At 44.8% G+C, this 102953-nt stretch carries 88 protein-coding genes and 1 tRNA gene (1 of these 89 cut by a window edge); 38 read left to right on the top strand and 51 right to left on the bottom strand.

The window, feature by feature from the left end:
• Nucleotides 1-367 precede the first annotated feature (367 nt).
• From EOD41_RS09080 to EOD41_RS09075, 3 genes are all read left to right on the top strand, one after another.
• Entirely contained in the window at nt 368-667 is a 300-nt protein-coding gene (locus EOD41_RS09080) for a helix-turn-helix domain-containing protein (RefSeq protein WP_127704455.1), read from the top strand.
• 58 nt (nt 668-725) lie between these two features.
• Entirely contained in the window at nt 726-863 is a 138-nt protein-coding gene (locus EOD41_RS20715) for a hypothetical protein (RefSeq protein ID WP_164849909.1), read from the top strand.
• Between the two features lie 497 nt (nt 864-1360).
• Nucleotides 1361-4720, top strand: coding sequence for a caspase family protein (locus EOD41_RS09075; protein WP_127704454.1), 3360 nt, complete (start codon nt 1361-1363; stop codon nt 4718-4720).
• A 244-nt stretch (nt 4721-4964) separates the two neighbouring features.
• Here the strand turns inward: EOD41_RS09075 and EOD41_RS20710 are convergent, their stop codons facing one another.
• Nucleotides 4965-5129: a hypothetical protein gene (locus tag EOD41_RS20710; protein ID WP_164849908.1), complete on the bottom strand. Its 165-nt coding sequence runs from the start codon at nt 5127-5129 to the stop codon at nt 4965-4967.
• A 224-nt stretch (nt 5130-5353) separates the two neighbouring features.
• Here EOD41_RS20710 and EOD41_RS09070 point away from each other — a divergent pair, with 224 nt between their 5' ends.
• Entirely contained in the window at nt 5354-6526 is a 1173-nt protein-coding gene (locus EOD41_RS09070; RefSeq protein ID WP_127704425.1) for an ATP-binding protein, read from the top strand.
• On the opposite strand, the gene EOD41_RS20705 is transcribed toward EOD41_RS09070, so the two are convergent.
• Both EOD41_RS20705 and EOD41_RS09065 read right to left on the bottom strand, forming a co-directional pair.
• Complete coding sequence (locus EOD41_RS20705; RefSeq protein WP_164849907.1) at nt 6523-6705, bottom strand: hypothetical protein; 183 nt, start codon at nt 6703-6705, stop codon at nt 6523-6525. The two genes, EOD41_RS09070 and EOD41_RS20705, sit on opposite strands and share 4 nt — an antisense overlap.
• Before the next feature lie 347 nt (nt 6706-7052).
• Nucleotides 7053-9431, bottom strand: coding sequence for a TonB-dependent receptor domain-containing protein (locus tag EOD41_RS09065; RefSeq protein ID WP_127704453.1), 2379 nt, complete (start codon nt 9429-9431; stop codon nt 7053-7055).
• Nucleotides 9432-9541: 110 nt separating this feature from the next.
• Here EOD41_RS09065 and EOD41_RS09060 point away from each other — a divergent pair, with 110 nt between their 5' ends.
• Both EOD41_RS09060 and EOD41_RS09055 read left to right on the top strand, forming a co-directional pair.
• The gene (locus tag EOD41_RS09060; RefSeq protein WP_127704452.1) at nt 9542-11209 is read left to right on the top strand and encodes a histidine kinase; all 1668 of its coding nucleotides are present in this window, start codon (nt 9542-9544) and stop codon (nt 11207-11209) included.
• Nucleotides 11206-11904, top strand: a complete 699-nt coding sequence (locus tag EOD41_RS09055) for a LytR/AlgR family response regulator transcription factor (RefSeq protein WP_127704451.1) — start codon at nt 11206-11208, stop codon at nt 11902-11904. The genes EOD41_RS09060 and EOD41_RS09055 overlap by 4 nt, the downstream gene beginning before the upstream one ends.
• Nucleotides 11905-11995: 91 nt before the next feature.
• On the opposite strand, the gene EOD41_RS09050 is transcribed toward EOD41_RS09055, so the two are convergent.
• From EOD41_RS09050 to EOD41_RS09040, 3 genes are all read right to left on the bottom strand, one after another.
• Complete coding sequence (locus tag EOD41_RS09050) at nt 11996-12295, bottom strand: hypothetical protein (protein WP_127704450.1); 300 nt, start codon at nt 12293-12295, stop codon at nt 11996-11998.
• A 3-nt stretch (nt 12296-12298) separates the two neighbouring features.
• Entirely contained in the window at nt 12299-12658 is a 360-nt protein-coding gene (locus EOD41_RS09045; RefSeq protein ID WP_317133195.1) for an Hsp20/alpha crystallin family protein, read from the bottom strand.
• 498 nt (nt 12659-13156) lie between these two features.
• On the bottom strand, nt 13157-14191 hold the full coding sequence (locus EOD41_RS09040; RefSeq protein WP_127704449.1) for a M16 family metallopeptidase: 1035 nt from the start codon (nt 14189-14191) through the stop codon (nt 13157-13159).
• Between the two features lie 413 nt (nt 14192-14604).
• Here EOD41_RS09040 and EOD41_RS09035 point away from each other — a divergent pair, with 413 nt between their 5' ends.
• A complete protein-coding gene (locus EOD41_RS09035) occupies nt 14605-15978 on the top strand; it encodes a Fic family protein (RefSeq protein ID WP_127704448.1) in 1374 nt (457 codons plus the stop codon).
• A gap of 370 nt (nt 15979-16348) precedes the next feature.
• Here EOD41_RS09035 and EOD41_RS09030 read toward each other — a convergent pair whose 3' ends face one another.
• Together EOD41_RS09030 and EOD41_RS09025 are read right to left on the bottom strand one after the other, a co-directional pair.
• Nucleotides 16349-16594: a hypothetical protein gene (locus tag EOD41_RS09030; RefSeq protein ID WP_127704447.1), complete on the bottom strand. Its 246-nt coding sequence runs from the start codon at nt 16592-16594 to the stop codon at nt 16349-16351.
• A gap of 63 nt (nt 16595-16657) precedes the next feature.
• Nucleotides 16658-17518 (bottom strand): sigma-70 family RNA polymerase sigma factor, encoded by an 861-nt coding sequence (locus EOD41_RS09025; protein WP_127704446.1) that lies wholly within the window; start codon nt 17516-17518, stop codon nt 16658-16660.
• Between the two features lie 221 nt (nt 17519-17739).
• Here EOD41_RS09025 and EOD41_RS09020 point away from each other — a divergent pair, with 221 nt between their 5' ends.
• Entirely contained in the window at nt 17740-17997 is a 258-nt protein-coding gene (locus tag EOD41_RS09020; RefSeq protein ID WP_127704445.1) for a hypothetical protein, read from the top strand.
• Here the strand turns inward: EOD41_RS09020 and EOD41_RS20700 are convergent, their stop codons facing one another.
• On the bottom strand, nt 17998-18174 hold the full coding sequence (locus EOD41_RS20700) for a hypothetical protein (RefSeq protein WP_164849906.1): 177 nt from the start codon (nt 18172-18174) through the stop codon (nt 17998-18000).
• Nucleotides 18175-18406: 232 nt separating this feature from the next.
• Between EOD41_RS20700 and EOD41_RS09015 the strand changes: the two genes are divergently transcribed.
• Nucleotides 18407-20197, top strand: a complete 1791-nt coding sequence (locus EOD41_RS09015; RefSeq protein ID WP_164849905.1) for an outer membrane protein assembly factor BamB family protein — start codon at nt 18407-18409, stop codon at nt 20195-20197.
• Nucleotides 20198-20260: 63 nt separating this feature from the next.
• On the opposite strand, the gene EOD41_RS09010 is transcribed toward EOD41_RS09015, so the two are convergent.
• From EOD41_RS09010 to EOD41_RS08995, 4 genes are all read right to left on the bottom strand, one after another.
• A complete protein-coding gene (locus EOD41_RS09010; protein ID WP_127704443.1) occupies nt 20261-20908 on the bottom strand; it encodes a response regulator transcription factor in 648 nt (215 codons plus the stop codon).
• 5 nt (nt 20909-20913) lie between these two features.
• Entirely contained in the window at nt 20914-22962 is a 2049-nt protein-coding gene (locus tag EOD41_RS09005; RefSeq protein ID WP_127704442.1) for a tetratricopeptide repeat-containing sensor histidine kinase, read from the bottom strand.
• A 116-nt stretch (nt 22963-23078) separates the two neighbouring features.
• Nucleotides 23079-23606 (bottom strand): DUF6252 family protein, encoded by a 528-nt coding sequence (locus EOD41_RS09000; protein WP_127704441.1) that lies wholly within the window; start codon nt 23604-23606, stop codon nt 23079-23081.
• An 11-nt stretch (nt 23607-23617) separates the two neighbouring features.
• Nucleotides 23618-25231, bottom strand: a complete 1614-nt coding sequence (locus tag EOD41_RS08995) for an IPT/TIG domain-containing protein (RefSeq protein WP_127704440.1) — start codon at nt 25229-25231, stop codon at nt 23618-23620.
• 138 nt (nt 25232-25369) lie between these two features.
• On the opposite strand from EOD41_RS08995, the gene EOD41_RS08990 reads away from it, so the two are divergent.
• Entirely contained in the window at nt 25370-25657 is a 288-nt protein-coding gene (locus EOD41_RS08990; RefSeq protein ID WP_127704439.1) for a hypothetical protein, read from the top strand.
• A gap of 166 nt (nt 25658-25823) precedes the next feature.
• Here EOD41_RS08990 and EOD41_RS08985 read toward each other — a convergent pair whose 3' ends face one another.
• From EOD41_RS08985 to EOD41_RS08960, 6 genes are all read right to left on the bottom strand, one after another.
• Nucleotides 25824-26036, bottom strand: a complete 213-nt coding sequence (locus EOD41_RS08985; RefSeq protein ID WP_127704438.1) for a hypothetical protein — start codon at nt 26034-26036, stop codon at nt 25824-25826.
• Nucleotides 26037-26091: 55 nt separating this feature from the next.
• Nucleotides 26092-27078: a type II toxin-antitoxin system HipA family toxin gene (locus EOD41_RS08980; RefSeq protein ID WP_127704437.1), complete on the bottom strand. Its 987-nt coding sequence runs from the start codon at nt 27076-27078 to the stop codon at nt 26092-26094.
• Nucleotides 27075-27404 carry a HipA N-terminal domain-containing protein gene (locus EOD41_RS08975; RefSeq protein ID WP_127704436.1) on the bottom strand — a complete coding sequence of 110 codons (330 nt, stop codon included), beginning with the start codon at nt 27402-27404 and terminating at the stop codon, nt 27075-27077. The genes EOD41_RS08980 and EOD41_RS08975 overlap by 4 nt, the downstream gene beginning before the upstream one ends.
• Nucleotides 27401-27595: a helix-turn-helix domain-containing protein gene (locus EOD41_RS08970; protein WP_240663287.1), complete on the bottom strand. Its 195-nt coding sequence runs from the start codon at nt 27593-27595 to the stop codon at nt 27401-27403. The genes EOD41_RS08975 and EOD41_RS08970 overlap by 4 nt, the downstream gene beginning before the upstream one ends.
• A gap of 237 nt (nt 27596-27832) precedes the next feature.
• Nucleotides 27833-28264 carry a GDSL-type esterase/lipase family protein gene (locus tag EOD41_RS08965; RefSeq protein ID WP_205780507.1) on the bottom strand — a complete coding sequence of 144 codons (432 nt, stop codon included), beginning with the start codon at nt 28262-28264 and terminating at the stop codon, nt 27833-27835.
• A gap of 217 nt (nt 28265-28481) precedes the next feature.
• Complete coding sequence (locus tag EOD41_RS08960) at nt 28482-28721, bottom strand: hypothetical protein (protein ID WP_127704434.1); 240 nt, start codon at nt 28719-28721, stop codon at nt 28482-28484.
• 38 nt (nt 28722-28759) lie between these two features.
• Between EOD41_RS08960 and EOD41_RS08955 the strand changes: the two genes are divergently transcribed.
• Nucleotides 28760-30787, top strand: a complete 2028-nt coding sequence (locus tag EOD41_RS08955) for an HRDC domain-containing protein (protein ID WP_127704433.1) — start codon at nt 28760-28762, stop codon at nt 30785-30787.
• A gap of 6 nt (nt 30788-30793) precedes the next feature.
• Here the strand turns inward: EOD41_RS08955 and EOD41_RS08950 are convergent, their stop codons facing one another.
• Complete coding sequence (locus tag EOD41_RS08950) at nt 30794-31405, bottom strand: trimeric intracellular cation channel family protein (RefSeq protein WP_127704432.1); 612 nt, start codon at nt 31403-31405, stop codon at nt 30794-30796.
• A gap of 103 nt (nt 31406-31508) precedes the next feature.
• Here EOD41_RS08950 and EOD41_RS08945 point away from each other — a divergent pair, with 103 nt between their 5' ends.
• Nucleotides 31509-31703: a hypothetical protein gene (locus EOD41_RS08945; protein ID WP_127704431.1), complete on the top strand. Its 195-nt coding sequence runs from the start codon at nt 31509-31511 to the stop codon at nt 31701-31703.
• 59 nt (nt 31704-31762) lie between these two features.
• Here the strand turns inward: EOD41_RS08945 and EOD41_RS08940 are convergent, their stop codons facing one another.
• Nucleotides 31763-32011: a DUF1810 domain-containing protein gene (locus EOD41_RS08940; protein WP_127704430.1), complete on the bottom strand. Its 249-nt coding sequence runs from the start codon at nt 32009-32011 to the stop codon at nt 31763-31765.
• Between the two features lie 117 nt (nt 32012-32128).
• Here EOD41_RS08940 and EOD41_RS08935 point away from each other — a divergent pair, with 117 nt between their 5' ends.
• Genes EOD41_RS08935 through EOD41_RS08920 form a run of 4 tightly spaced genes read left to right on the top strand, consistent with a single transcriptional unit; the run spans nt 32129 to nt 39171 of the window.
• Nucleotides 32129-32845 (top strand): ImuA family protein, encoded by a 717-nt coding sequence (locus EOD41_RS08935; RefSeq protein WP_127704429.1) that lies wholly within the window; start codon nt 32129-32131, stop codon nt 32843-32845.
• Between the two features lie 3 nt (nt 32846-32848).
• Nucleotides 32849-34345: a Y-family DNA polymerase gene (locus tag EOD41_RS08930; RefSeq protein ID WP_127704428.1), complete on the top strand. Its 1497-nt coding sequence runs from the start codon at nt 32849-32851 to the stop codon at nt 34343-34345.
• A gap of 14 nt (nt 34346-34359) precedes the next feature.
• On the top strand, nt 34360-37521 hold the full coding sequence (locus tag EOD41_RS08925) for an error-prone DNA polymerase (protein ID WP_127704427.1): 3162 nt from the start codon (nt 34360-34362) through the stop codon (nt 37519-37521).
• Between the two features lie 51 nt (nt 37522-37572).
• Nucleotides 37573-39171, top strand: a complete 1599-nt coding sequence (locus EOD41_RS08920) for an IS630 family transposase (protein WP_205780506.1) — start codon at nt 37573-37575, stop codon at nt 39169-39171.
• On the opposite strand, the gene EOD41_RS08915 is transcribed toward EOD41_RS08920, so the two are convergent.
• Nucleotides 39141-39758, bottom strand: coding sequence for a hypothetical protein (locus EOD41_RS08915; RefSeq protein ID WP_127704426.1), 618 nt, complete (start codon nt 39756-39758; stop codon nt 39141-39143). The genes EOD41_RS08920 and EOD41_RS08915 overlap by 31 nt on opposite strands.
• A 1252-nt stretch (nt 39759-41010) precedes the next feature.
• On the opposite strand from EOD41_RS08915, the gene EOD41_RS08910 reads away from it, so the two are divergent.
• Nucleotides 41011-42183 (top strand): ATP-binding protein, encoded by a 1173-nt coding sequence (locus tag EOD41_RS08910; RefSeq protein ID WP_127704425.1) that lies wholly within the window; start codon nt 41011-41013, stop codon nt 42181-42183.
• Between the two features lie 1404 nt (nt 42184-43587).
• On the opposite strand, the gene EOD41_RS08905 is transcribed toward EOD41_RS08910, so the two are convergent.
• Complete coding sequence (locus EOD41_RS08905; protein WP_240663284.1) at nt 43588-46731, bottom strand: GH92 family glycosyl hydrolase; 3144 nt, start codon at nt 46729-46731, stop codon at nt 43588-43590.
• A gap of 145 nt (nt 46732-46876) precedes the next feature.
• A complete protein-coding gene (locus tag EOD41_RS08900; protein WP_127704423.1) occupies nt 46877-47773 on the bottom strand; it encodes a magnesium transporter CorA family protein in 897 nt (298 codons plus the stop codon).
• A gap of 219 nt (nt 47774-47992) precedes the next feature.
• Between EOD41_RS08900 and EOD41_RS08895 the strand changes: the two genes are divergently transcribed.
• The 5 genes from EOD41_RS08895 (at nt 47993) to EOD41_RS08875 (ending at nt 56062) form a co-directional block, all read left to right on the top strand.
• Nucleotides 47993-49441 (top strand): 3-keto-disaccharide hydrolase, encoded by a 1449-nt coding sequence (locus EOD41_RS08895; protein WP_127704422.1) that lies wholly within the window; start codon nt 47993-47995, stop codon nt 49439-49441.
• A gap of 18 nt (nt 49442-49459) precedes the next feature.
• A complete protein-coding gene (locus EOD41_RS08890; RefSeq protein ID WP_127704421.1) occupies nt 49460-51556 on the top strand; it encodes a plastocyanin/azurin family copper-binding protein in 2097 nt (698 codons plus the stop codon).
• Between the two features lie 78 nt (nt 51557-51634).
• Nucleotides 51635-55021 (top strand): ThuA domain-containing protein, encoded by a 3387-nt coding sequence (locus EOD41_RS08885; RefSeq protein ID WP_164849904.1) that lies wholly within the window; start codon nt 51635-51637, stop codon nt 55019-55021.
• Between the two features lie 115 nt (nt 55022-55136).
• A complete protein-coding gene (gene parS, locus EOD41_RS08880; protein WP_127704420.1) occupies nt 55137-55598 on the top strand; it encodes a type II RES/Xre toxin-antitoxin system antitoxin in 462 nt (153 codons plus the stop codon).
• Nucleotides 55595-56062, top strand: coding sequence for an RES family NAD+ phosphorylase (locus EOD41_RS08875; RefSeq protein ID WP_127704419.1), 468 nt, complete (start codon nt 55595-55597; stop codon nt 56060-56062). The genes parS and EOD41_RS08875 overlap by 4 nt, the downstream gene beginning before the upstream one ends.
• A 2-nt stretch (nt 56063-56064) precedes the next feature.
• Here the strand turns inward: EOD41_RS08875 and EOD41_RS08870 are convergent, their stop codons facing one another.
• A complete protein-coding gene (locus EOD41_RS08870) occupies nt 56065-56781 on the bottom strand; it encodes a GntR family transcriptional regulator (RefSeq protein ID WP_127704418.1) in 717 nt (238 codons plus the stop codon).
• Nucleotides 56782-56975: 194 nt separating this feature from the next.
• Here EOD41_RS08870 and EOD41_RS08865 point away from each other — a divergent pair, with 194 nt between their 5' ends.
• The 6 genes from EOD41_RS08865 to EOD41_RS08840 all read left to right on the top strand — a co-directional run bounded on the left by EOD41_RS08865 (nt 56976) and on the right by EOD41_RS08840 (nt 63916).
• Nucleotides 56976-57821 (top strand): class I fructose-bisphosphate aldolase, encoded by an 846-nt coding sequence (locus EOD41_RS08865; RefSeq protein ID WP_127704417.1) that lies wholly within the window; start codon nt 56976-56978, stop codon nt 57819-57821.
• Nucleotides 57818-58966 carry a Gfo/Idh/MocA family protein gene (locus tag EOD41_RS08860; RefSeq protein WP_127704416.1) on the top strand — a complete coding sequence of 383 codons (1149 nt, stop codon included), beginning with the start codon at nt 57818-57820 and terminating at the stop codon, nt 58964-58966. Before EOD41_RS08865 ends, EOD41_RS08860 begins: the two co-directional genes overlap by 4 nt.
• Entirely contained in the window at nt 58963-59520 is a 558-nt protein-coding gene (locus tag EOD41_RS08855) for a D-lyxose/D-mannose family sugar isomerase (RefSeq protein WP_127704415.1), read from the top strand. Before EOD41_RS08860 ends, EOD41_RS08855 begins: the two co-directional genes overlap by 4 nt.
• A 10-nt stretch (nt 59521-59530) precedes the next feature.
• On the top strand, nt 59531-60562 hold the full coding sequence (locus tag EOD41_RS08850) for a carbohydrate kinase family protein (protein WP_127704414.1): 1032 nt from the start codon (nt 59531-59533) through the stop codon (nt 60560-60562).
• A gap of 206 nt (nt 60563-60768) precedes the next feature.
• Nucleotides 60769-62646, top strand: a complete 1878-nt coding sequence (locus tag EOD41_RS08845) for a beta-N-acetylhexosaminidase (protein WP_127704413.1) — start codon at nt 60769-60771, stop codon at nt 62644-62646.
• Nucleotides 62647-62731: 85 nt separating this feature from the next.
• On the top strand, nt 62732-63916 hold the full coding sequence (locus EOD41_RS08840) for a DUF4185 domain-containing protein (protein WP_127704412.1): 1185 nt from the start codon (nt 62732-62734) through the stop codon (nt 63914-63916).
• Between the two features lies 1 nt (nt 63917).
• Here the strand turns inward: EOD41_RS08840 and EOD41_RS08835 are convergent, their stop codons facing one another.
• The 14 genes from EOD41_RS08835 to EOD41_RS08770 all read right to left on the bottom strand — a co-directional run bounded on the left by EOD41_RS08835 (nt 63918) and on the right by EOD41_RS08770 (nt 80886).
• Complete coding sequence (locus EOD41_RS08835) at nt 63918-64766, bottom strand: SMP-30/gluconolactonase/LRE family protein (protein WP_127704411.1); 849 nt, start codon at nt 64764-64766, stop codon at nt 63918-63920.
• Nucleotides 64767-64829: 63 nt separating this feature from the next.
• Complete coding sequence (locus EOD41_RS08830) at nt 64830-66050, bottom strand: enolase C-terminal domain-like protein (protein ID WP_127704410.1); 1221 nt, start codon at nt 66048-66050, stop codon at nt 64830-64832.
• The gene (locus EOD41_RS08825) at nt 66047-66811 is read right to left on the bottom strand and encodes an SDR family oxidoreductase (RefSeq protein WP_127704409.1); all 765 of its coding nucleotides are present in this window, start codon (nt 66809-66811) and stop codon (nt 66047-66049) included. Before EOD41_RS08825 ends, EOD41_RS08830 begins: the two co-directional genes overlap by 4 nt.
• Nucleotides 66811-67827, bottom strand: coding sequence for a hypothetical protein (locus EOD41_RS08820; protein WP_127704408.1), 1017 nt, complete (start codon nt 67825-67827; stop codon nt 66811-66813). The genes EOD41_RS08825 and EOD41_RS08820 overlap by 1 nt, the downstream gene beginning before the upstream one ends.
• Entirely contained in the window at nt 67808-69109 is a 1302-nt protein-coding gene (locus tag EOD41_RS08815; RefSeq protein WP_127704407.1) for a serine hydrolase domain-containing protein, read from the bottom strand. The genes EOD41_RS08820 and EOD41_RS08815 overlap by 20 nt, the downstream gene beginning before the upstream one ends.
• 28 nt (nt 69110-69137) lie before the next feature.
• A complete protein-coding gene (locus EOD41_RS08810) occupies nt 69138-70349 on the bottom strand; it encodes a DUF4185 domain-containing protein (protein WP_127704406.1) in 1212 nt (403 codons plus the stop codon).
• A gap of 14 nt (nt 70350-70363) precedes the next feature.
• Complete coding sequence (locus EOD41_RS08805) at nt 70364-71566, bottom strand: DUF4185 domain-containing protein (protein WP_127704405.1); 1203 nt, start codon at nt 71564-71566, stop codon at nt 70364-70366.
• A 28-nt stretch (nt 71567-71594) separates the two neighbouring features.
• Nucleotides 71595-73082 carry a sialate O-acetylesterase gene (locus EOD41_RS08800; RefSeq protein WP_127704404.1) on the bottom strand — a complete coding sequence of 496 codons (1488 nt, stop codon included), beginning with the start codon at nt 73080-73082 and terminating at the stop codon, nt 71595-71597.
• Between the two features lie 126 nt (nt 73083-73208).
• Complete coding sequence (locus EOD41_RS08795; RefSeq protein WP_127704403.1) at nt 73209-75590, bottom strand: GH92 family glycosyl hydrolase; 2382 nt, start codon at nt 75588-75590, stop codon at nt 73209-73211.
• Between the two features lie 70 nt (nt 75591-75660).
• Complete coding sequence (locus tag EOD41_RS08790) at nt 75661-77193, bottom strand: sialate O-acetylesterase (RefSeq protein WP_127704402.1); 1533 nt, start codon at nt 77191-77193, stop codon at nt 75661-75663.
• 100 nt (nt 77194-77293) lie between these two features.
• Nucleotides 77294-78067: a L,D-transpeptidase family protein gene (locus EOD41_RS08785; RefSeq protein WP_127704401.1), complete on the bottom strand. Its 774-nt coding sequence runs from the start codon at nt 78065-78067 to the stop codon at nt 77294-77296.
• Between the two features lie 67 nt (nt 78068-78134).
• Nucleotides 78135-78842 (bottom strand): hypothetical protein, encoded by a 708-nt coding sequence (locus EOD41_RS08780; RefSeq protein WP_127704400.1) that lies wholly within the window; start codon nt 78840-78842, stop codon nt 78135-78137.
• A gap of 38 nt (nt 78843-78880) precedes the next feature.
• The gene (locus EOD41_RS08775; RefSeq protein WP_127704399.1) at nt 78881-79819 is read right to left on the bottom strand and encodes a 1-phosphofructokinase family hexose kinase; all 939 of its coding nucleotides are present in this window, start codon (nt 79817-79819) and stop codon (nt 78881-78883) included.
• 8 nt (nt 79820-79827) lie between these two features.
• On the bottom strand, nt 79828-80886 hold the full coding sequence (locus EOD41_RS08770) for a class I fructose-bisphosphate aldolase (protein ID WP_127704398.1): 1059 nt from the start codon (nt 80884-80886) through the stop codon (nt 79828-79830).
• Between the two features lie 132 nt (nt 80887-81018).
• Here EOD41_RS08770 and EOD41_RS08765 point away from each other — a divergent pair, with 132 nt between their 5' ends.
• From EOD41_RS08765 to EOD41_RS08755, 3 genes are read left to right on the top strand one after another with little or no spacing between them, the layout of a single operon-like run.
• On the top strand, nt 81019-81855 hold the full coding sequence (locus EOD41_RS08765; RefSeq protein ID WP_127704397.1) for a sulfite exporter TauE/SafE family protein: 837 nt from the start codon (nt 81019-81021) through the stop codon (nt 81853-81855).
• A complete protein-coding gene (locus tag EOD41_RS08760; RefSeq protein ID WP_127704396.1) occupies nt 81855-82217 on the top strand; it encodes a DUF1634 domain-containing protein in 363 nt (120 codons plus the stop codon). The genes EOD41_RS08765 and EOD41_RS08760 overlap by 1 nt, the downstream gene beginning before the upstream one ends.
• A gap of 38 nt (nt 82218-82255) precedes the next feature.
• Nucleotides 82256-82471, top strand: coding sequence for a KTSC domain-containing protein (locus EOD41_RS08755; RefSeq protein WP_127704395.1), 216 nt, complete (start codon nt 82256-82258; stop codon nt 82469-82471).
• On the opposite strand, the gene EOD41_RS08750 is transcribed toward EOD41_RS08755, so the two are convergent.
• Complete coding sequence (locus EOD41_RS08750; protein WP_127704394.1) at nt 82468-84894, bottom strand: outer membrane beta-barrel protein; 2427 nt, start codon at nt 84892-84894, stop codon at nt 82468-82470. The two genes, EOD41_RS08755 and EOD41_RS08750, sit on opposite strands and share 4 nt — an antisense overlap.
• A 201-nt stretch (nt 84895-85095) precedes the next feature.
• On the opposite strand from EOD41_RS08750, the gene EOD41_RS08745 reads away from it, so the two are divergent.
• Nucleotides 85096-86403, top strand: a complete 1308-nt coding sequence (locus EOD41_RS08745) for a serine aminopeptidase domain-containing protein (RefSeq protein WP_127704393.1) — start codon at nt 85096-85098, stop codon at nt 86401-86403.
• 147 nt (nt 86404-86550) lie between these two features.
• Here the strand turns inward: EOD41_RS08745 and EOD41_RS08740 are convergent, their stop codons facing one another.
• The gene (locus tag EOD41_RS08740; protein WP_127704392.1) at nt 86551-87024 is read right to left on the bottom strand and encodes a DinB family protein; all 474 of its coding nucleotides are present in this window, start codon (nt 87022-87024) and stop codon (nt 86551-86553) included.
• 111 nt (nt 87025-87135) lie between these two features.
• On the opposite strand from EOD41_RS08740, the gene EOD41_RS08735 reads away from it, so the two are divergent.
• Entirely contained in the window at nt 87136-88905 is a 1770-nt protein-coding gene (locus EOD41_RS08735) for a DUF885 domain-containing protein (protein ID WP_240663280.1), read from the top strand.
• Nucleotides 88906-89401: 496 nt separating this feature from the next.
• A complete protein-coding gene (locus EOD41_RS08725; RefSeq protein ID WP_127704390.1) occupies nt 89402-90034 on the top strand; it encodes a DUF6850 family outer membrane beta-barrel protein in 633 nt (210 codons plus the stop codon).
• A gap of 52 nt (nt 90035-90086) precedes the next feature.
• Here the strand turns inward: EOD41_RS08725 and EOD41_RS08720 are convergent, their stop codons facing one another.
• Complete coding sequence (locus EOD41_RS08720; protein ID WP_127704389.1) at nt 90087-91268, bottom strand: DUF4185 domain-containing protein; 1182 nt, start codon at nt 91266-91268, stop codon at nt 90087-90089.
• 118 nt (nt 91269-91386) lie between these two features.
• Between EOD41_RS08720 and EOD41_RS08715 the strand changes: the two genes are divergently transcribed.
• Nucleotides 91387-91764, top strand: coding sequence for a hypothetical protein (locus EOD41_RS08715; RefSeq protein ID WP_127704388.1), 378 nt, complete (start codon nt 91387-91389; stop codon nt 91762-91764).
• A gap of 33 nt (nt 91765-91797) precedes the next feature.
• Entirely contained in the window at nt 91798-92544 is a 747-nt protein-coding gene (locus EOD41_RS08710) for an EcsC family protein (RefSeq protein ID WP_127704387.1), read from the top strand.
• A gap of 49 nt (nt 92545-92593) precedes the next feature.
• On the opposite strand, the gene EOD41_RS08705 is transcribed toward EOD41_RS08710, so the two are convergent.
• The 5 genes from EOD41_RS08705 to gap form a co-directional block, all read right to left on the bottom strand.
• Complete coding sequence (locus EOD41_RS08705) at nt 92594-93073, bottom strand: hypothetical protein (RefSeq protein ID WP_127704386.1); 480 nt, start codon at nt 93071-93073, stop codon at nt 92594-92596.
• Between the two features lie 321 nt (nt 93074-93394).
• Nucleotides 93395-93748 carry a hypothetical protein gene (locus tag EOD41_RS08700; RefSeq protein WP_127704385.1) on the bottom strand — a complete coding sequence of 118 codons (354 nt, stop codon included), beginning with the start codon at nt 93746-93748 and terminating at the stop codon, nt 93395-93397.
• 229 nt (nt 93749-93977) lie between these two features.
• Nucleotides 93978-95168, bottom strand: a complete 1191-nt coding sequence (locus EOD41_RS08695; protein ID WP_127704384.1) for a phosphoglycerate kinase — start codon at nt 95166-95168, stop codon at nt 93978-93980.
• Nucleotides 95169-95267: 99 nt separating this feature from the next.
• On the bottom strand, nt 95268-95702 hold the full coding sequence (locus tag EOD41_RS08690; RefSeq protein WP_127704383.1) for a GNAT family N-acetyltransferase: 435 nt from the start codon (nt 95700-95702) through the stop codon (nt 95268-95270).
• Nucleotides 95699-96700, bottom strand: coding sequence for a type I glyceraldehyde-3-phosphate dehydrogenase (gap, locus tag EOD41_RS08685; RefSeq protein ID WP_127704382.1), 1002 nt, complete (start codon nt 96698-96700; stop codon nt 95699-95701). Before gap ends, EOD41_RS08690 begins: the two co-directional genes overlap by 4 nt.
• 116 nt (nt 96701-96816) lie before the next feature.
• Here gap and EOD41_RS08680 point away from each other — a divergent pair, with 116 nt between their 5' ends.
• The gene (locus EOD41_RS08680) at nt 96817-97938 is read left to right on the top strand and encodes a glycosyltransferase family 4 protein (RefSeq protein WP_127704381.1); all 1122 of its coding nucleotides are present in this window, start codon (nt 96817-96819) and stop codon (nt 97936-97938) included.
• 3 nt (nt 97939-97941) lie between these two features.
• Nucleotides 97942-98790 (top strand): FkbM family methyltransferase, encoded by an 849-nt coding sequence (locus EOD41_RS08675; protein ID WP_127704380.1) that lies wholly within the window; start codon nt 97942-97944, stop codon nt 98788-98790.
• A 2-nt stretch (nt 98791-98792) separates the two neighbouring features.
• Here the strand turns inward: EOD41_RS08675 and obgE are convergent, their stop codons facing one another.
• The 4 genes from obgE to ligA form a co-directional block, all read right to left on the bottom strand.
• Nucleotides 98793-99791 (bottom strand): GTPase ObgE, encoded by a 999-nt coding sequence (gene obgE / locus EOD41_RS08670; RefSeq protein ID WP_127704379.1) that lies wholly within the window; start codon nt 99789-99791, stop codon nt 98793-98795.
• 122 nt (nt 99792-99913) lie between these two features.
• Nucleotides 99914-100486, bottom strand: coding sequence for an adenylate kinase (locus EOD41_RS08665; protein ID WP_127704378.1), 573 nt, complete (start codon nt 100484-100486; stop codon nt 99914-99916).
• Nucleotides 100487-100538: 52 nt separating this feature from the next.
• A tRNA-Arg gene (locus tag EOD41_RS08660) sits at nt 100539-100615 on the bottom strand.
• A 680-nt stretch (nt 100616-101295) separates the two neighbouring features.
• On the bottom strand, nt 101296-102953 hold the 3' portion of the coding sequence (gene ligA / locus EOD41_RS08655; RefSeq protein ID WP_127704377.1) for an NAD-dependent DNA ligase LigA. Its footprint extends 358 nt past the window's final position; 1658 of the gene's 2016 nt are visible here — the last part of the coding sequence; the start codon falls outside the window, past its right edge — the gene reads right to left on this strand; it ends in the stop codon at nt 101296-101298.

Below are 102953 nucleotides of genomic sequence, written 5' to 3'. Positions count from 1 at the left end.
ATGCTTTATCAAGTTGCGGGATAATGTTTACATCTGCACTGTTCTGTTCTTTCATAAATGTCCTCCTTTTTTATAGAGAAGACATTTTTATAAGCCTGGGTGTTTCTTGAATCATATCACTTAGGTTAAAGCCCCGAGGCGGCGAGCGCTCAGGGGCTTTTATTTTATCACTGCCTCCATCCTCCGGCATTCGTAAGGTGAGTTCTTAGAAACTTCGAGTCCCCCCCGTTCTTATTTCAAATTTACGTAAAGAACGAACACATCATAGAAGTCCCTTGTACACTTGTGTCTGATTTATGCCTGGCTTATCATTGCTACCGGCAATAATCTATGCGCAGGAATGCAGAAAATTTAATTATAAAGCGACATGAATGAAACAAAAGATAAACGAAAACTTCAGCTGGTAACGCTGGATGACATGGATAATTTCAGAGCGGACATCCTGGCAGCAATAAAGGACATGCTCGCGTTCGCCAAAGGCCCACCGGTCAAACGTTGGGTTAAGGCCGCTGAAGCGCGCAAGCTGATCGGCGTTTCGCCAGGCAAATTGCAGGTCATTCGCGACAGTGGATTGTTGTCATTCACCAAAATCGGCGGAAATATTTATTATGACAAAGACGACCTCATCAAGCTGTTTGAAGAGAACAAAGTGCAAAGACGCAAATAAATCGACAGGATCTGGTACGGCTGTCCCGCCATATAAGGAACATGTCTATATCTATTTTATGGAAAAGGGTCTTGATGATTCCATAGCTGAAAATTTTTTTGAGCATTTTAAACAGCGGCGTTGGCAAAATAAACATGGCAGCAAGCTAAAAAACTGGAAAACCGCCGCTTGGGAATGGGCATTCAAATTTAGCTGAAAAACGCCGGCATATGAAAAGATAAACACGATCTTGGCTCATACCGTATGCTGCAGCATATCGAGGAGCAAACGATATCACGGAAAAATCAGTGATGGTACCAATGCGCCTAATTTGGCAAATATGATTTAGCAGGATTCCATTGCCGTTCAAACTCACAGATCAAAGCGGCTAATAGTAAGTAATAACCGGTGGAATTGTACTTGATTATTCACTGTTATGCTTCCACTTAGGTCCTAGCTTTTTAACAAATATGAGGAGATCGATATGCCCACACTACGTCTAAATTGCTCGGAATTTGAAGACACAATAAGAAAACGGGGATTGGAAGCCAATTCTCGTCATTTGCACGTTACCAAGTTGCGAGTTAGTGAGTCATATCTGGCATTAACAATATTCACCCTCTCGCAGACTATTGCGCCGATATTACCATCTTTTCCACCTTTTGCTTATTAGCAAACAAAACGGTAACTTAACCCAAAAACAATCAGTCACTTATGCACAATAATGTTTTAAAAATATTTCCAATCTTTATACAGCTACTGCTCGTACATACAAGCTTTGCCCAACAGCCGGAATTAGTCATTCCATTACCCCATGCTAATAAAATAACCAGGATAGAGCGCTCTCAGTCAGGCAATATTATTGCCAGCGCTTCTGTTGACGGAACAATAAAGATATGGAATGGTTATACATTAGACCTTATCCGTACCATCGAAGCAAAAAGCCAGCACGATATCGCAGGGCAAATCAGCGCGATCTGTATCAGTAATGACGAAAAATACATTATTGCCGCCATTATGAATGATGAGTATAATGGCAATCACCTAGTAAAAATTATAGACATCACTACAGGGCGCCAAACATCAGTATGTCGTCCTGCAAATGCCGTTATCAGCTGTATCAGGGAGCTGCCGAACGGTCGTTATATTTCAGCCGTTTACGATCCTCAAGCATCGCTGATCATTTGGGATAAAAACACCGGAAAAGTAACAGATACAGTAGGCAAACAACATTATCCAATTGAGGATATCTGCGTTTTGAACCTTAATGTAGTTTTTACGGCAGGCGGTCCCCGGTTGCTTTTTAACAAGCGATCAGCTGTAGAAAATCAAATAAAAAAATGGGACATCAGTAACCACCGACCTGTTGATAGCCTGCAGGCACATACCAAAGCGGTCATGTCCGTCAAAATTTCCGCTGATAGAAAGAAACTTTTGTCATGCAGCAGCGAAGAGGTTATTCTTTGGGATGTTAAAAGCGGGAAAAAATTAAAGCTCTTCAATGCCGACACCACCCAGGGTATTTTCCTGAGCGAATGGACATATGCCGGTTTCACTGATCATGACAGTAAGGTAGTAATGACTAACGGCTATAACCTGTACACCTACAAAGTTTCAACAGGAACAACTGAAAAATTCAAGTATCACAATGCTGCTTATCCTGACGTCGTTAGCTATTCTGAAAAGACCGACACCTTTACCTCCGGCGGCGATGATGGTCAACTTCAGTCCTTACGAATCACCGGCACCCTTACAGAGGGCACGGAACTTAATTATTTATTGAATTACAACCAGAGTTTAAAATTCAGTAAAAATGATAGCTGCCTTTATATCATCACATCTAACGGTATCATCAATCGCATGGACCTTTTCACAGGACAGCTCTCACAGGTCTATAAATCAGAATATTCGGATATGATAAGAGCTGAGTACCTGAAGCAAGGACTAAAAATGGATATCTCGGAAGATGGCAGGTTCGCAGCCGATATATCGGAAGGACGGCTGGTAATTACTGATCTTAAAAGACAAAAAAAGGTATACACATCCTGCACGATACCAAAATTATCTAACGAGCGGATACGTTTTCTTGATGCTTCTAACAAACTGGCAGTACTTTCAGGAAAGAATTTTGTCTTGATAAATCTAGATAGTTTCACAGCAGATAGCGCCTATACCAAAACTGTATTTCAAGATTGGGCCTTCTCTTCAGGAAGGGATTCTGTTTTCCTATACAATACATATGGGGATAACCGGTACGTCATGTTTGATCTAAAACACTGGAAGGAGGAATGGTATGATCATAACATGGAATGTATAGCATTTTCGCCAAACAACCAATATGTTTTGCTTGAGTACACACAAGGTCAGGCATATGGTATAGCTGATCTTCCTAAAAAGAAATATTTCCAACTAAACGGCGTAGAAATGTATGGCAACGGGACCAGCTTCGTGTTCTCTCCTGATACAGCCCACCTTCAGGTGCTCATCAGCGGTGGCGCAGGCGATATGAAGCTTTGGAAAATTAAAGACCCGGGATTTCATGCCTATAAGCTCTACGGACATTCTTCGTTCATTCTTGACAAGGTGTTTTCGCATTCCGGGAAACACATAGCTAGCTTAGGTTCAGAAGGCTCAATTATTATTTGGAAGAGGAACGATGCTGACTCATTTGATTTTCAAAAGCAATATCAAATACTTCAGAATAAGAAAGGCCAGCTTTTGTTACTTACTCCGGATAATTACTACGCGGGTAGCAAGTCGATCACTAAGCTGTTATCTTTTAATAGCGCCGGCAAACATTTCGGTTTTGATCAGCTCGATATTCGTTATAACCGGCCCGATAAAGTATTGCAAGCTGCGGGTAGTTCTGACACCACGCTTATTCGGGCATACCGTAGAGCATACGAAAAGCGTATACGGAAACTCGGCATCGACACCCTGCAGTTCAGGTCAGGTTATAATATGCCAGAAGCAGACTTTAAAGAGCGCGATCACCTTAATTATGTTCAGCACCGCCCGCAACTCAGGCTTACCATCAAAGCACATGATGATCTATATCCTCTTGACCGTTTCAATGTTTGGATCAATGGAACACCCTTATACGGTTTACGGGGTATCAAATTCAAAGAGCGGCGGCTACAAAATATTGTAAAGTTAATAACAGTCACCTTATCGCAAGGTGACAATCGCATAGAGACATCTGTTATTAACAGTAACGGAATGGAAAGTTTTCGCATACCTATTATGGTCCGATACGAGCCTGAAAAGCCGGCACCAGAGCGATTGTTTTTTATCGGTATAGGCATAGACCATTTCTCCGATACTACTCGTAACCTTAATTGGAGTGTCAAAGACATAAAAGACCTTGCAAGTGCTTTGAAGCAGAAATACGGGAACCAAATAGAGGCATACACACTTTTTGATAAGGACGTCGTGTTTGAAAAAGTTATTGCGTTAAAAAAAGTATTGCTTAGAACAAATGTAAATGACAAAGTAATCATTGCCTATTCGGGCCATGGCCTGCTTAGCGCAGACCTTGACTATTATCTGTCTACTTACGAGGTCAATTTCGCAAAGCCTGAAAATGGTGGGCTATCTTATGACATGCTGGAAAACTTGTTAGACAGTATCCCCGCTCGTAAAAAACTAATGCTAATCGACGCCTGTCACAGCGGAGAAATTGACAAGGAAGAAATTAGACGTTATCAACCTTCGGAAGATTCCGCAGCCATCAATACCAGTAAAAAAGGGTTCGGTAAAGTTGTAGCGCGACGAACCACTGTTGGTATAAAGAATAGCTTTGAGCTTATGGGTGAATTATTTAACAACGTCGGGCGTAATACAGGGGCAACTGTCATCTCTGCCGCCGGGGCAGCTCAGTTCGCCCTTGAAAAGGATGAGTTGGCTAACGGCGTTTTTACCTACAGTATTCTTGATTTTATGCACAAACACCCGCAAGCACGTCTTTCCGACATGCAGCAGTTTATCATCCAGCGCGTAACTGAATTGACCCGAGGGCTGCAGGTGCCAACAGCGCGAAGTGAAAACAATGCGGTCGATTGGATGGTATGGTAATCTGTCGCACCTGTGGTTACAATATCTCAATTATCAATATTCTACTTTCGTTTAAATTCAATTGATTCTTTACGTCGTAAACATTCGTTAACGCTTGTTTCCGTTCAAGACGAGATAACGCTTTTAATGGCGTTGTATTACGCTTTTTATATACAATCCATGGTGAGTAGTTGCATGTGTAGAAATCCGAAATTATATTACCCAACCTGTCCATAGCTGTACGATTACTCCTTACTACAAATCTTTATGTGGCCCCTAGTGTCCTGACAATTATAACTGTGTTATCTAGATCAAGCCTTTCGAATCCCTGCATTGTTTGAATGATAAGCTTTTGAACCGCTTTTTCATCATTTCTCTTAAAGCGCAGTACTAATTTTTGCTCTTCATCAGGTCGCTCGTTCTTAGACATATATAATGCAGGTGGTAAAAGTCAACCAGAATTTCGTGAGTTAACCCCAGTTTTCGATGGAGAAGTGACATAGTGACTAGGTTGCTACAAACGTACCTGAGTTATTAGCAAATGCCAAATGTATAAGAGAGCTTCTTAAAGCTTCAGCTTCAGGCTTATGATCAGCAATGGCCGTGAAAGGAATCATTTATGCAAATTCAACATTTAATGTTAAATTCGCATAAATGATTAAGCGAAGAATAACGATTGAACTTGAAAAGACTTTAAAAAGAAGCGCTTCAGTAGCGCTGATGGGTCCGCGTCAGGTGGGCAAAACAACACTTGCAAGGGATATAGAGAAAGCTAATAAAAGTGTTTACCTTGACTTAGAGCGTAAGCGCGATCTGCAAAGAATTCAGGACATTGAAGCTTTTCATACAGAAAACCGAGACAAGCTGATCATCTTGGACGAGGTGCAGCGGCTACCGGATATATTTCAGGAATTGCGGGGAATTATCGATGAGGAGCGCCGACGCGGCCACAAATACGGACAGTTTTTGTTCCTGGGTTCGGCATCTATGGATTTGTTGCAACAATCAGGAGAATCACTGGCAGGGCGCATCAGTTATCTCGAATTATGCGGTATTGATGCTTTAGAGTTCGGTGCACTATCAGCCGACAAACTCAATCAGTTATGGCTGCGGGGAGGATTTCCGGAAAGTTTATTGGCCGCAAGCGATGAAGATAGCTTGATTTGGCGAAATGATTTTATCCGAACTTACTTGGAGCGTGACATACCACTGTTAGGTCCGCGGATACCGGCTGAAACACTGGAACGGTTCTGGACAATGCTTGCTCATATTCAAGGCGGTATCTTCAATGCTTCTATGCTGGCAAAAAGCCTTGAGGTGAGTTCCGTTACTGTAAGCAGGTACTTAGACCTCATGGTTGATCTGTTACTCGTGAGACGCTTACAGCCCTGGACAGCAAATATCGGCAAACGTTTGGTTAAAAGTCCGAAGGTTTATGTTCGGGATAGCGGAATAACCCATGCCTTATTAAATATCGAAAGATATAATGATCTGCTGGGACATCCAGTTTCTGGGGGTAGTTGGGAAGGTTTTGTTATCGAAAATATAATATCAGTAGCACCGAATAACGCCAAGGCATACTATTACCGAAGCAGCAGTGGTCATGAAATCGACCTGATTCTCGAATTTTCAGGACGGGAGACATGGGCTATTGAAATCAAACGCAGTACCGTCCCGGTACTTTCCAAAGGCTTTTATCAGGGGTGTGAAGACGTTAAGGCAGATAAAAAGTTCGTGGTCTATGGTGGACATGATCAGTTTGCTCTCCAGGACGGTGTTACCGCCATCCCGCTCGTTAACCTTATGCAACAACTTGTAACGCTTTAATTTTGCGCGCGATAACTGCGGTTTGTTACCTGTTCGCGGACTTCCGCAATAAGCGCTTCCTTATGGTCGGTTTCCAGATGACGATGGAGATAGTGCTCGCGCTGGTTGTTTTGAATACATAACTGATCTGGTGATTTGCTTGGATGTCTGCTATTAAGCGAAAAGTTAACTATTTGCAAACGATTTTTACACAGACAGGTAGATACCCCAGACCATGTTGGAGATTCCCCGGCAGCAAAACCGCACGGTTTTCTTTCCGTCTGCAATCGCATAAATAGCCATCGTATGTTCTTCACGGTAAATCGGATCCTTCGCCGAAACATATTCGTGCAGGTTCTTCCAATCGTAATCCCGGATGTTTAAGCCCAATAACAAAGCGAAAAAATGTCCATTGTTCCTCACTCATGGTTTTATTTTTCAGACTTAAACATTTTAGTACTTTAATAATACCTTCCAGTGTCGGTAATTTGGGTTGTACGGTAATATGACCCTGTTTTTGTGCAGCGGTACTATGGGACGCTTTGCATTAATCGCGGTTACCACTTTTAGCCTGACGAACGGTATTGTCCTTCATGTTCAGTTTGTACACCAGGCTGACGCGGTAACGCGCCGCATTGGGATTAACCGTTTGTGTGATCACATAGCCCGGTCCACTGGTGCGGGTAATGAACTGTCGTGAGTTAAAGACATTCGTCACATCGGCCACGATATTGAGCTTATCCGCAAGCAAGCTTTTGCTCAGTCCGAGATCAGCGAAATGCATGCCTTGCCGCCGGCTTTGGGCATTGCTTTGCGCGCTATTGAAATTATAACGTCCTTGCAAACTCCATTTTCCAGGCAGCTTTAACAGTATGCTTAATCGTGCTGTCGTCGTTCGACCGGAGAAATTGAAATCTGTGTCGTTATATAGGCCGATTTGCCTAAAGCACCATAGGTTTGCTTCGGCATTGATCTGGAATGATTTCAGCAGGGTCCAGGTTGCTGATAGCTCTAAGCCGTAACGTGTTTCACCGGAAATATTTACTGGTGTGGTAATAAATATTTCATTAGCATCACGATACACATAATCGATGATGGGTGACCTAGCTTGTTGAAAATATACCGATGGATTAAAAGTAAATGCAGAAGTGTTCTTCAAAAAGCCCAACTCAAAAACATCACTGTACGATGGGTTAAGTGCCGGGTTGCCCATATATTGCGCGTTCAGATCGGTAACCTCATTAAAAGGATAAATCAACCATAACGATGGGCGGTTGATGCGTTTACTGTAGCTTAATTGAAGGTTCGCCGTGCCCGCCGTATCCAGTTTGTAACCCAGGTGAACGGTTGGGAACAAGCGGTCGTAGCGTTTCTTATCGGCATAGCTGTGATTATCATCGCCAATGTCAATGCGGGTGAACTCGGTACGCAAACCCAATTGGTAAGAGAACCTGTTTACTTTCGACCGCAATTGCGCGTATGCGCCGCTTATTCGTTCCTTGTATTCCAGCTGATTATCAATGCCCTTATAAATTGCCCAGTCATCACTCTTCTGAACTTCGGCGATGTAATTACTCACCACGCTCCGTCGTTCGATCTTAACGCCAGCTTCAAAAAATGAGTTATCACCTACTGGTTGCACCCAGTCTGACTGTAACACCAGATCTTTGCTTGACCCTGCCGAATTGCTACGGATGCCTGCCAGATTCTCATAAGCAGGGAAAGTACGGGCGGTTGACAGCTGCCAGTCTTTATCACTGTTCCAAAAATCGTATTGCATGTCAATAGTGAACTTTTTCTTCGGGTTAGTAAATAGCTGAGTATAGTTGAACTCAAACTGGTTATAATCCCGGTTCTCCCAGGATTCTCCATGACGTAACAGCGTACTGTCAGGTTGCTGGCTGTTATAATCGTAGATCAGGCGGGTTTTGTCATGATCACGCGTTACATTGAGCAGGTAGGCGGCGGTGATGGTGTTCTTATCGTCGATGGAATAATCTACGCCACCGTAGAGCAGTTTGCCATCGTCGCGGCGGTTCTCATTTTGTAGTTGGTTCAGAAAACTTTTACCGCCCGGAATATTTGCAGCCTGTACGGTAGTGTAACGGCCAACATAGTCCGATTTACGCAAGCCAAAAGTTGAAAAAATATTTAACTTGCCTGATTTGTAATTGATGCTCGGCGTAATACGGGTATCGTTGGGCGAACCGGCCATTACCCGCACCTGCCCATTAAAGCTGGCTTTTTTACTCTTTTTGAGTACAATATTGATGATACCCGCCGAACCTGCGGCATCATACCTTGCCGATGGGTTGGTGATCACCTCGACACGTTCGATCTGTTCCGCCTGCAATTGGTCTAAGGCGTTGGCCTGGGTCAGCCCTGACCGGCGACCGTTGATCATTACCATGACATTGCTGTTGCCGCGCAAGCTGATAGCGCCCTCCGGGCTGACCGTTACTGAGGGGACACTGTTTAAAATATCATTTACCGATCCGTTTTGGGTGATCATATCTCTGCCCGGCTCAAAGACTTTTTTATCAAGCTGCAAGCTGGTATTGGGTCGTTGGCCTGAAATGTTGACTTCGTTCAGGGCGGTAGCATCAGCCTCTAGCGCTATCGTGCCTACAGCATTTTTAATACCAGATATCGTAAAAGGCATACTTACAGTTTTGTAACCCATCATACGGCATTCTACAATATAATTGCCAGTAGGTAAAGGATTACTTGTAAACTCACCCTTTTCATTGCTAATGGTACCGCTGAGGAATTTGTCGCCGGTGGTCTTGATATTGATGGTCGCATAAGGTATGGTAGCGCTGGATTGCTTGTCGGTAACCTTTCCTGAAACCGCGTAACCGGTAGATTGCGGGTGTACGGCAACGGTGAAAACGCTTAAAAATATGATGGTTATCAATGCTTTCATGCCGCAAGAATAGGCTGGCATACTTGTGTATATTGAAAAAAGCTTGTGAACTGCTCATACGGCTTTTGAACGACATACGGGGCCTTGGTTTTTCCGCTTATCTTAGTACCATGTTGTATCGCCTCCTATTCATCAGCCTGCTTGCATTTTCCTCGTGCAAACGGGACGTGCTTTTCGAGACCGGCCTGACCAAATACCATGTTGGCGACAATGTGCATTGGTCGGCAAAAAATTACAATGATATCAACTGGAAATACAACCGGGGTCGTACCGGCAACAAAGTATTTTGGGCGCGTATAAACGTCGATCTGCAACAGCGGCTGGAGACCATAGGCCCAATGGGTGTGCAGGTACATGCCTTCGGTGCATATGACTTTTACTGGGACGGCGTACTGATCGGCCATAACGGAAAGCCCCTATCGACGGAGGCAAAGGAAATTCCTGGGACGGAAGCTGCTGTCTTTATGCTGCCTGATTCATTGATCACACCGGGTAAGCATGTGGCAGCCTTTCGCTTGTCGCAAATGAGTAACGGGCATGATCTGCGTGATGTGCAGTTGAAGCTGCAAAACTACAAACCTCTGCTACGCGATCCGCTGATCATTACTGCTATGGTGCACCTGATGGCGGGTGTCTTCTTCATTGCCTCATTATACTATTTCCTGTTTTATTGCTACAGCAAACAGCGCGAATATTCGGTACTGATATTCGCGTTTACCTGCCTGTTTTTCTTTTGCCTGCTGATCGTGGAATACGTTAAGTATTACGTGGACATTCCCTACACACAATTCTTTATCAGGCTGAAAGCTGTGGGCATACTGACGTTCTTGATCGCCTCGCTTATCCCTTATTACTTCAGCATACAATTGGGCTTCAAATGGAAAAGGCAGATGCTAGTCCTGATGCTTGGCGCCTATGCCGTAGTATTTGTAATACAATACGGGCATTATGATTATACATCGATGCTGTTCAGCCTGATCATGTGGATCACCTGCCTGGTAACGGCTGCCGACGCTACCCGGCGAAAAGTGAAGGGCGGGGCCGTTGTATTGACAGGAATGCTGGCCATACCGTTAGTACATAAATTCGCCTTGTATGACATCGCCCTGTTCATCAGCTACACCATTATTGTAACCTGTATGCTTTACCTGCATGTGTTACGCGCGCGCGTGCTGGAAGAACAATATGAATCGACTTTACTGCTTTCTTCAAGGTTGCAACTCGAGCTGATAAAGAAAAATATCCAGCCGCATTTTTTACGGAATACGTTAACTTCGCTTATTGATTGGGTGGAAGAATCGCCGAAACAAGGTATTCAATTTATAAAAGCGTTGTCAGATGAGTTCTATATCATGAACGCTATAGCCGAAGAAACACAGATACCAGTGTCGCAGGAGATCGACCTTTGTAAAAAGCACCTGTCGGTAATGCAGTTCCGTAAGGAAATTGATTATGTGTGGCAAGATGAAGGTATATTACCTGACGAGGCCTTGCCGCCTGCTGTGATACATACCTTGCTTGAAAATGGCATTACGCATAGTGCGCCTTTAGAGAACGGCCGCATGTATTTCAAACTAAAATTCGTCACCACCGCAAAACAGAAAAAATACATTTTTGAGACCCACGCACGCAACCGGGAAACCTACCGTGATCAGGAAGGCGGCAACGGGTTCAAATATATCCGGGCGCGGCTTACAGAGAGTTATGGCGATCAATGGACATTTACTTCAGGTGCGGCTCATCATGGCTGGGTGAGCGTCATAACCATTTTGACATGAGAATATTGATCATTGAGGACGAAGCAAGAATAGCCAAACGACTGGTGCGCATGACGAATCAGTATTTCGAACATGCCCCCGCATCGCTCACTGTCTGCGATTCATTATCAAAAGGGATAAACTTTATCCAGGCGAACGAGATCGATATTTTGTTGCTTGATCTGAACCTGAACGGAGAAGACGGCTTTGATGTGCTGCAAAGTATGGTTTCACGACCTTTTCATACCATCATCGTTTCGGCCTATACCGATAAAGCCATCACCGCCTTTTTCTACGGAGTGCTCGATTTTGTACCAAAACCTTTTGACGAGGCAAGACTGTTCCAGGCATTCAAACGGCTATCAGCCAAAGAAAAACCTGCTGAAATTAGTTTAAAATATCTCGCCGTGCGCAGATCCGGCAACATTACATTGATCGATATCAGCACAGTGCGTTACATAAACGGTGCGGGTATTTACAGCGAACTTAACCTGCAAAATGACAAAAGCGTCCTGCATGATAAATCGCTTGACGCCCTGGAGCAGATACTGCCGCCGCAATTTATGCGCATACACCGCTCATACATTGTTTCCCTTACCGAAGCGAAAAAACTTATCATTCAGCCCGGCAGCCGTTATAGCTTACAACTGCATAACGGCGAATTGATACCTGTTGGCAGGCTTCGTTATAAAGCGCTGAAAGAGAAAATGGGTTAATCAGGTTTGATAGTATTAGTGCGATGATACCAGACCTTAACCAAACGCCTTAAAGAATTTAAATAAAAAACGGGGCAATCGCCCCGTTAAATTAAGTACCGGCTTCGTGGATCGCATGCTTCCGGAATAGTTCGCGCGTGATCAGCTCACAGTTTTCGCCCAGTTCGCTTAACTTGCAGCCGATGGATTTCACCTTAACCGGCAGCCCATCAGCAATTCCGATCAGATCCAGGTGTAGTATAGCGTGGTCAATCGCACCTTCCGTTCCGCTTAACTGATCGAACAAGGAATAGGCAAAGTCCCTATCAGCGCCCAGGAAATACTGTGCACACCGCTTAAACCCGTCCGGCGTCCGGAAGCTGATCATCAGGTCAAACTCCTGTTCCATCATTCTTTATTTGATCTCGATTTGGCGGCGCATATGTTTCGCTTCCTCCCGCTTGGCGATATCAATTTTCAGGATACCATGGGTATATGCCGCTTCAATATGCTCTGCATTGGCGCTTTCCGGCAAGGTAAAAGAACGTACAAAAGAACTGTAGCTGTACTCACGTTTGCTGTAATTCTTTTCTTCAGCTTGTTCCTCACTTTGCTTTTCTACCGAAACATTCAATATATGGCGGTCCAGGCTGATCTTAAAATCCTCTTTTTTCAGACCAGGCGCAGCCAGTTCCACGTGATAGTTGTTTTCCGACTCGCTGATGTTGACCGCCGGAACACGGGTTACCATACGGTCGTTGAAGAAAAGTGTCATTGAAAATAGAATCGAAAACGTCATTAAAGCCAGTCAACAAAGAACCATTACTTTTCTCGGCGGGATTAAATTTACCCAGTGTCATGGGTTGTCCTCCTTAAATGTTTTCAATGATTAAATAAATGATTTAATTAAATTGAACTATCAAGAACAAGCTATTTGTCAATCCATTACCATTGCAATCAACCCTGATATAAATTCAGAAAAAATCAAAAATCTTCAGTGTTAAGCTGTCAAATTTTCAAATGAAAACTAAAACCTATGAGTTGCGTCTTTCAAACTCCTTACCCCGAGATCCGGCTTTGCTTAATATTCAGGTAGCTGCGCCGACCTGGATATTATTCATTACTTCATATTTCGTTTCCGGAGGTTATCTCTGCTTTCCGCAAGACCCGTGTTAATCAATGAAAGTGCCCACCTTTCTCAGGCCTGGCACTTTCATTGATTAACGTAATAGGGTTATCAAACTACTAACTGATATAAAGAAAAACGAGTATGTTACTTTCCAGTGGATTCGTCTGCATTTTCTGGCAGCAAGACCAGCTTGATGTAATTTTTACCTGTCAGGTATGTATTAGCCATTATTTTTACGTCATCTGGTGTAATCACATTAAGCTGATTAGTGTAATCATTGATCTGGTCCAGCTTTTCTTCATTCTGTAATTGCGTGTTCAGATAACCTAACCAAAAGCCGTTGGTTTTTATTGCTGTTTCCATGCCTCTTTGTGTCTCAGCCCTGAACTTATCCACATTGATTTGCGACGGACCATTAGTTTTTATTTTATTTATTTCGTCGAGTGTTGAGGCGATCAACTTGTCGATATTTTGCGGAGCGCAGCCAAAGGTGATGATAAGGCTGAACCTGCCTTTGGGCAATTTAGCGGTGTAGGTACGCACACCCGGGGAATACACACCGCTTTCATCTTCACGTAATCTTTCCAGCAGCCTTATTTGTAAAGTTTCTTTCAGCGCGTCCATTTTGAGCTTATTTTCAAAGCTGTAATCGAAATTGCCGGAAAAAACAAGATTGACCGCAGCTTTAGGTTCCGACCCTTTATACACTGTCCTTTCAATAACGCCCGGCGGTATGTTGATGTTCAGGTCTTTTGCTTTTTCGGTGGTGCCGTTTGCCGGCAAACTCGCAATGTATTTTTCAAGTAGTGGTTTGATTGTAGCCGTGTCGATGCTGCCGACAAACGCAAAAGTAAATCCGCTTGCATCAGCAAAGCGTTGTTTATAGATTCCATAAGCTTTATCCAGATTTATCTGGTTAATTTTCTCGACCGAGGGTCCGGTACGGCGAACGCTGTGCGCGCCCAAAACAGCGCTTATTGTGTCCTGGAAAACACTGTTCGGATCGTTTAACCGGTTGACCAGGCTGGCTTTTGATTGCGCCATCATACCTTGGAACATCGCCGAATCTTTTCGTGGCTCTGTAACATAAGCATACAGTAGTTGCAGTGCAGCTTCCAGGTCATTATTTACAGCACCACCGTTTATATTCTGGGTACGCTCTCCTATGGAAATCTGCACGCTTAACTGCTTGCCTGATAGATATTTGAAGTAACTTTTGTTTCAAATTATTTAAGCGACAATATTTTAAGGATGCAAAAATGCTAAAAAATCAGCCGGTTAACATTAATATTCAAATATTAATACATTGGTAACATGTTGACAATTCACTTGTTAGAAAACAGCACGAGACAGGAGACAATCTAAGGCGAATACAATAAACTGTTTCGCATTGATGATTTACCAATTGTCGCCTCTGAACCAGCGTAGCTAATGCCGATATTTTATACCCGTTAACAAAATCATCCCGATCGGGTTACATTAACATCTGGCTGAAACTGTCGCAATTCGGAGTATTGCGACAGTTTTTTGTCGCGATTCGGAGTATTGCGACAGTTTTTACATAAATTTGTCGCGATACTTAGTATTGCGACATGAAAAAAAAATTATTGACCACCATCATACACATCATTGCCAGCTTTCGGGATGGCGCCGGTATTGACGACATTAAAAATGCACTGGGCGAAAAAATGCACCTAAGAACGCTTCAGCGCTATTTGAAAAACATGACCGCATCTGGTGTAATCAGTGCGTCAGGGAAAGCGAGGGCTACTGTCTACAAATTAATGCATACTGACGCTATACCTGTAGCAAAAGAGGCTCTGCTTAGCAGCACGATAAGCCTGATCCCTATCTCGGCAAAGGGAGAGGCGGTACGGCAGGCGGTCACCGCACCGTTGCAGCGGCGGAAACCCGTCGGCTATCAACGCGACTTCCTGGAGAAGTACCGGCCAAATGTCGACACCTATTTATCACAGGAAGAAAAGATAAGACTAACAGCTATCGGAAACGCAGCAGGTGAACAGCCTGCTGGAACGTATGCAAGACAGATCTTAAACCGCTTGTTGATTGACCTATCCTGGAATTCCAGCCGATTGGAAGGAAACACCTACAGTTTGCTGGACACGGAGCGATTGATCGAGCTGGGAGAGACAGATGAGACGAAATCCGCAAAGGAAGCACAGATGATCTTAAATCATAAAGATGCCATAGAATTTATGGTCGAGGCAGCGACCGAGATAGGATTTAACAGTTATACCATCAGGAACCTGCACGCGATGCTGGCCAATAACTTACTGCCCGACCCGGAAGCGCCCGGCAGATTGCGCATGATTGCGGTCGGAATCACTGGCTCGGTATTTACACCTCTGGCCATACCGCAACTGATCAATGAATTTTTTGAGCTTATCCTGGCTAAGGCATCAGCGATCAGAGATCCGTTCGAGCAAGCCTTCTTTATAATGGTGCATCTACCCTATCTCCAGCCATTCGATGATGTCAACAAAAGGGTATCCCGTTTATCGGCAAATATTCCTTTTATCAAAAGCAATTTTTCTCCTTTATCGTTTACCGATGTACCAGATGACCTCTATTCACAAGGTGTGCTTGGTGTCTACGAACTGAATGATATTAACCTGCTGAAAGATGTTTTTATGTGGGGCTATGAACGGTCTGCAGCACGCTATGCGGTTGTTCGTCAATCATTGGGTGAGCCTGATCCTTTCCGTTTACAATACCGCAATCAGATAAGAGAGATCATAAGTCTCATAATAAAAGAAGCGATGAATTCAAAAGCCGCTTTGAAAGCGATCAGGATGGCCTCGGCTGAATTTCCTGCAAAAGATCAGGCAGCATTTAGCGAAGCCATTGAAACGGAATTACTGGCCTTACATGAAGGCAACTTCGCCCGGTATAGGGTAAGTCCCAAAGAGTTTAATCACTGGAAGGAAAACTGGGGCAGGCGGTAATTACAATAAAACTGCTTCACCCTCCGCTTTGCCGCATCGGGGACGCTGTTATCGTCGATCTTTTAGTATAATAAAAAAGCCCGCTTTGTTAAGCGGACTTCGGGTTACCAGGTTTTTCTCCCTTTTTTTCATCGTATGCAGCGTTCGCCGGATGCCTTCGTTTTTAGCACGGACACGTATCGGAAAGTCACATTTTTTATGTAGAAAATGGAGAAAAGACCAAGGTTAGTGTGTTAAAGTACGAGTATCAAAATTATAACTGATGCACACTGCTATTTTACAATTATAAGTTATGCGCTAAGCAATCAATAAGCTTTTTTGATGACTCGCGTTAAAAGTTCTACTTACGAAAGGTCAACGGACCATAAAGCTATCGCATGGAAGACGTTCCTGATAATAAAAGCGGCCAGTTGATCCTGTTCCTCCAAGTAGAGATCGCTTCCATCATAAATCCAGTAGCCATTTTCATAAAAAGAATACGCCCCAGTGACGGTGCGCCGTCATCATAAGCACGTAAAAGTACAAATGCGGTAACTTTGTCTTGTCTTATACGCAGGATTCTGATCACTTCGTCTGTGTCTTTCTTTCTCTTCAACCAAGCTTTGACTTCGTTCATGCAAACAAGTTGAGAAACAAATCACAAAAAGCTAAATGTATTAGTATTTTGATTAAATACGTGCTAGTTAAGATAGGCCTTCAGCGCTGCCGTCCTGCTGCTGGTCCGCAATCTGGCCAGTGCCTTGTCCTTGATCTGGCGGACACGCTCGCGGGTTAACTGGTACTTATCGCCGATCTCTTCTAAACTATGCGCATGCTGGTTGTTCAAACCGAAGAATAGCTCGACGATGTTCCGTTCTTTATCAGCGAGTATTTGCATGCTGCTGGAGATGTCTGTAGTCAATGATTCTTTTAAGGCAAAGGTGTCGGTGCTGGGCTCCGTGCTTCGTAATACATCGAGTAAAGTGCCTTCCTCGTCTGCAGAAAACGGTGTATCATACGATAAATGCTTGGCTGAATTCGCCAGGGAATTCGTTACCTTTTCTACAGTAGATTCCAAATCCTCCGCCAGTTCTTCAGGGGTAGGTTGCCTTTCATATAATTGCTCAAGCCTGGAAGCGGCTTTAGCTATTTTCGACACGTCACCTGCTTGGTTTAAAGGTAAACGCACCATCCTGGACTGTTCGCCAATAGCTGAAAGGATCGATTGACGGATCCACCACACGGCGTAGGAAATGAACTTAAAGCCTTTGGTTTCGTCAAAGCGTTTGGCTGCCTTGACCAGGCCCATGTTGCCCTCATTGATCAGGTCACCCAGCGTTAGGCCTGAGTTTTGGTATTGTTTTGCCACAGACACCACAAAACGGAGGTTCGCGGTGGTCAGCCTTTCCAAAGCGGCCTGATCACCAGCCCTGATCTTTTGTGTTAACGTGACCTCCTCCTGTGGCGTAACCATCGGAATTTTGGAAATATCAGATAAATATTGATTCAACGATGCGGTCTCCCTTTGAGTAATCGACTCGGTGATTTTTAATTGCCTCATATATCAAATACTATTAAGTGAAGTTAAAGATCAAGTAACAGAAAAGTTTGCAGTTGATGCTGATGCCTGCAGTCACAAGGAAGAAAAGATCTTTAACAGCACAAAGATAAGGCAAATACACAAAAAATACTGTCTGCGACATGTCAGGATAATGCTATTCAATCCTGTCTTAATCGCAATTTTTTACCAGGCCCACGGTACTAAACAGCGTATCGCCCCGCATGTTACCTAACGATGGCACCGGTACAACTCTTGATTTAAACGTCCTGCGACTGATCGAAGTTACCCGCCAGTTTGAAACCCGCTATGCTTCGCGGCATGATATTCTCAAAAGATGCATAAACTTTTACCCATCACCATTCTCAATTCACACTGACAATGTCTTTAATCCGATCTGTTCTAACATGATACTTATCAGGCGACTGAGCAATGATCGTTTCGTAGGCCGCTTTGGATTACTTCAGCTGTATCTTACGTAACTAGTTACCGCTTGAAAAATAAGTTTCGTTCCCGTTTTCCGATTGCCAGTGATCGTGCATAAACGTCTGCAGCGCGGCCACACCATCATTGCCGATATTGGTGTCGTTAGGGCCGGCTATGACCGTTAGTTTGCCGTTGTCTATACGTTTGATGTAGCCCCCGGCTGCAATGTACATCGTGCGGCTGTCCAGGTTAAGTACGTTACTGGTGATTTTGCCGAGCTAAGGTTTTTATAAATACGTTGCGTACGGCCACCGGGCACACAGCTGTACAGGTGTCACTTGCATGCGCATTTTTATGCCCGCTAGTTTAAAATAGGTATTAATACCTATGTTTTAGCGAATCAATCCTTATTGAAGCATGGGGCTGTTTCACAGAAGTTTGTATCAACCATTTGCATACAATCACATGATGAAAAAACCGATTTTATTATTGACACTGGCCCTGGCATGCAGCCAGTTGCCGGCAAGCGCGCAATTTGGCGCATTAAAAAATAAACTAAGTAATCTCACCGGCGGCGGCGGCGCCGGCAAAAAAACCGGTAGTTTTCAAACGGTCTGGGAGGCAAAATTTGTTAACAAGGCCAGCCGCCTGGCCGTTAGTAACGAGACGGGCTCGCTGATCCTGGGGACCGACGACAATTCGGCCACCGTGCTGGACGCTGACGGTAAACCGGTTTGGAACGGCGATTATAAAAAACTTACGACAAATAACACCAACACCTCCGAGTTCCAGTATATCATTCGCAGTAAGTCCGGAGGATATCTGTTCTTATTTGACTCGCGCAAGTTCAGCACCGACCGCCTTGCCGTTCTGGACCTAGCCACCGGTAAAGAGTTATGGAACTCGGAGGAATACCAGAATCTGCTGAACAAGGAACAGGAAGCCGCCGATATTGAAACCGTCAGGTACATTGATGAACTGGACGCATTCCTGATTGCGCAGAAAGGCGGACTGACCATGGTCAAAGCCAGCGACGGAAAAAAAGTGTGGCATACTGATACCTTTAAGGGGAGCGTAGGTAAGTACATCTATAATAAAGCCAGCAACCAGATCTTAATGGTGAACTACAAACCCACCGCGCTGGCAGCTTTGTTCAGCGGATTTAAAAACCAGTTGGTTAAGATCAATGCTTTGAACGGGCAGATACTTTGGAATACGGAGTTCAGGGGCACCATTGAAAAGAAACTGATCACCCGGGAGCCGGTCATTGACCTTACGCTTGTAGGCGACAAACTGTTTTTGTGGCTGGACGGCCTTCAGGCTTATGACGTTAACAATGGTAAAAAACTTTGGGATGTAGCTTACGAGAACGACATGAGCAAATCATCAAGCGGTCTGTCAGGACGAGGCCGCAAGGGTATTTACGGCACACTGGCCGACCCGATCTATACAGATGACGCCGTGTACTTCCCTGTATTGGGCAGCGGCAACAAAAGCAAGTATGTTGAAAAACATGACCTGAACTCCGGCAAATTATTATGGATTTCAGAAAAAATCACCGGCGCGTTCTCGATGCCGCACCTCTATATGACCGGCGGCAAGATCATGGTTCAGATCGGCGGAAAAGTACAGGTGCAGGAGATCACGACGCGCCGTACTGCCGATGGCAGCGAAACTGATTACAAAATATACACCGACTACGTCAACCAAAAGAACAGCTTGCTGGCACTTGACGCGAACAGCGGCCAGACCGCCTGGCGTTCAGAAAAGTTCGACAAGCGTATCACAGATATGATCATCCACGAAAACAAAACGGTTTTTGCAGGTGACGGCGACGAATTTTATGCTTATGATATTGCATCAGGCAAACAATTGTTTGATGTGAAGCACGATGACGCCAAAGTAGGCAAGGCGACAGACGTGGTTGATTTCGGCGATAACGTGGTGGTAATATCAGAAAAGGGACTGGCCAGTTACAAAAAAGCCGACGGCAGCCGCAATTATGCCACCGCCAAACTATCAGACATTGACTTCTTTTATAACGTTGGCGGCAACTTCTTTCTGCGCAGCCAAAAAGGTTCCAAGAATATTATTTATGGTGTGGACATGTCTAATGGTAATATCAAAGGCTCGGTGACATCTAAGGGGAAAGGCGGCAGCCCTGCTTATGGCAACGGCATAGACATTACTGACGATGGAGAATATATTTTTGCTTTTAAAGGGAAGAAAGTCGAAAAGATAAAGGTGAACAATTAAGTGTTTGCATGGAGTGAGATGGCCGCCGGTTCGATGCCGGCGGCTTTTTTGTAAGTCACTGCACTATTCCAAACCGGTCTTGATGGCAAACTTCACCAATCCAACAGTGCTTTTACTGTGGGTTTTTTCCAGCAGGTTCTGGCGGTGATTATCGACAGTTTTTTTACTGATGAATAGCTTGTCGGCTATTTCCTCGCTGGTCATTTCTTTTACAATAAGGCTGAGTACTTCCTTCTCGCGTGCGGTGAGTCGACTGAGTTGTTCGTCCTGCACCTTTTGTTTTTGGTACTGGTTGTAAATGATGGGCACAATGTCCTGCGAAAAGTAGGTTCCTCCATCGGCAATGCGGTGCAGCGCCTGCAGCAACTCTTTACGGCCGGAATTTTTAAGGATATAGCCGTCGGCCTCAGCCATCACGGCTTCTTTAACTGCGGCCGCGTTGTTGTACATCGAAAGAATCAGCACCTGGATGTGCGGATAGCCGCTTTTAACCATGCGGCACAATTGCGTACCGGTTAACAGCGGCATGCTGATATCCGTTAATAAGATGCTGAAGTGTCCGGGATCAGCCGAAATATGCTCATAAGCGATCTGTCCGTTACCGGCCTCGGCAACGACCACGTAGCGCCCGTCACTTGCCAGCATACTTTTCAGCCCGTCGATCACCATCTGGTGGTCATCTGCTATAATAATGTTTACTTTTTCTGTCATATTGATTAACCGGGTATGGTTATTTCTATCTGCGTACCGCTCAGCCGTTCAGACGATACCTGCATGTTGCCGTTCAGCATGTTCACGCGGGCAGCGATATTTTTCCAGCCCAGCCCTTTTGATTGTCCGATGAGACTGGTGTCGAAGCCTTTGCCGTTGTCCCTGATCACAAGTGTCATCAACCCGTCTTGTTGCAAGACGCTTAAAGCGATCTCCGTTGCCTGGGCATGCCTGACCATATTGCTCAGGACTTCCTGGACAATGCGGTAAACCGAAAGCTCGTTGGCTTTTTCGAACTGGTGGGCGCGCGCTTCATCCGGAATAGTAGTGATGACTTGGGTATTGCCTGCAGCGTTGATCTTTTCAGCCAGATCTTCCAGTGCGCTGAACAGGCCGAAGTTTAGTTCTTCCGGTATCAGGTTATGTGAGATATGCCGGACCTCTGTTATCGTTTCGTCGACCAGACTAAGCGTATCATTTAACGAAGGATCATCCTGCCGTTGCGAAAGATTCATTTTTACCACGGATAGCATCTGCCCGATACTATCATGCAGATCGCGGGCTATACGCACACGTTCTTTCTGCTCACCTTCGAACAAACTGCGCGTTGCGATTTCCTGCTGTTTGTACACCTCAGCCTGTAGTTTGGCTTGTTGTTTCGCAAGGTTACGTTTGTAAAAAGCATAGCCAGCTATTGCACCGCCCAGCAACAAAGCTGCTATGGCTATAATAACAGCATTGCGCTGCCTCACTTCGAGCTGCCTGATCTTGTTCTCCTTGGTAAGCAGGTTAATGCGGTTGTCTTTTTTGGCGGTTTCGTATCTGGTCTGCACTTCGGTGACCTGGCGGTTCACCTCAATGCCGCGCAGGCTGTCACGCAGACCTTCATAGGCGTCAAATGCCTTGTTGGCCATTTGCGGCCGGTTTTGCGCAACATACAGCTGAAATTTAAGCTTATAAATTTCGGCCAGTTCTTCTTTCAAATCATTTTTGTGCGCCATGGGTTCGGCTTCGGTCATATAGCGTTCTGCGGTTTTGAGATCATGAAGATCAAGGCTTACCTGCGCCAGATTTATATTTGAAGAAACGATACCCTGCTTATTGCTGTCGGCCACCGACAAGGTGCGCGAACGGTTATACCAGCTTAGGGCCGCTTTGTTCTCCCCTTTTGCCGCGTTGATCAAACCCAATTCATCATAAGCCGCGCGAAGACAAGCCGTATTATGGTATTTGCTTGCAATAGGAATGGCTTTTTGCGCATAGGCTGCGGCTTCGGTTGCTTTTCCCATCCGGCGCAATACCGCGCTACGCACGGCATAACAATTGGCAAGCGGCCCTTCATCTCCCGCCTTTGTGAACTTTTCAATAGCCATGCTATTGTACTTCAATGCGTCAGCATAGCGTTTCAGCATCATAAATGAGTGCGTAATGTTAAAAGCGACATTTGCAGCCCCCCATTCGTTTTTTAACTTTTCGCGGATGGCCAGCGCCTTGAGCAGGTATTCGGCAGCCTTAACATAATTGCTGTTGCGGTTATAGTTTGCCCCCATATTGGCATACACCAATGCTACGTCTTCTTCTGACTTTTCTTTTTGATAGATCTGCAGGGCTTTCTGCAATGATGCATCGCGACGCTTGTCGTCACCAGTGGCAGCATACAGGTTTGACATGCTGTTGTGCACATCACCCTGTATCAGCGGCGCTTTGGCTTCGGCTGCCAATTTTAACGACTGGTTGTAATGGGCCAGGCATTTGCTGACATCATTGTAGTACATGTACATGACCCCGTACTGCAGTTCGATAAGCGCTTCTGTTTTTTTGTCTTTCAATTTTTGCGCCAGTGGAATAGCCAGCCGGCAATACTTTTCGGTAGCAACGGAATCGTAGTCAGCTACTTCATTGATCAATTCGTGATAGGCACGAAGCTTTTTTGCGGGCATTTTCTGGGCAGCGATGTTCTTTTCCAGTTCAATTATCCTGGCAGAATTTTGCCCGTAAAGTAACTGACAAACAGAAAGTATAAGTAATAATAATGTGCAGGTTTTCAGGCGCATCAGGTAATAATAGGTCGCTTAATAATAAGCTTGTTCAGCGGCAATTGCAAATCGGGCTGTTATAATTAACCGGTGCTTAGTAAATCCTAAACGCCGGTTAAAAACTTGCTTAATAATTATTTGAGAATTCCTTTAAAGCTACCCTGTTCTGCAAATGCTTCTTTTTGGTTACCGTTGTAAGCTACGGCGTAAAAAGTACCTTCAACAGTATTGCCCTCAACTTTCGTGATATTGATCTCACCGCCGCCGGCCATGTTTGTACCACTCAGATCGGTGGAGTAGTTCAAAGCTGCATCACCTGCTTTGGCATAGTCCTTACTGATCATAATACCGCCATTATCGTCCTGCGGACCAATTCTGTATTTACCTACGGCAGCCTTCTGCAGAAGGATAATGGTGATAGATTCGTTGCCTCCGTCTCTGATAGCTGTAACTGTAAAAGTGGTTTGCCCTGCGGCAGTTACCTGTACCATACCTGCTTTTGTGGAGCTGAACTTACCGGCATTCCCGCCGTCAAATCCATAGTTGCCTGCTGTTACGGTGGCATTTCCGCCCGTGGCTTCTTCTTTTTTCTTGTCGTCGTCTTTTTTACATGCTGTTAAAGAGGCTGTTGCTACGAGCAGCATGATCAAGATTTTTTTCATTGTTTTATGGTTTATTGGGTGATTCTTAGAATGTCTTTTTGATTGGCTTTGATATACAGGTTTCCGCGTGCGTCAGATACGATCAATACAGAACCTGTATGATCATCGATATCAGGAGTTAAAAATTTCACATTGAATGTACCAAGGTTAGTGGCTGCCGGAGAGCCGTTTTTGGTTTTGTTCAGCACCCAGGTTTTGCTGAGTGAACCGGCGATATAGGAATGGTCAATGAGCGTGTAAAAGTTCTCGTTATCGTCAACAGCATAACGTAAGTAACCAACAGTCATGGTTGACTTTACCCGTTCGGCGTCATAGGCGCCAAACAATGAATTGAGGGTAAAGCTGGTATTCGTGGTACTGCCATTATCCAGATTCCATTTGGCAAAAACGCAGTTGTTGGAGTAGCCGCTGTTATCGGTAGTATAGGCCACATAAGCAGTGCTGCCGTTAAAAACCGCGCCATTGGTATTTTGCTGCAGACCGGGCAGGTCATCGCCACTTTGCACAATCTCACCGGACTGCTTAATGCGGAAGTCGGGGCGTATACATATTTCGTTGTTGGCATTTACAAACAGGAAGTATCTTCCCTGCGTATTAAACTTGCTTTTTATTTCCGTTACATTTTTACCATCAGCGGTTATTTTGAACAGCGACATAACATTAGGCATGTCTTCGTACCTTAAAACATAGACGTTCCCTGCAGCATCGGTGGTAATCCTGATTACATTGGTGATGCGTTCGTCGGCAGTTAATACAGCCGGCGGATTATTGCCTCCCGGGTCAAGCTTATAAACTTTATTACCGGTTTGCGTAAGCAGGGTATAATCTGAATAATAAATAAAGTTCTTTGCTTTATCGTACCACATGGTACCGATCTCATTGGCTGCCGTACCGATCTTTTTAAAGTTCAGGTTACCGGAAATGACATTGATATAGTCTACATCGCTTCCGCCGGTATTGGTTTCTGTATTAAACGTAAATGTTGTATTGAAACCGGCAGCAGGTACCGCGTTGGTACCGCTTACTTCAATAAGAATACCGCCTGTTATGGCATTTGCTGGCACTTCTACAGTAAGTGCAGTGGCTGTGGCTGATTTCACCGTCGCCAATACTACCGTACCGCCGGTTGCCGCAGCAAAGAAAACTTTGTTTTCGCTAAGCTGTGTGCTGAAGTTGGCACCTGTAAGCGTGATCACTTCACCGGTCTTACCGCTTGACGGGTTCATCGCGGTAAACGTTGGCAGTATAACCGGCTTTGGTTTAACCGTGATCTTTGCGCCGTCAGGATCTTTGATGGCAGCGGCTTTGCCTTTTATAACTACTGACAAATCGCCTGATGCAACGTCTGCCGGTACGGTGAATTTGATTTCCCTATCGGTTACCGAGGAAATCGTAATGGAGGTGCTTCCAATGCTGACTTTTACATCATCCGCAGCGGTGCCAAAGTTTTTTCCGGTGATCGTGACGATATCACCGGTTTGCGGATCTTTTGGCGATATGGAAGTCACCTCTGGAGTTGGTAAGGTTGGATCAGGCTCAGCACCCGATTTTTCCTTCTTACATGCACCCAGTGTTAGCGTCAGCAGCAGGATGAGTAAAAGATGTGTTGATAATGGTTGTTTCATGGTGTCCTTTTTGTTTTCAAAGGTCACACACCATGCGTTGCCGCACAATCGGGAATAATCCTAGTTCTTGTAGGGATATATACCTGGAAAGTAAATTGATTCCCATGCTGGTGTACCATGCTTAAAAAGCACAGCTGTATGATGATCTTCTCATCAAAGTTCAATCGCGGCACAGCCAAAGTTTGCGAAGACTTACTGTCTGCATTTTGCAGACGCGCGAAGATCTGCAGCTATTTTTTGTTGCTTGATGCAGCGCGTACTATCATCGTCTATGGCCCCACCGGCATGAGGCTGCATATCTTCAGCTTGGAAACTGGTGACTTCCTCCGGCAGGTCGGCGAACTGCATATCTTTGGTAAAGATCACGGAGAGTGGCTGGCTTTTCAAATGCAAGGCTGGAACGGCGGGAAGACTAATTTTCATTAATGCTCTACTTTGGTACGCGATATACCTTGGCTATCCGGCTATGGACATCACGGTGGATAACCCGCGTGAGCAGTTCCGTTTACCAGAGGCCAACTAACTGTAAGTTAGCTAAGCGGCAATTTCTTTATCAAATTTATTATACTTATCAGAGGAAAGATCTTCACCTTCATCCAACGAGTACCTTATTTTTCCCGGCATTTTTGTTTCTTCTGAATGTTTTTCTAATACTTGAATGTTTAGCACTAAGCTTCCCTCCCCAATTAACCGATTTATTTTCTTTATTGGCGCGAGCACCGTAATTTACCACATATACTTTGTTATCCTTCACTTCGTCATCACCTAGATATGAACCATCCGAATCATAAAAATCTGCAAGCATACGATCAGGCGTACTCCCATGCTGAAATTATCAAAGTAGTAAAACTATGTCTGGGCTAGGTCTTTTGTAATTGTTTCAGTCGCCACTGGTAGGATTGCCAATAACTCCTTTTGGTGGTATCATCCAGAAAGGAAGCAAAAGTAAACCGTTCTACTGCCTTATCCTGCGACAGCATCAATTTCAGGAGTTCATCAAATACTTTTTGAGAGATTCCTGCTTTTTTTGATAATATGCTGAATTGATGGCTTAATTTCCCGTGTGCAAGATTTTTGGGAAGCAGTCCCTCTTCGAGTGCAAAGTCATGGTCTTTAATATGTATCCGGCTGTTTAGCAGGTCATAGGCGGGACTAAGCCGATAATCACCCATGGGTGTTTCCAGCAAGGAAAAGTTTTTGAAATGCGCATCCCCATTGGAAAACAGGTAGTTGAAAAGGAGCAGCTTCAGCAACTTCGGCGCTTCCGGTTTATAGGCCGGAACGAACTTTTCCAACAGCTGAAAAAGTTCCAGGTAATTGCCTGCGTATTTATAGTGTTCGCCATGCGTTTGTGGTACTCTGCCTGCTAGCGAGGCAAAGTCGTCCTGTGCCAGCTTGCCGCCACCGGGTTGCACGTCGAAACGTTTGGTAATGTAAGCAGGCGCGCCGTTTTTGAAATAGATCAGCGCGTTCTCCGCCGTCTCGATATTATAAACCTGCCGTGCGATCTGCATGGTGAGGTGCTCGTTGGCCGGCATCTGGTCTTTCCGCCTTCCGACGTTCGGTATAGGCTTCAGGATATACGTACCGCGTTCCCCCTCGTTAATGAGCCTAAGCTTGTTTTTTTCCAGCAGCATCGAAAATTTTTCCTGCACACCCGAAATGGATATTCGCTTGCGGTTCTCCTCGAATAATTTATCGGTTTCGGCATCCGTCGCCGGGGAATCGTATGGTAGTATATGGCTGACCGCTTTGCCATTAAAAACGCGGGTGAGCGCTGTCCGGTTGTAAGTGTGGTAGCCATCAGCTAAGGTTCCTGGGCAATGATCTATTTGGGGTATGCTCATTTGTTTGCTATTCTACGCACGGTTATTGCGCCGATGGTGTCGTCTTTCGCGATAGTTACCAAAAGGCCGAAGGCATCATTCTGGTCAAGCCGGTTCATTTTACAAACGACCTGTTTATTTGAGCCTTCCGGCAGCATATTATAAAAGAAAGGAAATAGATAAGCGGAATGGTAGGCCTGTCGCCTTTTAGGCAAGGTAAGACTGATTGGCGGTTTGCCACCGTCATCGACCCAGCGAGGATTATAGATGAAATTAAATGAACCATCATCGAGTTGGCTTAAGATCCCGGCTTCCTCATCTTTAAAGAATACTTGCGCTGTTCTCATCGATTATCTGATCTGCTCTTTACTTTCAGGGTTATTTCCAGCCCCAATACATCAGTCAGCTTTTGCAGGTTATGAAGCGTAGGGTTTCCTTTGCCGCTCTCAAATTGCTTGATGGTACGCAAACCGACACTAGATAGCTCGGCCAGCGCTTCCTGGGTCACCTGCAGCGACTCTCTGCGTGCCTTAATCATATTTATTAATTCATCAAAGTGCACTATAATGCTCTATTTTATTCAAAAATAGTCATATGATTTCTTAAAAGCGAAATAAAGTGCATAATAAAGCACTTTCAGCTTGGCAAACAGATCTTAACTACTAATTGAATATATGCACCGTTGACTTGCGTTTTGTCGTTGTAGAAATAAACGGTTATTATCAAGATTTTCTATTGCGGTGAAAGCCGAATTTCCGTGAAGAAAGGAGCACCTTCATAATACCAACCTGATTACCGGCCAAACCTTGCCGGCAATGACTTTATAACCTTCCGCGTAGGAATGCAGGCCGTCCCGCATGTTCAGGTGCCCCTGACCGGCGACTCCTTCAAGAAAGAAGGGAACATAGGCCATGTGATTATTGTCAGCAAGCGTTTTGAAAATTCCGCGGAACGCCGATGCATGGGCTCCCGGGATAAATGCAGGCAGTTCCACGCCCATCAGTACCAGGCGCGCGTCAGGATTTTTTATTTTTACCTTGTCGATGATCAGTTGCAGGTTTTGTCCGGTTAACGCAGGCCGGATACCGCGCAGGGCATCATTGATGCCAAGTTCCAGCACAAATACATCGACAGGACGGTTCAGCCAGTAGTCGATTCTTGACACTCCCCCGCCTGATGTATCTCCGCTTAAACCGGCATTGACCACCTCGTAGTCAAAGTTTCCTTATGGAGCGTCTTTTGAATGAGAGCCGGGAAAGCTTCGGTTTTGACATCGGCAAGACCGAAGCCCTCGGTCAGACTGTCGCCGAAAAATAACATGTGCTTCATGTAAGGGTAACGGGCCGGACAGGGCTTTGTTTAAGCGACGTGCCTGTCTATTCTATCGATGAGTTATTTTATGCGTTAAACTATCACAAAGCCTCTTAGAAAGTAGGCACTCGGATATGCTGAAGATAAGGGCCGAGGCGGTCGGTTGACCGGAAAGCCGCCAGCATGGTGACCGCATTTAGTGCGTTATCATAATAGGCCTCAACATAAAAATTACACACGGCATAAAGCGCTATCGTATCGCTTTCCTCCCGCCTATCGGCCAGAAACTCGCCGTTTATCATCGCAATTTCTTTTTCTTTCGGACTGAGCGAGTTAAACTGATATAAGGTCATGCGCTGAAAATAAATATTTCTGTCTAACTCGAAGATTAATGTGGAAAAATTCACTAGATACTTTAAAACCGGCGCCTACTTTTGTATTGCAGATGAATAACCTCTTACTTGACCTGGCGCAGGCCTATACTGATACCACGAACACGATCGTTTTTTTGACTGGCAAAGCCGGAACAGGCAAGACGACCTTTCTACGGCAGCTCAGGCAGGAAACAAAAAAGAAACTGGTCATCGTTGCGCCAACCGGTATGGCGGCGATCAATGCCGGCGGCATGACCATCCACTCGCTTTTTCAGCTGCCTTTCGGGCCGTTGTTGCCGTGCAGTGAAGGCCCCGAGCTGCATTACAATCCGGAGAAACATGAGCTCCTGCAAAATATGGAACTGCTGGTCATGGATGAGATCAGTATGGTTCGACCTGATGTACTTGACCAACTTGATACCATCCTGCGCAGTCTCCGTGGCAACAACCACGCCTTCGGCGGGGTGCAGCTGTTAATGATCGGAGATCTGGCGCAGCTTAGCCCGATCATCCGCGACGAGGAATGGACCTTGCTCCGCTCCTATTATGCTACGCCGTATTTTTTCAGCAGCCTGGTGATGCGACGCAGCGCTTTTGTTCGTATCGAGCTGGAGAAAGTGTACAGGCAGAGCGACCCAGTTTTTGTAGATATCCTGAACGGCATACGTGATCAGTCGCTTACCGCCGCTCAGCTGGCGCAATTGAATACACGTTTCGTTCCGGGCTTTTTGTCAACCGAAGGTTTTATCACCCTGACCACGCATAACAGGATAGCACAGCAGATCAATACAGAGCTTTTGGAAGCTTTGACCGGTGAGCTTGTCGAATACAAAGCAATCCTCCGGGGCGAGTTTCCTGCTGATGGCTATCCTACCGAAGTGTCGTTACTGTTAAAGATTGGCGCGCAGGTCATGTTCGTCAAAAATGATAGCTCAGCAGAAAAGCGCTATTATAACGGCAAGATCGGGACGGTGACCAGCCTGGAAGCGGATACGGTGCATGTCCTGACGCCGGAGGGCCGGGAGATCGCGGTCCAGGCGCTGGAATGGAGTAATGTCAAATATGAAATGGCCGGCGAACAGGTGGCCGAAAGCAATGCCGGCAGCTTTGCGCAGATCCCGCTGCGGCTGGCCTGGGCCATCACCATCCACAAAAGCCAGGGTCTTACCTTTGAGAAAGCTATTATTGATGTCAGTGGCGCCTTTGCGCACGGGCAAGCTTATGTAGCGCTCAGCCGCTGCCGCTCACTGGAAGGGCTGGTGCTCCGCAGCCCGGTCAGCATGCAATATATTATCGGTGACCTGCAGGTCAAAAAGTTTAATGAAGAAGCCGTAAAACACCGTCCGGATGATACGACGCTGGCACAGCACCAGCTGGCCTATCGTCATTACCTGCTGAGTGAGCTTTTCAACTTCAGCGGATTGCGGGAAAACAGCAGTAAGCTGGAAAGCGTATTGCCGGGTATGGAAATGGATATCTTAGCGGTTGCGGCGAAAATGAATCCGGCAACTTATGACGATGAACGCATCCGAAAGGCGGCTGATTATTTCTATCAAAAACTCGAAGCGATCATTGCAAAATTGCATGAACAACTGCCAGGGCTTATCGGCACGTCAAAGGAACTCGCCGGTCGGGCAGATAAACTCCTCCGTTGGCTGATGACGCGCATCGTGTTACTGGACAACTTTCGTTCGGAACCCTTTACCACTGAAAAAATGCTTGCATTGCGCAGACAGGCTAAGCCGCCACTGGTGCATTCCTATCTTAAAGCGCTTAACGCGACGCCAAATGAAGCGCTGCTGGAGAAACTGCTGGAATGGCGCGACCGGACCGCGCAGCAGGAAGGCATACTGGCCGGCATGCTTTTTAGCGAACAAACCCTTGCCGCCATCGCTGCCAAGCTGCCTGCTTCATTGAAGAACCTCAGCGGCATTAAGGGAGTCGGCCCTGAAAAGACCAGTCGCTACGGCGCAGCCATCCTGACCCTGGTACGCGAATATGAACGTAAAAGCAGCGGCTCAGCCGATCAGGCCAGCTTGTTCTGATCAATCTTACAAAGGCGGCAACGTCCACTTGCGGCGGTAAGCGATGATCCGGATCAGTGAGATGGTGATGATGGCCGTTACCTCCGCGGTCTCCTCGCCGAAAGGTCGGATAAGTATGAGGTACAGCACACCGCCGGCGATACAGGCGGTCGCGTAGATCTCTTTCTGGAAAAGCGTCGGGATCTTGTTCAGCAGGATATCCCGCACTACGCCTCCAAAGCACCCGGTGATCGTGCCTAAAGCGACGCAAATACCGGGCGAAAGGTCGATGGCCAGCCCTTTGCGGATACCGACCACCGTGAACAGACCCAGGCCAAGGGCGTCAAAAAGAAGCAGTGTCTGGTGCAGGTTACCCATGTGCTTACGCAGCAGCAGGGTGATAGCGACCGTACCCAGTATGATCAGCAGCAGGTTGACATCCTTCATCCAGGCCACCGGCGTCGCGCCGATAAGCACATCGCGTACCGTACCGCCGCCCAGGGCCGTAATAAAGGCGATGATGGTGACGCCAAATACATCCAGCTTTTTTTCCAGCGCGGCGAACACGCCCGAAACAGTAAAAGCGATCGTTGCCAGCACTTCGATAACCAGCGAGAAAGCAGAAAGGGAGACGGTCATTTGCGCAAAGGTACAAAACGGGGAAAGAACTGGACACAGTTTCCCGTTTTAGGTAAGGGGACCAATAAAAATTTCTTAACAAATATTTAGGTGCAATACGGTTTTGATAATAAATGACAAGCCGGGTTTCCAAACTTTAAAAAGCGCCCGTATAGGGGCTTATGGCCTGTTTTTTGGCCTGTTTCGTTCAGTATTCACCTTTAAAACTATTATCATGATCGCGTTAATCATTAGCCTTGCCGCCCTGAACATCATCCTGATGACCGCCCGCAAATATGCGCCGCAGCATTATCAGTAAAAAGTTTTTATAACAGCAGTTCCAGCGTGGCCGGATCCCGTTTACCGTCATAATATTTTTCAGCACCTCGTCAAAGCCCGGCTGATTCCGGTCAGTCGTTTGCCCAGCACCGGGTGTGCAAGATAAGCTTTTGCTTGTTCCAGATTACGGATCGCGTAAAATTTGGACATATCGCTGGGACCAAGCCCGGCCACCTGCGGAAAAATATACCACATCCAATGTGTGCGCTTACGCCCCTTACGAATTTCCGCCAACGCGGTCGCATAGTTGTGCTGCTGGGCTTTGATAAACCGATCCAGATCATTCATAAATCCCCAACAGCCTGTACAGGTTATGGTTTGCCGGGGCAGGCAATTCAAAATTGTTTAAAGCTTTTTTTCATTTACTAATATTTTTAGCATTATGTTTGTAGTACTTATTCCGGCATGGAAACAAACAAACACATCATCAGCAAACTGCGGCAGGATCTCCTGAAATGGGAAGGGTACAAACCGCCGCAGAGCGGTCAGCGTGCGCAGCTTGGACTGGGACCGCTGGAAAGTGTTTTTCCCAACGGTGTATTTCCAAAAAGCAGCGTGCACGAACTGGTTTGCGCCAGCAGTGAGCAGGCCGCGGCTTCGGGCGGGCTGGTTTCGGGTATATTATCCGCATTGATGCCACCCGGCGGGGTCTGTGTCTGGATCGGCCGTGACCGGCGTTTGTTCGCCCCTGCCCTGTCTTCCTTTGGTATCGAACCGCACCAGGTGATCTTTATCAGCCTGATGAATGACAAGGATACCCTGTGGGTCATGGAAGAAGCATTAAAATGCCCGGGGCTTAGCGCCGTGGTCTGCGAACTGCGGGAGATGGATTTCCGGCAGTCACGGCGATTCCAGCTGGCTGTGGAACACAGCAGGGTCACCGGGTTTGTGCTGCGGAACGCAGGGAAACTGGGTTCAACTGCCTGTGCTGCACGCTGGCAGGTACGGTCCCTGCCCAGCGCTGACCTAGATGGATTACCAGGCCCGGGCTTTTTGCGCTGGCAGGTCGATCTGCTGAAGGTCCGGAACGGGCAGACAGGCAGCTGGGTTCTGGAATGGCAGGACGGGCGGTTCGTACCGGTAACAGAAATGGGTATTCAGGAAGAAAGGCAGGTGGGTTGAGCGATGCAAAAGCGTTTTATGGCGATCTGGTTCCGGCATTTACTGACGGACGGGCTGGCGCGGCGCCGGCCTGAACTGAGAGATGTGCCTTTTGTGCTCGCCGCTCCGCACAAGAACCGCATGGTCATTGTTGCGGCCAGTGATCTGGCCGAACGCGAAGGTGCCTTTTCCGGCATGGCGGTTGCCGATGCACGGGCCGCGACCAGCGACCTGGTGGTTATGGACGAAATACCCGGTCAGGCTGTTAAACTATTAAGGCTGCTGGGTCTGGGCTGTATCCGCTATACCCCCATCGTTTCCATAGACCTGCCTGATAAGCTAATCCTGGATATTACCGGCTGCGCGCATCTTTGGAGCGGCGAACGGGAATACCTGAGCACCATCGTATTGAAACTTCGTTCTTCAGGCTTTGATGCGCGGGCTGCGATTGCCGATACCATCGGTGCAGCCTGGGCCGTCGCTCAATTTGGGCAAAAGCGGCCTATCGTGACCTGCGGCGGCCAGGCAGCGGCGATTTCGCCTTTACCACTCGCAGCTTTACGACTGGAGCCTGAAGTACTGGACAGGCTACAGAAGTTGGGTTTCCGTAGCATCGGGCCCCTACTTCAATTGCCGTCATCTGTATTACGGCGGCGTTTCGGCCAGGGGTTATTATTGCGCATTGATCAGGCGCTCGGGCGCGTGGAAGAATACCGGGAAGCGTTGGTGCCGCCGGTGCCCTATAGTGAACGCCTCCCCTGCCTGGAACCCGTCCGTACGGCACCGGGTATTGAACTGGCCATGGAAAAACTATTGACCGCTTTATGTTCCCGGTTACAAACCGAAGGCACGGGCCTGCGCAAAGCTTTCCTGAAATGCCACCGTATCGACGGGCGTAAGCTACAGGTGGGTATTTCAACCACAAAAGGCTCCCACAGCGTTTCCCACCTGATGCGCTTATTTCAATTACAGGTCAGCAAGATCGAACCCGCCCTGGGCATTGAACTGTTCGTGCTTGAGGCAACCCGGGTCGAACCCATGGAGACCGTGCAGGAACAGCTCTGGGCGGAGGCAAAGGGTCTGGGCGATACCTCCCTGACCGAACTGCTGGACCGGATCTCAGGGCGCGTCGGGGCGCAGGCCATCCGGCGTTTCCTGCCCGCTGAACATTACTGGCCGGAACGTTCGGTAAGGCTGGCCACTTCATTGGATGAACAACCCGGGACTGCCTGGCCGCAGGTCATGCGGCCGATACGGTTATTACCGGCGCCGGAACCCATCGAGGTGATGGCGCTGGTTCCGGATCACCCGCCAAAAGTATTTGTCCATAAGGGTAAACGGCATACGGTCATTAAAGCGGATGGCCCTGAACGCATCGGTCGCGAATGGTGGCAGGACAGTGGTGAACACCGGGACTATTACCTGGTCGAAGATGATCTCGGACAGCGCTACTGGGTATTTCGCTCAGGCCACTATGACGGCAACGATACGCGCTGGTATTTGCATGGTTATTTTGCTTAAACAGTCAACGTCTTATGCAGTATTCAGAACTTCAGGTTACTTCAAACTTCAGCTTTTTGCGCGGCGGCTCGCACCCGGAAGAACTCGTGGGACAGGCGGCCGCTTTAGGCTACTCAGCCATCGCCATTACCGACCGGAATTCACTTGCGGGCATCGTCCGGGCACACATGGCAGCAAAAAAAGCCGGCATCCGGTTCATACCGGCCTGCCGCCTGGATTTAATGGACGGTGCCAGTTTACTGGCTTACCCAACAGATCATGCTGCCTATGCACGTTTGTCCGCTTTGCTCACGCTGGGTAATCTCAGGACAGAGAAAGGCAAGTGCGAGCTGTATAAAAAAGATGTTTACACCCATGCCGAGGGCATATTATTAGTTGCAGTGCCTCCCGAAAAGCTGACTACACGTTTTGAGCTGGATCCCGGATTTATCAGTGATTTGGCGGAATATAAAAAACAGTTCGGCAGATCCCTTTTTATGGCCGCCTCCTTTAATTACCAGGGACAGGACGCCAAGCGGCTGTTCCGCTTAGCAGAGACCGGCGTTCCCCTGGTAGCGACAGGTGATGTCTATTACCATCTTTCTGAACGCCGGGAGTTACAGGATGTGCTGACCTGTATCCGCGAGAAATGCACCATCCATACGGCAGGGTTTAAGCTGCATCCCAATGCCGAAAGGTTCTTAAAGCCTATAGAGGAAGTGTACCGGCTGTTCCGGTCTTACCCGGACGCGTTGGAGCGTTCGCTGTTTATTGCAGATTCCTGTACGTTTTCATTGGACGAATTAACATATCTCGAACCGGAAGAAAAACTGGTGGATGGCCTGACTGCCCAGCAGCGGCTGGAAAGACTGACCTGGGAAGGCGCAAAAAAATATTTCGGTGACCCGGTACCCGAAAAGCACCGGAAACAGATCGTCTTTGAACTGCAATTTATTGAGGGGCGTAAACTGGCCTGGTACTTTTTACGTGTTCATCGTTATACGCAGCAGGCTGAGGACTGGGGTATCCTGCACCAGGGCCGCGGTTCGGCGGCGAACTCCACTGTTTGTTTCTGTCTCGGTATCACCGCCGTAAATCCGGATAAATCCAGGCTGTTGTTTTCCCGCTTTATGTCCGAAGCGCGTGACGAATGGCCCGACATCGATGTGGACTTTGAGCATGAACGGCGTGAAGAGATCATCCAGTTCATTTACCATGATTACGGGCGTGACCGGGCCGCCATCGTCGCTACGGTGACGCAGGAACGGCACAAAGGCGCCATCCGGGATACAGGGAAAGCGATGGGCTTGTCCGAAGACACCATCAAACGCATCGGCGCTACCATCTGGGACTTTTCCGAGGAAGGCTTTGATGAAAAGCGGTTACGCGAACAGGGACTGAACCCTAATGACCCGCTGATTTATAAAGTCCTGCAGTTAACCAGCCAGCTGATCGGTTTTCCCCGGCAGCTGGGCCAGCATACCGGCGGCTTTGTGATCACCGAGGGCAGGCTATCCGATCTGTGCCCGGTCATGAACGCGCGCATGGAAGCCCGTACGCAGGTGGAATGGAACAAAGATGACCTCGAGGACCTCCGCATCCTGAAAGTAGATGTGCTGGGGCTGGGTATGCTGACCATGATCCGCAAAGCGTTTGACCTGGTGCTGCAGCATTATGGCGAGCAGTGGACGCTGGCAACCGTTCCGCAGGATGACCCCAAGGTTTATGATATGATCTGCCGGGCGGATACTATCGGCGTGTTCCAGATCGAAAGCCGTGCGCAGATGTCTATGCTGCCGCGCCTGAAACCCCGGGAGTTTTATGACCTGGTCATCGAAGTGGCCATTGTCCGGCCGGGGCCGATACAAGGCGATATGGTGCACCCCTACCTCCGGCGGCGCAACAAGGAAGAAGATCCTGACTACCCAAAACCTGAGTTAGAAAAAATCCTGAAAAGAACTTTAGGTGTGCCCTTGTTTCAGGAACAGGCTATGGAGATTGCCATTGTGGCGGCGGGGTTCACACCCGGAGAAGCCGACCAGTTGCGCCGCAGCATGGCCTCTTTTAAGGCCAACGGCAAGCTGCATATCTATGAAAAGAAGCTGGTCGAGGGCATGACAGCCCGTGGGTATGAGGAAGCCTTCGCTCGCCGGATATTCAAACAGCTGCAGGGCTTTGAGGGCTATGGCTTTCCGGAAAGTCATGCTGCCTCCTTCGCTTTGTTGGTGTACGTTTCTTCCTGGCTGAAGTGCCATTACCCGGATGTCTTCTGCGCGGCGCTGCTGAACAGCCAGCCCATGGGTTTTTACCAGCCGGCGCAGATCGTCCAGGACGCGGAGCGGCATGGCGTACTGGTTTTGCCGGTGGATGTCAACTACTCGGAATGGGATAACACGCTGGAACAAAAAGGCGGAAAATACTTCGCCGTACGGCTGGGTTTCCGGCAAGTGAAAGGCCTGCGGGAAGAGGATATGCTGACGCTGGTCACCCTGCGGGATGGCGGTTACCAGCACATCGACCAGTTGCGGGCGGCAGGGGTTGCGGAAGCTGCGCTGGAAAAACTGGCGGACGCGGATGCGTTCCGGTCCCTGGGCGCTGACCGGCGCATGGCGCTTTGGGAGATCTCGGCACTGGCAGACCGCCCTATTGGTCTGTTTGACGGGCAGGTATCAGAAACGGTTTTGGAAAATTCGGTGCCCCTGCCGCTGATGACGCGCGGCGAGCATGTCGTGCAGGATTACGTTTCGACCGGCCTGTCGCTGAAAGACCATCCCGTAGGTTTATTGCGCAGCCAGTTAACGCGTTTAGGAAACGTACGGGTGCGTGACCTGGAACACTACAAGGACGGCGATTTCGTGCGGCTGGCCGGGCTGATCACCGTGCGGCAACGGCCGGGAACGGCCAAAGGCGTTTTGTTCATGACGCTGGAAGATGAGACCGGCTCAGCAAACGTAGTGGTCTGGCAAGCTTTGTTTGATCGCTATAGAAAAGAAATTGTACAATCCAAGTTATTGATGGTCGCAGGTAAATTACAGGTCGCCAATGGCGTAAAACACCTGGTGGTACGACAATGTTTCAACCTGACGGCTTTGCTTAGCACCCTGACTACAGCAGCAGATCTGCCGCAGACCCTGACGCGCGGGGACGAGACGACCAAGCCGGCGGATGCCTTTCATAAGGGACGGAACTTTCACTGATTTATGAACTTAATCGTCTTCAGACTGTAGTATTGCTATACGCTTGTTGTCATGTTATGCAACGCCATTCCTAAAGTTAAGATATGCGCGATCAGGCGGCTTTTTATTGAAGGGAAACTTAACCCGCGCCAGATTTCAATAAAGCTGAACCTGAGCTGCAGCACTGTCAGGAACTGGATAAACGAATTTGAGATTATTAAAACGCTTTATCCGGATCAGCTTTCAAACATGCGCTTCTTTTTAAAACGGGATTATGGTAAAATGCCGCGTATCGGCGCTTACGATGAACTGATCGCCGCGCTGCCGGAACTGGTCGCTTCAGACCCGCATAAACGCCTTACCGCAGCAAATCTCTTTAGGAGCTATCAACTAAAATATATCTGTAAGTATTCCGAAAGTCAGTTTAATAATATTTATGCGAAATGGAGAAAGGACAACAATATCAACGAATTTTATAACAGCCGGGTTAAATATATTCATGAGGCAGATCAACAGATACTGAACGAATGGAGAAAGTCGACCGATCATCGTAACTGGCAGAAAGCGGTGGTGATCCAGGAATCATTTGACGGCAGGTGTCTGCGGGAGGTGGCAGACAAAGTGGAAGTTCATCTGGACACGGTTGAACAGTGGGTGGCCATTTTTAAATTACGCGGTATTGCTGGATTACTGAGAAAACCATGGACGCTAAATGACGAAAAACAGAAAGAAGTTGAGCAGAAAATAAAGAACCTCAATGCGCTTATTCATCAATCGCCATCACTATATGGCATTAACCGGACATCGTGGCGAACAGAAGATCTGGCAGCGGTGTACAGCAAAGTGTATGGTGTTGTATTAACGCGCAGTACGGTTTGGAATTATCTGCAACGGCAAGGTTACCGGTTTCGTAAAGCCAAGGAAGTCCTGACCAGCCCGGATCCGAAATTCAGGGAAAAACTGGATAAGATCACCTCCATACTGAACAACCTGAAACCCGACGACCGTTTTTTCTCGATCGATGAAATGGGTTCCTGCGGCATCAGGGCAAAAGTGGGTTGGTCGTATACAGAACCTGGTGAACAAAAGACAGTCAAAGCGCATCAAAAGGCTAAAGCGTATATTATCTGTACCGCTGCACTCGAATTAACAACAAACCAGGTTACGCATTTTTACTCCCGTGCCAAGAATACTGATGAAATGATCAAACTGATGGAAGTACTTATTGAGCAATACCGGGGCATGAGGAAAATCTATTTATCCTGGGATGCCGCGAGCTGGCATGCGTCCAGTAAACTGAAAGAACGGATCAAAGAAGTAAGCGCCAGGGCATATCGTAAAGAACATGGCACACCTGCCGTCGAACTGGCGCCCTTACCTGCTTCCGCGCAGTTTCTGAATGTGATCGAATCGGTATTCAGTGGTTTGGCAAAAGCGGTACTGCACAATAGCGACTATAAGGGTGCCGATGATTGTAAACAGGCGATAGACCGCTACTTTTCGGAGCGGAATGCCTACTATCTTAAATATCCGAAACGCGCCGGAAAACGTATCTGGGGAAAAGAACTCGTTCCTGCTAAATTCAGCCCCGACCAAAACTGTAAAGACCCAAGGGTAAGGTTTAATGGAAAAAAGAAAAGTCAGGCTTTGAAGAAACCGGTCAATAACTGACTTTTAACAGCATGCATGTTTTGCTCCATCCGGTGATATAGCTTGTCATAATGTGTGCATAGGTCAAAAACCGCCAGATGGTACGTTTTGAATAAGGTTTCGGTTTCTTCACTTGGTGAATTCCGGATATGATCTGACAGGTCCAGCACTTTCAGATAAAGCTGATGAGAGGTCCGGTTTGTCTCCAGCATTTCCTGCATAGTGAAGGGCAAGTCAAAATAGATGCTGGCTAAATTGTACTTCCAGTTCTCTGTGTTCAGTTTATTCTGATAGGCATCGAGCTCCTCCATCTCATTTTTTAAGTATTGAAGAGTTGTTAGACTGCGGTCGTCACGGCGGTTTGTCCAGTAAGCGATATTTTTCTTGATCATAGACATCAGTTCCCCGTTCATGAAATAAAAGCTCTCCCCCACTTCAACCATTCTGGAGCGGTACTGATTCCGGACATCGTTTTTCTGCTTACGCCGGTCATTAAGATAAGTGAATGTTCCGGTGAGCACCTGGGTAAGTAACGCGCCGGCCAGTCCTGCAAAGGCGCTGATCTGAAGTATGGTGTTGTTATCGCTCATACGCGAATATACAAACATTTACCTTATTTTACTAATTATATTAGCAAAATAGGCCGTATTGATGATGGCATGTATCTCCGTTAAGCTACATATGGAAACGTTTCTTCCCCTCCCACATCACACGGGACTGTCTTAGATAGATGATCAATTTTAAACCTGAAAATATTGTCATTGGCCGGGAGGAAAGACTGGCTGCAGTGCTTAGCGAGATAAGCAAACAGGCTGGTTTTTATTTTTCATACAAGAATCCTAAACAAGGACAGCCTTGTCAGCATCAATATCAGTAACCAGCCGGTAGCAATGGCATTGAAAAAGTTATTTAACGAAAGATATGACTATGCTGAGCAAAATAATTATATAATAATAACTAAGGCGTAAGACGCTAGTCTTGAAACAATAACGAAAGACGCCCTAAAATCCAGCTAGATTGAGGGAGAAATATTGGATGTAGTTCAGATCGTCAATTGCACGGAGATTAGGGGTGAATTGCAGGACTTGTACCTTCTGATCGTAACGCAGACGGTATTGTCGAAATGATGCTTGACGCAAATCAGTATAATTAATAACAATTTCCCTTTTGTAATTTAATGAATAGATAATCGAAAGTTTATCGATTATCTATTCAATTTTTTACATATGCTTATGGACGTCACTCGGCTGATTAGAGCTCATGGATCGCAGCCGCTTACACATCAGTTGTTGATATCTTTTTTAAAAGATTACAGTAGGCCTAATGACAAAAACAAGCAAAGTATTTACGACTTCAGCACCCGCACGCACGTCTTTCTGACCTGCAGCAGTCCGTCTTCCAGCGCGTAACTGAATTGACTCGAGGGCTGCAGCTGCCGACAGCGCGAAGTGAAAATAATGCGGTCGACTGGATAGTATGGTAAACTGTGGGTAGGTTAAAGATACAAATAAATGTTAAGGTAGATTTAATAGGTATATATATACAGTTCAATATTCACCACTTTAAAAAGAATGCCCCTTTTCCCAAAACACCAAAAGGGGCATCTTCAAAGATTTCGCGATTTCTAAGAGCCACAAAGATAACGTTTTAACTAAACAAAGAAAGAAACAATAAACAACTCCAGGCACCCCTTAAAATATGATTAGGTTGCTACAAACGTACCTGAGTTATTAGCAAATGCAAATATATAAGACAGATTCTATTTAGTCTAAAATTAGAAAGTCAGCTTCAGTTTTATGATTAGCCATGGCATGAAAGAAATGTTATACAAATTTAACATTTAATGTTAAATTTGTATAAATGATTAAGCGAAGAATAACGATTGAACTTGAAAAGACTTTAAAAAGAAGCGCTTCAGTAGCGCTGATGGGTCCGCGTCAGGTGGGCAAAACAACACTTGCAAGGGATATAGAGAAAGCTAATAAAAGTGTTTACCTTGACTTAGAGCGTAAGCGCGATCTGCAAAGAATTCAGGACATTGAAGCTTTTCATACAGAAAACCGAGACAAGCTGATCATCTTGGACGAGGTGCAGCGGCTACCGGATATATTTCAGGAATTGCGGGGAATTATCGATGAGGAGCGCCGACGCGGCCACAAATACGGACAGTTTTTGTTCCTGGGTTCGGCATCTATGGATTTGTTGCAACAATCAGGAGAATCACTGGCAGGGCGCATCAGTTATCTCGAATTATGCGGTATTGATGCTTTAGAGTTCGGTGCACTATCAGCCGACAAACTCAATCAGTTATGGCTGCGGGGAGGATTTCCGGAAAGTTTATTGGCCGCAAGCGATGAAGATAGCTTGATTTGGCGAAATGATTTTATCCGAACTTACTTGGAGCGTGACATACCACTGTTAGGTCCGCGGATACCGGCTGAAACACTGGAACGGTTCTGGACAATGCTTGCTCATATTCAAGGCGGTATCTTCAATGCTTCTATGCTGGCAAAAAGCCTTGAGGTGAGTTCCGTTACTGTAAGCAGGTACTTAGACCTCATGGTTGATCTGTTACTCGTGAGACGCTTACAGCCCTGGACAGCAAATATCGGCAAACGTTTGGTTAAAAGTCCGAAGGTTTATGTTCGGGATAGCGGAATAACCCATGCCTTATTAAATATCGAAAGATATAATGATCTGCTGGGACATCCAGTTTCTGGGGGTAGTTGGGAAGGTTTTGTTATCGAAAATATAATATCAGTAGCACCGAATAACGCCAAGGCATACTATTACCGAAGCAGCAGTGGTCATGAAATCGACCTGATTCTCGAATTTTCAGGACGGGAGACATGGGCTATTGAAATCAAACGCAGTACCGTCCCGGTACTTTCCAAAGGCTTTTATCAGGGGTGTGAAGACGTTAAGGCAGATAAAAAGTTCGTGGTCTATGGTGGACATGATCAGTTTGCTCTCCAGGACGGTGTTACCGCCATCCCGCTCGTTAACCTTATGCAACAACTTGTAACGCTTTAATTTCGCTCGAGGTAACCTGCGGTTTGTTACTTCCATTTAATTAAATTGCTGTTGTTAGGTCTATTCTCCCAAGGATAGCCACCAGTTCATTATCGATTCATCGGAAGGAGAGCCAAGGTTCTTAATGACCCAGATGGTTTCCCGGCTGAAATTTGGTCCTCTTAAAACATGATGTCATTATAAACATTGAGTGTATCCGGTAAGACCTTGAAATTGATTACCGTTAGACACTCGCTTAAATCAATGCATTCGGCATGGGAAGGTTAACATTTTCTTAAATTAAATTATAATCAGCCATAACCCTTTTTAAAAATAACTTGTGGCTGATTATGTTGTTTTATATTTAGCCACAACCCCTATGTCTGTATCGTTGTGGCTAAATATAGAATGCTTACATTCATGAAAAATCAACGTTAAAATAGAAATGAAAGAGGTTATCGGTCGTATAGAACAACAACTTGTACTCGGGCAGGCCTTGCAATCTAACGAGGCAGAATTAATTGTTATATTTGGTAAAAGTCGGGTCGGTAAAACCTATCTGATCCGAAAGTCCTTTCTAATATTGCCTTTGAACTTTCTGATGTCCACAATGTAATATTAAAAGACCAGCTAATAAATTTCAGCAACACATTGGCTGAAAGAGTGCAATTACCTATCCCGCCAGCTATTTCAAATAACCGGACACAGGCTTTTCAAATGCTTAAAAATCATGCAGAGCCGCTCTTAAAGAAAAACAAATGCGTTATTTTTCTGGATGAGTTCCCCTGGTTATGTAACCCCTCCTAAAAACCGGACTGCTTAAAGGACGAAAAGTCTTAACTTTAAACAGTCCGGTTTTTAGGAGGGGTTACATACTAAATATATGGTCGCCACGATATTTCATGATCTGGTTAGTAAAATTAAATTATCCAATAATTGCTTGTGAATTGAGCCTGGAATGCAAATGTCAAATATAAAACAGCTTACTCACGTCTCTGTCACAAATTATAAGATTCTACACTAGCTGAAAGTGTAAGTGGGCTGAATAGCATGACTTTATAGCGGACGATAATTTCATGTGATTAACCGGTGCAACATATAATTCAGTGTTAAAAAATCAAAGTTGACATTATGAGTTGTTATGTCTACTTTTAGTATCACACAGAGTTCTTTAAAACACTTCAAAATAACTGGTGCCCTCAGTGGTGCCCAAGTTTGATTGAAATTGAATAAATGTGCCTTTTTAACGCTCAAAAGAGGATTTTTAAGCTCTTTTGATAAACAAAGGTTATCCCAGCGGGATCACAAAAAAAGCCTCTCTAAGCAATTAGAGGGGCTTTTTGATTTACGCGGTCGGTTGCATTAGAGATTTTTTAAGTTCTTTCTTAAAGATTAGTTCTTGCGAATTTATTTCCAAAGACCCGATTAATCGACACCCCATTTTTCATTCGGTTTATCCCCCATTTCAAGAACCAGCGAACCGCCTTTCAGGAGTTCGCCCGCCGGAAAATAAAAGGCGTTCAACGGCCGCCCGTTCAGCACGGCACTTTGCACATATAAATTTTTTCGTGAGCTGTTTTTGGCAATAATGGTGAATGTTTTGCCTCTGCCGAACTGCTCACCGAGGTCAATTACCACCTTTTGAAAAAGCGGGCTGCCTATTTCATATACTGGTTGTGAACCTGCTCCTCCGTCTGTTTGAAACAAGCCCATAGTTGTCATCACCAGCCATGCGCTCATTTGTCCCTGATCTTCATCACCAAGATAGGCGTTTCCGGGCTTATAACCATAAAAACGATCAAGAATAGACCGGCTCCATTTTTGTGTAGACCATGGCTTACCGGCCCAGTTAAACAGAAATGCAAAATGCATGGATTGCTGGTTGCCTTGCACTACCGGATAATCCCAATACTGGTCGTTCATTCCGTTATATCGCCATGGTTCGCTTTGTTTAAATCCCCATTCCAACCTGTCAACAAACCTTTCTTTACCTATCATTTTTACCAGTGCAGGTACATCCTGAGGTACAAAGAAGGTAAGCTGCCATGCGTTACCTTCAACATAATGTTCATTTGCGCCGGTTTTAAACGGATCAAAGTTACCGACCCAATTGCCGTTACTGAGCTTCATGTGGCAGTAGCCTGCGGTATCAATGGCGTTTCTCCACCAGTATCCGCGCTCATTAAACTGGTTGAACAAGTCCTGATTACCTAATGACCGGGCAAGTTGCCCTACTGTCCAGTCATCGTATGAATACTCCATGCTGTTGGAAAAACGTCCCGAATCTGAGGGCACATAGTGGTGTTTTAAATATGGAAGCAAGTCCCGGTTTCCTGCATACCCTGAAAACACTTTTTGCGATGGCGTGGTCTGCATTTTAACGGCCGCTTTAAGAGCTTTATCTGCATCAAAATCCCTAATACCCATTTGGTAAGCTGACACAATAAACGGAATTTCATGTTCGGCTACCATTACCGGTATGTAGTTCATGCCTGCCGGTCCTTTAGCAAGCCAGCCGTTGGCGTCATACATAGCCAACTGCGAGTTTACCCAGCGTTTACTCCACTCCGGGGTGACCAGGTTCCACACCTGATTAAGGTTCCAGAAAGTGTTCCAGAAAGCGTCACAGCCCAAGGCAACATCGTCTTTGCCCTTTAATTTTCTAATCTTGCCGTCGGTACTTCGCCATTCACCGTTCAGGTCGCTCCAGGTGCTCCGGCTGCATATTGACCGGTATAGGGCGTTGTAAAAACGCATTTTTTCGAGCCGGTTACTCGTACTGATCCTGACCCGGTTAAATATTGCGTTCCATGTATCAAGCTGATGGGCCCTAACTGCATTAAAATTCCACCCGAAAGGTGTTGATATTTCAGCTGATAAGCTTTGTTTTGCGTTATCAAGGCTTACCAGCGAGATGGCCGATCGGACTTGTACTACAGGATTTTTTGATGCATCGAACTGGACAAATAAGCCTGCATCCTGAATGTCTTTGGCAGATAAACTTTCTTTGTAGTTGATATTTTTATTAATCCAGTTACCGATATTTTGTATAGGTTGATCGAATTCGACAACGAAATAGATCGTATAATCCTGATAGGCATCGCCACCCCATACTTCTTTTTCATATTGGCGCGCATATCCTTCAATGCGGTTAGCACTTACTTTTTTAACGCTTACATCTTTAAGTTGATAGTCATATTCGGCAGGAATGTGGAGGTCAAGTAAAATACGGGCGCTATCCCGGTCTTTTGGGAAGGTGAATCGCTCAAACCCGCATCTGGTTGTTGCTGTTACTTCGGCTTTGATGTTATAATCTTCCAGATCCGCTTTATAGTAGCCGATAGGCGCCTCTTCAGTTCGTTTGTTTATTGCTGAACGGTAACCTGACCCGGATTTCATTTCTGTGCCGACACTTGTTTTCAGGGGGCCGTTTGTTGCAAAAACACCAAGCCCCGCCATTGTCCACTCGTGGATATGACTGAAAGTGCCGATGCTTTCGAACGAAGGATCATAACCTGCCTGCCACCCCGGGCTTTGGTTATCCGGGCTCATTTTTACCATACTGAAAGGCATCCATGGCCCGGGAGCGATCATCCATCGCGAATGGGCAGTTCCTAACCTGGTATCAACATAATCAGCAAGTGCCTGCAGCTTTCCGGGCGATCTTTTAACAATACCTTCGCTAACTAACCGGCCGTCTTCCAAAATCTGGTATGTGCTTAGTTTAACACTATTTACGGCTGGCATTAGCGCCTCAAACTCATATGCGCCGCTTTCTGCAAGTTGGCTAAATATTGATTTGCCATCAAGCCTGACGTTGATTTTTGGCCGCCCGTTTATGTGTTGCACACTAACAATCAAGGGCTGTGATTTGCGCCCGTTTTCAGTTAATTCGTATGGTGCAGGTTTTACATCTTCAATAAAAAACTTACCGGGTTTTTGCACGGTAGTTTGTACCGGGCCATTGAGGGCTACCTGGTCAAACATGATCCACGATCCCCGAAGTACTGTAATAATAACTTTATTACCACCCTTTTTTAAGTCGCCGGTACTAAGCGCAATTTCAATTACTTTTGGAGTTGGATTAACAGCATGCCCCTTTAAGGCGGCAGTATCAACATCAGCTTCGTTTAGTCCCGGCCGCGGTTGTTTACTTACATCGTAGCCTTCAGCACTCAGCTGATGATACTCATCTTTGTTGTTCACCGTTACCTTAATATAAGGAAGAAACTTTTTAGCAAAATCCTTTAGACGGATAACCAGCTTATACCGGCCCGAAACAGGTGCACCCTTTAGTGCAAAAAGAATAGAAACCTGGTTGGTCCGCCATCCTGCGGTAGGCCATGTCCCTCCCCAGGTATCAACAGGCCCGGGCAGCACATACGGAAAATCTTGTTTTTCTTTCGAATGGCCTATTAAATAAAACTTGTCTTCATACCCGAAATCTTTAGCCACGAACTGTTTGTAGCCGCCCGGCGCCAATGCAAATTCATTCGCTAACTCATCGGCTTTGCCAACCGCCCAGATTGCAGACAACTTCTGCTGCGCAGTTACAGTAGACAAGGACATAATGCAAAGTCCAATTACGACATATAGTACATGCATTTTTTTCGACATATCATTAACTTTTTGATATTTGTGATCTCAGTTTCTAAGCTTACTCAATTTTTTCATGCGGATGCTTTACCGGTTAATAAAGAACCTGATAAATAAACTACAGCCAGCCTTTCCTTCTGAACCAAAAATAAATAAGTATGGTTATAACTACCATCAGCCCCAATACACCCGGATACCCCCAGTGCGAATCTAACTCCGGCATAAACTTGAAGTTCATCCCGTAAATGCCCACAATAAAGGTTAGCGGCATAAAGAAAACCGAAAACACGGTAAGTATGCGCACGGTTTCGTTGGTGCGCTGCGCTGATACATTGAAGTATAAGCTTAACAGGTGGTTTATATTTTCAGACAGCGCGTCGTAAATATTCTGCAGGCGCACATACAAATCGCGCATGTCGCGTGTGCCCACGTCGCCTTCTTCGGCATCTATATTATCTACAATATCAAATGAAAGGATGAACATGCGGCGTATCAGGTCGACCTTCCGCTTCAAAAAATACATTCCCTTTAACAAAGGCGTTTTGCGGCTGCGTAAAAATATCTGCTCTTCATAGTATTCCAGTTCCCGGCCAAGTTTAACTGAAGGCTCTTCATAAGTATTTAAACACTGTTTAATTATGATGTTAAGCAGGTGAAAGGAGCTTGAACATTTGCCGTGCTTAACTTCTTCGGCAAGAGTATCAATAAACGCATGCGGTTTGCGGTGAATAGTAATAATAAACTCTTTTGAGTAAAAAATAGCCACTTTATGTGTTAGCTGCTGTACGGTATCGGCTTGCAAGGTTTTTATGTCAGTATGTATCCTGAAGATCATGAATACATAGTTCTCCATGCTTTCGTACTTCGGCAAATGGTCTGCTTGTAAACTATCTTCAAGCAGCGCCTCATGCAGATGGTATTTCTCAGCAGTTTCATGAATTTCATCATGATGAGGGTCTGTGATATCTATCCAGTCAAAGCCGTTATCTTTTTTAGTAGCAATTTGTTTAAGCATGTTGCAAAATATCAAATTAAACACCTAAGCATCAAATAAGTTCCATTAATGATAAAACACTTGTTAAGGCAGGGTTACGCTTTTTGCAACTGATACCATATTACAAATAGTATTATCCATAATTGCAAAAGCAATCGATGTTTTTTTGTAAAACATTCAATACTAAACCATTTTCGGTTACAAAATATTTATATTAGCCGTCCTTCTATAGATAGATTTATGAGAAAAAAGTACCTGCTTAAAACAACCCTCTTCGCGTTGTTATCCGCAGCTATAATTCCCTTGCGCAGTGATGCGCAAACGGCAGCTGCAAATCAGATTTCGCTGAATGATCTTTCCGCTTTTAAAAACCCGCCTGAAAACTGGTCGGTTGCAGGATCAGTCAAGGCCGACTTCAACAAAGCTAATGCCCTTGAAAAGAAAAACGGCACAGGCATACTGGTAAACATTACCGATAAAAAGAAAAACGAAGACATTTTTACAAACTTTGAGCACGGCGATATTGACCTGAGCGTTGATTTCATGTTGCCGAAAGGCTCAAATTCAGGCATTTACTTGCAAGGCAGGTATGAGATACAGTTATTTGACAGCTGGGGTGCTCAAAAACTTACTTCTTCAGACCTTGGGGGTATTTATCAACGTTGGGACGACAGCAAACCTGAAGCCGAAAAAGGTTATGAAGGTGTGGCTCCGCGCATAAACGTTAGCCGTGCACCGGGATTGTGGCAAAACATACGCATAGTTTTCCAGGCGCCAAAGTTTGATGCGTCAGGTAAAAAAACGGCCAATGCACGCATTGTAAAAATTGTGCTGAATGGAGTGAGTATAATAGAGAACGCTGAGTTACAAGGACCTACACGCGGCTCGGCTTTCCCGAACGAAGCAGCGACTGGTCCGTTACGCATACAAGGCGATCATGGTTCAGTAGCGTTTAAAAATTTCAAATACAGTAGCACAGTAACCACAAAAACAACTGATGGTACTAAACAAAGGGAATGGTGGGATGCCGACCGACCTGTTTATGTAAAGGTTGGCACCGAGCCTGAACTGCTGCGCAGTTTTGTTGATATTCCGGGCAAACGCGTTACACATGCAGTAAACGTTGGTTACCCACATAATATTAGTTATAGCTTTGATATGGATAACGGCGCATTGTTCCAAGTTTGGAAAGGCGGCTTTGTTGATGGTACACCAATGTGGAATTTCCGCGGCGACGGAAACACCACCGCTATTGGCAGTAAATTATTTTTTAATGATGCCCCGGCCCTTGCTACACTTGCAAATGAGGGTGCAGCCTGGCCCGATACAGTAGCTACCGGCAGTTTCCGCCCTAAAGGTTATGAACTTGACGACAAGGGATATCCTACTTTCAAATACACTTTGAACGGATTTACAGTTGATGATAAAATCACCAACGACGACGGCAAAACACTTACCCGTACGCTTAGCATATCAGGCACCGGCAAAGCATATGTACGTGCAGCCGCTGGCAGCGATATTGTTGAAGCAGGTGATGGCTTGTACAGTGTAAACGGCTATGAGTATTATGTACAGGTAGCAAAAGACGCTAAAGCTATTATACGTAATTCATCTAAAGGTAAAGAGTTGCTTATCCCTGTAAAAGATGCAGATAAAGGCGCTTCAGTTAAATATTCATTGATCTGGTAATTCAGCAAAACTGTTATAATGAAAGCTATTGTTAAAAATATATTAATGACTTTTAGCGTAGCTGCTACTGTTGGATTAGCAGCTAACGCCCAAAATAAGCCCGCCAAAGCGGTACCTACTGAAAAAGATTATTACCGCATTGTCACATTGCCAATACCCGAAGGTATTGAGCTTGAAGTAGGTGGATTAACATTGTTGCCAAATGGCAATATTGCCGCTTCTACACGTCGTGGTGATGTTTATATTATTGAGAATCCGTACATGCTTAATGGCGGTTCGCCGTTTTACAAAAAATTTGCTACAGGTTTACACGAATCATTGGGCCTTGCTTATAAAGATGGTGCGCTGTATGCTGTTCAGCGTGGCGAGTTAACCAAACTTGTTGACAAGAATGGCGACGGTAAAGCCGATGTTTACGAAACTGTGTTTGCATGGCCGTTATCAGGTAACTATCACGAGTATAGCTATGGCCCCATTTTGATGCCAAACGGCAACTTTATGGTAAATGCCAACGTAGGTTTTGACGATGAATGGTGGCGTGGTAAAAGCCTTGTGCCCTGGCGCGCATGGGTAATGGAAATTAGTCCGGATGGTAAAATGACCCCATATGCTACCGGCTTACGTTCTCCGGCAGGCCAAGGTATTATTGACGGCAAATATTTTTATTCTGAAAACCAGGGTGACTGGGTAGGTTCAGGGCATTTAATGCAGCTTAACCGCGGCGATTTTGCAGGCCACCCCGCAGGTTTAAGGTGGGCCGATCAGCCAAACTCGCCTGTTAAAGTACGTACACAGGATATTTACTCAAGGGTTGATCCACGTTTTAATCAGGGAAAAATTGAAGATGATGATCCAAATCGACCCTATAAAACCCTTTTTGAAGTAGCTAAAGAAGTACCGGGGGTTAAACTACCTGCAGTATGGTTGCCGCACTCAATTTTGGGAACCTCAACGTCAACAATGATGCAAATACCGGCTGACAATAAATTTGGCCCTTTTGCCGGCCAGGTGTTAATTGGCGACCAAGGACAAAGCCGCTTGAACCGTATTTTTCTTGAACAGGTAAAAGGTGAATACCAAGGCGCTGCTTTCACTTTTCGTGAAGGTTTTGAATCAGGCGTGTTACGTCTGACCTGGGGTAATGATGGTTCGTTATTTGTTGGTCAAACCAGCCGTGGCTGGGGCTCAAAAGGCCAAAAAGAGTTCGGATTGGAAAGAGTTGTATGGTCGGGCAAAACACCTTTCGAAATGAAAGCTGTTCGCGCCATGCCTGATGGTTTTGAAATTGAATTCACTAAACCGGTAAACAAAAAGACAGCTGCCGATCCGGATGCTTATAGCTTAACAGGCTTCATTTACAAATATCATCCTGTTTACGGCAGTAACGTAGTGCGCGAGCAATCGTTGGTTGTTAATGCCGCTATCGTATCTGAAGATGGCTTGAAAGTACGCCTTGTAGCCGATGGCCTGCGTGAAAAATACATTCATGAAATTACATTGAGTGATAAAGTAACTTCAGCCGACAGCAGCAACACCTTACTGCACCCAACCGCTTACTACACGCTTAACAACATTCCTGACGGTGCAAAGCTGAATGTACCAAAACGTGCAGCTACCGGCCACGACCATCATAACATGGGCGGTATGGCAGGCACATCAAAAGCGCCTGAGAAAAAAGCGGCTGCAGCACCTGCTTCAACAGGTTTAAAAAAGAACCAGGTTACAAAGCCTGCATCATGGACAACTATCGATCAAACAATTGTACTTGGTACAAAACCGGGCTTAAAGTTTGACAAAGCCGAGATGACTGTTAAAGCAGGCAGCAAGGTGAAACTTACTTTTACCAATAATGATGATATGCCGCACAACTTTGTAGTTGTACCTGACGGGCAAGCTGTTGCTGTAGGTGAACTTGCCATGAAAATGGGATTATCGGCTGTTAAACTAAGTCATATCCCAAATACGCCAAAAGTGTTGTTTAACACTACGCTGGTCGGCCCTGGCTCATCACAAACCATCTACTTTGTTGCGCCAACCAAACCCGGAAAATATACTTACGTATGTACCGTGCCCGGACACTTTTATGTGATGCAGGGTACGCTTATAGTTGAATAAACTTTCCAATTATACCAGCCGGAGAACACCACCACATTCTCCGGCTGTTTCTTTTACAATTATTAACCTATTTTAAACGTGAAGAGATTAATTAACCTCCGTCGCTCAGCTATCGTGCTTTTGCTTGCGTGTGTTGTTCTGGCTTCATGCGGCAAGCGTTCAGGTAAACCTAAAGTGCTGGTATTCACCAAAACTGCCGGTTATCATCACGAATCTATACCTGCGGGCATAGCAGCTATTAAAAAGTTAGGGTCAGCAAATGATTTTGAGGTTGACACTACCACAAATCCGTCTTTTTTTAGCGAGGATACGCTGAAACAATACTCGGCGGTTATTTTCTTAAATACAACCGGCGATGTACTGAACAATTACCAGGAAGCCGATTTTGAACGCTATATACAGGCTGGCGGGGGCTTTGTAGGCGTACATGCGGCTACCGATACCGAATACGGCTGGGGTTGGTACGGACGCTTAGTAGGCGGATATTTCAACGGCCATCCCGAGCAGCAGGAAGCGGTACTAAACGTTGTTGATCGCGAAAACGCTGCAACCAAGCATTTGCCTGTACAATGGAAACGCAAAGATGAGTGGTATAACTTTAAAAAGCTTAACCCTGATGTTAAGGTGCTTATCAAGATTGATGAAAAAAGCTATAAAGGCGGCGCCAATGGCGCCGACCATCCAATGGCGTGGTACCATGACTTTGAGGGCGGCAGGGCTTTTTATACCGAGTTAGGTCATACCGATGAATCATATAAAGATCCGCTGTATTTAAAACATCTTTTGGGAGGTATTCAATATGCCATAGGTGATAATAAGGAACTGGATTATGATGATGCCAAGACCTTACGTGTACCTGAAGAAAACCGTTTTGTAAAAACACAGCTGATACAGGGCGGCTTCTTCGAGCCTACAGAAATGGCCATACTGCCAAACTTCGATATACTGGTTACCCAGCGCCGTGGCGAACTGATGCTATATAGTAACGAGAAGAAAACACTTAAACAGGTTGGTTTCCTGGATGTATATTTTAAATCGAACGCGGTAAATGTAAACTCTGAAGAAGGATTGCTTGGCCTTACCCTCGATCCTGATTTCGAAAAAAACAACTATGTTTACCTGTATTACAGCCCTGCGGGCGATAAACCTATCGACCGACTGTCGCGCTTTGTGTTTAAGAATGATACACTCGATAACAAATCAGAAAAAGTAATACTGGAAGTTGGTACAACCCGCGATATATGCTGCCATACCGGCGGTTCACTGGCGTTCGCCAAGGATAACATCCTGTTCCTTTCAGTAGGTGATAATACAACGCCTTTTGACGAGCCAAATCAACCCTACCCTACCCGCAGCTTCGGCCCTATGGACGACCGCCCGGGGCATGAACAATATGACGACCGCCGTGCGGCTGGTAATACAAATGACCTGCGCGGCAAGATCCTCCGTATAAAAATAAATAGCGATGGCAGTTACGGCATACCTGATGGCAACCTGTTCCCGAAAGGCACAGCTAAAGCCCGCCCTGAAATTTATGTAATGGGTAACCGTAACCCTTACCGTATATCGGTCGACAAAAAAACCGGTTATCTCTACTGGGGCGAGGTTGGCCCGGATGCGGCTAACGACAGCATAGGCACCCGCGGCCCGCGTGGTTATGATGAGGTGAACCAGGCACGCAAAGCAGGTAACTTCGGCTGGCCGTTCTTTGTAGGTAATAATTATGCTTACAATATGCACGATTATAACACAAATAAAAATGGCCCCCCTCAGGATCCGGCTCATCCAAAAAACACTTCTCGTAATAACACCGGTTTGGTTGATTTGCCACCGGCTCAACCTGCGTATGTTTGGTATCCGTATGCCATATCGCCTGATTTCCCTGAGTTAGGCACAGGTGGCCGTACCGCGATGGCTGGTCCGGTATATTACACCGAAGATTTCCCTGAGGATACCCGTTATCCGGACTATTATAATGGCAAGTTCTTTATGTACGACTTTATAAGGGGATGGATAAAAGCGGTTACACAACTGCCAAACGGCGACCTTGATAAAATTGAGCCGTTTATGCCGAACAGCCATTTTAATTCGATGATAGATATGGAAGTGGGTAAAGACGGACGCATATACGTACTTGAATACGGTAATGGATGGTTCAACCGTAACCCGGATGCCGGAATAGTGCGAATTGATTATTTATCAGGCAACCGTCCGCCGGCTGTGAAAAACCTAACCATTGAGAAAACAAGCGGTAACCTGCCATTTGTACTTACAGCTAAGGTTGAAGCCGTCGATCCTGAAAAAGATCCGCTTACTTATGTATGGCACATCGGTAAAACAACAACCACAACCAGCGAACCGCAGTTGAAATATACTATTAAGCAAGCAGGTGAACAGGAAGTATTTGTTGAAGTAATGGACGACAGCAAAGCATCGGCAAAAAGCAATACGGTTACCGTATTTGCTGGTAACGAACGCCCTGAAGTAAAAGTAAGCGTACAAGGTAACCAAAGCTTCTTCTTCCCGGGCAAGCCGGTTAATTACAATGTTAGCGTGACTGACAAAGGCGCTCCGGTTGATCTGGCTAACCTCTATATTTCCGCCGATTTCATAAAAGGTTCTGACCTTGCAGGCGCCAACTGGGGCCACCAGATTATGCAGGCCACCATGGCAGGTAAAAACCTGATGCTAACGCTTGATTGCAAGGGCTGCCACAAGGTTGATGAAACCTCAATAGGCCCTGCGTTTAAAAAGGTAGCTGAGAAATACCGCTCTTCGCCTGACGCAAACTCATACTTGCCTGCAAAAATTATAAAAGGCGGCGCAGGTGTTTGGGGTGAAGTGGCCATGCCTGCGCACCCAACCTTAAAGGAAAGCGACGCGAAGCTGATAGTAACCTGGATACGCTCACTTGCCGATCAGGATAAGCCAAAATCGTTGCCTGCTAATGGAACGCTTACGCCAAAAGCAAGCGATGTTAAGGAACAAAACACGGTGTTCAATATCAATGCCAACTATACCGACGCCGGTTCGCAAGGCATGGTACCCCTTTCAGGTACAGCTTCGTTAGTGTTGCGCAACAGCGTTATTGATGCCGGTGAGTTCCAAAACATAAAAGAGTTTTATGTTGACGATCAGGGCGGCAGCAAATCGGTTGTATTACCGTCAACTACAGGAAGCTTCAAGGCAGGTAAGTTTGACTTAACCGGCATAACTGCCATTGAAATGAACGGCTTTAGCAACGGTGATGCGGCTAACTATACAATTGAAGTATATGCTGATAAGCCCAACGGCAATAAATTAGGCACAGGTACGCTTGCCTTTAAAGCCGGTAACCAAAAGCTATCTGTTAAAATATCACTGCAAAAACTTGCTGACGGTAAGCCGCACGATGTGTATATCGTTGCAAAACAAACCGGCGCAAGCAAGAGCAGGCCGGCTATAAAAACCGTAAGATTTATATAGTAATCTTACTTTAATGTAAAATTCAGGCGATGCTGATTAGCATCGCCTTTTTTAATGAAACAAATTTGATATAAGCGACATTTTATCTTTATATTTGGTAAAATTGTCGCGCAATATGAAAGTAGCAGAAAGAAAGGCAGCAGCTTACGAACCGGAATTTCTTCATTTGCTTGGAGGAGCAGAGGTGGTTAACCGCCCCATGGATTCGGAGTTCGACGTTGTGTCGTTAAGCAATGAGGGCATTACCAAAGCGTCTGTTGATGTACTCACGAATTATCTGGGCATTACCAGAAAAGTTTTTGCCGAGGATATTCTGCAACTATCAGTAAAAACCCTTGAGCGCAAAAAAAGCAGCGACAAACTCGACAGCCGTACTTCATCACATGTTATTGAGATAGCCCGTGTGGTTGAACATGCGCTTGATGTTTTTGGCGATGAAACCATGGTTAAGCTATGGCTTAATACAGCAAACAGAGCATTGAACAACATTAAGCCTATACAACTGTTTAACAATTACACCGGTTTAAACATGGTTGATAACGTATTGGGCCGTATTGAACACGGCGTACTTTCGTGATAACGGTTTACCGCATAGCCAAGGCCGAAGCACGGGCCAATGATCTGTCAGGCTTTGGGGCCTTTAGCTTTGGCGGTCGGTGGAATAACCCCGGCACTTATATGCTTTATACAAGTGAGAACAGCTCACTGGCTTATCTGGAAAATCTGGTACACTTTGATGAGTTGTTAATGCCGCCGCGTTTGTTTATCTCTACCATTGAAGTTGATATCAAATCAAAACAGTTATATGTTTTACCAGATGAGGATTACCCTGAAAAGTGGCTGCAGCTGGATAATCTGGCAAACAAATTTATGGGTGATCAATGGATGCATGAAAAAAAGCACCTTGCTGTGAAGGTCCGTTCAGCAGTAAATACCGCGGAATATAATTATCTGCTTAATCCGCTATTCCCCAAGTATACCGAACTGGTAAAAGTAAAGCACATCGCCCCCCTTAATATCGATGCCCGATTAGTGAAATAACTTTAAAAGTTCTCGTGCAGGTAATATTCTTCAGTATTGCTGTACAACCACGAATAAATATTAAGGTTACGCTTGTTGGTGATCAGCTTACGTTTCATATGAACAATTGGGGTACCCTGCTGCAGGTTTAACAATTTACCAATTTTTTCATCGGCGCCTATGGCCCATATTTTTTGCTCGCCTTCTTTAACTTCTACCTGGTAATTTTCTAAAAGCGTTTTAAATAACGACCGGTTCTCCAAATTACGGGCAGTAAAACGCGGCAGGCCGACGTTAGCTATAAACGTTTCCTCAAACAGTACCGGCAAATCATTAATATACCTTAGTCTGCTGAAGTAAATGCTTCCGGCTTTCAACTCCTCATCACTCAAATCATAAAAGAAATCAGCATCCCAATCTCGCTTTTGAGGTTTATCAAGCAGTTCTGTTTTTAAATTCTTCCCTCCTACACCTGCTGTAAATCCGCTTACTGAAAGTATGCCCAAGCCTTTCTTAGGTTCAGCCACAATGCTTCCCTTACCCTGCTGACGGGTTATATAACCTGCATTCAACAGGTCGGATAGGGCCTGCCTTACTGTAGGGCGTGTAGTGTTATATGTTTTACAAAGATCGTTTTCCGATGGAAGCAGGTCTCCCTTTTTATAAGTCCCTTTATCAATAAGCTGCTTCAAATCAGCAATCAATTTTTTATATAAAGGCTGCTCCGTACCGTTTCGCATAAGTAATGTGAGGTTTAAAACAGTAAATATTACTCATATAAAGCATAAATACAAATCGAGCGAACATTTGTGCTGAATTATTCTCATTAAGAATGATATCTGTATATGTTATTATAACTACACATTTTTTGAACATTTTTTCAAAATATTTCTACTTGTATATACAAGTTATAAATTTTTATATATTTGTTTTTATGAAAGCATATAAACTGAACAGATTATTTAACAGCAAATCGGGTAATTGCTTTGATGTTGCTATTGATCATGGTTTTTTTAATGAGGCAACTTTTCTGAAAGGAATAGAAAATATAGAAAAAGCGGTTAAGGTTTTAGTTGATGCCGCGCCTGATGCCATACAACTTACCGTTGGTCAGGCGCAGTACCTGCAATCAATCCCCGGCAGGGAAAAACCTTCGCTGGTGTTACGTACCGATGTCGCCAACGTTTACGGCACCGAGCTGCCCCGTACGCTGTTCAGCCGAATGATAGAAGAACCTGTTGAGCAGGCCATTCGCTTGGATGCCACCTGTGTGGTAGTGAATCTGTTCAGAATACCAAATGAACCTGAAGTAACCGACCAGTGTATCCAAAATATATTAAAGATAAAACCGGTATGCGAGCGTTACAGCATGCCGCTGATGATAGAACCACTGGTGTTCAGGCCGAACAGCCAGGCAGGCGGTTACATGGTTGACGGTGACGTGAATAAGATCGTCCCGCTGGTACGTCAGGCAGTTGAGCTGGGCGCTGATATCATCAAAGCCGATCCTACTGACGACATCAGTGAATATTATAAAGTGGTTGAAACATCAGGAAACATTCCTGTGCTGGTTCGCGGCGGCGGCCGTGCAACGGATGAGGAGATCATCAACCGAACTTACCAGTTGATGCAGCAGGGCGTACGTGGCATAGTTTATGGCAGAAACGTAATACAACACCCTGATCCTGCCGGTATGACACAAACTCTTATGGCGCTGGTACATGAAGGCATTACGCCAGATGAGGCATTAGCAAGATCGGAAAGGACAGCCGCTGTATGAAAACAGTAAATATAGGCATTATTGGCGGCGGGCTTATGGGTCGCGAGGCAGCCAGCGCTTTCGGTCGCTGGTTCGCACTGAACGATTTCCCTGTAAAGGCCGAACTTAAAGCCGTATGCGACCTTAACGAAAACGTACTGTCCTGGTATAAAAATGTGCCTACCGTTGAACAACTTACTACTGATTATAAAGAACTGCTGGCCAATCCGGCTATTGATGTAGTGTATGTAGCAGTACCGCACAACCTGCATCTTGAACTGTATCTTGATGTATTGAGCGCTGGAAAAGATCTGCTGGCTGAGAAGCCCTTTGGTATCGACCTTGAAGCGGCTGTTGCCATAAAAGAAGCGGCTGAAAAATCAGGCAGGTTTGTGCGCTGTAGTTCTGAATTTCCGTTTTTACCGGGAGTGCAGCGTGTGATCAGTGAGGTAAATTCAGGCAATCTTGGTAAGATAATTGAAATTAAAGCCGGTTTTTTGCACGCCAGTGATATGGACTTTAACAAACCCGTAAACTGGAAACGTCAAACCAAATACTGCGGTGAAATTGGTGTAATGGGCGACCTTGGCATGCATGTGCTGCATGTGCCTTTACGACTTGGCTGGAAACCTGAACTTGTTTTCGCGCAACTTCAAAAAATTGTAACCGAGCGCCCTGATGGCAAAGGCGGCATAGTGCCGTGTGATACCTGGAACAATGCGACGTTAAGCACACAGGTTACAATAGAGGACGAAGCCGTACCCATGACGCTTGAAACCAAGCGCCTGGCTCCCGGAGAAACCAATACATGGTATATTGAGGTGTATGGCACTCAAGGCGGCGTAAAGTATAGCACCAAGGATACTAAAGCATTATGGTTGTTTAAGATGGGAAAAGAACAGTTTTGGCAGCGTACCGATCTTGGTTTTGCAGGCGTGCCTTTTCCAACCATTACTGGTGGTATATTTGAAACCGGTTTTCCTGATTGCTTTATGCAGATGCTTGCCGCTTACATTGCCGAACGCGAAGGTGTTTTGAACGGTCGCTTCGGGTGCGCTACACCTGATGAAGCAGTGGAAAGCCATAAAGTATTTGCTGCTGCGCTGCAATCGGCCAAAACAAAAAGTGTGGTAAACATTGCCAGTTACGAAACGCAACCTGCATGAAAAGATCTGAAATAAATAGAGCTATAAGCGCTTCAAAAGATTTTTTTGAAAAGAACGGATGGGTATTGCCGCCTGACCCGAAATGGGATATAACCGATTTTGGATTGGGAAATTTTGATAAAATTGGCCTTGTTTTAATTAACTTAGCTGAAGAGGAAGAATATTGCGAGAAGCTGATGTACGCCGCGAAAGGGCAAACCACTCCGGCGCATTATCACAAGCAAAAAAAGGAAGATATTATTTGTCGTAACGGCCAGTTGGTAATACAGTTTTGGGCCACTGATGCTGAACGATTAACGGATGATGGTACACTTGAAGTTAAAATAAACGGCCAATACAAAACCATAAACAGCGGCGATAAGGTCACGCTTAACTCGGGTGAGCGGGTGACCATTGTACAAGGTGTGTGGCATGAGTTCTACCCTGAAAGCGATGGATGTGTGATAGGCGAAGTATCCACCGCTAATGACGACCTGAACGACAATTACTTTTTTAACCGGGAAGTAGGCCGGTTTTCAGACGTTTTAGAAGACGAAGAGAAACTATACTTATAACCAATTATAAATGAAACGGGAAGGCATATTGGTTGGCGGCAACTGGATTGTTGACCAGGTGAAGATAATTGACAAGTATCCATCACAGGAGGCTTTGTCAACTATTCTTTCACAGGAAAGCAGTAACGGTGGTTCGGCGTACAACATATCAAAAAACCTGCGCAAAATGCAGGTGCCTTTTCCTGTTGAAGCTATTGGTTTGGTCGGTACCGACAGTCGTGGTAACAGCATCATTAAAGAATGCGGCAAACTTAATATAGATACCCGGCAATTAACCCAGATAAAAGAAGCCGGCACATCTTATACCGATGTAATGTCGGTAAAATCCACAGGCAAACGTACGTTTTTCCATTACCGCGGTGCAAACAGCCTGCTTGATGTACCACATTTTGATTTTACCGCATCTCAGGCGAAAATATTTCATCTTGGATACTTGTTGTTGCTTGATAAGCTTGATGCGGTAAATAACGGCACTACCGGCGCGGCACAAGTGCTCAAAGCCGCGCAAGAACAGGGTTTTATAACTACTGTAGATCTTGTAAGCGAAGACAGTGATCGCTTTGCCAGCATTATCCCGCTGGCGTTGCCTTATACCGATTATTTGTTTCTGAATGAGTTTGAAGCCTGGATGCTTTCGGGCGTAAATACTATAACAGGCAACAATGAAATATCAATAGAAAAATGCTATCTGGCTGCCGAAAAGATACTGGAAATGGGTGTTAACCGCTGGGTGATCATACATTTTCCCGACGCTACTTTGGCTGTAAACGCGCAGGGCGAGAAAGTGTATCAGTCCAGCTTGAAAGTACCATCTGAAAGAATAGCCGGTTGCGTAGGCGCAGGCGATGCTTTTGCCGCGGGTGTGCTGATGGGCATACATGAAGAATGGAACATGCAGCAATGCCTGAATTTAGGCGTATGCGTAGCTGCTTCAAGCATGGCAAAAGCAACCTGTTCAGAGAGTGTAAAGCCTTATAATGAATGTTTAAAGTTGGCCCATGTGTATGGCCACAGAACTGCCGCAACGGCAGTAGCTATATAAAATATTGGGTAGGGTTGCTGCTTTAATGCTTGCATGGTTATTGGTTGACTTGCAGTATAAATAAACAGCAAAACCCCTATCCCAATTTACTCGCTTCGGGTTATTGGTTGACCTTAGTGAGTGCACACGTTTGTTCGCTTGTCCGGGTTATTGGTTGACCGGGCAAGCAGAACAAACTTTTAACTTATTCTCCTCATACTTATCTTATGCCAAAGCATCTGTTACTTATCATCGTACTTATTGCATACATAAACTGCATCGCCCAGCCTAAAATAATTCCGCAGCCGGTATCAATGCATACTTCGCCCGGTTACTTCAGCATCAATAAGCAAACTAAAGTTATTGTATACGGCGCTGATAGTAAAAAGGTTGGCCTGTTTCTTTCATCATTGCTTGCAGCGCCAACCGGTTACAAATTACCTGTAATCAATCAAAAAGCTACGGCTACAACCGGCATCGTTCTGAAATTGAACTATACCCCCAAGCCTGATTTGGGGGACGAAGGCTACACCTTTACATCAACCAAAAGAAACATTATCATTACTGCTAATAAACCGCAAGGCTTGTTTTACGGCATACAAACACTGATGCAGCTGCTGCCGCCGTCAATTGAAGGGCACAAGTTTGTTAAAGCAAAATGGAAGGTACCTGCGGTAACGATTATCGATTATCCGCGTTTTGGCTGGCGCGGACTTATGCTTGATGTTAGCCGGCATTTCTTCCCAAAAGAAGTGATAAAAGATTATATCAATCAGTTAGCAAAGTATAAAATGAACTCCTTCCATTGGCATTTAACCGATGACAACGGCTGGCGAGTTGAAATTAAAGGGTTGCCGCAGCTTACCGATATTGGCGCATGGCGCGCGCCGAGGGAAGGGCCTTTTCTTTTTGTATCACACGAAGATACTGAACCGGGCGAAAAAGCCACTTATGGCGGTTACTATACACAGGACGACATCCGCGAGGTAGTAAAATATGCGCAGGAAAGGTTTGTAACCATAGTGCCTGAAGTTGATGTTCCGGCGCACAGCATGGCACTTATTGCCTCAATGCCTAACTTATCATGCACCGGGCTGCAATACCCGGTTGATGTAGGTACACCATTTTATGCCAAAAAAGATAATGTGCTATGCGTTGGTAACGACAGTACTTACCTGATACTCGATAAAATATTTACCCAGATAGCGCAGCTGTTTCCCGGTCAGTACATACACATGGGTGGCGACGAGGCCTATAAAGGTTTCTGGGAAAAGTGCCCGAAATGTCAAGGGTTAGCTAAGCGCGAAGGGTTAAAAGATAGCCATGAACTACAAAGCTACTTTGTGAAGCGGGTAGAAAAAATACTGCAAAGTAAAGGCAAAAAGCTGATAGGCTGGGACGAAATACTGGAAGGCGGCCTTGCACCCGAGGCTACTGTAATGAGTTGGCGAGGAATGAAAGGCGGTATCGCAGCAGCGAAGCAGGGACATAAGGTTGTGATGTCACCGTCAGACTACGTCTATCTGGATATGTACCAGGGCAACCACTTTATTGAGCCGCATTCATTTTACAAACTTTGGTTAAGCGACTGTTATAGTTTTGAACCGGTGCCCGACAGCGTTGATACCAACCTGATTTTAGGCGGACAAGGTAATTTATGGAGCGAGGCTGTGCCCAACGGCAGGCATGCCATGTACATGACCTGGCCGCGCGGCATGGCGCTGGCTGAAGTGTTCTGGTCGCCGAGAGGTAAACGTGATTACGACGAATTTGTAACACGGGTTGAAGCTCATTTTAAGCGGTTCGATGCCGCTAATGTTAAGGTATCGCGCAGTATATACGAGCCTTTAGTAAGCGTTGAACCTGAAGTTAACGGCAGCGATACAACATTCAAAATAAAGATCAGCAATCAGATAAAAGGGCTGAGTACTTATTACTCATTTGACACTACCGATCCCGATAACTTTTACCCGTGCTACAATGGTTTTCCATTAAGCATTCCACGAGGTGCCACTCAACTTCGTGTGATCAATTACCGTGACGAAAAACCAATTGGTCGGCAGATCAATATCAAACTTCACGACTTGGATATAAGACTGCATTGATTTGTATCTAAAAAAACGCTGTTACAATGTATGTACATTTCTATTTTGAAGTATATTTGACTGAGAAACCAATTAAACTACTATCATGAAAACATCATTCACGCTAACTGCTGTTTTAGGGTTGTTTGCCTTTACGCTACAAGCGCAAGATTTTAAAGCATCAACGGATCCTAAGTTACAAAGTGCTAACTTTACTGTGGAAGAAGATGCTGACTGGACCGCCTTATTTAACCGCACCAAAGGCTGGTTTGGCGCCGATGGTATTTTTTCAATTCCGTTAGATGGCGTTGATAGCATAGGAGCGGGTAGAAATCAAACAACGTTCTTTGTGTTCAGCGATACACTGATTGGTGAAGTTGTTGATGATAAACCGCTACCCGGTACCAAGATGCCGCACAATACTATTGGTTATTTAACAGGCAACAAGCCTGTTTTTGATGATATTAAATTCTATTGGAACAAAACAGCCGACGGTGTTGCAAAATCTGTTTTTGAACCCAAAACGCCAAACACCCAAAAAGGCGACTACTTTTGGCTTGGCGACGGCTTTGTAAATAAAGAACTGAACGGCACCACATATGTTTTTGGGTATCGTATTAAGAATGTAAGCAATGGTTTCGGCTTTGCTGAAGTTGGCAATGTGCTGATTGCGCTACCAAAAGGCAGTAAATTTCCGTTTGCCGACCAGCGCCAAATGGATACTCCCTTTTATTTTGAACTACCCGGCGGTGGTTATGGTTCATTTGGGGCAGGTATTTTGAACAACACCAAATGGGCTAAAGTGCCTAATGCCGATGGCTACATCTATGTGTATGGTTTACATGGAGCAGGTAAAAATGTAATGGTAGCGCGGGTTAAACCTAAAGACGTTGAAAAGTTTACCCAATGGCGTTACTTTGACGGAAAAGGCTGGAATACTGATATTAAAAAAGCCGCTACCATTGCCGACCGTGCCTCAAATGAAATGAGCGTTACGCCGTTACCCGACGGGCGTTACGCTATGATCTTTCAGATAGATGGCATTGGCAAAAAGGTGTGTATGCGTTTAGGTAGCAGCCCATACGGCCCGTTCGGACCAATAATTGACTTATACAGCACAGATAAGTTTACCGAAAAAGTGGTCACTTACAATGCCAAAGCACATCCAAATCTTTCACAGCCTGGCGAACTTTTAATAAGCTACAATGTAAACTTTACCGACTTTTTCAACCAACTGAATGCGAGCCCGGACATTTACAGGCCACGGTTTATTAAGTTGAAATTCAAATAATTTATTTGTGGCAGACTAACTTTAACCCTTTAACACCTGCATTTATCTTGCTGATATGCCAGCGGCCAAGGTTTGATGTAAATATCTGATCGAAATTTTCACCGCCAAAGGCGATATTGGTCGGGTTGCTAAGCGTATGTGCTTCCCAATCGTCGATAAACATTTTTATGCTGCGTTTATTATCAGCTTTGTATATAGCGTTAGGAGTATAACAGGTAATATACAGGTTTTCATCCTCATCAAGGGCAACCCCGTCAGGGCATGTTTGCGGCATGGTAATATAAACCTCGCGTTCACCGGCTGCCCCATCCGCATTTATGGCAATGCGTTCAATACCTGGCAAAAAGCTGCAAACTACATACAGGTAGTCTTCATTTTTTGAAAGTGCCATACCGTTGGCAAAGTTGAATGGTCCGTTATGCCATATCCGGCCGGTACCATCCGGTTCAAAGCGAAATACCTTCCCAATCACTTGCCTGAAAGCGCCGCTTTCTGATACATATAATCTGCCTTGAGAATCAAACACGGGATAATTAGGTATGTTAAACTTTTCTCCTTCGGCACCGTCAGCAAACAGTTCAAGTTTATTTGTAGCGATATCGAGTTTCCAAACACAATGCTTACCTAAATCGCATACCGCAAGCCAGCTTGCATCCGGCGAAAAAGCCAATCCCAACACAAAGCCCCCGGTATTGTTTATCTCTTTTACTTCGCCACCATCGGCGCTTATGCGGTATATCTGCCCTGCCTCACCCCCAGCCCAAACCGAGCCGTCGGGGTGTACGCAAATACATTCTGAATGGTCAACACCTTCAGCAAAAATGGATACGTCGTTTATTGTTAGTGCCATGTACGTTATTAATATGTCATTTCAGAAGATTTCTATCTACGTTCGAAACGACAAGTTGATTAATCATTGTTTCAGCTTCGCCCACTCCCTCTCCGGCAGTACACCAAACCAGTCAGGACGGCCGGGGTCTCTGTCATACGGGTATCCGCCAAGCTCTTTGTACAGTTCGGCATATTGGTTCAGCTTATCCCGATCAAGTTCAACTCCTAAACCCGGACCTGTCGGAACTTTTATCTTTCCGTTCTCGTACTTCATCAAACCGCCCTTTATAATGTCATCCGTAAGGTGATGGTAATGCGCGTCGGCTGCGAAAGACAAATTTGGCGTTGCCGCGCCTAAATGCAGCATGGTGGCCAGCTGTATTCCTAATTCACCCGAACTGTGTACTGCTACACCTAATTGAAATTTTTCACACACCACGCCAGCTTTCCATGCCTGGCGAAGGCCGCCCCAAAAGGTAGTATCAAGCAGAATTACATCAATAGCCTCGTTACGGATACAGGTTGCCAGCTGCTCAAAATTTACTACCACGGTATTGGTTGAGGTTGGTATGCTAATGCGGCTTTTAACCCTACGCATGCCTTCCATTCCCCAGGTTGGGTCCTCAAAATAATCGTTGTTCAGGTCTTCAATTTGTTTCGCTATGCGAATGGAATCCTCAACGCTCCAGGCGGCATTCGGATCGATACGTACCCTGTGTCCCGGGAAAGCGCTGGCTATGGCACGAAATACTTCCACTTCATGATCGGGATGGAATACACCTGCCTTAAGCTTATGCGATGTAAAACCGTGCTTTTTTACCAGATCACGCGCGTGGTGAACAATTTGTTCGGCTGTTTCTTCGCCGCCTGCGCCTGTTTTTTCGTTAGGATATCTGAAGAAAATGTAGGAAGCAAACTCAACCTCATCACGCACCGAACCACCCAGAAGGTCGCAGGCGCGTACGCCAAGCTTTTTGCCTATGATATCCATACAGGCAAACTCGATCGCGGCATGCAGCTGCATCCGGTTATTATATAACGACGCTGTAGGATTACAAATCTTCCAGTACATCTGTTCCAACTGCATTGGATCATGGCCTATCAGGTAACGTTTTAGTCCCTCAAAAGCCGCCTGTGCCGATTCTCCGCCGCCACCCATTTCACCCAGCCCGGTAATGCCTTCGTCCGTTTCCACCTCAATAATGGTGCGCACAAACCGCCCCCAGTGAGCGCCGTTTGAGTGGCGTATAGGTGCCTCAAGCGGCACAGTAACCGTGGTGGCTTTTATATCTGTAATTTTCATAGCGCTTCTTTTTTACTTCCGTTTATGGTAATACCAAGTCCGCCATCAACGCGTATATATTGCCCGGTAATGAAGCCCGCAGCATCGTCACACATAAATTTTATTACCTCGGCAACCTCTCCGGCAGTGCCAATGCGTCCGATGGGATGCATATCAATACATTCCTGCAGTACTTCTTCCGGGTCGGGTGAAAGCTGTATAGCATCGCGCAGCATGGGCGTATCAATAGTTCCGGGGCACACAGCAACGCAACGTACAGTTGGCGCATAATCAATAGCAATGCTACGCGTTAGGCCCAATATGGCTGTTTTAGCTGTGGTGTAGGCAGCTACGTTACGCTGGCTAACAAACGACTGTACACTGGCCACATTGACCACCACGCCTTTACCGGCTTCCTGCATGTATGGTATAAAGTATTTTGCGCACAGAAATATGCTTTTAAGGTTAACATTCATTACCTCATCCCACTCATCACTGCCGGTTTCCGTAACTGTGCCATAACGTTGTATGCCGGCATTATTAATCAGATATTGAACGGTGCCAAAACGTTCTTTTATTCTTTCTGCCGATGCTTTAACCTGCGCTTCTACAGATACATCGCATTGCTGCGCGAACCAACGGTGGTCGTTAATGCCAGTTTCATCTGCGCCTTTGTTTAGCAGGGCGACGTTAGCGCCTGCATCAAAAAACAATTTCGCGCAGGCGGCGCCAATGCCTTTGCCTGCACCGGTTACAACTACGGTTTTATTTGTAAAATCCATTACTCAAATGCTAAGCCTGTTTCCAACTCAATTAACTCACCTTGTAAAGACTTAATAGCCAATATCCCGTTCTGTAGGCTGACGTTTTTTACTCCGGTAAACTCACCTTCCGGCTGATGCAAGAAAGCGGTGTAGCTGCAGCTTACTTCTTCACCTGCGTCGATATGCCAAAGGGTTTTCTCACCAAATAAGCGGGTGTTATCGTGTTCCAGAATTTCGTTAAACGGTTTATGTATGCCGGTTGTGCCGAACTCAATGCCACGATATTTAATCCGGTCATTTTCAAAGTGCTGCCAAAGGCTTATCCACGGATATTCGGTACGTTTCCATATATATCCCAGCAATAAATTATGAAAAGGCGAATAAGCCGTTACCCAGCCAAACTCACTTTCTTTATCAACAATAAATGAAAACACTGAGCTGTTAGCCACATCAGGTGTGTTCAAACTCATCGGTTCATGATCTTTACACATCCCTTGTGGCCACTCGCTGGCATACTCAAGCGGGTTAGTATCAAAATCATAGTTTATGCCGAAGGTAGCATTGCAATCAACCCTGGTCGCTTCATCTAAAAAGGGAGCCGCAAGTGTAGGATGCTGCACTACATTGTAAAGTCTGCCCAGCGGATTTATATTTTTTACCGTTTCAGTCACCCTGAAAACGGGTGCAGATACACTTAAAGCCAACATGTGCAAAGTACTTAATCCATCCAACGGACAATTCACTTTCATTTTCAAAAAAGCATCACCTTCATCAAGCTTTTCCCATTGTGACATGGCTGCCTGACCATGATTTGGATGACCGGCTTTGATTTCACCCTCTGAGGGTTGCCCCCAGCGCCCTATACACGCAAAGTGTCCCTGATAACAGGCTCCCCTGTTGTTTTCAGGCATTTGCTCAGCAGCAAACCTGAAAGTCAACGGATTAATATCATTTTCCGTTAGATGAAAATCAACTATCCCGCCGCCATTCAGGTCGACTGTTACCGAGGCTTTATTATTTTTTAGCGTAATCATTCGTCAACGCGCCGTAGATTATCGCTTTAAACTTATTTGTTAAATCGCCAAGCGTCCAGCCGCCGCCTTGTGTCCATATCTGCACTACCAGTCCGGCTTTGGGGTCAACCCAGTAACTTGAGCCCCAGTAACCGCCACCGGCAAAAGTACCTTCGTTCCATGGGCCTGCAATAGCGCCTTTTGGGGTTACTACTTCAAAACTAAACCCGGCTTTGTTTGGAGAAGTTCCCAGCGGTATATCCCCTATCTGGTTTGAGGTCATCAGCCTGATGCTATTAGCTGTCAGGATACGTTTGCCGTTAAGCTTACCACCATTGGCAAGCATCTGCAAAAACAGGCAATAATCATAAGCGGTTGATGTAAGCCCAGCTCCGCCACCATAATAAGTGCCTTTCTGCAGCGGATAGATCACATTGGCGCCTGTGCTATCGGTTGAATTGTTTTCTACGGCGATGCCTTTATCGTTCGCACTGAATACCTTCGATAGGCGCGCCTGCTTTTCGGCCGGAACATAGAAATAAGTATCTTTCATCCCCAGCGGGTTGAATATCCGCTCACGGAAAAACTGATCAAGCGACCGGCCTGAAGCTACCTCAATAATATAGCCAAGCACATCCATGTTCAAACCATAAGTGTACCTTAAGCCGGGCTGATGTTCTATAGGCAGTTTCGCCAGTATTTTTATCCTGTCGGCAAGCAATAGTTTGCGTGGTTCAAAGCCTACCGGAATATTGTTTTTAGCGTAAATAGCCCGCATTTCTTTTGAGCCGATAACCGCATAGCCAATTCCCGAAGTATGTGTCAGCAGGTCGCGTATAGTTATTTCGCGGTTGGCCGGCTCAGTAGTATAAGTAGTATCCTTCTCATTGAAAGTTTTTAATACCTGCGGCTTGGCAAACTCGGGTATGTACTTTGAGATCGGATCGTCCAGAACCAGCTTACCTTCTTCATACAGCATCATAATGGCCACACAGGTAACCGCTTTGGTTTGCGAGGCAATACGGAACATATCCGTTTTATCCAGCAACTTATTGTTCTTAATATCTTTGTATCCCGAAGCGTTCCAGTACACAATATCGCCATGGCGAGCTACAAGCCCCACTACCCCGGCTATTTTATAGTCTTTTGTAAAGGTGGCAAACAGGCTGTCAATCCTTTTTAAACGTTCAAGCGAAAACCCTTCGCCTGCCGGCGACGCTTGTTTTAACCCTTGCGCAAAGCTGCTAACAGCGATAATACTGCTAAATAAAAATGCAGCAGCTTTTAGTTTTATTGATGTCATCTGGTATCGGTTTTTGGTGATGTAATGATCAATATTTTACCGTGATAAAACGCGGCCTTAAATGATGCGGATGCAACTTTATCTTCCGCTCAAAATCAAATGCATTCACGTTATAGCTTATCAGCAGTTCGCCGGGTTTTGAAAGATGAGGGTACGCCTTGGCATTGTACGTGTAAAAGTCGATATCCTCATAAATCTCCGGCGTATGCCAAACCTTTTTCGCCGGGAAGAACGGCCCTTTTGGCGAGCCGCCTACAGCAATGTATATGTCAGGCTTGTTCGAATCGTATTGATAAGTTGCTATAACACGGCCGCTGCCATCGTTCATAAAGCTTACGCTCATTTCGTTTGATACATGATCGGTTATACCGGCGCATTTGCGGATATCGGTACCCCAGTCGGCGCCATTCCAAAACGTCCACCTGGTAAAGTCTTCAAACTCGCTGTCCTTTACTCGTGCAACCACCAATTGGTTATTCGGGCTTTTTACGCCATACACATAAATGTATCCATCGGGGTTCGGCGCCTCGGCCCCCTTTGTGTTTGGCAGCAAACAGGTACCAAACATGATATGCATGCCCGGATCGTTCACAAACAACGGCGCGTCAAGCTGATACTGGTTTGTGTAGGGTGGTTTACTTCCTTTTGGAATAGCGATGAACGCCATACCTACCTCTTCAAAAGGGAATACCTTTCCGGGGACATTTCTGATCCTGTAAGCGGCAATGTAGATGGTACTGTCTTTAGCGTGATTGAAGACGCCATCACCCAGCCAGTAATAATCGCCGTTTTTAGTATTTGGAGTGTTGGGTGAGAACATCGACCTGTCATCGCCGTTCTTATAGTAGAATTTGATTTTTGACGGATCAGGCTTACCTCCTTCAAAATAGGCTACCGAGTTATGCCCCATCGACCAGCCTTTTTTCAACGTATCATGATCAACAGTACCGTAAATACAATCGCTGAACCAAAACATGCTTGGTGATTTCCCTTCAGTGTCTGATGTCTCCTTACCGGTTAACGATATCGAATAAATACCATCGGCGCCAATCCAGCCTGTGTCATGCTTCAGCATTTCTGCCCACTCAGGTGCACGGCTAACCACTATTTTGGTAGCCGAGTCGGGGTCGAGCTTCTCTTCTTTAGCGCCTTTACTGGTATTGCAGGCAGCCGCCCATAAGCATGCAAACGTTACCGCTGCAAACATACCGGCTTTATTTACTGGTTTATAATTGGTCATGATAAGGTTCTGGTTTATTCAAATTTCACCTTAAGGAAGAACGGATGATACAGGTTAGGGAACTTAGCAAGCTGCTCATGAAAATCCCACGAGTTCTGGTTGTATGATACCAGCAGTTCGCCCGGCGCCGAAAGACTTGGGTGTGCTTTGGCATTGTAGTGTATAAATTTGCTGTTAGCCGGTTTAGAATGATACAGTTCTTTAACAGGTCCCCATGGGCCAACCGGACTTAGTCCTATACGCATAGCTACGGTAGTACCCATGCCACCCAGTTCAAATACCAGTGCATAACGACCGTCAGGAAGTGGTGAAACGCTTAACTCGTTTGATACATTGGTTGTCAGCGCGGCTGATTCTTTCATATCGGCAACCCATTCCTTGCCGTTATAAAATCTCCATGCGCTGAAGTTTTCAAAATCTTTTTCCAACACGCGTGCAGCTAACAAACCTTTACCTTTTAACCCGCCATTGCCATATATGTACACGTAGCCGTCAGGCTTTGGCGCGCCGGCTTCTTTTGTATTTACGAATATACCTGCGCCGAAACCGCCATTTTCATGCGTGTCAAAATGCAGCGGTGTTTCTACCTGGCGCTGATCTTTAAAAGGCGGCTTGCTTCCTTTAGGGATGATGATGAGGTTGGTACCCATTTCACGGAACGACCAGTCGTCTTTCGGATCCATGGTGTGCATGCGGTAAGCGATAATGTATGTGTTTTTCAACACAGGGTTATAGTACGCATCACCCAGCCAATAATAATCGCCCGGCTTGGTTGACGGTGTATTGGGGATGAACATGCTTTTTGGCTTACCTGCTGCATCTTTATCCCAATAAAAAGTAATGTTCTCTTTTTTAGGTTCGCTGCCTTTTATATAGGCTACGGTGTTATTCACCATTTTGCGTTCTTTCAGCTCACCGTTTACTATCTCACCAATCATGGTATCACTGAAGATAAACATGTTGTTAGACTTGGCATTAGGACTGTTATAGCGCTTCCCATCCTGCGGAATAGCGTATATCCCGTCAGACCCAAACCAGCCCGACTGCCTGATGAAAAGGTTTGTCCATTCGGGAGCCTCTTCAACAGTGTATTTTATGTTTACCGTGTCGGTATTTACAGTTTCGGTTTGGGCAGTGCTGTTTTTTGTACTGCAAGCCAAAAATGCCAAACCAGCAATAAGCGCGGCATTTTTCAATAGTTTAACCTGATTGTTCATATCTTCTCTCTCTTTGTGGTTTACTTAATTATTTATCCCAGTTATCAGTACGGAATTGCATGGCAGGCAAGCCGTCTGTGTTTTGCAAATTAGTGCCTACCCAGTTGGTAAAGGCATAGCGTACCGCTACCGGCTTAGCTACATTAAAATTACTTAATATCACGGTATTGCCTGTTATTTTTGCTTCAGCCGGATGAAATACTTTGTCTTCTCCGGCAACCATAAAACCTACAGGCGCTTTGCCATCTTTGGTGGTCAGGGCGCTTGTTTTATCAAAATCTATAGTAATGGTATTACCGTTTACGTGATATGCCGAAAAACGCGGACCCCTAAATGTTATATTCTTTTGACCGTAAGTTTTGTTGAGTGCAATGCGGGCAAGGCGCTCACCCACGCTACGCTTGTCGCTTGGGTGTACGGTTTTCTTTTCGCCCACATCGAGGGTAACCGCCATGGCCGTATTTTTTATTTTTGACAAAAGGCCTTGTGTTTCGCGAAAGATAGCCGCTTTGTAATCGGTGCTGTCCTCTCCCGCTTCGCGGAAAGGCGCTATCTGGGTATAATAAAATGGCAGGTCGCCTTGCTTGAAATCCTTGCGCCAGTCGGCAACCATTTTGGTGAACAATAAGATATACTCATCACGCTTGTCACTGCGCGCGTTTGATTCACCCTGATAGTAAATGATACCTTTAACAGATAGGTTCAGAAACGGGTAAATATTGCCGTTGTACAGCAGCGTTGGCTTGGTAACATTGCTGAAAAAGCCGGTTGTATCTACCTTTTTTTGTATGCTGATGTTGTCGAGCTGAGGCGTCAGGTAAACGCTTTTTAGTGTAGGATCGCTTTCAAGAACCTCCCTTTTTGTGAAAGCCTGCGTTGATGCACCCGGCGCTGCCGATACAACCAACCCAATTGGAATATTCAGCTTTAAAAACAGCTGCCTGCCAAAAAAGTAAGCTACACCGCTGAAATTACCCACCGTTTGCGGCGAACATACCTGCCAGTTCCCTTTTGTATCACCCTGAGGCGCTACTTTAAATTCGGCTTGTGCTTTATACATCCGTATGGCCGGGAAATTAGCCGCAGCTATTTCTTCTTTGTAATTCAGCACACCGGGATACGTAAGGAACATCGCCTCGGTAACCGGCATATCCATGTTCGACTGACCCACACAAAACCATACATCCCCTATCAGGATGTTGGTAAACTTGAGCGTTTCCTTGCCGTTATCAACGGTTATTACGTGCGCTGTAAAATCACCTGTTTTTGCTTTAGGTACAGATACCTGAGTTATCCAGTTACCGTCAGTGCCGGCTTTTACTGTTACAGCTGATGCCCAGTCGGCAGTAATTTTTACCATTTCGCCTGCTGTTGCAGCCCCCCAAAGCTTGAACGGTTTACCCTGTTGCACTACCATATTGCTTTGCAGCACATTGGCTACCTTAATAGCCGCGTAACCGCTGTATGCTGTCAGCGAAACAAACAAAAAGGAAACAAAACGGATAGCGTAGTTCATTAAATGGGTTTATAATAGTTTCAGCCTTAGGTGCCTGAGGTGGTTAATAATGCTCAATAATACAACTTTTAAAAAGCATGTACATACAAAGTAGTAAAATATTTACAAACCAGAGCGTTGAACTAACTAATTAATGCCCCAGTTTTTATTAGGCTCGTTGCTCATTACCAGTTCAAGCGTACCGCCGTTGGTTATTTCTTTATAGTCGATATAACAATGATTGTATGCTTTGCCATTTAATTTAGCGCTTTGAATATAGATATTTTCGGGCGAGTTGTTTTCGGCTGTTATGGTAAACGTTTTCCCTTTAGCATACTTAGGGTCAAGCTTGTAAACCACTTTACTGAAAACCGGACTGGTGATCTCATACCTGGTATCACCCGGCGCTATGGGATGGAAACCGCTTGCCGCCAGTACATACCATGCCGACATCTGGCCCACATCTTCGTTACCTACCAATCCATACACCTCATTGTGATAAGCGCTCCGGCATATTTCGCGTGTCCACTTCTGGGTGTTCCATGGTTCACCTAAACGGTTGAACAGGAAAGGCACATGGTGTACAGGCTCATTAGCATGATTATAATAATCGTTCCATACAAAATCATTAGGCGCTTTTGTAAAGAAAGTATTTAAATCGGCCAATACCTTCTGCTTGCCGCCCATAAGCGCCACCATACCAGGAATATCATGGGGTACAAACCAGCCTTGCTGATACGGGTTACTTTCAACGGTGCCATAAAATTGTTTCAGGCGACCTTCAGGCGGTAATGCCTGCCATGTACCATCTTCATTTTTCGGCCTGAACCAGCCGCTTTCCTTGTCAAATACATTCTTATAACTTGCCGAACGTTTCAGGTATTTTGCCTGATCATCTTTTTTACCTAGGAAGCCCGCCATGCGCGACATACACCATTCATCAAAGCTAAATTCAAGCGTATTGGATATGCTAAACGGCGAAACGGCGTAGCCGGTACCCTCATTGCGCGGGTCGCAATATACAGCAAAGCCTTTATCACCGTTGCCCGAGCGCTCGATAGTATTTATTGCATATTGATATGCTTTCGGCACATTGTAATCACGTATACCTTTCGCATAAGCGTCGGTAATCACCACAACGGCCGGATTTCCTATCATGCAACCACTATATGAGTTCAGGAACTCCCAGCGTTCAAGATAATGTTTGCCTGTTTCGTCGCCAAGTTCAACTAGGGAGTTTATAGCATCATTTACTACCGACGGGTTGATGACACTTTGCAGCGGGAACTGGCTGCGGAAAACGTCCCAGCCACTGAATATTGAGCGTTTAGTAAAGTTGGGCGAGGTATGCACCTTGTTATCGCCGCCGGTATAATTCCCGTCAACATCCTCAATATTGCGCGGATCAAGCATGGTATGGTAAAGTCCGGTATAAAAAACTGTTTTCTCATCTTTTGTACCGCCTTCCACGCTGATCTTACTTAACTGAGCATTCCAGGCAGCGCGTGTAGCGTTATGCACGCGGTCGAAATTCCAGTCGGTTATTTCAGCTTCAAGGTTCTTTTTCGCGCCATCCATACTCACCAATGATATCCCTGAGCGCATTAGCACCTGCTCTTTATCTTTAGTATCAAATTCGGTATAAAAGCCTAAGTGTTTACCTTCTTTTTCTTTGATATTTTTTAGAATCGACGCCTCAGCAACCTTTTTGATATAGGCATCACTTAACACTTCATCCCTTTTGCGTACCCAGCCATCCGGGATATCGGCGCTCCATACGCCATAGTTTTTTAACGGCTTGCTAAATTGTGCGTAGAAGTACATGGTATAGTTGGCCTTGCCATCGCCGTTACCCCAGCCACCGCCTTCAGGTGTACATTTCATCCACCCGGTTATAGTATGGTCGTCAACCACTTTTACATATTGCAGCACCGAAGTTCCGCCAATGCGTCGCGCAAGATCGATTTGTACCCTTGCCTTATCACTCTTAGGATAAGTGAACCGCAGCATACCGCAATGCGGCGTTGCTGTAGCTTCGGCTTTAATGTTATAGTTGGACAAAACAACACTATAATACCCTGCCGTAGCTTTCTCTGTTTTCTTGTCAAATTCCGAGCGCCAGCCTTCGCCTTTATGCTCAATTCTGCCGCCAAATGTTTTCATTGGTCCGGCGGTTGGCATCACTAAAAAATTACCCAGATCGCCATACCAGCCGGTACCGCTCATGGTAGCAAATGAAAAACCATGTATGCTGGTGTGTTCATAACTGTAGCCAGATGCATTATCCCCGCCGTCGATAGTATTCGGATTAACCTGCACCAAACCAAAAGGCGAAACTGCGCCGGGATATGTTTTTCCGGGGAAAAACTCCGTTTGGTTTTCACCTGCCTTTGTACTGGCGCCTATAAAAGGATTTACATAAGAGGCAAAGTCTTTTTCAGTTTGAGATTGCTTCTCATTTGAACCACATCCTATTAATAGCCATATAATAAAGGCAGTACTTAAGGCATAGCTTAATGATTTTTTCATTGATACTTGGGTTTAATTGGCAGCTTGTATATACAAGTATAAATACTTTTCAGGTTATAATCAACTATATTTAATTCGTCCAATTATCGGTACGAAAAGGAACAGCAGGCAGCCCCGCACCGTTGGATAGATTTGTAACGGGGAAATTGGTAAACGCATAGCGTACCGCAACCGGCTTTTGAACCTGCTGAGATGTAAGCACTATCTGGTTGTTTACAATCTTCGCGTCAGCTTTATAAAACCTTTTATCAGCGCCTGCCAGATAAAAATACTTTGGCGCCATGCGGTCGTTAGTTTTTAAACCGCCTGCTATGCTGCTTTTTACAAACTGAACGGTAACGGAGCTTCCATAAACTTTAAAGCTTTTAAAATGCGGGCCTTCATAAATTACATCCTCACCATAGGTTTTTGCCAGCGCAATTTTGCCCAAACGAACACCTACATCTTTTTTATTCAGCGGGTGAATATTGTCCGGCTCACCGATGTCCATCGTAACTGCCATGCCCGTGTTTTTAACCTTAAGTATAGCTTCCTGCGCTTCGCGGAATTTGGCATACCAGTTGGCAGTAGAATCGTTATTATTCCATTTGTAAGGTGTCATTTGTACAAAATAAAATGGCAGGTCGCCTTGCTCAAAGTCCTTTCGCCAGCTTTGCAACATGGCTGTGCTTAGGTGGGTATATAATGTGCTATCAAGATTATTTGATTCGCCCTGGTACCAGATGAAGCCTTTTACTGATAGATCCTGAAAAGGACAGATCATCTTGTTGTACACCAGTCCTGGGTAAGTAAGAGAGGCCAGTGTGGTTGCTTTATCATTTTTTGCTTTGATACTGTCAACCGCCTTTGCATAGGGATCGACATACTTTTTCTTCAGGATGCTATCAGCCAGAAGCACATTGATATCAGTAAAATTTTGCGCAGCTGTAGCGGGTATGGCCTGGTCGACAAGGCCAATGGGTATTTGCCGTTTGTTATACAGTTCGCGACCGAAGAAGTAAGCTACTGCGCTGAAACCTGCAGCTGTTTTTGGCGAACATACTTCCCATTTACCGCCTTTTATAGTGTCCTGAGGGGTGAAATCGATACCCATATCCGATTTGAACAACCGTATGTTAGGATAATTGGTAAGCGGTACTTCTTTCTCAAAATCCTTAATACCGCTGCTCCAGCCAGGAACGGCCGCTATGCGTAGCTCCATATTTGATTGCCCGCTTGCAAACCAAACATCGCCGATTAAAACATTAGTGAACCGCAAATTGTCGGTAACAATATTTGAACCTGATGCTTTTTTGTGAATGATGGTAATGGTATGCGGCTTAAAATCGCCTCGCTTTGCAGAAGGAACTTTTATTTCTGCCAGCCATTTGCCATCGGCGCCGGCAGTGGTTTTTGCACTTTTGCCCCAGTCGGCATTTAACTCAATTACATCGCCGGCAGGTGCTTTTCCCCATATTTTTAAGGGTTTGCCTTGCTGCACAACCATGTTATTGCCTAAAGCGTTAGTAACTGAAAACCGTTTAGCTGTATCGATATTACCGGCTTGTGCCGAAAATGCGATAAGGCCAGCAACAGCCAGCGCATAAATTTTTTGCTTATTCACGATAGTTTAAAAATTGGTAAGTGTACAGTGAAAAGATTCATTTCAAATGTACATACAAAGTGCTAATATAGCGCTTATCGTGAAAAAGTAAAGTATCCGGTTAAAAAGTATAAGCCCCCTTATTATCTATACGTACGGCCAGTTCCTGTTTGGTTGAAATAAACCTGTTATAACCTGAACGCAACGTATTCCAAAACGCAATAGTAGGTTTGTCCTGCTGATATGGTGCCGCGAATGCCGTGGAGCTTACACCGTCAAAACGGTAAGGAAACACATAAACCGGTATGCGTAATTGACCGCTATGGTGTGCCTGTATTGCAAGGACGTATATTTCTTTGATAAGATTATCCGTCATGGGCATACAGCCTATCGTGACACAGCTGCCATGAATAAAGATATCGTTGCCCGGATCATTGTTTCCGGCGCGTATCTTATCGGCCTGGTTAGGGTAATTCAAGCCAAGTGACAAGTAAAAGTTGCTTGCCGGATTAAACCTGTCGATATAATAAAAACCTTCAGGCACCTGTCCGTCGCCGCGCCTGCGTTTGGGACCGAGCATACCCGACCTTGAGCAGATATCATAGCTTGCAAACCTTTGATACCTGGCATCCGACGGCTTTTTTACATAAACAATGAGCTGCTGTTCGGCCTTAAAAGCGGTAATTAAGATGTTAATGTTATTAAGTGAGATGTTGAAAGGCGCCAGTCGCTGGTTAATCAGTTTTTCCTTATCGGTATAAGCGGTTTTAACCCGGATGTTGCTCTTTTGCTTTTCAAGGAAGTCTTTTTCGACAACAAAAGAAGTGTTGAAGATAGTTATGCACAGGCACAAGCCTACGCATAGTGCTTTAACTAATGTGGTTAAGGTTGACATGGTTTATTGCTAAGGTTGCAATAAACTTAAGCAAGTTGATGTTTAGGTCAATACAGATTAACGTTTTTTAACAATTGACTTTAACCCCAACTGAAATTACATGTTTATATTGATGAGTTGACTGCTGAGATAAAGTCAAAACTCCACCAACCGTTAAAACAGCTCCTCCTAGAAAGGGAAATCCTGCGCCGATAAGATCAGCTATATTGGATGAGAATAGAAACGGAAGGCAGAAACACATTCCAAATACACCACTTAAAATCATTACAAATGCGGCTGCTCTTACGAAAGAGTACATTGTAAAATGCTCCTGTACTTGTTTACCTTCAATTTGATGACGCAGTAACAAGGTGTTCATACCTGCATAGCCTTGAATAGTATAGTTGCTTATCGGCTGTGTATTTCTTCCGGCTAAAAAATCCCTATAAAATAATACCCAACTGTTTGGTAATAGTATAGCTCCAAACAGCAAGATAGCGAAACATGCAAATGAATAATTTCCGTTGCCCAACATAAACGCCTGCATCCTTATTTCGTCGAGAGGCGTCATTTTGAAGTCGAGCAAAACGTGCTTCAAATCATGGCTTTCGAAACCCGGCACCATCTTTATGCCATGCTTGTCGAGGCAGTCAGCTATATCCCTGCCAAGTGTGCCGATATCCATTCGTCTTAAATCATCATGCTGATCATCACAAATTTTTGTGTTAAAACAGCTTCTTATCAACCAAACAGAAAAGTTAAAAGAGGTTTTAATTATAAGTTCAGATAAAGTCATAAGGATAGGTTTTAGGAAATACAAAACAGGTAACTAACTTACTTTATCTTCTTCACCAGCCACTCATATAACCTGTCAACATCATCTTTTTTAAACAGCTCAGTTCCGGGGTTCATGGTTGCCGCGGTGCCGCAGGCAATACCCATACGTACAATATGCTGCAAATCAAAACCTTTTGTACAGCCGTAAACCATGCCGGCCACCATGCTATCGCCGGCGCCAACAGTACTGCGCTTTTTAACGCTTGGTGCGCTTACATGCTCTGAAAAGTCTTTAGTTACGGTATGCGCGCCATGCGGCCCCATCGATACCACTACCACTTCGCACTTGCCACGGTCAATAATCTGGTGTGCTGCGGCTTCTACCTCGTCGTTACTTTCCACCTCCAAACCGGTTAATCGGCGCAGCTCGCTTTGGTTAGGCTTCAGCAGGTAAACTCCTTCATCAACAGCATGTTTAAGCGCCTCGCCCGAAGTATCCACTATCAGTCGTGCCTCTTCCTTATGCGCAATGCGGGCAACTTTGGCCAGAAAATCATCACTCATACCTTGCGGAATACTGCCGCTGGCTACAATGTAACCAATTTTATGGGCCAGCTCTTTAATCACCTTTAACACTTTTGCTTCTTCTTTCGGAAGCAGTTCTGGTGCAGGCATACCGAAGCGAAATTGCTCATTGGTGGCACGGCTTACCACAATGAAGTTCTCGCGTGTAAGGTTCTTGGTAAGTATGGCATGCTGGGTGATATTTTCTTCATCAAGCAGCGCCTGCAAACGCTTGCCTGTTAAACCGCCCGACGGAAACAATGCTATAGAATCAACCCCTAATCTTTTTAACGCTCTTGAAACATTGATACCGCCACCGCCCGGTTCAAACTTGGGTAAATCACAATCCAGTTTTTGCTCGGCGATTATTTTGTCAACGCTGGTGCTTTTGTCTATGGTCGGGCTTAACGTAAGGGTGAGTATCTGTTTCATTTGTGGTATCAGGCTATGTCGATTTCAGGGGCAAGATACACATCCTGTATGGTATGCAGAAATTCCACACCTTCAGCAAAAGGCCTTTGAAAGGCCCTGCGGCCTAAAATTAACCCGGTACCACCTGCACGTTTGTTTATCACGGCGTTCAACACCGAATTAGCCAGATCGCCAGGACCCTTTGACTCTCCACCTGAATTGATGAGCCCTGCCCTGCCCATATAACAATTTGCCACCTGGTACCGGCACAGGTCGATAGGATGATCGCTTGCCAGTTCGCTGTACATCAGCGGGTCGCTCTTTGAAAAATTCAATGCGGTGAAACCACCGTTTACATCAGGCATTTTTTGTTTGATAATATCAGCCTGTATGGTAACGCCTATATGATTAGCCTGCGCAGTTATATCGGCGGCTGTTTCATAGTTCACGCCGTCTTTTTTAAATGCATTGTTACGTGTATAACACCATAATATGGTGGCCATACCTAATTCATGAGCGCGTTCAAAAGCCTGAGACACTTCGATGATCTGCCTTCCCGACTCTTCCGAGCCAAAATAAATCGTCGCTCCTACCGCAGCTGCGCCAAGGTTCCAGGCATCATCAACTGACCCGAACATGATCTGGTTATATTTTGTGGGATAAGTCAACAGCTCGTTATGGTTGATCTTCACAATGAACGGTATTTTATGTGCATACTTGCGCGACACGATGGCCAGGTTACCAAAGGTGGTTGCCACCGCGTTCGAGCCGCCTTCAATAGCAAGCTTAATGATATTTTCCGGATCGAAATACAAAGGATTTTTAGCGAACGACGCGCCTGCAGTATGCTCTATATCCTGATCGACAGGCAATATCGACAAATAGCCCGTTCCGGCCAGCCGTCCGTGATTATACATGGCGGTAAGGTTACGTATCACCTGCTGATTGCGGTTGCTTTGCACAAACACACGGTCGGCAAAATCCGGTCCGGGCAGGTGCAGCAGGTCTTTACTAAAGGTATTGCTTTTATAATTCAACAGGTTTTCGGCATCGTTGCCAAGCAACTCAACTATTTTCTGGTAAGCCATAGCATTAAGGGTTTTTAGCTTAACACATCATATTAGTTATTGTTGAACCTTATTGAAATACAAACATTACAATGATATTAGCTAACCCTTTGGCAATAAAAATCCTACTTTTGCTTAACTGGCCGTACTTCTATGACGATACTGATATTTACGCTGATACTTTTCTTAGGTGCTTACGCGGCTGGTTTCCTCGGGTCGTTAACCGGCCTTGGCGGTGGTTTTGTTATTATTCCGCTGCTTACCATTTTGCTTCATGTTGATATACATTACGCGGTTGGCGCTTCGCTTGTATCGGCTATAGCGACGTCATCAGGTTCGGCGGCAGCTTATGTTAAAGAAGGCATTACCAACATGCGGCTGGGTATCTTCCTTGAAATTGCTACAACCATCGGTGCTTTTATAGGCGCATTGGTAGCTGTTTACATATCGGCGCATTATATTGCCCTGCTTTTCGGCTTTATTTTAATTGCTTCGTCAATAATATCGCTTCGCAAAAAAGAGAATCACATCAACACAAAAAAGAGTTATCTCGCAGATAAACTAAAACTCGACGGAGAGTATCCTGACGGAGATACCCACATTCCGTATAAAATAGCAAATGTTGGCGGCGGCTTCTTTTTAATGATGCTGGCCGGGATGGTTTCGGGGATTATCGGCATAGGCTCGGGGGCGTTAAAAGTGGTGGTGATGGACGGATTGATGCGGATACCATTCAAGGTTTCAACCACTACCAGCAATTTTATGATAGGTGTTACCGCTGCGGCCAGCGCGGTAATCTACCTGCAACGGGGGTACATTGATCCGGGAGTTTGTATGCCGGTTGTTATTGGTGTGGTGCTTGGCGCTATTACAGGTTCTAAAATACTGGTTAAAACTCAGTCGTCAAACTTGTTAAAATGGCTGTTTGCTGGAATAATTTTTTTACTGGCAGTACAAATGATTTACAGAGGATTGAGCGGACAAATTTAATGGACAGATTACAGGTTATAATAGGCAACTTACTGCGTATTGGTGTTTATGCATCCATAAGTATTGCCGCGCTTGGGGGTATTATTTTTTTGCTTCATCATGGCAACCAGCAAGCTGCTTATACTGCCTTCAAGGGGATACCTGATTACGCCCAGCCTGCGCACGTTTTTGGTAATATTTTGCATCTTAAAGGCGGCGCCATTATACAGGCAGGCATTATGCTGCTTATAGCCACTCCTGTATTTCGCCTTATCTTTTCGGCAGTTGGTTTTGTTATCGAAAAAGATCATCTCTATACCTTTATCACGCTATTGGTCCTCGGCATAATTACCTTTAGTATGCTTAGCGGCTACGCCGGATAACCCTGTTTAAATGGTACAGGTTTTGATTGATATTTTCCATGAAACGCGAACCTGTACAATCATCAGCACTGCAAAGTATCGGCTACGACAAACAGCATAAGATACTCGAGCTTGAGTTCAGAGACAATGGCGGCGTTTGGCAATATTTAAAGCTTCCACCCGCATTCTACAAAAAATTCAGGCAAGCCGAATCGTTAGGCCGTTTCTTTGTAAAAAAAATAAAAGGTAAGTATGAAGAGGTGAGGGTAGCTTAATCACCAAGCCTGTTTCGCTCGTCCTGGCTGCCACCTGTGCGTTTACGGGCGTTCTTCAGCGCATCATTACCAAATCTGTAAGAAAAGTTTAGCGTCACAAAACGGGTTCCGGACTTTTCCCTTCCATGCAAATCGAGGTTTAAATAGGTGGTGTTATATCGGTACGTGCGTGTGTTAAAAATATCGCTTATCTGCAGCTTTATGCTTCCCTTATTACTCAAGATACCTCGGCTTACTCCGGCGTTCACAAAATATTGCTCCCGGTAATATTTTATGCCGAAATAAGTAGGCGTTTCATATGAAGTATAAAGCTCGGCGCTTACTTTGTCAGTTATTTTAAACTGCTGGTTTACCTGCACTATCAGATCGTAAGCCGCTTTGTTAGCAGCGCCGGGCGTTTTATATAAAAACCTTTCATAAGTACCCTGTGCATAAGCGTTAATATCCCACCAGCTACCAATTTTAAAAGGCGCGCGTATCTCGGCCATGTACTGGTGACGTGTACCAATGTTAGCCGTAACGGTGGTATATACACCGGTGGCATTATCCTGCTGAAAGATGTTTGTATAAAAATCTTTAGTAACATTAAAGGCCAGTGAACCTCTGAATTTATACAAAAAGATATCGGATATCTGGAAACTACTACGGTATTGTGGCCTTAAATAAGGGTTACCGGTGCTGTAAGCATATTTATCGATATATGCTACAAAAGGATTCAGGTCTTGATAATTTGGCCTTTCGATACGCCGGTTGTACGAAAATGACAGCTGATGATCGTCGTTCAGATCATAATTGATTATTACACTTGGAAATATGTTAAAATAACTGGTATCGGCAGTATTTGCCGGGTTATAGGTCACCCTGTCGGCCATTGTCATTTCGCCTCTTAAACCGGCAGTTATACTTACGTTGTTCATACGCCGCACGTAGTTTACATAACCGGCGTTTATACGCTCATTATAATTAAACCGGCCGGTGAGCGAATCAACCAATGTGCGGCTGTTACCATCTACCCTGTTAAAGTCGATCCTGTTGATGCTTTTAACCTTACTGGTTTTAAAACCAATATCCACATTGCTGATCTTATCTATCAAACGGGTATAATCAATTTTAAATGAGTATACATCGATATCCGACGGCGAGGTGATATACAGCTTCAACGGATCACGGTAAAAAGAGCCTGAGGCGTTGTAAAAATTATTAGTAAGGTCTTCAACCGAAGCCCGGTCGTACATAATGTAATCGGCATCAGCCGAAAGCGTGTGCTCACCAAACTTGCCAAAAACGCCCCGGTAATTAAGATTGTAATTGATATTACTTACATCCCTGTCAATAAACGAGCCGGTTGTAATAGTTGAGTCGGTAATCCCGTTTCGCATCAGGTAGGTATTGTTTCGCTTACCTATACCTGTAGGGTTAATGTTTCCCTGCACCAGTGCGCCTAAACTTTGTTTAGGGTTAAAGGACAGTTCGCCACCTGTGTTAAAGCTGTGAGTGCTTAAGCGGATGTTGCTTCGATAGTTCACATCATACCCCTCTGTAGCGCCATTATTCTGGATATTACGGTTAATATCCCATTCACGCGTTGTTTCGCTGCGGCCAACAGTGTAGGTAGCAAACAGGTTAAGTTTTCTGCTGCGGTAGTTCACCGCCGTGCTTGAGGTTAACCGGTAATTTTGACCTATAGCAGCAGTTTCATTAATGTTAACCCGCCAGCCCAGGTTTTGGTCTTTTTTCAGGATGATGTTGATTACGCCGCCGCCGGCAGCGTCCCATCGTGCCGAAGGGTTTTCAATCAGTTCAACCTGGCTTACCTGGCTGCTCTGGTAATTCCGCAGCAATTCGGCAAGCTGCTCACTCGACAGAAGCACCGGCTTGCCGTTAACCGCTATCAGCGCCTTTTGGCCGCCTTTAAACAAAACTTCATCGCCCGATACACGCACTCCCGGCGTACCGCCCAATACATCAAGCATGTTGCTGCCTGCAGCTACAATGCTTTTATCTACATTCACAATAGTTTTATCGGGCCGTACTTCAACATAATCTTTTTTAGCCTGGATTTTTACTTCCTGTAACTGATGTGTTAAAGGTACCAGCCTCACGGATGCTGCTTTTACACTACTATTAGCCAGTATCTGATATTTTATGCTGTACAAGCGCTTATAGCCAACCTTTGTAACTGCTATGAAGTAATTACCGGGCTTTATCCTGTTAAACTGAAAAAATCCATTTTTATCTGTAATGGTTGAGGATATAAGTATAGAATCCGGATGGCTGAGTAATCTTACCGTGGCAGCTTCGGCCGGTGCCGAAAATTCTGTGAGTATTCTGCCTTGTATACCTGTCGAATCCGTCTGCGCATACGAATAGTTAAAGATCATCCCCAAAACAAGGGAAAGTACACAACGGGTCAGTAATCTCATTAATGCAGCTACGGAGAAAAGGATCGGTTTAAGTATCGCAATATAGCAACATTATTCACCGATAACTAAATATAATCACTTTTTAACGTTTTAAAATTAACAAAAGTTACCTTTTAAGCAATAAAACATCAGTTGGAATTATCTACGGGTTATTCTTTAAGCCGCCTAATTTGTTACTTTTATGGTCAAAACAAATACATAATGAATATTGTGCGCACCGCTGTTTTAGCGTTCGGATTATTTTTTTCATTGAATGCCTTTTCACAAACCGAACCCGAGGCTGATAAACAAGCTGTTAAACGGTTTATGTTTTTCTACAATTCAGGCCAGCCCGATAGTTTATTTACACGTTTCAGTGCACAAATGAAGGCCGCACTGCCGCTTGAGCAATTCAAGTCGAGCACCATACAACTGCGCAACCAGTTAGGCAACTTGGTAAGCACAGAGTTTGTGAAGAATGAGAACCGCATATCATCATATAAAGCCAATTTTGAAAAAGCTACTTTTTTACTGAACGTAGCTGTAAACGATAAAAACGAATACCAGGGTCTGTTGCTTAAACCTTACGAGGCGGAGATAAATCAGCAAAAAGCGCCGGCATCAATAATTGATGCGTCATTATTAAGCGAAACACCTTACGTACTGAAAACGCTTTCGGGCAGTATTGCCGGTTCGCTGGTAAAACCGAAAAACGCTACAGGTAAAGTACCATTGGTGATTATTATAGCCGGCTCCGGCCCTACAGACCGTAATGGCAATAATGACAAAATGAACATTCATGCCAATACTTACGCCATGCTGGCTAATGAACTGGGCAAAAAAGGTATTGCTACTTTACGGTATGATAAACGCCTGGTTGGCCAAAGCGTTAGCACCACTAAAGAAGTTGAATTAAGGATTGACGATATGATTGAAGACGCGCTTGGTATTGCTAACGACATCACTGAAAAAGGCGAATTTTCAAAAGTGATATTACTTGGCCACAGTGAAGGATCACTTATCGGCATGATTACTGCCCGTGATGCTTCAGTTGCCGGATTTATATCAGTAGCGGGCGCCGGTGAACCTGCTGAAAAAGTAGTTACCGAGCAGCTGAAAAGTCAGCCTAAATATATTGCTGATGGTTTTAAACGAATTGTTGATAGTTTGCGCAAAGGTAAGCTTACGCCAAATGTAGATCCGGCATTGTACGCACTGGCACGTCCATCGGTACAAACTTATATCATGTCGTGGTTCAGGTTTGATCCGGCAAAGGAGCTGAAAAAACTTAAAATACCTGTGCTTATTGTTCAGGGCACTACAGACATACAAATAGCTACCATACAAGCAGAAAAGTTGAAGAAAGCAAAGTCAGAAGCGCAATTACTCATCATTCCAGGCATGAATCATATTTTGAAAGAAGCACCTGCCGATGTAAAGCAAAATACCGCCACATATAGTAACCCTACGCTGCCGCTCAAACCCGAGCTGGTTACGGGTATTGTTAACTTTGTGAATGGATTAAAGTAGTTTTTTGAAATTCTAAATGCTAATCCTAAATGTTAATTCTTAAACTCTAATACTAAATCTTAACATTTGTATTTGTTAGTTATAAATCAAATGCTTTAGAGTTTAGGATTTAGATTTTAGAATTTCAAAAACTTAGTGTTTGCTAAATCATTTCCACGCCCCTAATATTCTGCGCAGCGCGATGATTTCGCCGGTATGATACGAAGTATGATCGGCTATTTGTAGGGCTTCACGCAGCAATGTTTGTCCTTCGCCATGAGGAAACGGTTTATACAGGTCGCCTTCTTTTAACAGGCTGATAAACGCTTCAAGATCATTTTCAATTTGGGTAAGCGATTTGTTCCATTCATCCTCACCGGCAGGTGCTGTTTCAGCTGGCCAATATTCATCAGGCCATTTTGGTGATTTATGATTTGCGTCACGACTGAATTCAAGCATGTCCCATTGTGCAATGCGTATATGTTCAACCAGTTGCCAAATGCTGTACGGTACATTTTCTGGCTTTGCACCACGCAGATCGGCAGGCAGACCTTCAACAGCATCTTTAAAACCAGCATGCGCCATACCGCCCTGCAGTAGTTTAACCAACTCGGCTATTAATAATTCCTGATTATTTTCCATAACATTTTTTAAGCGTAACAATACAAACGCAATAGGGTTGAAATTTTTTGCGCTATATTTTATTTGCGCTAAATGCCTTAAGTTTATCGGCATAAACAAAAACATTGCGCTGTGTATAAAAAATTACTGATTGCTGCTGTTACCGGCATGGCCATGCTGATAGGCTGTAAAAAAGAGGGCGAAATGATGCAGCCTGAAGATAAAAACAACGACAGTTTCGTCGTTTATGAGCAGACCTTTCTGGAAAAGCTTTGGGAGATAGACCCCGACTGGGCAACAACGCTGGGATATCATAAAAACGACAGTTTGCTGGTAATGCCGTCTGACTATAAAAAGAAACTGATCAGCTTTGCCAAGCAAAACCTTGATTCGTTGAGCCGCTACCCGGAGAATGAACTGTCGGAATCTAACCGGATGGACTATTACCTGATGCAAAATTACTTACGTGCGTCGCAATGGCGGCTCGAGCAGCTTAAAGCATATGAATGGGATCCTACCACTTATAACATATCAGGCACATTCGCTTACATTTTAAATGAACCTTACGCCCCGCTCTCAAAACGCCTTACCAGCTTTTACCAGAAAATGGAAGGCGTACCCGAGTATTTTAAAGAAGCGCAAAAACAAGTTAAAAACCCTGTACCCGAACTTACCGAACTGGCCATTAACCAGCTCAACAGTGGGGCCGACATATTTTCAAAGGATTTTGCCGATTCCTTGAAAAAAAGCGGTATAGCTGAAGCGCAACAAAAGCAAATGACCGATAGGGCACAGCTTGCGGCCACTGCTATTAAAAATTTCACAACATGGCTGCAATCCATTAAAAGTGATAAGGGACGCAGTTTCAGGCTTGGCAAATCATTATACGATGAAAAGTTTGAGAATGAGATACAATCGTCATTCACTGCCCAGCAGGTGTTTAACGCAGCAATGGAGCGTAAAAAATATCTTCATAAGCAAATGATAAAAATCAGTCGTGAGCTTTGGCCTAAATACATGGGCGCTAAAGCCCTGCCTGCTGATTCGCTGGAAATGGTGGCCGAAGTGATCAACGAAATATCAACAAAACATACCACGCCCGAGCAATTTCAATCGGCTATAGAAAAACAGATACCCCAGCTTAGCGCATTTGTACAGGCAAAGGAACTGCTTACGCTCGATGCGTCGAAACCGCTTGTTGTACGTAAAGAGCCTGCCTACATGGCTGGTGTTGCAGGCGCGTCAGTATCAGCGCCGGGACCGTACGAGAAAACAGGGAAAACCTATTACAACGTTGGCAGCCTAAGCGGCTGGGATAAAGATAAAGCCGAAAGCTACCTGCGCGAATACAATGATTACACCCTGCAGATACTTAATATACATGAAGCCATACCAGGCCATTATGCACAACTGGTTTATTCAAACAAATCGCCGAGCATGATAAAATCAATTTTTGGCAATGGCGCTATGGTAGAAGGATGGGCCGTATATACCGAAGAAATGATGCTTGACGCAGGATATGGCAACAACGCCCCCGAAATGAAACTGATATGGTACAAATGGAATTTACGTACAGTTTGCAATACCATACTAGATTATAACGTGCATGCAGGTAACATGACCAAAGAGCAGGCGATTAAGCTGCTTACTAAAGAAGCATTTCAGCAACAAGCTGAAGCCGAGGGTAAATGGACGCGTGTAACGGTTAGCAGTGTACAGCTTACAAGTTATTTTACGGGCTATAAAGAAATAACAGAACTACGTGAAGCGTACAAAAAGAAAATGGCCGATAAATACCGCCTGAAAGATTTTAATGAAAAGTTTTTAAGCTACGGAAGCGCGCCGGTAAAATATATTAAGGAAGCCATGCTGGCACAGGAAAAGCAGGCAGAAGGAAAATAACGGTTAAATAACAGTTAAAATAAAGTGCTATAAATCAGTAAATAGAGAAAAAAATTAAGATTAATTTCTTCTTACGAAAACAATATCTTAAACTCAATTGTAGATACGTTCATTAAATAACCTATGAGATATGAGCGTACTTGTATTTTTAATTCCTATTATGTTAGGAGCAGCTGCAATTGTGAACTATAAAAAATATTGCAGAGTGATGGGCACAGGAAGGATTTCTGTAATACTTAACAGTAAGTTCCGGTCTGAAATGTATGCCTTTCTAACCTTTCTTTCGCTGATTGCTATTTTTCTGATTAGTGAACTGGCAACCCCTTTAATTTAATAAGAGAACAACAAATGACAAAAGCCCCGGAATCGGGGCTTTTGTCATTTAAGAGCCTCTAAGTTTTGAATTATTTTTTCAGGCATTAAACCCTGCCACAGCTTCTCCTGTCATAAAGCCGTTTTTAACACAATTTATTCAATTTAAACACACAATTATTTTATGACAAAATTCTTTGTTGTGATGCTGCTTTGCGGCATCGCTGTACAGGCTTCTTATGCCCAAACCGAAAAAGGGCAGCAACACCTTGGCTTATCTTTTGGCGCATCGACCACAAACGGCGAAAGAACCGATTTTGATTTTCAAAACAACGTAACAGTTGAAGCCAAAACTAAATCTAATCAATACAACATAGCTGCGAGTTACAGCTATTTTATTGCGGACAAGCTTGACTTAGGATTAAGCGCCGGCTATGGTTATGGCAATAATGAAGTTACCAACACACCTAACGGATACAACCTAAAGAGCGACTCATATTTCAGTAATATTTTTTTACGTAAGTACTTTTTGTTTAATGATAAAATAGGCGTTCGCACAGGGCCTTCGTTGGCATACTCCAAAAGCAAAAACAAATACGTAAACTATCCGGAGCAAACACAAAATATAAAAGAGATCAGCGGCGGCATCCGGCTCGATTTTGTTTATTTCCCTGTAAAAAACCTCGGTTTGGCTTCAGGCATTGGCAATGTATCGTACAGTCACCAAAAAACCACCGGGTATCAGCCTGCTTCATCAAATACCTTTGGCATCAGCTTCATAAATTCTCTCAACCTAAGCATTTATTATATCCTTTAACAAGAGAAATCCTGTTAAATCAAAGGCTTCAGAATTTCTGAAGCCTTTTTTATTACTTATCGCCAAATTTCAACCTGACAAACCTTGGACGGTAGTGCTGCGGATAGATTTTCATATCGTTATAAAAATCAAACGATATCACGTTATAACTCACAAGCAGTTCCCCGGGCTTTGACAGGTTTGGATGCGCCTTGGCGTTGTATGGTAAAAAGTTTTTGTTCTCTTTATTTACAGTTGTTTCATACAACTTTATCACCGGACCAAACGGGCCGTAAGGCGTTGTACTTAACCGCGCTGAAACGTTATTGCCAATACCGTCTTCCTGAAAGATCAGTATATAACGCCCATCGGCTAATGGTGTAACGCTTAACTCGTGCGATACACGGTCGGTAACATCAGCAATTTTATTGATATCGGTGTTCCAGGCAGTACCATCCCAGTAGCGCCATTTGGTAAAATCTTCATAGTCTTTCGGCTGTACACGCGCTACAAGCAGGGTTTTGTTTTTGGTACGGGTACCGTAAACATATATATGGCCATCGGGTGCGGGCGCACCTGCCTTTTCTGTATTTACAAACACCGCTGAACCCAACACACCGTAATCGGTTGGAGTTTTGCCCTCGATAAAGAAAGGCGTATCCATTTGTTTTTGATCTTTAAACGGCGGCTGGCTGTTTTTCGGGAATGATATTAACGTAGTACCTTTTTCTTCAAAAGCCCAAACGTCTTCAGGCTTGTCGTTACGTACACGATAAGCATGAATATAAACTTTACCGTTTGTCTCGTTCACAAAACCATCGCCCAGCCAGTAATATTCGCCTTTCTGAGTGTTTGGTGTATTAGGAATGAATGTTGTAAGTGGCTTGCCGTTTATAGCTACCGGGTAGTTAAATTTAATATTCTCAGGTTTTGGCTCACCGGAAATAAAGGCATTAGTATTGTTCACCATGGTATAACCCGGCTGGGGTTTACCATCCTTTATCTCCCCAATCATGGTATCGCTGAACAGCAGCAAAGTTTTTGTATTGTTTCCGGGTTTGTCGCTCCCGTTAAGCGGAATAGAATACACGCCGTCAGCGCCAAACCAGCCGGACGTACGCTTGAATAAGGCTGTCCATTCGGGCGCTTCTTCAACTGTGAAGTTGAGTGTTGTGAGATCAGTATTTTGTGCGAGAGCGGTACCGCTGCTAATTCCGCATAAAAGCAGGACAATTACAAATTTGCTGGATTTCATTATTCAGGTTAATTGATTGGTTAAATGTAGTATATTTATTGTAATGTATGAACATATAAGTATGTGAATTATTTGGTAATTGCTTATTTATATATTTGTTACAAAGCCTTTCACTTGTATGATAAAATTAACCAAAGACGATACTTATATATTGGCAACGCTGTTTCCAACCATGGTTATACTGGTTCACATCTGTACATTTTTAATTGTGATTTTTTCAGGGGAAGTTTTTTTCTGGTTAGTTTATTTATCGTTTGCATTCATCCACTTTCATGTGGCTGGTGTATTGAGATACTATCATCTGCAAGAGCTATTTTTAGACCCCGTTTCGAATGATTTAGTATTTCGAGATTTAGGTCGGAAAAAGACTTTTGTTAACAAAAACGATATTCAACGGGTAAAAACATATTTTGGCATTACAGATATCACATTTAATAATGAAAACGGTGAAAGAAAAGCATTTTGCCGGCTAATATCTAAGAACAGTTTATCATAAATACCTATTGTCTATCTGTGTATTTGATAACCTATGGACACCTACGAACAGCAAGCCCACATACAGCTACAATTTTGGCAACGCCGTATGCAGCAAAAGCCATCGCTGGGCAGCCGTATAGCGAAAGGCGTGCAGGACAAGATCAATGGGATTATCCCTGAAAAGGTACATAATGCCATTACTGTCGCTATTGAAAAAATGGTGAAGGGTGTATTATTTGGCGCAAGGTATACCACTACTGCTCCGTTAACCGATGCATCGTTAGAACTTCGGGAAGCACGGGTTAGGCAGCAAATTGAGTTTTACCAAAAAACCGCCTCGGTGGAAGGAGCCATTACCGGCGCGGGCGGCATATTGATGGGGTTGGCCGATTTTCCGATACTTATTGGTATAAAAATAAAGCTGCTGTTTGATATCGCTGCTTTGTACGGTTATGATGTGAGCGATTATAAAGAACGGCTGTACATCCTATACATTTTTCAGCTTGCGTTTAGTAGTCAGAAAGGTCGCAACGAGGTGTACAATAAAATTGCTGCCTGGCAGGGCTACAGCCGCACGCTGCCTGATACGGCCGATGAGTTTGACTGGCGCACCTTTCAGCAGGAATACCGCGATTATATTGACCTGGCAAAGATGGCGCAACTAATCCCGTTTATCGGCGCGGCGGTAGGCGCGGTTGTAAACTATAAACTGGTAGCCAAACTTGGCGAAACAGCTATGAACTGCTATCGTATGCGGTTAATTAGTCCGCTCACTGTTTTAAATGCGCCGGACATATAAACAAAAAAGCCGCTTAAAGCGGCTTTTTTGTTTATATGCCTTATTAAATTTAGTTAATGGTATAACGGAAGCTTAAGCCAAAGCGGGCCGGCTCAAAATCCGAGTCATGGTTTAATTGCCACATTGGACGCCAATCAAAGCTCATACCTATTGGGGCTCCCGGAACTTTAAAGTCAAGACCAACCATTGGACGAACAAACACAAAAGTGCTGCTATTGTCGTAATAGTCATCATCTACAAAAGCCAGTTGAGGGCCAACACCTAAGTACCATTTTAATGATCTTGCATCAGGAAATGATTGATGGTATTGATAGTAACCACCCAACCAAACGGCATCGCCACCAAATAACAGGTCGGCCTGTACGGCATCTCTACCATTAAAAAAATGCTTGTAGGTAGGGCCAACAAGGGTCGATCCCTCGCCAAAATCAATACCCAAACCAAATGAGTTTTTGTAGGCTGATTGCGCAAATGTTTGTGTTGCTGAAAGCACAACAGCGATTGCGGCTAATAAGAAAATTTTCTTCATAAGTTGAAAGTTAGAATAATGATAAAATTTAATAGTAAAAAATCACAATGCTTACATTACGTTCTTTATACCAATACTGCAACAACATGACTAAATAAATGTTTTTAAAGAGTTATTTTTTGCCATTATTTGAAATAACAGCACATAAAAATTAAAACCAAACCAAGAATTATTTACTTCCGGATTTACTATAACCTCTTTACTTAATATGGTCCATTGTTCGCCCATCACACAGTTTAATAATCGTTCTGTTTGGATACAGACAAGCCCCATATAACATATAATCAGTAAATATGGTGTTTGTTTCCAAGTCATTTATCATTACAAGATATCCGGTATTCTTACTATAGAAATTTGTTTTCCCTTCCCGGCCGGCGATGTTATTTTAGTTCCATAACAGTCGAAGTTTTTGAACTTATGTAAGCCGATTAAGTTCAGTTTGTATCCAAGTTTTTCGAATTCCATATCAGGTAAAATATGCGATTGTAGATGCGGTTCTTCCAATTCAATTTTACTATGTAATGTATCCACCTTGTTTGTGTGTAACATTACTGCAACACCCCTAATATATATTTGAGTCCAGATACTGTCTCCTATAGTAGTTTTTTCATAATAACATTTTTTTGAGGCATCCTTAATTATTAAATATTCAAAAACATATGCCGGATTCTCCATTTCTACCTTTAATGTAAATTTTAAGGTTTTTATTTTTTTCCAGTTTTAGCCGCCGTACTTCAACATACCTATTTACAATTTGCTGTGCCGAAGGATTCTGTTGTGCCTTAAGTGTAGTAATTGCAATAAAAGTGAATAAAATAGTGTGATAAGATATTTCATAAGGTTAATTAATAGCAAAAAAGGCAACCATAGTGGTTGCCTTGAATATATTAACAATATTTTGCTGTTACTCGTTTATAGCTTTTACACCCGGAAGCTCTTTACCTTCCATATATTCAAGCAGGGCGCCGCCGCCGGTTGATACATAGCTCACTTCGTCTTCCAAACCGAATTTTGCAACCGCAGCGGCTGAGTCGCCACCGCCTATCAGTGAAAATGCGCCATTTTCGGTAACTTTAACCACAGCCTCCGCTATAGCTCTGGTTCCTTTTTCAAACGATTCCATTTCGAAAACACCCATTGGGCCGTTCCAAAGGATGGTTTTTGATTCGGCAACTACTTTGCTGAAAGCTTCAACAGTTTCAGGACCGATATCCAAACCCATCCAGTTATCTTGTATTTCGCCGGTTTTTGCAACGCCGGTGTTAGCGTCGTTAGCAAAGGCGTCGGCAATAACATTGTCTAACGGAAGCAACAGGTTAACGCCTTTATCTTTCGCCTTTTGTACCAGACTGGTAGCCAGGTCAAGCTTATCCAGCTCAACCAGTGATGTACCGATGCTGCCGCCGTTTGCTTTAGCAAATGTATAAGCCATACCGCCGCCGATGATCAGGTTATCAACTTTTGAAAGCAGGCTTTCAATAAGTTCGATTTTATCTGACACTTTTGAACCACCCATAATTGCGGTGAATGGTTTTGCAGCGCCGTTAAGTACTTTATCAGCATTATCAAGTTCGGCTGCCATCAGGTAACCAAAGTATTTTGCCTCAGGGAAAAACTGAGCGATAATTGCAGTTGAAGCGTGGGCACGGTGCGCTGTACCAAAGGCGTCGTTAACGTAGATATCACCAAGTTTGGCCAGTTTCTCAGCGAAATCTTTATCACCTTTTTCTTCTTCCTTATAGAAACGAAGGTTTTCAAGCAACAATACTTCCCCATGCTCAAGCGCGGCTGATTTTTCAGTAGCTTCGGCGCCAATGCAGTCATCAGCAAAGTCAACATGCTGGCCCAGCAGGTCGCTCAGGTGAGGTACAATGTGTTTTAATGAATATTTTTCGGTCGGGCCATCTTTTGGCCTGCCTAAGTGAGACATAAGAATAACCGCGCCGCCATCCTTTAAAATCTTTTTAATAGTAGGCAAAGCTGCAGTGATACGCTTGTCGTCGGTAATGTTGTATTCGCCGTCCAGAGGAACGTTAAAGTCAACCCTGATAAGGGCTTTTTTACCGGCAAAGCTTATTTGATCGATAGTTTTCATATTTAAAAATGTCGTTGTAATGTGAGCGCCGCAAAATCAGCATTTTATTCCAAAATCCGAACGTTTAAAATCAAAAAGGTGTTTTACAGTGCACATATTTCACTGTATTTTAACATACATTACATAGTGCGGGCCAATGCCTGGTACGTCAAATTCGTCGGAAACAATTTCGAACCCCAAATTTATGTAAAACCTGACTGCCTTTTTGCGGGCATTGCACCATACATAATTTGCCTTTTGGCCGCGCAGGTATACAATGGCAAAGTTTACCAGCTGGTTGCCGTAACCTTGTCCTCTATATTTCTCAATGGTAGCCATGCCGCGCAACTGGTAGGCTGTGCCCTGAAATTCAGCATAACTTTGCGGATGAAATGATGCGATGCACACCAGTTCATCATCAACATAATAACCTAAATGAAAAGCGCCTTCAATTTTATCGGTAGGGAAAATGCACTCTTCGGGCTTTAACCGGCCTTCGCGCAATACCTCATTCCGCACATCAAGCAAATATTCAACACCAATAAATTTTATCATTTCTTTATCGCGCTTATCTTTTCTACCAGATCTGCCAGGCGGCTCGAGTAGCCCATTTCATTATCATACCAGCCAACAACTTTTACTAACTCGCCAACTATTGAGGTAAGCTGCGCGTCGAAAATACAACTATGCGGATTGTCTAAAATATCGGTTGAAACTATCGGGTCTTCAGTGTATTCTAAGATGTCTTTCAACAGGCCGTCCGCAGCAGCTTTTTTAAATGCCGCGTTGATCTCTTCAACGGTAGTTTCTTTTTTCAGGCTGCAGGTAAAATCGGTAAGTGAGCCGTTCAACACCGGTACGCGTATGCCTGCGCCCCCAAGTTTACCATCAAGATGCGGAAAAATATTGGTAATGGCCTTGGCTGCGCCTGTAGTGGTTGGAATGATTGATGCCGACGCCGCGCGTGCCCGCCGCAAGTCTTTATGCGGAGCGTCGTGCAGGTTTTGGTCGCCCGTCATAGAGTGTACGGTGGTAATGTATCCATCAACAATGCCCCAGTTGTCATCGAGTATTTTTACCATAGCAGCCACGTTGTTGGTGGTGCACGAAGCGTTAGACAGGATAGGCGATGAAAGGTCAATATCCGCCTCATTAACGCCAAGTACTACTGTGGGTACACCTTTTTCACCTGCCGGGGCAGAAATAATTACTTGTTTGGCTCCGGCTTGCAGATGCTGTTCGGCGCCTTGCCTGGAAGTGAACTTTCCTGTGGATTCTATTACCAGATCAATATCCAGTTCCTTCCATGGTAATTGTGAAGGCTCACGCTGTGAGAGTACTTTTATCTTTTTATCATTGACGATCAGGTATTCATTATCATGACGAACCGTGCCTTTAAATTCCCGGTGAACCGAATCATACTTAAACAAATGGGCAAGGGTATGGGTGTCGGTAAGATCGTTTATGGCAACAACGTTTATACCCGGGCGGGTAAGTATGTTGCGTAAAAAAATGCGGCCTATCCGGCCAAAACCGTTTATGGCGATGTTCATTGGGCAAAGCTACATATTTGCAAGATAGTGAAGGGTTGTTAGCGGTGTTTTTACTTGCAGATGAAGCAACTTATCCAATCATCAATTAATTTTTTACCTTGCGGGCATAAACCCGAATGAAACGTATTTTATTTGATAACCAGATATTTTGTAAACAGCCATATGGTGGTATATCCAAATATTTTGCTGAGATAATAACCGGTATAAGTGCACACGAGGGTTTTAGTGCACTGCCACGGAAGTTTTATTCGGCTAATGATAATCTTACAGCCAGCAAACTTACCCGACTTGGCAATTTACACCGCAGTCCGAATTTTCCGGGAAAGAAAGGAGTTGAAAAGATCATAGTAAAACAGGAACGGCTGGCCACGCTGGACACTTTGCAGAAAGGCAGGTTCGATGTGTTTCATCCTACTTATTATGATCCATATTTCGTAACCGCGTTGCCCGCTAAAAAGCCGCTGGTGCTTACCGTGCACGACATGATACATGAGAATTATTATGATCATCATTATGAGTATCTGCTTGATGAAACGCTTTGGAAACGCAAACTCATTCCTCGTGCCGATCATATTATAGCCGTGTCTGCTTATACAAAAACGCAGATATTAAAGTATTTTCCTAAAATAGATGAGCAAAAGATATCTGTTATCCATCATGGTATCAATCAGGCATCAGTTACATTTAAACAAAATATAAATCTACCCGAACGATATCTTTTGTATGTGGGCATACGCAAGCACTATAAGAATTTCATCTGGCTGATAAAGTCGTTAGCTTCATATTTAAAGGATAACAAACTTACCCTGCTCTGCGCAGGGGCAGCCGGTTTTGATGCTTATGAAAAAGATGTTTTTTCGCAGCTTGGCATAACTGATCATGTACAACATTTGCCCATCGCTTACGAAAGCGAGCTTGCCGCGGCGTATGCCAATGCACTGTGCTTGGTATTTCCATCACTTGAGGAAGGTTTCGGCATACCTATACTTGAAGCTTTTAATGCTAAATGCCCGGTGATTTTACCAAACAGCAGTTGTTTCCCTGAGATTGCAGCCGATGCAGCCTTATATTTCAGGCAAGGTGATAGCGAAGATATCATCGCGACGTTAGAGGCTATCATCTCACGGAATGATTTTCGTACTGTCTTAATAAAAAAAGGTGCAGAAAGGGTAACTCGTTTTACATGGCAAGCTTCTGTTGAGCAGCATCTTGAAGTGTATAAGCAATTAGTAGGCTGACTTATGAAATTAAAAGATTTTTTAACCACACTAAGCGGAAAACAAAAAGTGGGTTACCTTACCGGGGCAGCGCTAGATCGTGTTAAAAATGTGCTCACTGATTTCGAAAGCTTTCGTGATGAACGTAGATTTTATACAGATATAGAACATTTGGGCTTTGAGCGGGATACAAACGATATAGAACTGCAGCTGAGCAAGAATGGGAACAAAATTGGACTTCGCAATAATACTACCGATAACAAAGTATTTCAACAGGTGTATATCCGCAATGAATATCTGCCGCTTATTGATTGTGCTAAAGCGAATAGCGTTGAAGTAAGTACCATAGTGGATGCAGGCGCCAATATCGGTCTCACCTCACTTAAGCTTTTAGAATATTTTTCAGCCGCAAAGGTGGTTTGCCTCGAGCCCGACCCGGGAAATTTCAGTCAATTGCAGCGCAATCTGCTTAGTTACTCGACACAAACAGTCCTTTTACAAGCTGCCTTATGGCACAGCGAAGAAGAGCTTTATTTGGGAAACGATTTTAGAGGTGGACTGGAGTGGTCGCGCAATGTAACCGCTGGTAAAAAAACTGATGCATCAGCCGTTAGCGGTATATCATTGAATACACTGATAAAACAGTATCATTTAAGCCAGATAGATATCTTAAAAATTGATATTGAAGGAAGTGAAGCCGAAATATTTAAGCCTGAGAATGATCTGTCGTTTTTAGACATCACCAAAATAATTGCACTTGAAATTCATGATGAATTCAACTGCCGTGAAACTATTTACCAAATATTGCGCGACCGAGATTATGTAATATTCAATGGAGTTGAGCTTACGTTAGGTATTAATATGCGCTTGTAATGCTATTTATTAATAGCCCGCCACAGCAGGTCTTTCAGTTCATTCAGGTTTTTTTGCGCTACCGACGAAATAAATACAAACGGAATACCTTTTGGCACTTCCTGCTTCATTTCGTTCATTAGTTCCTCGTCCAGCATGTCGCTTTTGGTGATGGCCAGTACACGTGGTTTATGCATCAGTTCGGGATTGTATTCTTCCAGTTCGTTTAATAAAATATTGTATTCTTCGGCAATGGTGCGTGTTGTATCGGCAGGTACCATAAACAACAACACCGAGTTGCGCTCAATATGTCTCAGAAACCTGAACCCAAGTCCTTTACCCTTTGAAGCGCCCTCAATAATACCCGGAATATCGGCCATTACAAACGATTTGTTATCCCGATACGACACAATGCCCAAGTTAGGCACAATGGTAGTAAAGGCGTAATCGGCAATTTCGGGCTTAGCAGCCGATACTACCGAAAGCAGCGTTGATTTACCCGCGTTAGGGAAACCTACCAGACCAACATCTGCCAATAGCTTCAGTTCAAGAATATTCCAGATTTCCTGCCCGGGCTCACCTGGCTGCGCAAAGCGGGGCGTTTGCTGCGTGGCCGATTTGAAGTGCTCGTTACCCAATCCGCCGCGACCGCCGGGAGTAAGTACTTTGGTTTCCCCGTCCTGTGTTATTTCAAATACCACCTCGCCGGTTTCGGCATCTTTAGCAATGGTACCAAGCGGCACTTCCAATATTTCATCGCGGCCGGTTTTGCCTGTGCATCGTGCACTGCCGCCGGGTTCGCCATCGCCGGCTATTACGTGTTTGCGGTATTTAAGGTGTAATAGTGTCCAAAGCTGGGCGTTACCTTTAATAATAACATGCCCGCCACGACCGCCGTCGCCGCCATCAGGACCGCCCATTGCCGTATGTTTATCGCGGTGTAAATGCGCAGAACCGGCCCCACCATGACCCGACCGGCAACATATCTTTACATAATCAACAAAATTTGAACCCTGAGCCATTTTATTGTTTGTTTGGATAGTCAGTAAGACCGAAAGTCCGCAAGACCAAGATCATAACACTACAAATTAATGATGTGTTTTCTTTCGGACTTCCGGACTTTCCAGACCTCTGACTGAAATAATTAATATGCTTCGGTAACCTCGGTTATCGCGCTGAAAATATCTTCTATTGAACCGATGCCGTTAATGCTGGTAAATTTATCCTGTGCCTTATAGTAACCAGCAACAGGTGTGGTTTTATCATTGTATTCTTTAATACGTTTGCGGATGATCTCCGGATTTTGGTCATCCGGACGACCTGAATCTTTACCGCGAAGCAGCAGGCGGCGCTCAAGCTCGTCATCACCAACTTCCAAAGCAACCATGCCCGATATAGCCGAACCTTTGCTTTCAAGCAGGGTGTCTAATGCTTCGGCCTGTGCTACGGTGCGCGGGAAGCCATCGAAAATAAAGCCTTTAGCATCTTTGTTGGCATCAAGCTTATTGCTGATCATGCCAATCACTACAGCATCAGGTACAAGCAAACCCTGATCCATCAGTTTTTTAGCTTCAAGACCAAGTTCTGTACCCTGAGCTATCTCGCTGCGCAGCAAATCGCCGGTTGAAAGATGTATTAGTCCGTACTTTTCAATAAGTTTTTGTGATTGGGTGCCCTTGCCAGCGCCGGGAGGGCCAAACAAAACCAAGTTTAGCATGCCTGTAAAATTTAAAAAGCCTTTCGGTATTGTACTGAAAGGCTGTAATAAGTGGTGAACTTGAAGGGAGTCGAACCCCTAACCTTCTCATCCGTAGTGAGATGCTCTATCCAATTGAGCTACAAGTCCGGTAAATGTCCCCGTTTTATTGGGACTGCAAAAATAAGATATTTTTTGAACGGATGAAAAATATTTGCAAAAAGATTGTGTAGGGGATGTTTTGGTGTTGATTATGAAAATTTTAAAATAGGTTAATGACAAATAAGGAAACTCTGTTTTTGTGTTATTAACAAAATAATCGAACCAATTTTGTTTTGTCATTTCGACGAGGTACTAGGAGAAATCTTCGAAACCATGCTCATTAATTTAGTTAAGAAATCAACACAGGTAGCTCGTTTTTTTCCGGCAGCCCTGCTTTCCGCTCATACGCCTTCAGGCTTTACGCACGGCCGGTATCTGCTGCAATCAGGTTTATGTGGGTTAGAAAATGAGTAAATAACTGAGCGTGATGAACCTTCAATAACCTGACAGTTCCGGTATCAGCATGGCCGGAGCACAGGCAAAGCTATAGCACAAACTTTAAAAGGCCAGGGTGCAGCCGGGAGGTTTCTTTTTTGGTTCTTTTTTCTTTTCTGGCAAAAGAAAAAAGAACATCCACTAACGCTGATGAAAGCGCATCACAATTCCTAACGGAGTACAGAATAGTCGCAGTGGCGGTAGCACTTGCAGTAGATTATTAAAAGTCATATACGATAACACACCCCTGCCCCTCTCAAGAGGAGAGCCCGGTACGCATGCCCAAAAACAACTTACCCCAACATCCCCATCAACTCATCGTCACTAATAATAGGAATATTCAGCTTGGTAGCCTTTTCCAGCTTTGATGGACCCATATTATCACCGGCTACCAGGTAGTTCAGCTTGGCTGAAATACTGCTGAGTATTTTACCACCGTTGGCCTCGATAATATCCTTCAACTCATCACGCGAGAATTTTTCGAAAGTGCCCGAAATGATGAATGTTTTACCTGCAAACTTGTCACTCGCAAGCGTTACCTCTTTTTCCTCAACCACAAATTGAAGTCCGCTGGCCTTTAGCTTTTCAATTTCCTGCGCGTGTATCTCTCCGCTAAAATATTCAATGATGCTGCGGGCAATACGATCGCCAATTTCTTCGGCAGTTATCAGTTCTTCATAGCTTGCTTTGGCAAGGTTATCAATATTTTTGAAATGCAGTGCCAGTTTTTTGGCTACCGTTTCACCAACATACCGTATGCCTAAACCAAACAGCACTTTTTCAAACGGCATCTGCTTTGATTTCTCGACACCGTCAAGCATGTTGGTTATTGATTTTTCACCAAAACGCTCAATCTGCTTCAGTTCATCGGCACGTTCATATAGTTTATAAATATCGCTGATGTGGTGTATAAAATCGCGTTTGTAAAGTAATTCAATGGTCTCATCACCCAAGCCGTCAATATTCATGGCCTTGCGACTGATAAAGTGCTGCATTTTGCCAACTATTTGCGGCGGGCAGCCCTCGTCATTCGGACAGTACCAGGCCGCCTCGCCTTCCTTGCGTTCAAGCGGTGTATCGCAGGCCGGACATTTTTTTATATAATGAATAGGGTTTGCATTGGCGTGCCGCTTATCCAGGTTCACACTGATAATTTTGGGAATGATTTCGCCGCCTTTTTCAACAAAAACGCTGTCGCCTTCATGTAACTGTAAACGTATTTCAATTTCGTCGGCATTATGCAGCGTAGCACGCTTAACAGTTGTTCCCGCAAGCAACACGGGCCTTAGGTTAGCTACCGGCGTAACCGCACCTGTACGGCCTACCTGGTAGGTTACACTTAGCAACTCAGTTTCTACACGCTCAGCTTTATATTTATAGGCAATGGCCCAGCGCGGCGATTTGGCGGTAAAACCAAGTTCCTGCTGCTGCGAGTAGTTGTTTACTTTAATTACTATGCCGTCTATATCGTAACTCAGATTGAAGCGTTCTTTATCCCAAAGCTCAATAAATTCAAGCACCTCGTTGATGTTGGCGCATAAACGACTGCTATGGTTTATGTTAAAACCCCATCTTTCCAAGGCCTGAAGGCTTTCCCAATGTGTTTTAAAGTAAGTTTTATCGGTATAAAAACCATATAAAAAGCAATCGAGCGGGCGTTTGGCCACCTCAGCCGAGTCTTGCATTTTTACCGTGCCCGACGCGAAGTTGCGCGGGTTGGCATAAGGTACTTCACCGTTTTGCATACGCTCGTCGTTAAGGCGCTCAAAGGCTTTTCGGTGCATAAATACTTCGCCTCGTATTTCAAATAATTCCGGGTAATCACCCTCTTTAAGCCGTTTTGGAATAGTGTGTATAGTGCGAATATTGGTAGTTACGTCGTCACCCTGCACGCCGTCGCCACGGGTAACGGCGCGGACAAGTTTGCCTTCCTCATAAGTAAGGCTCATGC

It is taken from the genome of Mucilaginibacter limnophilus, from assembly GCF_004005815.1.
GTDB classification, from domain to species: Bacteria; Bacteroidota; Bacteroidia; order Sphingobacteriales; family Sphingobacteriaceae; genus Mucilaginibacter; species Mucilaginibacter limnophilus.
Note: the sequence above shows the minus strand (reverse complement) of the source record. Positions and strands in the feature narration are given on the sequence as shown.

Coding starts and splice junctions, on each gene's coding strand:
- EOD41_RS09080 (WP_127704455.1), top strand. CDS start 368: ATGAATGAAACAAAAGATAAACGAAAACTTCAGCTGGTAACGCTGGAT.
- EOD41_RS20715 (WP_164849909.1), top strand. CDS start 726: ATGGAAAAGGGTCTTGATGATTCCATAGCTGAAAATTTTTTTGAGCAT.
- EOD41_RS09075 (WP_127704454.1), top strand. CDS start 1,361: ATGCACAATAATGTTTTAAAAATATTTCCAATCTTTATACAGCTACTG.
- EOD41_RS20710 (WP_164849908.1), bottom strand. CDS start 5,129: ATGTCTAAGAACGAGCGACCTGATGAAGAGCAAAAATTAGTACTGCGC.
- EOD41_RS09070 (WP_127704425.1), top strand. CDS start 5,354: ATGATTAAGCGAAGAATAACGATTGAACTTGAAAAGACTTTAAAAAGA.
- EOD41_RS09065 (WP_127704453.1), bottom strand. CDS start 9,431: ATGAAAGCATTGATAACCATCATATTTTTAAGCGTTTTCACCGTTGCC.
- EOD41_RS09060 (WP_127704452.1), top strand. CDS start 9,542: ATGTTGTATCGCCTCCTATTCATCAGCCTGCTTGCATTTTCCTCGTGC.
- EOD41_RS09055 (WP_127704451.1), top strand. CDS start 11,206: ATGAGAATATTGATCATTGAGGACGAAGCAAGAATAGCCAAACGACTG.
- EOD41_RS09050 (WP_127704450.1), bottom strand. CDS start 12,295: ATGATGGAACAGGAGTTTGACCTGATGATCAGCTTCCGGACGCCGGAC.
- EOD41_RS09045 (WP_317133195.1), bottom strand. CDS start 12,658: ATGACACTTTTCTTCAACGACCGTATGGTAACCCGTGTTCCGGCGGTC.
- EOD41_RS09035 (WP_127704448.1), top strand. CDS start 14,605: ATGAAAAAAAAATTATTGACCACCATCATACACATCATTGCCAGCTTT.
- EOD41_RS09030 (WP_127704447.1), bottom strand. CDS start 16,594: ATGAACGAAGTCAAAGCTTGGTTGAAGAGAAAGAAAGACACAGACGAA.
- EOD41_RS09025 (WP_127704446.1), bottom strand. CDS start 17,518: ATGAGGCAATTAAAAATCACCGAGTCGATTACTCAAAGGGAGACCGCA.
- EOD41_RS09020 (WP_127704445.1), top strand. CDS start 17,740: ATGTTACCTAACGATGGCACCGGTACAACTCTTGATTTAAACGTCCTG.
- EOD41_RS20700 (WP_164849906.1), bottom strand. CDS start 18,174: ATGTACATTGCAGCCGGGGGCTACATCAAACGTATAGACAACGGCAAA.
- EOD41_RS09015 (WP_164849905.1), top strand. CDS start 18,407: ATGATGAAAAAACCGATTTTATTATTGACACTGGCCCTGGCATGCAGC.
- EOD41_RS09010 (WP_127704443.1), bottom strand. CDS start 20,908: ATGACAGAAAAAGTAAACATTATTATAGCAGATGACCACCAGATGGTG.
- EOD41_RS09005 (WP_127704442.1), bottom strand. CDS start 22,962: ATGCGCCTGAAAACCTGCACATTATTATTACTTATACTTTCTGTTTGT.
- EOD41_RS09000 (WP_127704441.1), bottom strand. CDS start 23,606: ATGAAAAAAATCTTGATCATGCTGCTCGTAGCAACAGCCTCTTTAACA.
- EOD41_RS08995 (WP_127704440.1), bottom strand. CDS start 25,231: ATGAAACAACCATTATCAACACATCTTTTACTCATCCTGCTGCTGACG.
- EOD41_RS08990 (WP_127704439.1), top strand. CDS start 25,370: ATGATGATCTTCTCATCAAAGTTCAATCGCGGCACAGCCAAAGTTTGC.
- EOD41_RS08985 (WP_127704438.1), bottom strand. CDS start 26,036: ATGCTTGCAGATTTTTATGATTCGGATGGTTCATATCTAGGTGATGAC.
- EOD41_RS08980 (WP_127704437.1), bottom strand. CDS start 27,078: ATGAGCATACCCCAAATAGATCATTGCCCAGGAACCTTAGCTGATGGC.
- EOD41_RS08975 (WP_127704436.1), bottom strand. CDS start 27,404: ATGAGAACAGCGCAAGTATTCTTTAAAGATGAGGAAGCCGGGATCTTA.
- EOD41_RS08970 (WP_240663287.1), bottom strand. CDS start 27,595: ATGATTAAGGCACGCAGAGAGTCGCTGCAGGTGACCCAGGAAGCGCTG.
- EOD41_RS08960 (WP_127704434.1), bottom strand. CDS start 28,721: ATGACCTTATATCAGTTTAACTCGCTCAGTCCGAAAGAAAAAGAAATT.
- EOD41_RS08955 (WP_127704433.1), top strand. CDS start 28,760: ATGTGGAAAAATTCACTAGATACTTTAAAACCGGCGCCTACTTTTGTA.
- EOD41_RS08950 (WP_127704432.1), bottom strand. CDS start 31,405: ATGACCGTCTCCCTTTCTGCTTTCTCGCTGGTTATCGAAGTGCTGGCA.
- EOD41_RS08940 (WP_127704430.1), bottom strand. CDS start 32,011: ATGAATGATCTGGATCGGTTTATCAAAGCCCAGCAGCACAACTATGCG.
- EOD41_RS08935 (WP_127704429.1), top strand. CDS start 32,129: ATGGAAACAAACAAACACATCATCAGCAAACTGCGGCAGGATCTCCTG.
- EOD41_RS08930 (WP_127704428.1), top strand. CDS start 32,849: ATGCAAAAGCGTTTTATGGCGATCTGGTTCCGGCATTTACTGACGGAC.
- EOD41_RS08925 (WP_127704427.1), top strand. CDS start 34,360: ATGCAGTATTCAGAACTTCAGGTTACTTCAAACTTCAGCTTTTTGCGC.
- EOD41_RS08920 (WP_205780506.1), top strand. CDS start 37,573: ATGTTATGCAACGCCATTCCTAAAGTTAAGATATGCGCGATCAGGCGG.
- EOD41_RS08915 (WP_127704426.1), bottom strand. CDS start 39,758: ATGTTTGTATATTCGCGTATGAGCGATAACAACACCATACTTCAGATC.
- EOD41_RS08910 (WP_127704425.1), top strand. CDS start 41,011: ATGATTAAGCGAAGAATAACGATTGAACTTGAAAAGACTTTAAAAAGA.
- EOD41_RS08905 (WP_240663284.1), bottom strand. CDS start 46,731: ATGTCCTTGTCTACTGTAACTGCGCAGCAGAAGTTGTCTGCAATCTGG.
- EOD41_RS08900 (WP_127704423.1), bottom strand. CDS start 47,773: ATGCTTAAACAAATTGCTACTAAAAAAGATAACGGCTTTGACTGGATA.
- EOD41_RS08895 (WP_127704422.1), top strand. CDS start 47,993: ATGAGAAAAAAGTACCTGCTTAAAACAACCCTCTTCGCGTTGTTATCC.
- EOD41_RS08890 (WP_127704421.1), top strand. CDS start 49,460: ATGAAAGCTATTGTTAAAAATATATTAATGACTTTTAGCGTAGCTGCT.
- parS (WP_127704420.1), top strand. CDS start 55,137: ATGAAAGTAGCAGAAAGAAAGGCAGCAGCTTACGAACCGGAATTTCTT.
- EOD41_RS08870 (WP_127704418.1), bottom strand. CDS start 56,781: ATGCGAAACGGTACGGAGCAGCCTTTATATAAAAAATTGATTGCTGAT.
- EOD41_RS08865 (WP_127704417.1), top strand. CDS start 56,976: ATGAAAGCATATAAACTGAACAGATTATTTAACAGCAAATCGGGTAAT.
- EOD41_RS08860 (WP_127704416.1), top strand. CDS start 57,818: ATGAAAACAGTAAATATAGGCATTATTGGCGGCGGGCTTATGGGTCGC.
- EOD41_RS08855 (WP_127704415.1), top strand. CDS start 58,963: ATGAAAAGATCTGAAATAAATAGAGCTATAAGCGCTTCAAAAGATTTT.
- EOD41_RS08850 (WP_127704414.1), top strand. CDS start 59,531: ATGAAACGGGAAGGCATATTGGTTGGCGGCAACTGGATTGTTGACCAG.
- EOD41_RS08845 (WP_127704413.1), top strand. CDS start 60,769: ATGCCAAAGCATCTGTTACTTATCATCGTACTTATTGCATACATAAAC.
- EOD41_RS08840 (WP_127704412.1), top strand. CDS start 62,732: ATGAAAACATCATTCACGCTAACTGCTGTTTTAGGGTTGTTTGCCTTT.
- EOD41_RS08835 (WP_127704411.1), bottom strand. CDS start 64,766: ATGGCACTAACAATAAACGACGTATCCATTTTTGCTGAAGGTGTTGAC.
- EOD41_RS08830 (WP_127704410.1), bottom strand. CDS start 66,050: ATGAAAATTACAGATATAAAAGCCACCACGGTTACTGTGCCGCTTGAG.
- EOD41_RS08825 (WP_127704409.1), bottom strand. CDS start 66,811: ATGGATTTTACAAATAAAACCGTAGTTGTAACCGGTGCAGGCAAAGGC.
- EOD41_RS08820 (WP_127704408.1), bottom strand. CDS start 67,827: ATGATTACGCTAAAAAATAATAAAGCCTCGGTAACAGTCGACCTGAAT.
- EOD41_RS08815 (WP_127704407.1), bottom strand. CDS start 69,109: ATGACATCAATAAAACTAAAAGCTGCTGCATTTTTATTTAGCAGTATT.
- EOD41_RS08810 (WP_127704406.1), bottom strand. CDS start 70,349: ATGACCAATTATAAACCAGTAAATAAAGCCGGTATGTTTGCAGCGGTA.
- EOD41_RS08805 (WP_127704405.1), bottom strand. CDS start 71,566: ATGAACAATCAGGTTAAACTATTGAAAAATGCCGCGCTTATTGCTGGT.
- EOD41_RS08800 (WP_127704404.1), bottom strand. CDS start 73,082: ATGAACTACGCTATCCGTTTTGTTTCCTTTTTGTTTGTTTCGCTGACA.
- EOD41_RS08795 (WP_127704403.1), bottom strand. CDS start 75,590: ATGAAAAAATCATTAAGCTATGCCTTAAGTACTGCCTTTATTATATGG.
- EOD41_RS08785 (WP_127704401.1), bottom strand. CDS start 78,067: ATGTCAACCTTAACCACATTAGTTAAAGCACTATGCGTAGGCTTGTGC.
- EOD41_RS08780 (WP_127704400.1), bottom strand. CDS start 78,842: ATGACTTTATCTGAACTTATAATTAAAACCTCTTTTAACTTTTCTGTT.
- EOD41_RS08775 (WP_127704399.1), bottom strand. CDS start 79,819: ATGAAACAGATACTCACCCTTACGTTAAGCCCGACCATAGACAAAAGC.
- EOD41_RS08770 (WP_127704398.1), bottom strand. CDS start 80,886: ATGGCTTACCAGAAAATAGTTGAGTTGCTTGGCAACGATGCCGAAAAC.
- EOD41_RS08765 (WP_127704397.1), top strand. CDS start 81,019: ATGACGATACTGATATTTACGCTGATACTTTTCTTAGGTGCTTACGCG.
- EOD41_RS08760 (WP_127704396.1), top strand. CDS start 81,855: ATGGACAGATTACAGGTTATAATAGGCAACTTACTGCGTATTGGTGTT.
- EOD41_RS08755 (WP_127704395.1), top strand. CDS start 82,256: ATGAAACGCGAACCTGTACAATCATCAGCACTGCAAAGTATCGGCTAC.
- EOD41_RS08750 (WP_127704394.1), bottom strand. CDS start 84,894: ATGAGATTACTGACCCGTTGTGTACTTTCCCTTGTTTTGGGGATGATC.
- EOD41_RS08745 (WP_127704393.1), top strand. CDS start 85,096: ATGAATATTGTGCGCACCGCTGTTTTAGCGTTCGGATTATTTTTTTCA.
- EOD41_RS08740 (WP_127704392.1), bottom strand. CDS start 87,024: ATGGAAAATAATCAGGAATTATTAATAGCCGAGTTGGTTAAACTACTG.
- EOD41_RS08725 (WP_127704390.1), top strand. CDS start 89,402: ATGACAAAATTCTTTGTTGTGATGCTGCTTTGCGGCATCGCTGTACAG.
- EOD41_RS08720 (WP_127704389.1), bottom strand. CDS start 91,268: ATGAAATCCAGCAAATTTGTAATTGTCCTGCTTTTATGCGGAATTAGC.
- EOD41_RS08715 (WP_127704388.1), top strand. CDS start 91,387: ATGATAAAATTAACCAAAGACGATACTTATATATTGGCAACGCTGTTT.
- EOD41_RS08710 (WP_127704387.1), top strand. CDS start 91,798: ATGGACACCTACGAACAGCAAGCCCACATACAGCTACAATTTTGGCAA.
- EOD41_RS08705 (WP_127704386.1), bottom strand. CDS start 93,073: ATGAAGAAAATTTTCTTATTAGCCGCAATCGCTGTTGTGCTTTCAGCA.
- EOD41_RS08700 (WP_127704385.1), bottom strand. CDS start 93,748: ATGGAGAATCCGGCATATGTTTTTGAATATTTAATAATTAAGGATGCC.
- EOD41_RS08695 (WP_127704384.1), bottom strand. CDS start 95,168: ATGAAAACTATCGATCAAATAAGCTTTGCCGGTAAAAAAGCCCTTATC.
- EOD41_RS08690 (WP_127704383.1), bottom strand. CDS start 95,702: ATGATAAAATTTATTGGTGTTGAATATTTGCTTGATGTGCGGAATGAG.
- gap (WP_127704382.1), bottom strand. CDS start 96,700: ATGAACATCGCCATAAACGGTTTTGGCCGGATAGGCCGCATTTTTTTA.
- EOD41_RS08680 (WP_127704381.1), top strand. CDS start 96,817: ATGAAACGTATTTTATTTGATAACCAGATATTTTGTAAACAGCCATAT.
- EOD41_RS08675 (WP_127704380.1), top strand. CDS start 97,942: ATGAAATTAAAAGATTTTTTAACCACACTAAGCGGAAAACAAAAAGTG.
- obgE (WP_127704379.1), bottom strand. CDS start 99,791: ATGGCTCAGGGTTCAAATTTTGTTGATTATGTAAAGATATGTTGCCGG.
- EOD41_RS08665 (WP_127704378.1), bottom strand. CDS start 100,486: ATGCTAAACTTGGTTTTGTTTGGCCCTCCCGGCGCTGGCAAGGGCACC.